Annotated in this window: 76 protein-coding genes and 2 pseudogenes (1 of these 78 cut by a window edge); 36 read left to right on the forward strand and 42 right to left on the reverse strand. The window is 44.3% G+C overall.

Translation table 11 applies throughout. From position 1 onward, the window contains the following. A protein-coding gene (locus AAA943_RS13785; RefSeq protein ID WP_338224844.1) for a YfiT family bacillithiol transferase crosses the window boundary here: on the reverse strand, nucleotides 1–299 show its 5' portion. 247 nt of this gene lie to the left of the window's left edge; the window shows 299 of its 546 coding nt (coding positions 1–299); the start codon lies at nucleotides 297–299; its stop codon lies beyond the left edge, outside the window. Between the two features lie 8 nt (nucleotides 300–307). After that, nucleotides 308–748 carry a ComF family protein gene (locus AAA943_RS13790; RefSeq protein WP_338224845.1) on the reverse strand — a complete coding sequence of 147 codons (441 nt, stop codon included), beginning with the start codon at nucleotides 746–748 and terminating at the stop codon, nucleotides 308–310. Nucleotides 749–1,082: 334 nt separating this feature from the next. On the opposite strand from AAA943_RS13790, the gene AAA943_RS13795 reads away from it, so the two are divergent. The 16 genes from AAA943_RS13795 to AAA943_RS13870 all read left to right on the forward strand — a co-directional run bounded on the left by AAA943_RS13795 (nucleotide 1,083) and on the right by AAA943_RS13870 (nucleotide 19,224). Then, nucleotides 1,083–1,427 carry a carboxymuconolactone decarboxylase family protein gene (locus AAA943_RS13795; protein ID WP_338224846.1) on the forward strand — a complete coding sequence of 115 codons (345 nt, stop codon included), beginning with the start codon at nucleotides 1,083–1,085 and terminating at the stop codon, nucleotides 1,425–1,427. A gap of 3 nt (nucleotides 1,428–1,430) precedes the next feature. Beyond that, nucleotides 1,431–1,790 (forward strand): hypothetical protein, encoded by a 360-nt coding sequence (locus AAA943_RS13800; RefSeq protein ID WP_338224847.1) that lies wholly within the window; start codon nucleotides 1,431–1,433, stop codon nucleotides 1,788–1,790. 95 nt (nucleotides 1,791–1,885) lie between these two features. Then, entirely contained in the window at nucleotides 1,886–2,653 is a 768-nt protein-coding gene (locus AAA943_RS13805; protein WP_338224848.1) for an exodeoxyribonuclease III, read from the forward strand. Between the two features lie 34 nt (nucleotides 2,654–2,687). After that, nucleotides 2,688–3,089: an ATP-binding protein gene (locus AAA943_RS13810; RefSeq protein ID WP_338224849.1), complete on the forward strand. Its 402-nt coding sequence runs from the start codon at nucleotides 2,688–2,690 to the stop codon at nucleotides 3,087–3,089. A 2-nt stretch (nucleotides 3,090–3,091) separates the two neighbouring features. Then, on the forward strand, nucleotides 3,092–3,517 hold the full coding sequence (gene ybeY / locus AAA943_RS13815; protein ID WP_338224850.1) for an rRNA maturation RNase YbeY: 426 nt from the start codon (nucleotides 3,092–3,094) through the stop codon (nucleotides 3,515–3,517). A 67-nt stretch (nucleotides 3,518–3,584) separates the two neighbouring features. Continuing rightward, on the forward strand, nucleotides 3,585–5,450 hold the full coding sequence (gene mnmG, locus AAA943_RS13820; RefSeq protein ID WP_338224851.1) for a tRNA uridine-5-carboxymethylaminomethyl(34) synthesis enzyme MnmG: 1,866 nt from the start codon (nucleotides 3,585–3,587) through the stop codon (nucleotides 5,448–5,450). A 1-nt stretch (nucleotide 5,451) separates the two neighbouring features. After that, nucleotides 5,452–6,345, forward strand: a complete 894-nt coding sequence (locus tag AAA943_RS13825; RefSeq protein WP_338224852.1) for a class I SAM-dependent methyltransferase — start codon at nucleotides 5,452–5,454, stop codon at nucleotides 6,343–6,345. Further along, nucleotides 6,342–8,021, forward strand: coding sequence for an Ig-like domain-containing domain (locus AAA943_RS13830; protein WP_338224853.1), 1,680 nt, complete (start codon nucleotides 6,342–6,344; stop codon nucleotides 8,019–8,021). The genes AAA943_RS13825 and AAA943_RS13830 overlap by 4 nt, the downstream gene beginning before the upstream one ends. A gap of 431 nt (nucleotides 8,022–8,452) precedes the next feature. After that, nucleotides 8,453–10,201, forward strand: a complete 1,749-nt coding sequence (locus AAA943_RS13835; RefSeq protein WP_338224854.1) for an AMP-dependent synthetase/ligase — start codon at nucleotides 8,453–8,455, stop codon at nucleotides 10,199–10,201. A gap of 359 nt (nucleotides 10,202–10,560) precedes the next feature. Then, entirely contained in the window at nucleotides 10,561–11,022 is a 462-nt protein-coding gene (locus tag AAA943_RS13840; protein ID WP_338224855.1) for a MarR family winged helix-turn-helix transcriptional regulator, read from the forward strand. A gap of 42 nt (nucleotides 11,023–11,064) precedes the next feature. Further along, nucleotides 11,065–13,470: a 3-hydroxyacyl-CoA dehydrogenase/enoyl-CoA hydratase family protein gene (locus tag AAA943_RS13845; protein ID WP_338224856.1), complete on the forward strand. Its 2,406-nt coding sequence runs from the start codon at nucleotides 11,065–11,067 to the stop codon at nucleotides 13,468–13,470. Nucleotides 13,471–13,530: 60 nt separating this feature from the next. After that, nucleotides 13,531–13,902 carry a four helix bundle protein gene (locus tag AAA943_RS13850; RefSeq protein WP_338224857.1) on the forward strand — a complete coding sequence of 124 codons (372 nt, stop codon included), beginning with the start codon at nucleotides 13,531–13,533 and terminating at the stop codon, nucleotides 13,900–13,902. A gap of 80 nt (nucleotides 13,903–13,982) precedes the next feature. Then, nucleotides 13,983–15,158, forward strand: coding sequence for a thiolase family protein (locus AAA943_RS13855; protein WP_338224858.1), 1,176 nt, complete (start codon nucleotides 13,983–13,985; stop codon nucleotides 15,156–15,158). Nucleotides 15,159–15,209: 51 nt separating this feature from the next. Continuing rightward, nucleotides 15,210–15,569, forward strand: coding sequence for a four helix bundle protein (locus AAA943_RS13860; RefSeq protein ID WP_338224859.1), 360 nt, complete (start codon nucleotides 15,210–15,212; stop codon nucleotides 15,567–15,569). A gap of 43 nt (nucleotides 15,570–15,612) precedes the next feature. Beyond that, nucleotides 15,613–17,406 (forward strand): acyl-CoA dehydrogenase family protein, encoded by a 1,794-nt coding sequence (locus AAA943_RS13865; protein WP_338224860.1) that lies wholly within the window; start codon nucleotides 15,613–15,615, stop codon nucleotides 17,404–17,406. A gap of 144 nt (nucleotides 17,407–17,550) precedes the next feature. Further along, nucleotides 17,551–19,224, forward strand: coding sequence for a PQQ-dependent sugar dehydrogenase (locus AAA943_RS13870; protein WP_338224861.1), 1,674 nt, complete (start codon nucleotides 17,551–17,553; stop codon nucleotides 19,222–19,224). Nucleotides 19,225–19,236: 12 nt separating this feature from the next. On the opposite strand, the pseudogene AAA943_RS13875 reads toward AAA943_RS13870, so the two are convergent. The 5 genes and pseudogenes from AAA943_RS13875 to AAA943_RS13900 all read right to left on the reverse strand — a co-directional run bounded on the left by AAA943_RS13875 (nucleotide 19,237) and on the right by AAA943_RS13900 (nucleotide 28,123). Then, nucleotides 19,237–20,851, reverse strand: a pseudogene (locus AAA943_RS13875) (GMC family oxidoreductase). A gap of 93 nt (nucleotides 20,852–20,944) precedes the next feature. Then, nucleotides 20,945–22,597, reverse strand: coding sequence for an alpha-glucan family phosphorylase (gene glgP, locus AAA943_RS13885; RefSeq protein ID WP_338224864.1), 1,653 nt, complete (start codon nucleotides 22,595–22,597; stop codon nucleotides 20,945–20,947). An 83-nt stretch (nucleotides 22,598–22,680) separates the two neighbouring features. After that, nucleotides 22,681–23,052, reverse strand: a complete 372-nt coding sequence (locus AAA943_RS13890) for a hypothetical protein (protein ID WP_338224865.1) — start codon at nucleotides 23,050–23,052, stop codon at nucleotides 22,681–22,683. A 90-nt stretch (nucleotides 23,053–23,142) separates the two neighbouring features. Next, nucleotides 23,143–24,789, reverse strand: a complete 1,647-nt coding sequence (locus tag AAA943_RS13895) for a carboxylesterase/lipase family protein (protein WP_338224866.1) — start codon at nucleotides 24,787–24,789, stop codon at nucleotides 23,143–23,145. A 112-nt stretch (nucleotides 24,790–24,901) separates the two neighbouring features. After that, on the reverse strand, nucleotides 24,902–28,123 hold the full coding sequence (locus tag AAA943_RS13900; protein WP_338224867.1) for an ATP-binding protein: 3,222 nt from the start codon (nucleotides 28,121–28,123) through the stop codon (nucleotides 24,902–24,904). A gap of 260 nt (nucleotides 28,124–28,383) precedes the next feature. Between AAA943_RS13900 and AAA943_RS13905 the strand changes: the two genes are divergently transcribed. Next, a complete protein-coding gene (locus AAA943_RS13905) occupies nucleotides 28,384–31,632 on the forward strand; it encodes a S41 family peptidase (protein WP_338224868.1) in 3,249 nt (1,082 codons plus the stop codon). A gap of 39 nt (nucleotides 31,633–31,671) precedes the next feature. Here AAA943_RS13905 and AAA943_RS13910 read toward each other — a convergent pair whose 3' ends face one another. The 5 genes from AAA943_RS13910 to AAA943_RS13930 form a co-directional block, all read right to left on the reverse strand. Further along, nucleotides 31,672–32,982: an APC family permease gene (locus tag AAA943_RS13910; protein WP_338224869.1), complete on the reverse strand. Its 1,311-nt coding sequence runs from the start codon at nucleotides 32,980–32,982 to the stop codon at nucleotides 31,672–31,674. A gap of 264 nt (nucleotides 32,983–33,246) precedes the next feature. Next, nucleotides 33,247–34,416 carry a DmpA family aminopeptidase gene (locus AAA943_RS13915; protein WP_338224870.1) on the reverse strand — a complete coding sequence of 390 codons (1,170 nt, stop codon included), beginning with the start codon at nucleotides 34,414–34,416 and terminating at the stop codon, nucleotides 33,247–33,249. A 74-nt stretch (nucleotides 34,417–34,490) separates the two neighbouring features. After that, on the reverse strand, nucleotides 34,491–35,363 hold the full coding sequence (locus AAA943_RS13920; RefSeq protein WP_338224871.1) for an SDR family oxidoreductase: 873 nt from the start codon (nucleotides 35,361–35,363) through the stop codon (nucleotides 34,491–34,493). Nucleotides 35,364–35,460: 97 nt separating this feature from the next. Beyond that, nucleotides 35,461–36,093 (reverse strand): DUF2306 domain-containing protein, encoded by a 633-nt coding sequence (locus tag AAA943_RS13925; RefSeq protein ID WP_338224872.1) that lies wholly within the window; start codon nucleotides 36,091–36,093, stop codon nucleotides 35,461–35,463. An 11-nt stretch (nucleotides 36,094–36,104) separates the two neighbouring features. Continuing rightward, nucleotides 36,105–36,500: a RidA family protein gene (locus tag AAA943_RS13930; protein ID WP_338224873.1), complete on the reverse strand. Its 396-nt coding sequence runs from the start codon at nucleotides 36,498–36,500 to the stop codon at nucleotides 36,105–36,107. Nucleotides 36,501–36,669: 169 nt separating this feature from the next. On the opposite strand from AAA943_RS13930, the gene AAA943_RS13935 reads away from it, so the two are divergent. Both AAA943_RS13935 and AAA943_RS13940 read left to right on the forward strand, forming a co-directional pair. Beyond that, nucleotides 36,670–38,613 carry a tetratricopeptide repeat-containing sensor histidine kinase gene (locus tag AAA943_RS13935; protein ID WP_338224874.1) on the forward strand — a complete coding sequence of 648 codons (1,944 nt, stop codon included), beginning with the start codon at nucleotides 36,670–36,672 and terminating at the stop codon, nucleotides 38,611–38,613. Then, nucleotides 38,610–39,344 (forward strand): LytR/AlgR family response regulator transcription factor, encoded by a 735-nt coding sequence (locus tag AAA943_RS13940; RefSeq protein WP_338224875.1) that lies wholly within the window; start codon nucleotides 38,610–38,612, stop codon nucleotides 39,342–39,344. The genes AAA943_RS13935 and AAA943_RS13940 overlap by 4 nt, the downstream gene beginning before the upstream one ends. A gap of 2 nt (nucleotides 39,345–39,346) precedes the next feature. On the opposite strand, the gene AAA943_RS13945 is transcribed toward AAA943_RS13940, so the two are convergent. From AAA943_RS13945 to AAA943_RS13990, 10 genes and pseudogenes are all read right to left on the reverse strand, one after another. Next, the gene (locus AAA943_RS13945) at nucleotides 39,347–39,538 is read right to left on the reverse strand and encodes a hypothetical protein (RefSeq protein WP_338220266.1); all 192 of its coding nucleotides are present in this window, start codon (nucleotides 39,536–39,538) and stop codon (nucleotides 39,347–39,349) included. Between the two features lie 30 nt (nucleotides 39,539–39,568). After that, on the reverse strand, nucleotides 39,569–39,979 hold the full coding sequence (locus AAA943_RS13950) for a type II toxin-antitoxin system VapC family toxin (RefSeq protein ID WP_338224876.1): 411 nt from the start codon (nucleotides 39,977–39,979) through the stop codon (nucleotides 39,569–39,571). Further along, nucleotides 39,969–40,214: a DUF6364 family protein gene (locus AAA943_RS13955; protein WP_338224877.1), complete on the reverse strand. Its 246-nt coding sequence runs from the start codon at nucleotides 40,212–40,214 to the stop codon at nucleotides 39,969–39,971. Before AAA943_RS13955 ends, AAA943_RS13950 begins: the two co-directional genes overlap by 11 nt. Before the next feature lie 153 nt (nucleotides 40,215–40,367). Beyond that, nucleotides 40,368–40,490, reverse strand: a pseudogene (locus AAA943_RS13960) (ATP-binding protein); the annotation flags it as partial. A gap of 452 nt (nucleotides 40,491–40,942) precedes the next feature. Continuing rightward, nucleotides 40,943–43,165, reverse strand: coding sequence for a xanthine dehydrogenase family protein molybdopterin-binding subunit (locus AAA943_RS13965; protein ID WP_338224878.1), 2,223 nt, complete (start codon nucleotides 43,163–43,165; stop codon nucleotides 40,943–40,945). 10 nt (nucleotides 43,166–43,175) lie between these two features. Next, nucleotides 43,176–43,658: a (2Fe-2S)-binding protein gene (locus AAA943_RS13970; protein ID WP_338224879.1), complete on the reverse strand. Its 483-nt coding sequence runs from the start codon at nucleotides 43,656–43,658 to the stop codon at nucleotides 43,176–43,178. A gap of 107 nt (nucleotides 43,659–43,765) precedes the next feature. Beyond that, nucleotides 43,766–44,467, reverse strand: coding sequence for a hypothetical protein (locus tag AAA943_RS13975; RefSeq protein WP_338224880.1), 702 nt, complete (start codon nucleotides 44,465–44,467; stop codon nucleotides 43,766–43,768). After that, nucleotides 44,464–44,928: a nuclear transport factor 2 family protein gene (locus AAA943_RS13980; RefSeq protein ID WP_338224881.1), complete on the reverse strand. Its 465-nt coding sequence runs from the start codon at nucleotides 44,926–44,928 to the stop codon at nucleotides 44,464–44,466. The genes AAA943_RS13975 and AAA943_RS13980 overlap by 4 nt, the downstream gene beginning before the upstream one ends. Before the next feature lie 35 nt (nucleotides 44,929–44,963). Next, nucleotides 44,964–46,346: a sulfatase family protein gene (locus tag AAA943_RS13985; RefSeq protein WP_338224882.1), complete on the reverse strand. Its 1,383-nt coding sequence runs from the start codon at nucleotides 46,344–46,346 to the stop codon at nucleotides 44,964–44,966. A 2-nt stretch (nucleotides 46,347–46,348) separates the two neighbouring features. Beyond that, nucleotides 46,349–47,419: a DUF3500 domain-containing protein gene (locus AAA943_RS13990; protein WP_338224883.1), complete on the reverse strand. Its 1,071-nt coding sequence runs from the start codon at nucleotides 47,417–47,419 to the stop codon at nucleotides 46,349–46,351. Nucleotides 47,420–47,667: 248 nt separating this feature from the next. Here AAA943_RS13990 and AAA943_RS13995 point away from each other — a divergent pair, with 248 nt between their 5' ends. Then, nucleotides 47,668–48,123, forward strand: coding sequence for a DUF4251 domain-containing protein (locus AAA943_RS13995; protein WP_338224884.1), 456 nt, complete (start codon nucleotides 47,668–47,670; stop codon nucleotides 48,121–48,123). A gap of 13 nt (nucleotides 48,124–48,136) precedes the next feature. On the opposite strand, the gene AAA943_RS14000 is transcribed toward AAA943_RS13995, so the two are convergent. The 7 genes from AAA943_RS14000 to AAA943_RS14030 form a co-directional block, all read right to left on the reverse strand. Continuing rightward, on the reverse strand, nucleotides 48,137–49,033 hold the full coding sequence (locus AAA943_RS14000) for a cation diffusion facilitator family transporter (protein ID WP_338224885.1): 897 nt from the start codon (nucleotides 49,031–49,033) through the stop codon (nucleotides 48,137–48,139). A gap of 12 nt (nucleotides 49,034–49,045) precedes the next feature. Then, nucleotides 49,046–50,569: an amidase gene (locus AAA943_RS14005; protein WP_338224886.1), complete on the reverse strand. Its 1,524-nt coding sequence runs from the start codon at nucleotides 50,567–50,569 to the stop codon at nucleotides 49,046–49,048. A 66-nt stretch (nucleotides 50,570–50,635) separates the two neighbouring features. Then, complete coding sequence (locus AAA943_RS14010) at nucleotides 50,636–51,451, reverse strand: DUF4349 domain-containing protein (RefSeq protein ID WP_338224887.1); 816 nt, start codon at nucleotides 51,449–51,451, stop codon at nucleotides 50,636–50,638. A gap of 73 nt (nucleotides 51,452–51,524) precedes the next feature. After that, nucleotides 51,525–52,277, reverse strand: coding sequence for a LytR/AlgR family response regulator transcription factor (locus tag AAA943_RS14015; protein WP_338224888.1), 753 nt, complete (start codon nucleotides 52,275–52,277; stop codon nucleotides 51,525–51,527). Next, nucleotides 52,274–53,344 (reverse strand): sensor histidine kinase, encoded by a 1,071-nt coding sequence (locus tag AAA943_RS14020; RefSeq protein ID WP_338224889.1) that lies wholly within the window; start codon nucleotides 53,342–53,344, stop codon nucleotides 52,274–52,276. The genes AAA943_RS14015 and AAA943_RS14020 overlap by 4 nt, the downstream gene beginning before the upstream one ends. A gap of 132 nt (nucleotides 53,345–53,476) precedes the next feature. Beyond that, nucleotides 53,477–54,115 (reverse strand): hypothetical protein, encoded by a 639-nt coding sequence (locus tag AAA943_RS14025; RefSeq protein WP_338224890.1) that lies wholly within the window; start codon nucleotides 54,113–54,115, stop codon nucleotides 53,477–53,479. A gap of 11 nt (nucleotides 54,116–54,126) precedes the next feature. Then, entirely contained in the window at nucleotides 54,127–56,286 is a 2,160-nt protein-coding gene (locus AAA943_RS14030) for a TonB-dependent receptor (protein WP_338224891.1), read from the reverse strand. A gap of 171 nt (nucleotides 56,287–56,457) precedes the next feature. On the opposite strand from AAA943_RS14030, the gene AAA943_RS14035 reads away from it, so the two are divergent. After that, nucleotides 56,458–57,480 (forward strand): glycoside hydrolase family 43 protein, encoded by a 1,023-nt coding sequence (locus AAA943_RS14035; protein ID WP_338224892.1) that lies wholly within the window; start codon nucleotides 56,458–56,460, stop codon nucleotides 57,478–57,480. An 87-nt stretch (nucleotides 57,481–57,567) separates the two neighbouring features. Next, nucleotides 57,568–58,707: a Fic family protein gene (locus tag AAA943_RS14040; RefSeq protein WP_338224893.1), complete on the forward strand. Its 1,140-nt coding sequence runs from the start codon at nucleotides 57,568–57,570 to the stop codon at nucleotides 58,705–58,707. A gap of 156 nt (nucleotides 58,708–58,863) precedes the next feature. On the opposite strand, the gene AAA943_RS14045 is transcribed toward AAA943_RS14040, so the two are convergent. Beyond that, nucleotides 58,864–60,105: a M28 family peptidase gene (locus tag AAA943_RS14045; protein ID WP_338224894.1), complete on the reverse strand. Its 1,242-nt coding sequence runs from the start codon at nucleotides 60,103–60,105 to the stop codon at nucleotides 58,864–58,866. Nucleotides 60,106–60,178: 73 nt separating this feature from the next. On the opposite strand from AAA943_RS14045, the gene AAA943_RS14050 reads away from it, so the two are divergent. The 3 genes from AAA943_RS14050 (at nucleotide 60,179) to AAA943_RS14060 (ending at nucleotide 63,410) form a co-directional block, all read left to right on the forward strand. Next, the gene (locus AAA943_RS14050; RefSeq protein ID WP_338224895.1) at nucleotides 60,179–61,282 is read left to right on the forward strand and encodes a TolB family protein; all 1,104 of its coding nucleotides are present in this window, start codon (nucleotides 60,179–60,181) and stop codon (nucleotides 61,280–61,282) included. A gap of 102 nt (nucleotides 61,283–61,384) precedes the next feature. After that, a complete protein-coding gene (locus tag AAA943_RS14055) occupies nucleotides 61,385–62,305 on the forward strand; it encodes a mechanosensitive ion channel family protein (protein WP_338224896.1) in 921 nt (306 codons plus the stop codon). Between the two features lie 4 nt (nucleotides 62,306–62,309). Beyond that, nucleotides 62,310–63,410 (forward strand): porin, encoded by a 1,101-nt coding sequence (locus AAA943_RS14060; protein ID WP_338224897.1) that lies wholly within the window; start codon nucleotides 62,310–62,312, stop codon nucleotides 63,408–63,410. Here the strand turns inward: AAA943_RS14060 and AAA943_RS14065 are convergent. The 5 genes from AAA943_RS14065 to lysA form a co-directional block, all read right to left on the reverse strand. Continuing rightward, nucleotides 63,383–64,912 carry a cryptochrome/photolyase family protein gene (locus AAA943_RS14065; protein WP_338224898.1) on the reverse strand — a complete coding sequence of 510 codons (1,530 nt, stop codon included), beginning with the start codon at nucleotides 64,910–64,912 and terminating at the stop codon, nucleotides 63,383–63,385. The two genes, AAA943_RS14060 and AAA943_RS14065, sit on opposite strands and share 28 nt — an antisense overlap. A gap of 53 nt (nucleotides 64,913–64,965) precedes the next feature. Further along, nucleotides 64,966–66,003, reverse strand: coding sequence for a PorP/SprF family type IX secretion system membrane protein (locus AAA943_RS14070; RefSeq protein ID WP_338224899.1), 1,038 nt, complete (start codon nucleotides 66,001–66,003; stop codon nucleotides 64,966–64,968). A 4-nt stretch (nucleotides 66,004–66,007) separates the two neighbouring features. Next, on the reverse strand, nucleotides 66,008–68,092 hold the full coding sequence (locus AAA943_RS14075; protein WP_338224900.1) for a T9SS type B sorting domain-containing protein: 2,085 nt from the start codon (nucleotides 68,090–68,092) through the stop codon (nucleotides 66,008–66,010). A 360-nt stretch (nucleotides 68,093–68,452) separates the two neighbouring features. Continuing rightward, the gene (locus AAA943_RS14080) at nucleotides 68,453–69,493 is read right to left on the reverse strand and encodes a PorP/SprF family type IX secretion system membrane protein (protein ID WP_338224901.1); all 1,041 of its coding nucleotides are present in this window, start codon (nucleotides 69,491–69,493) and stop codon (nucleotides 68,453–68,455) included. A 205-nt stretch (nucleotides 69,494–69,698) separates the two neighbouring features. Next, nucleotides 69,699–70,922, reverse strand: coding sequence for a diaminopimelate decarboxylase (gene lysA / locus AAA943_RS14085; RefSeq protein WP_420915608.1), 1,224 nt, complete (start codon nucleotides 70,920–70,922; stop codon nucleotides 69,699–69,701). Between the two features lie 173 nt (nucleotides 70,923–71,095). Between lysA and AAA943_RS14090 the strand changes: the two genes are divergently transcribed. After that, nucleotides 71,096–72,808, forward strand: a complete 1,713-nt coding sequence (locus tag AAA943_RS14090) for a sensor histidine kinase (RefSeq protein ID WP_338224902.1) — start codon at nucleotides 71,096–71,098, stop codon at nucleotides 72,806–72,808. Continuing rightward, complete coding sequence (locus AAA943_RS14095; protein WP_338224903.1) at nucleotides 72,805–73,500, forward strand: response regulator transcription factor; 696 nt, start codon at nucleotides 72,805–72,807, stop codon at nucleotides 73,498–73,500. Before AAA943_RS14090 ends, AAA943_RS14095 begins: the two co-directional genes overlap by 4 nt. Before the next feature lie 128 nt (nucleotides 73,501–73,628). Here AAA943_RS14095 and AAA943_RS14100 read toward each other — a convergent pair whose 3' ends face one another. Beyond that, entirely contained in the window at nucleotides 73,629–74,639 is a 1,011-nt protein-coding gene (locus AAA943_RS14100) for a dipeptide epimerase (RefSeq protein ID WP_338224904.1), read from the reverse strand. 90 nt (nucleotides 74,640–74,729) lie between these two features. Between AAA943_RS14100 and AAA943_RS14105 the strand changes: the two genes are divergently transcribed. The 5 genes from AAA943_RS14105 to rlmF all read left to right on the forward strand — a co-directional run bounded on the left by AAA943_RS14105 (nucleotide 74,730) and on the right by rlmF (nucleotide 78,657). Continuing rightward, nucleotides 74,730–76,199 (forward strand): M14 family zinc carboxypeptidase, encoded by a 1,470-nt coding sequence (locus tag AAA943_RS14105; RefSeq protein ID WP_338224905.1) that lies wholly within the window; start codon nucleotides 74,730–74,732, stop codon nucleotides 76,197–76,199. Nucleotides 76,200–76,306: 107 nt separating this feature from the next. Beyond that, nucleotides 76,307–77,038 carry an SIMPL domain-containing protein gene (locus AAA943_RS14110; RefSeq protein ID WP_338224906.1) on the forward strand — a complete coding sequence of 244 codons (732 nt, stop codon included), beginning with the start codon at nucleotides 76,307–76,309 and terminating at the stop codon, nucleotides 77,036–77,038. Between the two features lie 43 nt (nucleotides 77,039–77,081). Beyond that, a complete protein-coding gene (locus AAA943_RS14115; protein WP_338224920.1) occupies nucleotides 77,082–77,375 on the forward strand; it encodes a type II toxin-antitoxin system HigB family toxin in 294 nt (97 codons plus the stop codon). A gap of 2 nt (nucleotides 77,376–77,377) precedes the next feature. Next, a complete protein-coding gene (locus AAA943_RS14120) occupies nucleotides 77,378–77,728 on the forward strand; it encodes a helix-turn-helix domain-containing protein (protein ID WP_111391512.1) in 351 nt (116 codons plus the stop codon). 8 nt (nucleotides 77,729–77,736) lie between these two features. After that, nucleotides 77,737–78,657, forward strand: coding sequence for a 23S rRNA (adenine(1618)-N(6))-methyltransferase RlmF (gene rlmF, locus AAA943_RS14125; protein WP_338224907.1), 921 nt, complete (start codon nucleotides 77,737–77,739; stop codon nucleotides 78,655–78,657). A 69-nt stretch (nucleotides 78,658–78,726) separates the two neighbouring features. Here rlmF and AAA943_RS14130 read toward each other — a convergent pair whose 3' ends face one another. From AAA943_RS14130 to AAA943_RS14150, 5 genes are all read right to left on the reverse strand, one after another. Beyond that, nucleotides 78,727–79,140: an OsmC family protein gene (locus AAA943_RS14130; protein WP_338224908.1), complete on the reverse strand. Its 414-nt coding sequence runs from the start codon at nucleotides 79,138–79,140 to the stop codon at nucleotides 78,727–78,729. 223 nt (nucleotides 79,141–79,363) lie between these two features. Beyond that, nucleotides 79,364–80,491 carry a glycosyltransferase gene (locus AAA943_RS14135; protein ID WP_338224909.1) on the reverse strand — a complete coding sequence of 376 codons (1,128 nt, stop codon included), beginning with the start codon at nucleotides 80,489–80,491 and terminating at the stop codon, nucleotides 79,364–79,366. Continuing rightward, nucleotides 80,467–81,627: a glycosyltransferase family 4 protein gene (locus tag AAA943_RS14140; protein WP_338224910.1), complete on the reverse strand. Its 1,161-nt coding sequence runs from the start codon at nucleotides 81,625–81,627 to the stop codon at nucleotides 80,467–80,469. Before AAA943_RS14140 ends, AAA943_RS14135 begins: the two co-directional genes overlap by 25 nt. Beyond that, nucleotides 81,620–82,516: a class I SAM-dependent methyltransferase gene (locus AAA943_RS14145; RefSeq protein WP_338224911.1), complete on the reverse strand. Its 897-nt coding sequence runs from the start codon at nucleotides 82,514–82,516 to the stop codon at nucleotides 81,620–81,622. Before AAA943_RS14145 ends, AAA943_RS14140 begins: the two co-directional genes overlap by 8 nt. 3 nt (nucleotides 82,517–82,519) lie before the next feature. Next, nucleotides 82,520–83,644, reverse strand: a complete 1,125-nt coding sequence (locus AAA943_RS14150; protein ID WP_338224912.1) for a glycosyltransferase family 4 protein — start codon at nucleotides 83,642–83,644, stop codon at nucleotides 82,520–82,522. A 207-nt stretch (nucleotides 83,645–83,851) separates the two neighbouring features. On the opposite strand from AAA943_RS14150, the gene AAA943_RS14155 reads away from it, so the two are divergent. Both AAA943_RS14155 and AAA943_RS14160 read left to right on the forward strand, forming a co-directional pair. After that, on the forward strand, nucleotides 83,852–84,961 hold the full coding sequence (locus tag AAA943_RS14155; RefSeq protein WP_338224913.1) for a Fic family protein: 1,110 nt from the start codon (nucleotides 83,852–83,854) through the stop codon (nucleotides 84,959–84,961). 64 nt (nucleotides 84,962–85,025) lie between these two features. Then, nucleotides 85,026–85,280 (forward strand): hypothetical protein, encoded by a 255-nt coding sequence (locus AAA943_RS14160; RefSeq protein WP_338224914.1) that lies wholly within the window; start codon nucleotides 85,026–85,028, stop codon nucleotides 85,278–85,280. A 159-nt stretch (nucleotides 85,281–85,439) separates the two neighbouring features. Here the strand turns inward: AAA943_RS14160 and AAA943_RS14165 are convergent, their stop codons facing one another. Then, nucleotides 85,440–85,727, reverse strand: a complete 288-nt coding sequence (locus tag AAA943_RS14165) for a hypothetical protein (protein ID WP_338224915.1) — start codon at nucleotides 85,725–85,727, stop codon at nucleotides 85,440–85,442. 180 nt (nucleotides 85,728–85,907) lie between these two features. Here AAA943_RS14165 and AAA943_RS14170 point away from each other — a divergent pair, with 180 nt between their 5' ends. Then, on the forward strand, nucleotides 85,908–86,510 hold the full coding sequence (locus AAA943_RS14170) for a hypothetical protein (protein ID WP_338224916.1): 603 nt from the start codon (nucleotides 85,908–85,910) through the stop codon (nucleotides 86,508–86,510). A gap of 266 nt (nucleotides 86,511–86,776) precedes the next feature. Next, nucleotides 86,777–87,715, forward strand: coding sequence for a hypothetical protein (locus AAA943_RS14175; RefSeq protein WP_338224917.1), 939 nt, complete (start codon nucleotides 86,777–86,779; stop codon nucleotides 87,713–87,715). Nucleotides 87,716–87,920: the final 205 nt, after the last annotated feature.

Consider the following 87,920-nt stretch of genomic DNA (forward strand, 5'->3'; position numbering starts at 1 on the left):
CAAGCCCCTTCATCATAAGGTTTGACAGTAGGTTGGGATTCGGTGATAGCCAATTTGAAGCGGATTAATGCATTCATATGGCTATCTGCGCAGTGATGGATGACCTGTCTTACGGTCCACCCACCTGGCCGATAGGGAGTGTCCAACTGAGCTGGCGAAAGCGAGCTTACGGCAGTGAACAGATGAGTTGGAAAATACCGGATTATGGATTTAGCCTCATTCATCTGCTCATTTGAGATAATTTCCGGAGCTTGAAATTTCCCGATTGGATATTTTAAGAATTCGATGTCTATAGTCATAGGCTGATTTATTGACCACCTGCGGCGATGGTGGCTAAATCTACAGCTTTTGCCCCACTAGCCCAAAGAACATTGGCGCATGAACAAAGTGTAGCCCCGGTCGTAATCACGTCGTCTACCAACAGCAATTTCAGCCCAGACACGGAGATTCCTTGTGGCAAAGCAAATACTTCATCCACATTTTCCATACGTTGAAGTCGGGATTTCTTGGTCTGTGTTTCGGTAAATTTTCTTCTTTCCAAACAGTTAAAAACTTGTATTTCAAGTATTTGAGCTAGCCCTTTTGCAAATTCCGCGCTTTGATTGTATCCTCTTCTTTTGAGTTTCAGCGGATGGAGGGGCACTGGGACCACCGCATCCCAAACATTTTGATATCCTGCCGTGATTAGGACTCTAGCGTACAACCGTCCGAGTTCCTCTCCCAGTTCAGGTTGGTTCCGGTATTTCAACTGATGGAGAAGTTTTTGACTTTTTCCTTTCTTTGAAAACCTTAGGAATGCGAGGACCCGATTCACTTGGGTCAAGCCCTGAATTTTGGATGTAAGTTCATTATCAAAGGGTCTCAAATGAAAATTTGCCACAGGCAACGTTCCCTGACATGAGGTACAGAAGCATTTTTCGAAGTCATACAAATCGGTACCGCACACCGAACAGCTGCGGGGGAAAACCAGATCCAAAAAATCTTTCCACAAAAACAAACGCATCAGTAAAAAGTATTGTTGATCAACCTCTGGGTAAAATATGCGGTATATTTACGCCATTAAACTATACTCCTAAAATTTAATGAATCTGATAGAAGAATTCAATGCCTATCGTTCTGAAATGAACGAAAAAATCATGGCAGAGGACAATAAAGTGATCAAACGCTTTTTTAATCTGGACACCAATACCTATGCAGAGGGTGCTTTGGACATCAAAACCAAAGAAATGATTGGATTGGCCTGCTCCATGGTGTTAAGGTGTGACGATTGCATCAAATACCATTTGGGGAAATCCTTTGAAGCCGGAGTAAGCAGAAAAGAAGTCTTCGAGGTGTTTTCTATTGGGATGATCATTGGAGGCTCTATCGTAATTCCTCATTTAAGAAGAGCGGTAGAATATTGGGAAGAACTTGAAAATCAAGGATAAACAATGTTTAAGAGAGATTTGGATCTTGAAAAGAGGTGGTCCAAGCTATTAGCAGGCTTGGAATCTGCTGTGGGTAAAAAACCTAAGGATCTGAATGGCGTATTGTTTTTGATTGGGGTACAAGAATTGGGAAAAGGTCCCCATTCCTTTTCCAAGGAACAAAAGCAGGATTTGATGCATATCGCCATTTGCAAAGTGCTCAGCTTTGCTGGATTCTATGAATTGGATTTTGTGGATCAGGAGGGATGGCCTCATTGGAAGTTGGTGAAAGAATTACCCCATATTGATCTCTTGGAACAGGAAAAACTTCTTAAACTTCAAGTTTTAGAATATTTCGAAAAAGAATATCAAATAGAAATCTGAATGGGATCAAGAATAATACAAAAGAGCCCCTTATTGAAGATAGAAGTGAAGATGGAAGCGATTCCAGATGATGAATACAAATCAAAACTGAACTAATGAAACTTATTTCTTACAATGTCAATGGAATTCGCTCAGCTTTAAATAAAGGATTTGCGGATTGGCTGGCTCAGGAAAACCCGGATATCATTGGTTTACAGGAAATTAAAGCTCAGGAAAAGGATGTCGATGCCAGTATCTTCACCGATCTCGGTTATGAACTCTACTGGATGCCTGCACAAAAGAAGGGGTACAGTGGAGTGGCTATTTTTTCCAAAATCAAACCCAAATCAGTAAAATATGGAATGGGCTTAAACAAATACGACGATGAAGGAAGAATCATCCAGGCGGATTTTGAAGGCTTTTCATTTATTTCCTCTTACTTTCCTTCGGGCACAACTGGAGATATCAGGCAGGATTTCAAGTATGAATTTTTGGATGATATCTATGGGTACATGCAGGATTTAAAACGCGAAAATCCCTCCTTGATCTTGAGTGGAGATTACAACATCTGTCATAAAGCTATTGACATTCATAATCCTGTCTCCAATAAAAACTCCTCAGGGTTTTTACCGGAAGAAAGGGCATGGATGGACAAGTTTACCGGATCCGGGTTTATTGATACGTTCAGACACTTCAATCCTGAACCTCATCAGTATACCTGGTGGAGTTTTAGAGCCAATTCCCGAACAAAAAATCTAGGTTGGAGAATAGATTACCACATGGCCACCAATGAATTGCAAAACAAATTAAAAAGTGCCGTAATTTTGCAGGAAGTAAAGCATTCGGACCATTGCCCGATTGTCCTGGAATTAGCAAATGAATAAGTAAATAAAGTCTTGACAGAAGAACAATTCCCTAATGAAATCCATAAAAATTTCAATCCCTTCTCTGATTGAGAATATAAAAATCATCGAAAGCTTCATAGACAATGCTAAAGAAAGCTTCGATATCAATGATGATATTTATGGGAATATTATGATTTCTGTAACTGAATGCATCAGCAACGCAATCATCCATGGCAATAGGGGAGACAAAAATAAATTGGTGAACCTCGAACTTAAAATGGAAGATGACCAACTGAAATTCATAATACAAGATGAAGGACAGGGATTCGATCTATCCGAATTACCAGATCCAACTGCTCCTGAGAATCTGGAAAAACCGGGAGGAAGAGGAATTTTCCTGATAAGACACCTCAGTGATGAAGTGAAGTTTGAAGATGGTGGAAAGAAAACGATTCTTTCTTTTTACATGGATTAAAAATGGCTATCCAATTCTTCACAGAAGATATTGAGTTTAATCTTCCCGATAAAAGGAAAAGAAAAGCTTGGCTGAAGACCTTGGCAAACGCTGAGGACTTTAAGATTGGAGACCTGAATTATATCTTCTGTTCAGACGAACACCTCTATCAAATCAATCTGGAATATCTCAAGCATAAAACCTACACTGATATCATCACATTTGACAATTCAGAACAAAAAGAACTGATTGAAGGGGACATATTCATTTCGATAGAGCGAATAAGAGAAAATGCCCAAAAGGAAAAGGTATCTGAAACTGATGAATTGAGCCGGGTCATTTCCCATGGCCTTTTCCATTTGATGGGATACCAAGACAAAACCAAAAAACAAGCCGAAGAAATGAGAATCCAAGAGAACCAAGCCATCGACTTGTTCAAGAATTTATAAACGTTCCACGTGAAACACAACCCAGTAATCCAGGAAGTGTTTCACGTGGAACACAGCAAAGAAAGACATGTTTCAGAAGTATGATGTAATTGTAGTAGGAGCAGGACATGCGGGATGCGAAGCTGCACATGCCGCCGCAAAGATGGGGTCAAAAGTACTGCTTTGTACTATGAACATGAACACCATTGCGCAAATGTCCTGTAACCCTGCAATGGGCGGAGTAGCAAAAGGCCAAATCGTAAGAGAAATCGATGCATTAGGCGGAATGTCAGGAATCATATCAGACCGATCCATGATCCAATTCCGTATGCTCAATCGATCTAAGGGACCAGCCATGTGGTCACCAAGAACGCAAAACGATCGAATGAGATTCGCTGAAGAATGGAGAATGGCCCTCGAGCATACACCCAATGTGGACTTTTGGCAGGAGATGATAACCGGAATTCTTGTTAAAGATGGTAAAGTACGTGGTGTAAGAACAGGAATAGGAATAGAAATAGAAGCAAATGCAGTAGTCCTGACCAATGGTACCTTCCTAAATGGAATCATCCATATAGGAGAAAAACAATTTGGAGGTGGAAGAACAGGAGAAGCAGCAGCCAAAGGCATAACAGAACAACTGGTGCAATTGGGCTTTGAGGCAGGACGAATGAAAACGGGAACCCCACCCCGGGTCGACGGACGTAGTCTCGACTATTCCAAGATGGAAGAACAGCTGGGGGATGAAAACCCTGAAAAGTTTTCTTATCTGGATATTACAGAACCTCTAAAAAATCAGAAAAGCTGCTGGATTACCTACACAAATAAGGAAGTCCATCAAACCTTGGAAACAGGATTTGATCGATCTCCCATGTTTAATGGACGAATCCAAGGACTTGGGCCGCGCTATTGTCCAAGCATTGAGGATAAAATCAACCGATTTGCAGAGAGAGAAAGACATCAAATCTTCGTAGAACCAGAAGGTTGGAATACCGTGGAAATCTATGTAAACGGATTTTCTACCTCACTTCCCGAAGAGGTACAGTACAAAGCCTTAAGACAAATCCCGGGATTCGAAAATGCAAAGATGTTCAGACCCGGCTATGCGATTGAATACGATTTCTTTCCACCAACCCAGCTTCATCTTACATTAGAAACCCAACTGATCGAGAATCTATATTTTGCCGGTCAAATCAACGGAACAACCGGATACGAAGAAGCAGCATCCCAAGGACTCATTGCAGGAATAAATGCCAGCTTGAAAATTCAGGAAAAGGATCCTTTCCTTCTTCAGCGTTCTGATGCCTATATCGGTGTACTTATCGATGATTTGATCAATAAAGGCACTGAGGAACCGTACCGAATGTTTACCTCCCGGGCGGAATTTCGTCTTTTGCTCAGACAGGATAATGCGGACTTGAGATTGACTGATAAGGGCTACCAAATTGGTCTTGCAGATGAGGTAAGAATGAATGCAATGCAGGACAAGAAATCCAAAACCTCCCATCTAATCAACGACCTCAAACAAAAGAAGTGGACTCCTGATGAAGTCAATCCCACCTTGGAAGCATTAGGCACTGCTACTATCCAAGAAAAGACTACCATAGAAAAGCTCCTAAAAAGACCACAAATCGGCATCCAAGAATTAAAAACCTCTAACAAGGATTTTGATCACTACCTTTCCAAATACTCAAAAGAAGTATTGGAACAGGCAGAAATTCAAATCAAATACCAAAGCTACTTGGAAAAAGAGCAACAAATGGTTCAAAAGCTGTCAAACATGGAAAATTTCAGAATTCCTCACAAGTTTGATTACTTAGCCCTCTCAGCGCTATCCGCAGAAGGCAGACAAAAATTAAACAAAATCCGTCCAGAAACTCTAGGACAAGCCTCAAGAATAAGTGGAGTATCTCCCGCAGATTTGTCTATTCTTACGGTGTACCTTGGAAAATAAAATGACAGAAAGACTAGTCAAATGCCCACTTTGCAAAAGTGGGCATTTTCTTAATTATCACGAAGTCAAAGACTTTGCAGTAAGCAAAGAAATATTTTTATTGACTAAATGTTCGGAATGTCAGTTGATATTCACCAATCCCAGACCCAGCGCAGAGAACATTGGTCCATACTATGATTTTCCTGAATACTACTCCCATCAGACCCATGCTAAATCTCTGACACACTGGATTTACAATCGAGTAAAAAAGAAAAACCTCGCTGATAAATTGGCCCTTTTGAGCTCACTGACACAAGAAAGAACATTGCTTGATTACGGCTGCGGTGCCGGAGATTTGATCCATTTAGCTCAGCAAAAAGGTTGGAAAGTCACAGGAATTGAACCCAATATCGGCGCAAGAACAATAGCTAACCAAAAATCCAAAAATCGGGTCAAAGAGAGTATTCACGAACTAAAGAAAAACAAAGAGTATTCAATCATCACCCTATTCCACGTCTTAGAACACATTCACGAACTGCGAAAAACTGTAAAGAAGCTGGTAACCCACTTAAAACCAAACGGTTATTTAATATTCGCAGTGCCTAATCCGGAGTCATGGGATGCAAAAAAGTATGGAGACCACTGGGCTGGCTGGGATGTACCCAGGCACCTTTATCACTTCAACCAAGAAGCGATGAAGCAGTTTCAATATATTTTCGATTTGAATTTATTAGACCAAAAACCCATGAAATTCGACAGCTATTATGTCTCTTTATTATCCGAGGGATATAAAGCCAATAATGCAACCTTAGTCAAAAAATACCTAAACGCTATCCTTTCCGGATATCAATCCAATAAGCAAGCTAAGCGTCAAAATAATTATTCGAGCAACATTTATATTTTTCAGAAAAAGTGAGCAGACTCAAATCCATCCTTTGTTTGGCATTAATTGGGTTGTTGTATTCATGCGCCAAAATCAGTGCACCTCTGGGAGGACCTGTAGATGAAGATCCCCCAAAACTTCTGGAAGCCAACCCTACTGACCAGTCCCTAAATATCAAGCCAGAGGAATTGATTTTAACTTTTGATGAATATGTACAATTGGACAATCCAAGCAAAGGAATCATCATCACACCAAGGATCAACAAAGAAGAGGTCATTTTCACTTCCAACAAAAACAGAATCATCATATCCCTCAATCAGGAGTTGGAAGAGAACACAACCTATGTTTTCGACTTTCAAAAATCCGTAGTCGATGTCTCCGAAAAAAATCCGGCTGAAAACCTCAAACTGGTCTTTTCAACAACGGATTATATCGACAGTCTCAGCATTTCAGGAAAGGTAGGATACATTTTTCCGCCCAATAAGATAGATTATAAAAATGTGTTGGTTGGAATTTACCCATTCAATGATACCACGGACGTATTCACAGCCAATCCATACTATCTAAGCCAAGTAGATACCAGTGGTAACTTCAAAATCAGTAACATTAAAAATGGACGCTACAGAGCCTATGCTTGGAAGGATGACAATGGCAACCTCAAAGCCGAATTTAAAGCCGAAGAATACGATTTTTTAATAGACACTCTAGAGGTAGAAGAGGATATTCCAAACATTCAATTCAACCTTTCCAAATCTGATTTAACTCCTATTCGAATCCTAAGAACATCCAATTTTGGTAAGAACTTTGACTTAATTCTGAATAAAAATGCAGTTAAGCCCTTATTGAATCAAGAGCAACTCGGTGAAGAATTCTTTTTTATAGAAAGTGATAAACGAGTGAGGATTTACCCACGAAGTGTAAAAGCAGACAGCATTGCATTTCCCATCCAGCTTCAAGATTCTACCGGCTTTAAAATTGATACCTTGATCTATGCCAAGTTCCCAGAGACCGATCGAAAGCCTGAGAAACTTAGCATCACGCCCAACTCCGGCAAAAACTTTATCGGAACTCTAGATATGGAGCTCAAGTTTAATAAACCTGTACTGTCAATCAATACAGATTCCTTGTATGTCAAATACGATACAGCCTCCTATTTCAAGATTAATCCCTCAGACTTTTATTTTACCGATTCTGCCAAAAGAGACCTCCTTAAAATAAGGTTAAGTATACCCGATTCGATATCCAAGGAAATATTTACCCTCACAGCTGCAGACTCGACATTTAAAGATATAGAAGACCAGTATAACGAGGACAAACTCGAAGCCAATTATAGAAAACTAAAAAGAGAAAGTCTAGCAGACGGCATATCCGGGAGGATAGAAGGAGCAAATCCCCCATTCATTCTCCAGGTATTGGATTCAAAAAACCAAATTATCAGAGAAGAATTCCTCACTACAGAGAAGTTTTCAATAGAATTAATAGAACCCGGTACATTCAAACTTCGCGTAATCGAAGACAGAAATGGAAACCAAAGATGGGATCCATCAAATATTTTGGAAAAAAGACCGGCAGAGCGAGTATTTTTCTACAAGGGAGAAGACGGAAAAGAACAGATTGTAATCAGAAGCGGATGGACTTTGGAGGATCAGATTATCAAAGCTAGTCCCCCAACAGGAATAAATCAGAGAGAAATGCCCGTGGACAAGTGAAGGATAACTAGTGGATAAAAGGAAATTTATCCCCAGACAAAAATCAGTTTTTACAATCCATCACGGAGACTGTGCAAAAAGGGTTCTTTATCCACCAGACCATTCTCCACTATCCACAGCAGGTTTGATAACAGCATCAAGCGTGTAAGAAATCAACATAAATTGACTAAATTAAATAAACTACTGATTTCCAATAGATTAAATGTATATAACTAGTGGAAAACCTGTGAATCTGGCTACCCGAAGTTAAAAATAATGTGCATTGAATCCTGACCCTCATTTATCCACAAATCCACACCCTTAATAACCTTAATAGATTTTTTTATATAAATAATTTAATAAAATTATAGCCTTGTGGATTTGTGAATAGCTTTTGTTTATCGATCTAGGATTTGGTAATATTAGGTTATTCAAACCCAAAATTTCCATCCATGCAGCTATCCCGACTCTTTGATCTGATACCTTATCAGATTTCGACTTACGATAATTCAGTCGCATTTGCCAAAAAGGAAAATGACACTTGGAAGACGTATTCCGCTCGAGACCTCAAGCGAATCGTGGACAACTTGGGGATGGCATTCATTCAATCCGGATTAAATCCTGGTGATAAAGTGGCCATCATTTCAGAAAATAGACCGGAATGGAATTTCATCGACCTGGCATTGCAGCAAATGGGAGCCATATCTGTCCCGATGTATCCCACGATCACTTCTGAAGATTACCAATACATCTTTGATCATGCGGAGGTCAAAGTGATTTTTGTAGGAGATAAAGAGATTTATCAGAAAGCCGTTGAAGTAGCTGGAGATCGAAAAATCTATTCCTTTGACCAATTGCCGGGTGTCGAACATTGGACTTCTTTGGAGGTCAAGGGTGAAAATGGGGACCTTTCCAAGTTAGAAGAGCTAAAGAGTAAGGTGAAATCAGGTGATTTGTTTACCATCATTTACACCTCTGGGACAACTGGACGGCCAAAAGGTGTGATGCTTTCCCACACCAACGTCCTTTCCAACATGCTCTCTGTCGCCGATATCATGACTCCACCCCCCGGAGCATCCAAAGTGCTCAGTTTTCTTCCGTTATGCCACATTTATGAGCGGACCGCATCTTTTTGCTACATCTACCTCGGCTTTTCTGTCTATTATGCTGAAAACATGGAAAAGATCGGAGAAAATCTCAAAGAGGTTCAGCCCCATGTATTCAACACGGTTCCAAGACTTTTGGAAAAAGTGTATGATAAAATTGTGGCTAAAGGATACGAGCTCACAGGGATCAAAAAATCACTCTTTTTCTGGGCCTTGAATTTGGGACTTAGATATGATCCAGCTGCGGATATGGGAGGATGGTATAATTTTCAACTTAAATTGGCGAACAAAATCATTTTCTCCAAGTGGAGAGAAGCTTTGGGTGGCAATGTGATGCAAATCAATTCGGGAGCTTCTGCACTTCAGCCTCGTTTGGCAAGAGTATTTTGGGCAGCAGGGATCAAAGTCTGCGAAGGCTATGGCCTTACAGAAACTTCTCCCGTAGTCTCCGCTTCAATCGGCAATCATGAAGAGATCAGAATCGGCTATGTAGGCAAAATCGTCAGAGATGTGCAGGTCAAAATTGCCGATGACGGAGAGATTCTAGTCAAAGGACCCAATGTCATGCAAGGCTATTACAAAGAACCCCAAATGACTGCGGAAGTGATCAAGGACGGCTGGTTCCATACCGGAGATATTGGTGAACTCGACGGACAATACCTCAAGATCACCGATCGGAAAAAAGAAATGTTCAAAACTTCCGGAGGAAAATATATCGCTCCTCAAGTGATGGAAAACAAATTCAAAGAATCTCCCATGATCGAACAGCTTATGGTAGTCGGTGACAACCGCAATTTCCCAGGGGCTTTGATTGTGCCGAGTTTTGACGGAATCAAGGAATATTGTACCAGAAAAGGAATCCCATATACTTCTGGTCAGGAGATGGTAGAAAAACCTGAGATACTGGAAAAATTCCAAAAAGAGGTAGATCACTACAATAAATACTTTGGTAAATGGGAACAAATCAAGCGATTTAAACTCCTAAAACGGGCTTGGGGCGTTGATACCGGAGAACTCACCCCAACCATGAAGCTCAAGCGGAAAGTCATTTCAAAAATCTATGAAGATGAAATCGAAGGACTGTACCGGAGCTGATCTCCGGTATTTTTTTTGGATAATCGAAAAAGGACATCAAAATTACTTTTTGAATATTTGAGTATTTTTAACAATATATTCTGAATAATTCCACTTTTTATCAAATAATTGAAATTTAATTATGAAAATGGATTAAATCCAAATTATAATTTGTGATGCATGCATAACTTTTTTTCAAAATAGTATGCATGCATACAAAATTTTTTCCTAGATTAGGCATGCAAAAAGTTTTGCTTCTCTTCTTTCCTTGTCTAGGGATATAGAATTAAGCAAGCACACTTTTTTCCAAAATCTAAAGAATTTTAGCCTTGGCCTTTGGATGAGAGTAGTTTTTGTATCCCGAATAAAATCTAGAAGTAATGAAAAGAGAGGAAACGGTCGATTATCATATAAAAAGTGCCTGGCACGCCATCTCCCGGATGTACAATCAACAGGCCGCTGAGGAAGGCTTCACTACAGCTATTGGTTTTGTATTGATCAATATCAATTCAAAAGAAGGCACTCCAGCTACCAAAATAGCTCCGATGATAGGCCTCGAGACGCGGAGTCTGACCCGTATGCTCAAGACCATGGAGGAAAAGGGACTGATTTTCAAGAAAGCAGATCCTGTGGACAAACGCTCTGTCCGTATTTACCTCACGGAAGAAGGCAGAGCAAAAAAAGAAATATCAGTTAAGACGATCATGAAGTTCAATGAGCGCGTAAGAGAAGTAGTCACCGAAGAAGAACTTCAAAATTTCTTTCAGGTCTTTTCCAAAATACAATCCGTAATCGACGAAGTAAATCAAGCAGAAATCTATAAGCCCATATTTGAATTATAAACCCTTCCTGATTCAGGATTTAACTACCAAAAACCCAAAAAAATGAACAGAACCATTAAAAAAGTTGCCGTTTTAGGTTCAGGAGTGATGGGATCCAGAATAGCCTGTCACTTTGCCAATATCGGTGTGCAGGTACTTTTACTGGACATTGTTCCTTTTGAGCTTTCGGAAGAAGAGCAAAAGAAAGGATTGACCAAAGAGCATCCTGCCGTTAGGAATCGGATCGTAAACACGGCTTTGCAAAACACCTTGAAAGCAAAGCCTTCATCCATTTACGATTCCTCCTTTGTATCCAGAATTACCACTGGAAACTTTGACGATGATCTTCCAAAAATCAAGGATTACGACTGGGTAATCGAAGTAGTCGTGGAGCGATTGGATATTAAGCAGCAGCTCTTTGAGAAAGTGGAAAAATACCGTAAACCCGGTACATTGATCACCTCCAATACTTCCGGGATCCCCATGCATTTGATGTGTGAAGGCAGATCGGAAGACTTTCAGGTGAATTTTGCAGGAACTCACTTTTTCAATCCACCTAGATATTTACGCCTGCTGGAGATTATCCCAGGTCCAAAGACCAACCCCGAAATTATCGACTTCCTGATGGATTATGGAGATAGATTTTTGGGAAAAGAGACGGTTTTCTGTAAGGATACTCCCGCATTTATTGCCAATCGAATTGGGGTTTATGCGATTATTTCCGGCATGCATGCCATCGAAAAGGCTGGTTTTGGAGTATCCGAAGTGGATAAACTGACTGGTCCAGTGATTGGCAGGGCAAAGTCAGCTACGTTCCGAACCATGGATGTGGTCGGATTGGATACGACCGTAAATGTTGCCAATAACCTATATAAAGCTCTTCCTCATGACGAGTCAAGAGATAAATTCAAACTTCCCAAGATTGTAGAAGTCCTCTACAACAATAAATGGTTTGGAGATAAAACCGGTCAGGGCTATTTCAAAATGATTCGTCACAAGGATGGCTCCAAAGAATTGAAGGAGCTTGATCTGAAGACTTTTGAATACAAGGACGTAGAAAAACCCAAATTCAAAGCTTTAGAGGCTTCTAAAGAGATTGAAGACCTCAAGAAGCGAATCAAGTTTCTGGTCAACTTTGATGACCGAGCTGGGGAATTTTATCGGGCTTCTTTCTATGACCTGTTCAAATATTGCTCCCACCGGATTCCGGAGATTTCCGATGAGCTTTATCGGATAGATCAGGCGGTCTCCGCAGGATTCGGATGGGAACTGGGACCCTTCGAGACTTGGGATGTGTTGGGTGTGAAGGAAACTGTGGAAAAAATGGAGGCTACAGGAGAAAAAGCTGCGCCTTGGGTTCACGAGATGCTTTCGGCAGGCCATGAATCCTTCTACAAAGTCGAAGGTGGCAAGAAAAAATACTACGACATTCCTTCCAAATCCTACGTGGAAATTCCGGGAATCGAGGATTTCATCATTTTGGATACGCTGAAATCTGCCGGTAAAAAAGTCTGGGGAAATCCCGGTGCATCTATCTACGATATGGGTGATGAGGTGATCGGCTTGGAATTCCATACCAAAATGAATTCCATGGGTGCAGAAGTGATCGAAGGCATCAATACCGCGATCGGAATGGCAGAAAAGTCCTACAAAGGATTAGTCATCGGAAACGAAGGGGCCAATTTCTCTGCAGGAGCCAACCTGGCCATGCTATTCATGTTTGCAGGAGATCAGGAATTTGATGAGATCAATATGATGATCGCTCAGTTTCAGAATACCATGATGCGGGCTAGATATTCCTCCGTTCCAGTGGTTGTCGCCCCACATAATATGGCCTTGGGAGGTGGCTGTGAACTATCTCTTCATGCAGATCATATCCAAGCCCACGCAGAATTGTACATGGGCCTTGTAGAAGTGGGCGTAGGCTTGATTCCAGCGGGTGGAGGTACCAAAGAGATGACCCGAAGATTCGCCAATGGAGTCATTGCAGGTGATGTCGAGCTCAATCAGCTTCAGGAGTATTTCATGAATATTGCTACTGCAAAAGTTTCCACCTCGGCTGAAGAAGCGAGAGGTTTGGGATACCTGAGATCAAAAGACGGGATTTCGTTGAATAAAAAGCGACAGCTATCCGATGCCAAAGCAAAGGTTCTTTCTCTTCAGGAATTAGGATATACGCAGCCTGTTCAGCAGACCAATATCAAGGTTTTGGGAAAAACGGCCTTGGCTCTTTTTGAGGCAGGAATTACCGGCATGCGCTACGGAGCTTATATCTCAGAGCACGACGCAAAAATCGCCAGAAAACTGGCTTGGGTAATGTCAGGAGGGGATTTATCCTCACCTACGGAGGTGTCAGAGCAGTACTTGCTTGACTTGGAGCGGGAAGCTTTCCTTAGTTTGACAGGGGAGCAAAAAACGTTGGAACGAATTCACAGTATTTTGTTCAAAGGAAAACCGCTTAGAAACTAGAAGCGAGAAACAAGAGACTAGACACAAGAATCAAGATTAAAACTATAAACAATTTTTCAAATGAGACTGAAGCATAATTTCAAAAATCTTAAAGTTTGGCAAAAGGCAGTGGATCTTGCAGTTAATGTTTATGAATTGACAAAGCATTTTCCCAGTGAAGAGCGATTTGGCATTACCTCTCAAATGAGAAGATCAAGTGTATCCATTCCTTCAAACATTGCAGAAGGGACAGCCAGAAATTCGTCAAAGTCTTTTTCAAATTGTTTGGATATCAGTTTGGGCGAAAGTTTCGAATTGGAAACCCAAGGGATTATTGCTCATCGGGTTGGAATTCTAAGTCAAGAAAATTTCGATGCCTTAAGTTCAGATATCTCTGAAGTTCAGAAAATGATAATAGGCTTCAAACAAACTATTGAGGATAACCCCTATTGAACTAGCCAAGTCTTGTTTCTTGCCTCTTGAATCTTGTTTCTCAAGAGCTTAACGAAATTCAAAATACTAACTAATCAAAAATGGAAGCATACATAATAAACGGATATAGATCGGCAGTAGGCAAAGCCAAAAAAGGAGGATTTCGGTTTTATCGTCCCGATGATTTGGCTGCGGATGTCATCAAACACCTGGTTGCAAATACCCCAGGTTTGGAAGCAAAAATGGTCGATGACCTGATCGTCGGAAATGCCGTGCCTGAAGCAGAACAAGGCATGCAGATGGGAAGAATGATTTCTCTCTTGGCTTTGGGGATTGACAATCCTGGATTTGTCATGAACCGCTACTGTGGTTCCGGAGTGGAAGCTATTGCTTTGGCAGTAGGAAAAATCAAAGCCGGGATGGCTGATTGCATCATTGCAGGAGGTACCGAATCCATGTCTTTGGTACCCATGATGGGCTACAAGACTGCACTCAACTGGAAGATCGCTTCTGAGACGCCCTCTTACTATCTGAGCATGGGCTTGACAGCCGAAGAATTGGCAAAGGAATATAGCATCACACGAGAAGAAGCCGATGCTTTTTCGGTAAAATCTCATGAGAAAGCTTTGGCTGCCATTTCCGCAGGAAAATTCAAAGATGAAATCGTCCCTGTAGAAGTAGAAGAGACTTACCTTGATGAAAAAGGGAAGAAGAAGACCAGAAAATTTGTGGTAGATACCGATGAAGGTCCAAGACCGGGTACCACCATGGAAGCCTTGGCCAGTCTTCGTCCGGCTTTCAAAAACGGAGGTCAGGTCACTGCGGGCAATTCGTCTCAGACTTCTGATGGAGCTGCATTTGTGGTGGTGATGTCTGAGCGTTTGATGAAGTCCTTGGGCATTGACCCAATCGCAAGGATGATGTCCTACTCTGTGGCAGGTGTGGATCCACGGATCATGGGAATTGGTCCCAGGGAAGCCGTTCCCAAAGCGTTGAAACAGGCAGGACTTACCCTGAATGATATTGATTTGATCGAGTTGAATGAGGCCTTCGCCGCGCAGGGATTGGCAGTTATGAAAGCGCTCGATATGAATCCGGACATCGTCAATGTCAATGGAGGAGCTGTAGCATTGGGTCACCCTTTGGGATGCACCGGAGCAAAACTCTCTGTTCAACTGTTTAATGAGCTGAGAAGACAGAATAAAAAATACGGTATGGTCACCGCTTGCGTAGGCGGTGGACAGGGTGTCGCGGGTATTTACGAGCTTTTGAAATAAAAATAGACAGAAGACACAAGACATAAGATAGGAGACTTAAATGGATTTGCCATGCATAACTATAAGGAATTAAATGTTTGGAAGAGATCGATTAAGCTTTGCTCAGCGATATACAAGCTCACGGCAAACTTTCCAAATGAGGAGCGCTTTGGTTTAATCTCCCAAATAAGAAGAGCTTCAGTTTCTGTTCCTTCAAATATTGCAGAAGGGGGAGGAAGAAGGACCAACCGAGAATTTGTTCATTTTCTTGGGGTGGCTCATGGATCTATTTGTGAATTGGAGTCTCAGCTACATGTCAGTGTTGAATTGGAGTTTGCCGATTTCGTTAAAATTGAATCCATCATTGATGAAATAACAGAAATTCAAAAAATGCTTTACGCACTTATCCAAAAGTTTGAAAATCAAGCATGAAAATCTCATGTCTTACATCTAAAGTCTAAAATCTTAAATTAATATGACCACAATTTCAAAATCCATCCAAGGAGGAGAATTCCTCATCAGGGAGACAGCCGCACAGGATGTTTTTATCCCTGAGCAGTTTACCGAAGAGCAAAAAATGATGGCTCAGGCCTGCCAGGACTTTATCGATACCGAGATCACACCGAATATCGAAGCGATTGACAGTATGAAAAACCCTGATCTCGTTCCTTCCATCTTCAAGAAGGCAGGAGACTTGGGGCTTTTGGGTGTTTCTGTCCCAGAAGAGTACGGAGGATTGGGCATGAGTTTTAACACCTCCATGCTCATCGCCGATATCATCGGTGCCGCCGGTTCCTTTTCGACCACTTATGGTGCCCACACAGGAATTGGTACACTTCCGATTTTGTACTATGGATCAGAAGAACAAAAACAGAAATACCTGCCCAAGCTGGCTACAGGAGAGTGGGCTGCTTGCTATTGCTTGACCGAGCCCGATGCAGGTTCTGATGCAAACAGTGGGAAAACCAAGGCTACTTTGACTCCTGACGGAAAGCATTACCTGATCAACGGGCAGAAAATGTGGATTTCCAATGCTGGATTTGCAGATCTCTTTATTGTTTTCGCCAAAATCGAAGACGATAAAAACCTGACTGCCTTTATCGTAGAGAAAACCTTCGGAGGCATTACCATGAATGAGGAAGAGAAGAAAATGGGAATCAAAGGCTCTTCCACACGACAAGTGTTTTTCAACGATTGCCCGGTACCTGTGGAAAACATGCTTTCCGAAAGACAAAACGGATTTAAGATTGCAGTAAATATCCTGAATATCGGCCGGGTAAAACTCGGAGCCGGGGTTTTGGGAGGAGTGCGCGCTGTGACCTCTCAGTGTATCAGGTATTCTACCGAGAGAAAGCAGTTTGGAGTCAGTATCAATACTTTCGGAGCGATCAAATCCAAATTGGCAGAGATGGCCATCCGATCCTATGTGAGTGAATCTCTTTCCTACCGTGCAGGTCAGGATATCGAGGACAGAATGGCTGCCTTGGCTGCAGAAGGGCTTCCGGATGCTGAAGCCAAGCTGAAAGCTTTGGAGCAGTTTGCCATCGAATGTGCTATTTCAAAAATCCACGGATCCGAGGTGTTGGATTATGTAGTGGATCAGGGAGTGCAGATATACGGAGGAATGGGCTACTCAGCAGATGCACCGATGGAAAGAGCCTACCGGGATGCCCGAATTTCCAGAATCTACGAAGGAACCAACGAAATCAACCGAATGCTAATGGTGGGCATGTTGCTCAAGCGTGCGATGAAAGGTGAAATCAACCTCTTTGAGCCTGCTATGGCTGTAGCTTCCGAGTTGACATCTGTGCCTTCTTTTGAGACGGTTGATGCTTCTGAGCTTTTCGCAGTGGAAAAAGACATGTTGAAAAAACTGAAGAAAGTCTTCCTCATGGTAGGAGGCAAAGCTGCCATGGCTCTTCAGGATCGAATCGAAGACGAGCAGGAGATTATGATGAATCTTGCCGATGTGATGATCGAGATTTATGCTGCCGAATCAGGGATTCTGCGAACTGAAAAATTGGTAGGAATCCAGGGAGAAGCAGCCTGTGCCCATCAGATTGCTATGTCTAAGGTTTATCTCTATGAAGCAGTGGATAAAATCGAAGCAGCAGCCAAAGAAGCAATTGTTTCCTTTACCAAAGGGGACGAGCAAAAAGTCCTTTTGATGGGATTGAAGCGCTACACCAAGCCTGATTTTATCAATATCAAAGAACTGAGAAGATCGATTGCAGACTATATGATCGAACAAGGAAAGTATCCTTTCTAAGGAGAGTTTTTTCCTATCAAGCCCTCTGTTTTTTCAAAGCAGGGGGCTTTTTTTCGGAATCCATTGCGGAAAAAATCCGGAATTTTAAGCCTTATTTCTTCCCATTTATTTTTTCAATCTGCCGAAAAGCCCAATTTAGTAGGGATGAAATATGGTTTAGCACTTGCAGCACTTTCAGGATGGCTCATGTTTTCCTGCAGCCAGCCGACTCAGCAGCCCGGCTCGGACATCTCTACCGACGGGGCTCAGATTTTGAAAGGGAAAAAGCTGTTTGAGCAGCACTGCTCGACATGCCACAATTTCAACGAAGACGCCATAGGCCCCAATCTAAGTGGCCTTACTCGACAGGTAGAATCCGCATGGATCAAATCTTTTATCAAAAACTCAGCAGCTTTGATAGAGGCACAGGATGAGCGTGCTTTGAGCGTGTTGGCCAAATACAAATCCCCAATGCCGGCATTCCCTGACTTTTCCGATCAAGACCTCGATGACTTGCTCAGCTACCTCCATACCTTCGAAACACTTCCTTTGGAAATAGTCGGAGATACCACCTCTAACCTGATCCCTGAGAGAATTCAAGAATCCGGGATTCGTTTGGAAGTGGAGTTTTTCGCTCAGCTTCCTCCTACCGACTCGGTTTCTCCTTTGGCCAAAATGACCAAAATGGAAGCTATTCCAGGCACAGAAAGACTGTTTATCAACGATCAGCGAATTGGCCTTTATGAAATAGAAAATCAAATTCCCCGTCTTTATCTCAATCTTCTCGAGTACCGACCTGCTATGGTCAGCAAACCTGGATGGGCCACTGGCGTGGGAAGTTTTGCTTTTCACCCAAACTTCGAAAGCAATGGGCTTTTTTACACTTCTCATACCGAACCAGGAGGTACAGCGCCTTCTGATTTTGGATTTACAGACAGTCTGAAGGTATTTATGCAGTGGGTGCTTACCGAGTGGAAGGCTGATGATCCCAAGGCAAAAGTTTTCAAAGGAACTGATCGGGAAATCCTCAGAATCGACAATGCCTCTCAAGCTCACGGCATGCAGGAACTCACTTTCAACCCAAATTCCAAAAAAGGGGATCCGGATTACGGCTTGCTTTACGTAGGATTTGGTGATGGAGGTACTGCCGAAAAGCGTTTTCCTGATATTTCCAATCATAAGGGCAGCGGTGTTTACAGCAGTATTCTTCGTATTGACCCTTTAGGAAAAGATGGAATCAATGGTCAATATGGCATTCCAAAAATCAATCCCTTTGCCGGACAAGAAGGAAAAGCAGGGGAAATTGTAGCCTATGGCTTCCGTAATCCAAATCGAGTCTTTTGGGATGAAAAGGGAAACCTTCATGCCACGGACATCGGGCAGCATAGCATCGAAGAGATCAACCGAATCGAGCCGGGCAAGTTCTATGGATGGCCGATTCGGGAAGGGACTTTTACCATCAATCCATTCGGAAGTTTCCGGTCTCTTTATCCTTTGCCTTCAGATGATGAGAAATATGGTGTGACCTATCCTTTGATTCAATTGGAGCATGATGAGACGGTGGCCATAATTGGAGGATACACTCTTCCGTATGGGCCTCTTCAGGGCAAGTTTGTCTTTGGAGATATTCCCTCCGGAAGGCTGTTTTTTGCAGATTTGAGTGAAAGTTCCAATCCATTGGTCCAAACCTGGGGAGTAATCCACGAAGGGAAAGAAGTGAATCTCAAAGAGCTTTTCAATACCAGCAGGGTTGATCTGAAATTTGGGCAGGATCATTCAGGATTGGTCTACATCATGTCCAAGGCGGAAGGAAAAATCTACCGAATCAAAAGAAACTGACCGGGAGAGTTCCTACCCATTTAGAATCATATCAGCTGCTTTTTCTCCGATCATAATCACCGCGGCATTGGTATTGCCAGCCACTATTCTAGGCATGATGGAAGCATCTGCTACCCGAAGGCCTTCGATTCCTTTTACCCGGAGTTTTTCATCGACTACCGCATCTACATCCTGTCCCATCTTGCAGGTGCCTACCGGATGATAGATGGTCTCGACCCATTCCCGGATATGATTCGCTAGTCCTTCCTCATCTTTTGGATCCAAAGAATAGACCAATCGGCTCAAATAGGGCTTGAATGCATTGGCCTTTAAGGTCTCCAAGGCTTTTTTACCGCCTTGAACCAAGGTTTTCATATCCTCCTCCTCTGAAAGAAAATTGGGCTGGATGAGCGGAGCATCCTGAGCATTGCCGGACCGAATGCCTACAAAGCCTTTACTTTTTGGTTTCAAAAGACTGGGCAAAAGGGTAAACCCATCCTCTTTGGGATAGGTGATGAGATCATACATATCGGCTTTCCGATCCTTCCCAAGCTGGATTGGCGCAAAATGCATCTGAAAATCAACAGGTTTTTTCGGCTCGGTAGAATAGAAGGCCACCGCTTCCAAAGGACTGCATGTCAGAACTCCCTGATGGGTAATTCTGTAATGGACCAGATTTTTGAGTTGATTGAATGGGGAAAGCTCATGGTTGAAGCCTTTTTGAACACTGGAAAGCGCAGAAATGGGAAAGAATAAATGGTCCTGAAGGTTTTGACCTACCCCTGATAGAGACTTTTTGAGTTCTATCCCATGTTTTTTCAGTTCTTCCTTTTCTCCTATTCCCGAAAGCATCAGTAGCTGAGGGGACTGAAAAGCTCCGGCTGAAAGAATTACTTCTTTTTTGGCAAAAACCTGGCTTACTGCAGACTTTCCCGAGACATACTCCACTCCTACCGCCCGGTCTTTTTGGATCAGAATCTTTTGGACAGCAGAGCGGGTGAAAACGTGGAGGTTTTTCCTGTGCAAAACAGGTCTTAAAAATGCAGAGGCAGTACTATGTCTTCTCCCATTTTGAATGGTAAACTGGAAAAAACCTGCTCCCTCCTGACTTTCCCCATTGTAGTCCTCGTTTTTAGGTAGGCCGATTTCCGCACAGGACTCCACAAAAGCTTGAGCAAAAGGGGTTTGAAAATTTTTTAGCAAAAGTCACATTCAGAGGGCCTCCGTGACCATGATACCTGTTGGTGATATCCTCGTTGTGTTCTGATTTTTTAAAGAAAGGCAAAACCGATTCGTAGTGCCAACCGCTATTGCCCAAAGCTGCCCATTCGTCAAAATCTGCCCTATTCCCACGGACATAGGCCATGGCATTAGTCGAGCTGGACCCTCCCAAGACTTTTCCTCTGGGCAAGTAGAGTTTTCGGTTGTTGACAAACGACTGGGATTCTGTCCAAAACCCCCAATCTACCTCTGATCGGTGCAGCTTGGCATAACCTCCGGGAATTCCGATTTCCATTTTTTTATCCGGACCGCCTGCCTCAATCAGTAGGACGGAATTGCCGGGGTCTTCAGAAAGGCGGTTGGCTAAGACACAGCCTGCCGAACCAGCGCCAATGATGATATAATCAAAGGAAACCTCAGATGCCATTGGGTATTTTGGGTTAGAATAGGCATAATTTAGCCCAATTCCGGACACAAAAAAACCCGGATGATCAGTCCGGGTTTCCTTTTTTGGTTCGTTTCAATACATCAGTTTGTAGTACTCTTTGGCCATTCGATTGCTTTCAAATTCATGGCGAACGTCATGCATTCCATCTTGGATGATATCTCTCCACTTTCGCTTGTTGCTGTAGTAGAGCGGGAGGATTTCTTCCTGCAGGATTTCATAGAGGTGATCCAGATCCCATTTATCCTGGTCCTGAATGCTCAGATTGTGATAATCTGCCTGTGGAATGATGAAGCAGTTTTCACCATGTCTGGCAAATTCGCAAATCCATCCGTCATAGGTGCTGAAATTGATGGATCCATTCATGGAAGCGGTCATTCCCGAAGTACCTGATGCTTCCCGGGGAACCCGAGGGTTGTTTAGCCAGATATCCGATGCTTGCTTGAGTCGCTTGCTAAGTGCTAGTTCGTAATCCACGCAGACGGCGACATTTTTAAATCGTTTGCTGAGATGGACTAGGGAGTTGAAAACAGAAATAGCCCCATAATCCATAGGATAAGGCTTTCCTGCCCAAATTATCTGGATAGGGTGCTGTGTATTTGCCACCAGGTCCTCGAAGCGTTTCATATCATGGGTGATCAAATCGGGACGCTTGTAAGCAGCAAACCTCCTCGCCCAAACGATGGTGAGCACATCCGGATCGAAGAGCTTGCCGGTCTGATCTGCTACTATTTCAAAGGCTCTCTTTTTCAGATATCGCTTTCGGTCATCAAATCCGTCGTTGTTTCCCTCTTCCATAAACCGGTAGAGCTGCTTGTCTGCCCAATAGTTCCAGTTTTGGGCATTGGTGATGGCTTTGATTTCCGGGACGTCGGCATATCCACCCCACATTCTTCTGCTGACTTCTCCGTGAAGTTGGCTTACGCCATTTGCTTCTCTGGCTAATCGCAGAGCGGCCAAACTATGGTTGAAGACCGTTCCGTCGATTCCGGTAAGTTTTTGCACTTCCTGAATGGGGTGTCCGTAGAAGAAGCTCATTTTGTCCAAAAGGAAATAATCGTGCTTCTCATTTCCGGCTTCTTCCGGTGTATGTGTGGTAAAAACCAGCCGTTTCTTTACTTCTTCTTTGCTTCCAAATTTTTTCAGCAAATGGAAAACACTACTCAAGCCATGTGCTTCATTGAGGTGATAGACATCCGGATTGAAGTTGAGTTCATCCAGAAGTTTGGCTCCGCCAAGTCCCAAAATCATCATTTGGGCAATTTTTGCTGCCGTATCCGAGTCATACAATTTGTGCGTGATGGTCTGGCTGAGGTAGTCATTTTCGGGCAAGTCGGTACTCAGCAGGAAAAGTGGTGCAGATTTGAAAGTGTCTGGTGGTAAATACCAAGCCTTGACCCAAACGGGCTGATTGTGAACCGGAACGGTAAATTTGATTCCGGTGTCTTCCAGAAAGCTGTAGGTTTTTTCGTACCAGTCAGCCTTGAGAGTTTGATCATGGTGACGGCTTTGGTCATAATAGCCGTATTTCCACAGAATCCCGATTCCGATCAGGTTTTGCTTGAGTTCGTAGGCACTTCTCAGGTGAGAACCGGAAAGGAATCCCAATCCACCGCTGTAGATTTTGAGCGGTTGATGAATAGCAAACTCCATGGAAAAATAAGCTACTGACTTGGAGAATTCAGGGGCAGGAGAATAGGGTATTGTATAATTTTTAAATTCTTTCATAATTCTGATTTTGGACTCAAAAGATAAGCTAAACTCAGGTATCGAAAGAAGAATCTGCAGGAATTCTAAAAAAATGAATTTCCTTAGCCTTTGCCTGAAAGGTACATTATTGCATAGACCAAGTAATTGCCCAAAAAGGAAACCGGGAAAATCACCACGGCTCCGATGAATAATTCAAAAGGAAAGAGATTGTGGGAACTCGGATCTTGAATGAGGTCAAATACAATTCTGGAAAGCATGCCCAGCATTACCCCAAAAGAAATCAACAGGGCATTGGATGCCGGTTCGCGCCTGTTTATAAATCCTGTAAAAACAGCAATGAGTAGAGTTCCCGGAGCTTTGATGTAGAAAAGAGAATCAAATAGGACACTTTTCTTTGAAAAATCAGCTGTCCAATAGCCAATAGCGCCAACAATAAATCCCAAAATCAGAAAAAGTACATAGATTTTTTTCATGGAAATAATACTTGGTAAGTCAAGAAGTAGAATCTTCCCGAACTTACCAAGCCCTAGTAATTAAATTTCCAAGGTTCCTCGAGAAATCTATCAGGATAATGCCTTTCTGGCTTCCCGGTCTGGATCATTCTGGATTTCGGAGACATCATTGAATACCATAACCTCCCCTTTTTCTGCTGTAAATTCAGGCCAGGAAGGAAGGTTTCCAACATTGGGATTTCCGCTTCGCATAAATGACAGCAGGGAGTCGGACATTTTTTCGGCGAGCACCCTGGATCTCTTCCCCCCTCCGGTATGGGTGTACATTCGGTCAGTATTGGCAAACCAGAAGCAAATATCAATGCAGTGAAAAGCACGCATTCTGCCATTGTAGAGATTGGGTTCCCAGCCAAACCAAGCCATGTAAACTGGTGCTTTTTGTTTGGCTTTTGCATTTCCGCAGGCTACCGCACTGGCACGATTGGAAGCGGCAAGGGTCATGATTTCGGCAGGTTTTTTCCCGGGGAAATTGGCTGCATAAGCCCGATACACCTCCCCTGCTTTTTCTCCAAATCGCTGCTTCATCGCTTCAATAATTTCGGCTTCTCCGGCATTGTCCAATTTTGGATTGGTGCGGGTAGCTCCCCATTCGTGGAAAGTGGTGCAAATCATCAGAGGCATTTCAGCCGTGTGGTCGGTGAGGTTGGAGAAAAACTCCCCTTTGGGTACATGGACACCGTCAGCCACCGGGCCAAATCCTCCCCGGAATCCAGGCTGGGGAAACTCCTTTCTCATCCGGTCCAAGGCCTTGTTGGCGATGTCGATGTATTCTCTCCATGGAATATCCTGAAGCTTGTCTACTTCACTTGGGGACAAGCCTGCCGCTTCGACCACATATTGACCCAATTTTCGGCTGTATTCCTGATCATTGGCCACAAGCATACTTCCGCTCAAAGCGACACCTTTATGCACCAATCCTTTGGCACCGGGCATGGACATCGTGCAGGTCACTTTGGCCCCACCGCCGGATTGACCCATAATGGTCACGTTAGCCGGGTCTCCTCCAAAATTATGGATATTGTCTCTGACCCATTCCAAAGAGGCCAAAATATCCAACTGACTTACATTTCCGGAGGAAGCGTATTTTTCACCCCCCACTCCCGAGAGATCGGTAAACCCTATCGGACCAAGTCGATGATTGATGGAGACAAAGACGATTTCTCCTTTTTTGGCCAGGTTTTCTCCGTGATAGCCATCTTGCTCGATTCCGTTGCCATTGGTAAATCCGCCTCCATGAAGCCAGACCAAAACGGGACGCTTTTTCCCATCAGCAATTCCGGTGGTCCATACATTCAGCTTCAGGCAGTCTTCGCTCACATCGTCGTAGTTCCAATGATCGGCAAAGGAATAATGCACATTGGCGTATCGATTGTCCATGATCTGCGGAGCTGTATTTCCCCACCAGATGGTATCCTTGATGCCTTCCCATTTGGCTGGTTTTTGGGGCGGCATAAATCGGTTTTTGCCGGAAGTGTCTGCTCCATAAGGGACGCCCAAAAAAGTATAGACCCCATTGAGCTGATAGCCACGGATTTTACCATAAGCGGTATCGGCTACAGCAATGTCGTCTCCGATGTGGAGGTATTGCTCATCATCTGCTTCTGAAATGGATTTTTCTCCTGATTCAGCTGGACTTGCTGCAAGGCCAGCGGTACCCAAGCCTACTTTCTGCAAAAAGTCGCGTCGGTTATTTCTCATGGTTTGAAGGGGTTTGTGTCTTTTCTATTGTCTCAAGTTGAGAATATAGAATGAAAAATCCTATCCGTTAAAATTGATTTTTAAGGATTTAAAACAAGAAATGGGACGAATATCAATTTTGAACAGGAAGCACAATGCTGAAAGTCGTGCCTTCATCTTCTTTGCTTTTCACCTTCAGCTCTCCTCCATGCGCCTTGATGATGTCGTAGCTTAAGGATAAACCCAGACCTGTGCCCTCACCTGGGGGTTTGGTAGTGAAGAAGGGCTGAAGGATTTTGTCCTTGATTGATTCAGGAATTCCTTGGCCATTGTCCTGAATCGAAATCGTAATTTTTTGATTTTCTTGGCGTGTTTGGACGATCACTTCAGGTTTAAATTCAGTGTCACCTTGAGCTTTTCGTAGGGTTGATTTTTCCCTTACAGCATAGAAGGCATTGTTGATCATATTCAGGATAACTCGCCCGAGATCCTGAGAGACTACGTTGATTTTGGGAAGATTGGCATCAAAATCCTTCTTGAAGTCAGCCGTAAAGCTTTTATCTTTTGCCCGCAACCCATGGAAGCTGAGACGCAGGCATTCATCTGCAAGTGCGTTGATATCTGTTTCCTCTTTTTCAGTCGTACTCTTTCTGCTATGAGCAAGCATTCCCTTGACGATAGATCCGGCTCTTTTGCCGTGATGATGGATTTTGTTGAGGTTTTCTTTTATTTCAGAGGCCAGCACTTTGGCATCTTCCAGATCGCCATTTTCGATCTCTTCGTTCATCTCATCGATCAGCTCCACACTGAGTTCGGAGAAGTTGTTCACAAAGTTTAGCGGGTTCTGAATCTCATGGGCGATGCCTGCGGTGAGTTCGCCAAGGGAGGCCATTTTCTCAGATTGGATCAGTTGAGCTTGGGTCGATTTGAGGTCGTTAAGCGATTTTTCAAGTGCTGCGGTTCGCTCATTGACTCGCTCTTCCAAGAGTCGGTTCTCGGCCTTGAGTTGTTGCGAACGCCACTTGACAAAAGCGGAAATGATAGTCCCAATCAACAAAACATAAATCAAATACGCCCACCAAGTGGCATACCAGGGCGGCAGAACCACAAAAGAATAGACTGCTTCATCGCTGATTCTTCCTGTGTGTGCCAACGCTCGTACACGGAAAGTATAAGTCCCGGGAGAAAGATTGGTGTATTCCTTGAAGCGGTTGTCATTCCAGTCTACCCAGTCCGGATCGAAGCCTTCCAAATAGGTCTGGTATTTGGTTTTCTTCTCGTCATCAAAATAGGGTGCGGCAAACTCAAAGCGATAGGAATTGTCCTTGGTTTCCCTTGGGGAAATAGTCTTATCCCTGCCATAGGCAACCAAGGGAAGGGTATCCGTCTTGGTTTCGATTCGTCGGATAAGGGTAAAGAATTGCTTATCCGTTTGATTGTCTTTTTTCGGGTCGTAGCGGATCAGTCCTTTTTGAGATCCAAACCATAGGATACTGTCTTCATCGATAAAATCAACATAAGAAAGATAAGGAGTAATCGAATTGGGCGAATCGTCCTTTATAAATTTTCCTTCTGCGTCCCTCTTAAGGATATGTTTCTTTCCATCTTTTGTTTCATACCAGAGAATTTTGGTTTTATCCTGACTAAAATCCAAAAGTTCTGCTTCGACTGCCTTGAAATCATCGGTTGGAAAAAAGGCTTGCTCTTTCTCCGAAAATTTCTGCAAGCCACCAGGAAAAGTATTATAAAATTCACCGTCGACCATAGAAAAAGAAGATAAACTGCTTAATTCCAATTTCTTGGATTTAACTGGTTGGGAATCGATGGATTCCAAATCTTCTTCTATCCTTAAGGCATAAAACCCCCCTATTCCCCCTGTAATTATCGTCCCATCTTTTGCCTCAAAAAAAATGGTTCCAATCGAACCTACATCGGTGACCTTCCCCTTCAATTCCCAGGGGTATTCTTTGGAAAGCCCCCTTTCATAGTACAAAAGGCCTGTATTTGTTCCAACCAAAAGCAGATTTGGTTTATTTTTCGGTATGATGACAGAAATTGGCTGACTTCCATCTTTGGGAAAATCCAATCGGAACACTTTGCCGTCACGGTACACCTTTAAGTCCCTACCAGGCACTATTAGATCATCTCCGTCCCTATTTAATTCATTGATTTGAGCATTATTGAATTCAGGTACACTTTGGAATGATTTTTCAATTGGATCGAACTTAACCATACCGTTCGATGTACCTAAAAAAAACTGTTCACCTTCCTTTTGGATAGCAAGGACCCCTGCAGTGATCCCAACCTCTTTTCCAAAAGTCTGGATCGGGGAATCAATGGCAATTCTTGCGATTCCGTCTTGGGTTGTAGCCCAAAGTCCCTGACCTCCGTCCAGATAAACACTTGTCATGACATCTGAGGGCAGACCTTGGTCTGTCCCGATCTTTTTGAGAATTTCTCCCTTGGGATTCATGATAACAATTCCTCCTCCTATAAAAGTGAGTATATAATTCCCCTGGTAGGGAAGTGCTTGGTACAAAGTTCCAGCACCGTCTTTGATCAACTTATCCACATCAGTAGGAAACTTGCTTACCGCTTTTCCATCAAACAGATAGAACCCGGTAGTGGACCCTCCCATAAGAAAAGTTTCCTCTTCTTTACTCTGATAGGGAAGCATAATCCTAAACCGGTCCATTCCAAGGATTTCTGTGCCTGGAACCAATTTGATTTCCTCCCTGATCAATTGATACAGGCCCCGTTCATTCTGATGGATGTAAAAGTCTCCTCCTTGTTTAAAAGTATAAGAAAAGGTGGTCTCTGCAGGCCAGATTTTTAGGGATTTCAGAGATAAATCTTCTGCTAACTCGAGTCTAATCAAGTTTTCCCGTGTTTGGAGGAAAAGAAATTTATCCAAGAAATTCATGGAAAAAATATTTAAACCAGATCGAATCTCTTCCGGCAGGAGTTGGCTTAAAGAAACTGCTTGAGTTTCCCCCTTTGAATTAACCATCAAATAACCAAAATCCTGCCCGGCATAAAAAATCCTGCCATTGGCAACCTTGGCAAAAGCCCTGATCGTAAAAGCAGTTTTTCTATCAAATATAGCTCTCCAGGAAACCCCATCATATTCATGTAAGCCTCTATTTGTTCCAAAATACATTAGCCCCTCATCACTCTGGATCGCCCTCAATGCCACTGGCACTCCTCCATACTCTTCAGGGGTGTAGGTAGTCACAGGCAGCCTTCCTATCTGCTCGAAGATGGACTGGGCAAAATTGACATTGGGCTTGTTAAAAAAATAAACTAATGTAACCAGTAAAACTGCTGAGGAAATCTTATTTCTAAAAAGTGTCATAGAAGAAGTATAGGTAGAAATGTGTATAGGCACTAGTTTGGTGAATATAAAGTAAATCAAAATCTTAATTGGAATAATAACTGTTTTCAAAGGATTTTTTCTTTCAAATACTTTTACATCAAGACTTTGTTTCTCTTAAATTATTCTGAAAAATTTAATTGACCAATAGCAGTAGCTAAGGATTCATTAAAATAAATTCATCCGCTATACCTTTTTATTTTTCCTAAATTCCAACATGTTCACCTAGACCATATGATTGAATGATGATGAAAAAATTTACGCTCTTTCTTTTCACCCTTTTATTTCCATTGATTGGTTTTAATCAAACCGCCCCGGGATACTTTATGCATCCGGATGTGCATGAAAACACGGTTGTTTTTGTCGCCGAGGGAGATATTTGGATGGCGCCGCTATCTGGTGGAATGGCTACTCGACTTACCACCCATCCGGGCGATGAATCCGATCCGAAAATTTCCCCTGATGGGAAATGGGTGGCTTATGCTGCCAGCTACGAAGGTCCCACTGAGGTCTACGTGATGCCTGTTTCCGGAGGAATTCCCAAAAGGCTGACTTACGAACCTTCGGCCTCTGTGTCGGTGGCTTGGAAATCAGCCACAGAACTTGCATATACCACCAATCAATATTCCACACTTCCCCGATTGCGGACGGTAGTGGTTGATGTCAATTCGAGGGAAAAGAGGGTTCTTCCGCTGGAAATGGCCGCTGAGGGTAGTTTCGATCGGGAATCGGATACCTACTTTTTCGTCAGACCCACTTATCACAACAATGTCACCAAGCGCTACCAAGGTGGTACTGCCCGCCAACTTTGGAAATACAGCAACGGAGCCGCGGAGGCGGTCAAATTGACCAAAGACTACACTGGCGAAGACCATCACCCGTTTTTTCATCAGGGGAGAGTGTACTTTATCTCTTCTCGGGATGGCATAGGGAATGTTTGGTCCATGAATTCCGATGGATCGAATATCCAACAACATACGAAAGAAGATTCCTACGATGTTCGTGAGTATTCCCTTTCGGGAAATATGCTTGTTTATCGGGCTGGAGCGGATTTATTCCGAATGGATTTGGGGCAAAGCCAAGCCCAGAAAATCGCGATCAATCTGGTTTCGGATTTTGATCAGTTGCGGGAAAATTGGGTAGATAACCCAGCCAGCTATATCACCAATATTTCTGTTTCTAATGATGGAGAAAAAGTGGCCTTGACTGCCCGGGGTCGGGTTTTTGTCTTTCCTGCCAAAGACGGGCGCATGCTTCGTCTCAGCCGAAAAGACGGCGTGCGTTACCGAGATGCGGTTTTCACCACTGATTCCAAGGATATTCTGACCTTTTCAGATGAAAGCGGGGAATTTGAAATCCATCAATATTCCGGTTTGGGTTTGGATCAGGGAAAGCAATTGACGGATAATGGAACCACCCTTCGCTTCAATTTGACCCCTTCACCGGATGGAAAATGGTTGGCTTGGATCGATCTCAACAATGACCTTTGGATTAGAAATCTTGCCACGGGAAAAGCAGTCAAAGCCAATCTGACCGACGAGGACCTACATGGCAGCATGACTTGGTCACCCGACAGTCAATGGTTGGCCTACGGACAGGCCGCTTCCAATACCTTTACCCAACTCTTTGTCTTCAATCCGACTACGGAACAGCGAGTTACCCTGACTTCCGATCGCATCAACAGTCTCAATCCTCAATGGAGCGCGGATGGGAAGTGGATTTATTTCCTTTCGGACCGCAATTTCGAAACCCGAGTGGGAAGCCCTTGGGGACAGCGTCAGCCGGAACCATTTTGGGAAAAGCAGATGAAAATCTATCACATTCCACTACAAAAAGGTCTGATTTCTCCTTTCACTCCAAAAAATGAGCTGAAAGCTGAGGATAAAAAATCTGAAGGTCCGGTAGCCGTGAAGATCGATGAGGAAGGACTGATGGAGCGCGTACAAGAAGTGCCCGTACCGGCTGGCAATTACAAAAACCTGATCGTGACTGAAAAGGCCTTGTACTACCATCGGGTCGGCCCGGGTCCGGGAGTGTATTACGGAGGAGGAGCTTCCAATGAGGATGAACCCGCATTGATGATGACTCCGATTTCTGAAAAAGCAGAGCAAAAGGTTTTTGCTGATAAAATCAACAGCTACGCGGTTTCAGCAAATAACAAATACGCCTTACTTCGACAGGGCTCTAATCATTACTTGGTAGAACTGGGGACTTCTCCTGTTTCGGATTTATCTAAAAACAAGTTGGACTTGAGCGGCTGGAAATTCAGCATAGATCCTCGGGAAGACTGGAAACAGATCTACACCGATGCTTGGCGCATGGAGCGGGATTATTTCTACGACGCAGGCATGCATGGGGTGGACTGGGACAAAATGTACGAGAAATACCTTCCGCTCGTGGACCGGGTGACCACCCGAAATGAGCTTTCAGATGTGATCGGCGAATTGATTGGTGAACTTTCTGTTCTGCATACTTCCGTTCGTGGAGGCGATACCCGAGATGGGGAGGATAATATTCAGTTTGGAATGCTCGGAGGACTTTTCTCCAAAACCAATAATGGCTACAAAATCGATTACATTTTCCAAAGCGATCCTGACTATCCGGATGAGAAATCCCCTTTGAGCCATCCTGCCTTCGGATTTCAGGAAGGCGATGTGATTACACATATCGACGGCACATCTGTTTTGGAAGTGGATGATATGCAGGTATTGCTTCGTGATAAGTCTGGAAAGCAAGTTCGTCTGGCAATAGCCGGAAAGGGAGACTTTATCCTCAAGCCTATGAGTTCAGGTCAGGAAAGCAACCTACGCTACAATGATTGGGAGTACACTCGCAGACTGGCAACAGAAGCCAAATCCAATGGAGATATCGGTTATGTCCACTTGAGAGCTATGACTTCAGGCGATATCGGACAATGGTATCGGGATTTTTATCCGCAGTTTAAGAAAAAAGGCCTGGTCATCGATGTGCGCCACAACCGCGGTGGGAACATTGATTCCTTTATTCTGGAAAAACTGATGCGGGAAGCCTTTTTTTATTGGAAAAGCCGCACAGGAGAACCGTATTGGAACATGAATTATGCGTTCCGAGGGCATTTGGTTTTGCTCGTAGATGAGTTTACAGCTTCTGATGGAGAGGCTTTTGCCGAGGGCTTCCGAAGATTGGGCTTAGGCAAAGCCATCGGTGCGAGAACCTGGGGAGGAGAAGTTTGGCTTTCGGGTGTGAATACGCTGTCGGATAATGGAATTGCCCGGGCACCGATGAATGGGGTCTATGGGGAAACTGAAAATGGGACAGAATGGCTGATCGAAGGAGTGGGCTTTATTCCAGATATCGAGGTGATCAATCTGCCTAAGGCGACTTTTGAAGGAAAAGATGCCCAATTGGATGCGGCGATTGAGCATTTGAAAGAGTTGATCAAAAAGGATCCAAGACCTGTACCTGCTCCGCCTGCCTATCCGGATTTGAGTTTTAAGAATGGGAAGGATTAATAACCTGCTAGTTTATTGAATTCCTTAGAGGCAGCGAGATCATTGGTTTCGCTGCCTCCATTTTTTGATGGATTTTCCCGAGAAGTAAATCAGTGCCAAAAATCCTGTCAAAATGAAAATTCTGCTTAGTTCCATTCCGCTGAGGTTGGATAAAAAATAGAGGATTACTCCAGCGGAGAGTACAGGTACTGTAAACCCAAAAGGTATTTCAAAGCCTATATTTTTATACTCTTTTTTTCTGCGAAGGCCAATTATCGACAGCGATACAATCAAATAGGAAGTAAGTAGACTAGATGCCGCAATCGCTGCCAAGGTCTGAAAACCCCCAATGGAAGCCATCGTAAATCCCATTCCGGCATAGCATAAGATCGCGAAATGTGGGGTTTTGAATCGGTGGTGGACGGAGGCTAATTTTTTGACTGGAAATATGCCGTCACGAGACAAGCGAAAGATTGTTCGTGGAGTATTCAGGATTTCTCCGCTAAGCATTCCAAACATGGAAATTCCAGCTCCTACAAAGAATAGACTAAAGCCTATCGGGCCAAAAATAAGGCCGGCAGCCTCTCCCAAAGGCGCTTCCTTGAATCCCGGAAGGGCGTTTCCCAAGACTCCTTGCGCTACGAGCTGGATGAGGATGTAAAGAACGACCACAAATGAAATGGCGATGAAAATCGCACGGGGGATGGTTTTGTGTGGAGTTTTGATCTCCCCTCCGATCTGCAAGCCGGAGTCACCTCCCATAAAGGCGAAAAACAAAACCAGGGAAGCGCTTCCAAGATTGGATACGGTAGGTTCGGTTTGCCAGGAGAGATTGCCCCATGCTACATCCTTCCAGCCAAAACTGATCAAAAGAATGAGTGGGAGGAGTTTTGCTAAGGTGTTGAGTTTGACTAAGCCGATTCCTTGCTTGATGCCCATAATATTTAGCCCTGCTAATCCAAAGAATAGCAAGAATAGGGTGCCGATTCGGACGCCTGATATTTTGAAAAGAGGGACTGCAGTACCCAGAATTTCTATCAGTGCGTTGGATACTGCCGCTATAGAAAAAACGCCTGCAACAATGTAAAAAACAGCGACGACCAATCCCATGAAGGGCCCAAAGGCTTTTTCGACATAGGCATAGCCACCTCCCGATTGGGTGATTTTACTTCCTGCTTCGGCAAAGCAGAGCATCACCAAGGCGATCAGTAGTCCACAGAATAGGTAGGCCAAAACGCCGGAAGCGCCCATGGTCTCTGAGATGATGGCAGGCAGCACGAATATCCCCGCCCCCACCATAATATTGACGATATTGGCCGAAAGCCCCCATACGCCTACTTCACGTTTCAGTCCTTCTTGAGAGGTTTTCATGCGATAGAAAAAAAGATAGCTAAATAAGAATTAATGTAATAGGCCGAGTGCTTTGATTTCATCCAGTTAGGTTGAAAAGCATTGGACAGTGCCCGAATAGGGTAGATTATTTTTCGGATAAGAATAAGATAGTCATTTTTTTGGCTAATTGCCCAATAATACATTCAACCCGAAGAGGCCTGTCTGTCAAAAAGTAATGGTTAATATGATAAAAAGCAGTCTCCCTTTGTTATTCCACCTTGGATGTTAGAATCATGTCCGGCTTCATTCTATTCTCCCGTACTTTTTCAAAAGCTCCACTACTTCGTTTTCGGGCAAATCATAGACTGTGGTGTTATTTTTTCCTACCATCGTTTCCGCTGCCACCAAGGCATTTAGGATGGACTCCTCCGTCGCTTGGGCGGTTGCCAAGAAAAGGGCAGACATTTGGTCATTGGGAATCATATTCACTTGCTTAGCATTTTCCCGATCGGCAGCCCCAGAATTGGCAATGGAAAAAGCGATGAAAATATCACCGGAGCCATTTCCTCCATATCCACCTACCCGGCTGATTCCTATGGGCACTCGCCTTGCTAATCGTTTCAATTGATGGGGAAGCAGCGGAGCGTCAGTCGCAACGATCACTATGATTGATCCTCTTTCTTCTTGGCGTTTCAATGGATCTGAAAGAATCTGACGGTCAGAAATCTCTTTTCCCACAGGTACCCCGGCTATAGTCAAGCTCTCTCTTGTTCCATAATTTGCCTGGACTAATACACCCAATGTGTAGGTGGTAGTATTGATCACGACTTCACGGGAGGAGGTTCCGATCCCTCCTTTGAATTGATGACAAATCATCCCTGTGCCCCCGCCAACATTCCCTTCCTCGACTGATGGACCGGCTTGGGCATTTTCTAAAGCAGCAAAAACATGCTCTTTTTTGACATGAAAGCCGTTGATGTCATTCAAATCCCCATCGTAAGTTTCAGCAACTACTGGTAAGGCCCAAAATACGTCTGGTTCATCGGGCAAGGGATCAATATGATTGTTATTAAACTCCCACTCGATCACTGCATCTCTGACGACTCCTACGCTGTGTGTGTTGGTAATGGCAATCGGTCCTTCCAAAAAACCCGATTCTTCCACCCAAGTGGTTCCTGTCATTTCCCCATTTCCATTGAGACTATACCAGCCTGCGAAAACGGGATCGTAATTTTTACCTCTTGGGAAAATTGTAGTTACTCCCGTCCGGACAGGACCTTCTCCCACCACCAATTCTCCCTCTCCGGATATCAAGGTGGTATGTCCGACTTCGATTCCATTGACATCGGTGATGGCATTCAATTTCCCGGTTTTTCCATCCAGAGGAATTCCCAAATCTCTGGCCCTTTGTTTTTGGCCAAAGGAAGGAGAACAAATAAGCAGGATTGAAATAATTGAGAGCAGTCTGTTCATATATTTTACCTAGTTGACAAATCTTGTTCAGCCTATTTCCTTCCTTTCTTGATCGGAAGGTAAGTGGTCAAAGGCTAGCTCACTTTCGCTCCATCCCAATCGGTGATTTGGAACATGTTCATGGTGGTGATTCTGTGCGGTTCCAAGGACTCGTTGATGGCTTTAACACCAAAGTCCAACCCTGCTTCCGTCCGCAAAGGCCGCTGTCCGGCTGGAGCATCGATCAAGTCTTCAAAGATTTTTACCACAATCATTGGGTCAGTGGGAGCATCTTGGTTTGCAAAGGCAGCTTCCGAATTGGCCACAAAGCCTTCGTTAAATGCTTGGATGTGAGGGTAGGCTTTTGTCACTTCATCTTCATTGCCGATGATGACATTGGGAAGAAATTTGGTGGAAAAAGGTCCCGGTTGGACGATAGCCACATCAATTCCTAAAGGGCCAACCTCGTAGCGAAGCGATTCACTCATAGCTTCTACGGCCCATTTGCTGGCACAATAGATCCCAAAGCCAGGTACCGCCAATCTGCCCGCGATCGAACTCAACTGAATGATCAAGCCGGATTTTTGAGCCCGCATGCCGGGAAGCACGGCTTTGATCATTCGTATATTACCCAGTACATTCAGGTCAAATTGCGCTCGGCATTCTTCTAAGCTGAAGGTCTCGATTGCACCTCCAAATCCTCTACCGGCATTGTTGATGAGTACATCTACACTAGGGATGTTCTTCATGGCTTTGGTGACGCTTTCGTCTGATGTCACATCCAGTTCTATCACTTCCAAAGTCAGGTTTTTCGCTTCTGCAAAATCGCTAAGAGCCTTTGCGGCAGCAGCATTTGAGGTGTGGACATTCCGCATGGTTGCGTAGATATGATGCCCTTTTTCAGCCAGATATTCTGCTGCTTCAAATCCGAATCCGGTACTGCAACCGGTAATGAGTATTTTTTTCATGATTTTTAGAATTATAGTTCTGTTGGGATTAGTGAATGTTTAAAAATGCTTACGTTATTAAGTCAGAAAGCCAATTGATAGTTCTAAGAGACATAGCTCATCGCTTATTCCACTGAAGCACGATCTCGGTGATAAAAAGTGGCAGGACCCATGAAAGCCAAATTGCGGTAGGACCTGTCTCCACAAAAGGACCCAATTCATCATAAAAAGGCTGTCTCGTCAACCACCGAAATAGGACAAAGGCAAAAGTCACCACATAGCTTCGGATCATCCATTCTTTATGAAGGTTGATTCGGCGCAAAAGAATAAAGCGAAAGGCCATTCCGGTGGTGCCAAACCAGGCAAATGCCAACCCGATAAGGGATAAGCTCCAGGTCCAGTGGAAATCAAGTGCGATGGTGAGGGAAAGTGCAATAGAGCTAATGACCGCGATCAAAATTCCGCAGATATAGGCCATTCCCATTATCCGATGCACTTTCAGATAGTTATTCCTGAAGCCTGCCCAAAATTGAAATGGTCCTAAAGTGAGCGCGATCAGGCCTCCCGAAATATGGCCGATCAAAGGCCATTTCATTTCCCAATAGTCTCCAAAAACAGATTCCTCCAACCCAAAGTAAGGCAGCGCATCATTGAGGATGAATTTGCCTGCAAAAAAGATTAAGAAAACCCAAAATAAAGGCAAAGGCCAGGATTTAGGCCTTTTTTCGATTGAAATCACGCTTTTTGACATAGCTACAAATTTTAAACCTTATGGGCTTCCAACTCGATTTCGATCAAAAACTCAGGCATGACCAAGCCTTTGACTTCAATCCATGAACCAGTAGGGAATTGCTTCTGATAGATCGAGTTTCTAAAAGCGGCATGCTCCAAAAATGCAGGCATAGCTGTGGTAAAGACATTTTCTACGATCACCTCATCGAAGCTGCAGCCGTAGTGTGCCAATACCTTTTCCAGATCGGCATAGCAGTTTTTCATCTGCTGAAGGAAGTCCCCGATGGCTGTAGGATTGCCTTCCTCATCCATGCTGACAGCGCCTGATACTTTGATGCTATTTCCGATTTTTACCGCATGGGTATAGCCGTAAGCCTTTTCGAGATCTGGTCTTAGGGAGAAAAATTCCGGTGTTTGATTGGTCATTTCCAAGTCTGTTTGTAAAAGATGAAATAATCTCCCCCTATTTTATTTCCTTCCCATGGCCTTTGGGATGAAGATCTACAAAATGTTTCCCTAACCCGTATTTTCCTACCCGGGAGAATTGCCGGATAAGCATTTGATTTTCAAAAACATTTTATTGTATATTAATCGGATGAAGGGATTTTTTATACTGGTCCTGGTATTGTTTCAGATTCAGCTAGTGGCTCAGGTAATCTCAAAAAATGGCAAAGTCAACTATTCAAAAGTCTTTGTGGAGACTGACGACTTTGGTGCAGATTATCTTGAAATTATTGAGCAATCACTCCCTTCAGTCGAAGAGACCGAACTCAGACTTCAAATACTTTGGGATTTAGGCTATTATTCTCACACGAGAAATCTCAGAAAATCCCTTATTCTGATCAATCAGGGATTGGAAGAAGCCCAAAAAGCCGAAAGTAAAATCTGGGAAGGAAGGATGCAGGTGGCTCAGGGAGCTATTTTGCTAAGGATGGAAAAGCTAGATCAAGCCGAGCTAGTCTTGACCAGTGCCCTGGAAAAGTTGCCAGAACCGGAGACATGGCTTCTGATGACCAATTTGGGCTATGTTCATGAGCGAAGGGGAGACCTGGGAAAGGCTTTTGAAATCGCCAGTCAGACGCTCCAACTCGGAGAAAAATACGGAGATACCAAAGTCATGGCCATGGCCTACTCCGATATCAGCAACTTGTTTTGGAAGCAGGGAAAGTCCGTGGAAGGATTGGAGTATGGACTGAAGTCACTTGCACTTTTTGAGAAGCGTGGGATCAAAGACTTGGATTTTGATTTTACGCTCCATGTCACTGGAAACAACCTGGTGGCCCTTGGCCGATATCAGGAAGCTCTTCCCTTCTTTCAGCGCTCTACACAGATCGGGAAGCAATACGGCTTCTACAATAATCTCAGCGATACCTACATTGCGCTGACGGATTTATATCTCGCCATGGAGGATTTTTCGAATGCGGAAACCTCCGGTAAGGAAGCACTCAAGTACGCGGAGCTCCTTCAAAATGAATTTATGGTCGTGCGATCCCTGCTTTCTTTGGGTAAAGTAAAAAAACAGCAGGGATTCTATCAGGATGCCATCACCTACCTCCACCGAAGTATCCAAAGGGCTACCGAAGACTTTGGAGACCGTTATTTTCTCAGTCTGATCTATCGGGAATTGGCGGAAGCCTACGAGGGAGCAGGTGAAATTTCCAATTCCTATCAGGCATTTAAGCGCTATCATGAGCTAAATCAGTCCGTCTTCAATGCAGAGGCCGATCAGCGAATCGCCCATTTGCAAACGGAGATGGGTGTTGCTCAAAAAGAAAATACCATATCTCTTCAGGAGGAAGCGTTGAAGCGACAGAATATCATTCAGGTTTTTACCCTTCTTCTTACCGCTTTGATGGTGTTCTTTCTCTTTTTCCTATATCGGATCTTTTCCAAAAAGAAAAAGTACAGTCAGCTTCTTGAAAAGCAGAATCAGGAAAAGGAATTTCTGCTCAAGGAAATCCATCATCGGGTCAAAAACAATCTGGAAACGATATCAAGCCTTTTGGCTTTGCAAACTGCCCAAATCGAAAATGAGGAGCTTCAAGATATCATGATCGAAAGCCAAAACCGGGTTCAGAGCATGGGGATGATCCACCAAAATCTTTATCAAGGGGAAAATCTGGCTGCGATCGAGATGAAAAATTACTTTATCAATCTGGGTTCTTATATTATTGATTCTTTCGATGCTTCAAGTCGAATCAGTCTGGACGTTCGTATGGACACTTTGGAGCTGGATGTGGATCGCGCTATTCCCATCGGTCTGATCGTCAATGAGCTGATTACCAATTCACTGAAATATGCCTTCCCGGATAATAGAGAAGGAGAAATTACCATCAGCCTGAAGGAAGATCAGGATCATTTGTACTTGAAAGTGACAGATGACGGCAAGGGTATAAGCAAAAACGAATCTGTACAAGGAACAGGGTTTGGTACTCAGCTGGTAGGGCTCCTGACCAAGCAGCTTGACGGAAAGATGACCCTCAGCACCCAGCATGGAACTGAAGTTTACTTTGAATTTAAAAATAGAAAAGCAGCATGAGTGAGAAGACGAGAATTTTGATTGTGGAGGATGATATGATTATCGCTGCGAATATATCCCTGCAGCTGTCGAAGCTTGGGTATGAAGTCACAGGAATTGAATCCAGAGGTGAAGATGCGATCAATCATGCATTACAGAACCGGCCCGATATCATTCTCATGGATATCCAACTCAAAGGGGGAATAAACGGGATAGATGCGGCAAAAGAAATTCAGGAAAAAGCTTCCATTCCATTGATCTACCTGACTGCCAACTCGGATGACGCCTCTTTTCAAAAAGCCAAGGAAACCAAACCCTACGCTTTTATTTCCAAGCCCTTTACCAAACTAAATCTGGAGCGGACCATTGAGCTCGTGGTTGAAAAAATCAAAGAGGATTCAGACGAGGAGAAAAACTCGAATTCCTTGATCGAAAGCCTGGATGACCGGATTTTTATCCGAAACAACGGCAAACTGATCAGGCTGATGCTCGATGATATCCTATACATCGAAGCAGACCGGAACTATTGCAATATCATCACCACTAATCAGAATTACCTGATTGTAAGCCCGCTAAATACCTTTTGTCAAAAAATGGAAAGCAAGGATTTTTTGCGGGTTCACCGATCCTATGTGGTCAATATCAGAAAACTGGATGCCGTGGCGGATTCGCACTTGGAGATCAAGCGAAAGGTCATCCCGATCAGTAAGATGTACAAGGAGGATTTGATGCGGAGCATTCGGAAAGTCTGAGCTTAGCCGACTTTTCCATCTCCATTGATGTCTTTTCCGCTCTGCTCTTCCAATACCTTTAGCGTTTTGATCAATAATTCCTGTGTTTTTCGCAATTCGCTCTCCAGGTAGGCCACTCGCGCTTCCAAAGAGGAAGCTCTTGAGTCCTGACTGGAGATTTGGCTTTGTTGGATTAGGTTCCAGAATAGTCCCATAGATGGTTTTGATGATTAGTGGCTTTCAATTTAAAGATCTTCGGGCAGTAGTACCCTGATCTGATCACTACTTTCAGGAAAGTCTTTGGTATTTCTGGTAATGAAATATTGGCATTGATTGGAAATCGCCGTTTGGTAAAGAATAGCATCTTCCAAATGCCTGAAATCCGATTGGATAGCACGTTCAATATCCTCGGTGAGCGTTTGAGCTAAGGAAACTAATTGATTGATTTTGGCAACTGTACTCCTAATTATCTCCTCCGTGCATTTTGATTTTTGGAGCACATAAATTAGGGTCTGAATGCAAGAAATGGAGGTCAAGAGGGTGACTTGTTGAATGGCGCTGGACTCAAGAAATTTTTCTGCTTTGTAACCGAATTCACCTCGATCTAAGATTAGATCCAAAAAAATGTTCGTATCAATGAAGGCTCTATTTTCCATGCTTTTCCATTGCCGAATCACGAATTACTTCTTTCCAATCTGTTTCCTCGGGAGTTTTTCCCGCAATTCCCCGAAGTTCACCAATTAAGACAAGTTGTTGTTTTTTGGCTTTTTCGATTTCTTCAGTGAGTAGCTCCTCAATCAAAAAAGACAGACTTTGTTGTTTATTTTGGGCAAGTTTCCGGCCCTTTTCAATAATTTCCTTATCGACACTGAGTGTAAGCTTAGTTTTCATGATACGTATAAGAGAATTCCTACGTATAAATATAAATTAATTTCCTTTAATCCACCATTTTGCCGGTATTCGAATTAATATAAAAGTTTAAGACGTTTATTCTTGATTTTTCAAAGTTTCAATCTGAGAAGTTTTAGAAGTAATTTTTTGCCTTTAGACTTTAAGTTTTATACTCAAAGCAGTGCCTTTGCCCTCTTCGGATTCTACTTCAAGAGTCCCTCCATGAGCCTTAATCATATCATAGCTCAAACTCAATCCCAATCCTGTCCCAGAGCTGGTTGGTTTGGTAGTGAGATTAACTTTAAAAGTTTAAATCAAAGCTTGGATAAATTCAAGATGACTCACCAATCTTTTCAAGGTATTCTTAGGTATTTCAGATGAATCTACAGCACTGCTTATGTACCTATTTGATTTTTTAAGGATTTCATGCCTGTTGTTGACCTGGAATGAAAGCAGAATTCCAATTGAGTTTACAAATCAGGTTTATCAAATGTGTAGTTACTTTTTTTTAAATCCTTTTTTCCTAGAATGCATATCCGCTTTCGTACCAGTAACGAAACTTTATAACTACTCCCCTCTTAAAAACTATCCAAACCCGGAGGCCAAGCTCGGTCACTGAGCTTGTCGAAGTGTCAAGGCCATTTCAATCTACTGGCATCATAGCGGATATACCAATTTCCCAGACAGGTTATTGCCTGATTTTTTGAAAGTAAACGATCATTTTTCTTCTAGGTCGTCTGCTTGACTGAAACCCGCAAGTCGGTTTTTGAAATCGGCAATTGACGGATTCTGACACCCGTTGCAGCAAAAATTGCATTGGTCACTGCCGGAGCTATCGCAGGAGTACTCGGTTCACCCGCACCACCCGGAGGATTTCCCGAATTGATGATATGCGTCTCGATTTTTGGAGCCTCATTCATTCGGGTCACTCGATAATCATGAAAATTGCTTTGCACTACGGCTCCGTTTTTGATGGTGATTTCTCCTGTCATGGCAGCTGCCAAACCATAGATGATGCCGCTCTCCATCTGGGCCACAAACCCATCCGGATTCACAGCGATTCCAGGATCGGCCACGCATACTACCCGATGCACTTTCACCTCTCCATTGGTTTTGATTTCTACTTCCGCAACTTCCGCCACAAGGGATCCGAAAGAATAATGGATGGCCACGCCTCGTCCCCAATTTGGAGGAAGGGGTGAATTCCAACCGGATTTTTCATATACCGTATCCAGGACTTTTTGAAATCGAGGCTTGGAGGCTGTCAGCTTTTTTCGATACTGCAAAGGATCCACCTGGGCTGTATGAGCCAACTCATCGATAAAGGATTCGGAATAAAAAGCATGTGTGGAGTGATCCACAGAGCGCCAATTCCCCCAAGGCACAAAGGTCTTGGGACTGGAGAAGTGAATTAATTGGTTTCCCACTTCGTAAGGAATGTCAGCTGCCTCCGGGGGATGATGTTTAAAAATGAATTGATTTTGGTAGGCGATTGGATTTCCGGAGCCATCCAAGGCGGCCTTCATCCGGCTGATTCCTGCTTCACGGTAGACATCATGTTGGGTATCTTCTTCGCGTGACCAAATCAATTTTACCGGGAAGTCCACCTCTTTGGCAATTCGGGTGGCTTGAAGGACCACATCGGTTTCGGATCTTCTTCCAAATCCTCCTCCCAACAGTTGGTTGTGGACGGTGACTTTTTCCAGATCCAGTTGTAGTTCTTCTGCGACTGCTGCTGCAAATCCCAAGGGATTTTGGCTTCCGCACCAAATTTCAGCCTCTCCGTTTTTCACCCAAACGGTGCAGTTCATAGGCTCCATGGTCGCATGTGCTAAAAAAGGAACCTGGTATTCCGCTTCTATGATTTGCCCCGCCTGATCAAAGGCAGGTTCTACTTTACCGGCTTGATGGTGTATTTCCAATTCGCCTTTTTCCAATGCTTGATCCATCTCAGCCCGGTAGCGAGCTAAAATATCTTCTTGGCTGATGAGCTCATTCTCACTGGATTCGTAGGTGATATTGAGGGAATTGAGCGCCATTTTGGCTTGCCAGTACCCCTCTGCAATCACTGCGACAGCATTTCCCAAATTGACAATTTTGATCACTCCTTCTTTGCCTTCGGTAGAGGTATCTACTGATTTGATCCGATTTCCAAAAACCGGACTTGCAGCTACTGTGGCGTATTTCATTCCGGGAATATTCACGTCGATGGCAAATTTGGCCTCACCGGTGACTTTCGCAGGAATGTCAAATCGGGGCTTTGAAGTCCCAATGAGTGTAAAATCCTTGGCCTCTTTGAGCTTGGGATGGGAAGGCATTTTTTCCTTGGCGGCCTCAGGGGCTAGTGCACCATATGTGATTTTTTGGCCAGAAGATTCATGAGTAATTACACTCTTACTTGCTTTAAGTTCATCTACAGTGACTTTCCACTTTGCTGCTGCAGCTTCTAGCAGCATGGATTTGGCTGCAGCTCCAGCAATTCGCATGGCGATTTGACCTGTGAATCTAACTGAGGCCGAACCTCCAGTAATCTGGAAATTCATGGATTTGACGGCAGTCAGAAATACTCCCTCGATGGTTTGATCCAGAAACTTTGGAAAATCTTTGTTTCCGGCAACAAAACCTTTAGCTACTGCATAGTTTGCATATTCCTTAGCGGCAGGGGCTTCTTCAAATCTGATGGTAGACCAATCAGCCTCCAATTCCTCAGCTAACATCATTGCCAAGGCAGTATGTACTCCCTGACCCATTTCTGCATGGGGAATGATGGCTGTAATGGTATTGTCAGGGGCGATTTTAATCCAGATCGTCATCATCGTTTCCCCTTCTTTGGCTACCAAGCCGGCGACTTTCGAGGCTCGGTTGCCCGGCCGGATGGCAATTCCAAAAATGACTGCACCTCCTGCCAAAACTCCTGCTCCTATAAATGCGCGTCTAGTCCACTTTTTCATTGCTCGAATATTAAAGAATGTCGTTTTGTTGAATGGCTGCAGATGCTTGTTTGATGGCCGCACGGATTCTGCCGTACATGCCACAGCGGCAGATGTTTCCAGACATGGCTTCGTCTATATCGCTGTCGCTCGGGTTAGGATTTTCATTGAGCAAAGCTACTGCTGACATGATCTGACCCGATTGGCAATACCCGCATTGCGGAGTTTGAAGCTCGATCCAGGCTTTTTGTACTTCATGAAGAACGTCCGGCTTGGGAGCGATTCCTTCGATCGTGGTGATCTTTTTTCCTTCTACTGAAGCAGCAGGAGTGATGCAAGACCGGACAGGTTTGCCGTCCACATGGACGGTGCAGGCTCCGCACTGCGCTATGCCGCAGCCAAATTTCGTTCCGGTCAGTCCGCATTGTTCTCGAATAGCCCAAAGCAGAGGCATTCCGGAAGGTGCTTCGACTTGATAGTCTTGTTGATTGATGGATAGGGTGATTTTTGGCATAAGGCAATAAATATCAATTTATGAAAATAACCAGATGGGTGAGGTTAAGTTTTTGGGGGGTATTGTTCATTTTTTATCCCTTCGGTTTTGTTGACTGCAGTAAGAATTTATTTGATTAGCCTCGTCGTAAGCAATGAATCGATTTTTTCTGCTTGGTCCATGCCTAATTGCATTTTTTGAGCCATATCCAGTTCTATGGCGCCTAGGATAATGATCCGATTGATGAAAACTCCGTTTTCGAGCTTTTCCATATTTAAAATTTCACCTGTACTCAGGTCCATGGCTTCTTCGAGCCAACTAAGAATAGAGGCAAATTTGTAATCAAAAGAGGTTTTTGAGGCCAGTTCCAGCGCTTGATAAAGGTCTTTCATTTCTATGAAATCTGGAATTAACTCATTCTCCCCCAGCTGCGACGCATTGAGGTATCGGATGAGGTATTCCTCGGAGAAGTCGACTTTGGAAATGTCCAATAGTGAATTCAACTGAGATTTAACTATTGAGTCCCGATTAGGAACTGAAGAATCAGTCAAAGCATTGACCATCTCCAAAAGATTTTTTTCCACATTTTGAAAATACCCGACGTTTCGGCTAAATATATCCAAGTTGTACTCGTTTTCTGTTTTCACTTGCTGAAGAAGTACCCTTTCGGCTTCTTTAAGTTTTCTCTGTTCATTTAGGCTATTTACCCCCAATGCGATCAGTATTCCGATGACTACTAGGAAAATTTCTCCCAATGCATAGACCAAATACCGGGTGATCCGGTTTTCCCGGAGAAGTTGTTGGCGGATTTTGCGGAAAAGTGAAATCATTTTTGAGAAGGTAAAGCCACAAACAATTGAGATTGGAGTAGCCAAGTGCCGGATTTCTTGGTCCATTGAGCAGAATACTTACCTCCCACCACAGGCTTCTCAGCCCCTTCCACATAGCCTTTCCATGTTCCAGTTTCCCAGGCCAGTTGAGTTTCTGGATTAATGATCACCTCATCGGGAGATCTTACCCAATACATCTTGGGACCCTTCAAGTTTTCGATATATTTGGTAAGTTCTTTTTTACCGGAAATCAAAGTGCCTGTACCGGTGGTAATCAAGGCATCTTCCGTCATGAAGGTATTGTTCTTTTTCTCGTCAAAGTCTCTTAATGCCTGATTGGAAGCTTGCCTTTGGGCAAGAATAGCAAGTCTTTCCTTTTCCTGGCTGAAACTGGAAAAAGAAAGCCCAAACAGGATAATAGTTAGGAACTTGTACCTAAATAAAAGGCTAAAAAAAGTCAAGAAAAAGCGGGATTTTGGGAAAATTTGGTGAGTTCTCATTCCTTTTTCCTTTTCTCTTCCAAATAGATATAATGACTGTTGTCCTGTGGTCCTCTGACCACCAGGCTAGGAGGCAAGGGCCCCAATTGCTGTACAGCCAAATCCATGGTCCGCATCATCTGAGCCAATTTTTCAGGATTTTCCTTGGCCAGATTGGTGGTTTCTCCCGGGTCGTTTTTGAGGTTGAAAAGCAGCGTATCGTGGGCTGCTACGGCCTTCATGCCTCTACTCCCTGCGAATCCTGCAAAGGGTCTTTTCACCTTCCAGTCTCCCAATCGATACCCTCTCTGATCAGAAAGCATGTAGTAAAGAAACTCATCTCCTTCTCGCATGCCATTCTCGAAAAGAACTGCACTCAGATCTTTGCCATCGATGGCCCGATCTTGAGGAATCTCCGCACCGACCAATTTGCAAAAGGTAGGGAACCAATCCATCTGAGTTGCCAAGTCTTCATACACCTGTCCGGGATCGATTTTTCCTTTCCACATGGCTACTGTCGGTACCCGCACCCCCCCTTCAAAGGTGAACTGCTTTCCCTCCCGGAGCGGTCCTGCCGAACCCCCATGGTCTTCCATGACCAGCCAAGGGCCATTGTCTGAAGAGAAGACAATCATCGTATTTTCCATCAGCCCTTTCTCTTCCAGTTTCTTGAGGATTTGTCCCACACTCCAGTCGATTTCCTGGATCACATCTCCATAAAGCCCTCTTTGCGAAGTCCCTTCAAACTCAGGGGAAGCATAAATCGGCACGTGGGGCATATTATGCGCCAGATAAAGTAAAAAAGGCCCATCCACCGCCTGATCAATAAATTCCAAGGATTTTTGAGTGTAGGTCTTGGTTGTAAACCGCTGATTGACAGAGATTGAGTCGATCTCGTTGTCCTTCAGATAGACCACCGAAGCCATGTCATTGCTGTAGGGGATGCCATAGTAGGAATCAAAGCCTTGATTGAGGGGTAGATATTTTTCCATATGGCCCAAGTGCCATTTCCCCACATGGGCGGTTTTGTACCCTTTCTCTTTCAGGATTTCGGCAAAGGTGATTTCCTCGGGGGCCAGGCCTGTAAGGCTTTCCGGGAAAAAAACAGCATTGATTCCCATCCTTTGGGGCATTCTTCCGGTCAAGAGCCCGGCCCGGGAAGGACTGCAAACCGGAGAGGCTGATAGGAAGGAAGTAAACTTGATGCCTTCAGTTGCTATCCGGTCAATATTGGGAGTGAGAATATCCGTAGCCCCGAAGCAGCCCAAATCCCCGTAGCCTAAGTCATCCGCGAAAATGAAGACAATATTTGGAAGTTGGTTTTCTCCTTCTGCTTTCCCTTGTTTTTGACTACAAGAAAAAGTCAGGAGTAGTCCAAAAAGCAAAAGTGATGATCTCATGGTCAATTATGATTGTGTTCCAGTCGGTGCTTTTTCAAAATATCTTCTCCAAAGTCATTTCCATTTTCTCTGAAGATGGTGTGGATGTGATTGGCATTGTCAAGAAAGCCTACGTTGTCGTATTCGATGAGGAAGTCCGGACTGTGGATGACATAGTAGTGAGCCTTCATCGGCTCATAGCTACCGATCCACGCGAAATAGACTTCTCCCATCCCACGTGCATGAAGTTTGGCCAAGTATTCCTCTGCCTTTTCTTTTTCCAAATTCCCGATGTATTCCTCAATCAGGTAGTGCAGGATTTTTTGCTGGCCTTCATTTAGTTCAGACCCTTTGATGCCTTGGTAGCTTTCCAGCCACTGAGGTCTGTCGGGGCTGGTAATGATATCTCTGGGGACAGCTCCCGCCAGAGTAGCTTTTGATTTTTGGCCTTCATCCAAGGCATTAATCAGCCAAAAGCCATAGTCCTCTTCCTTGCTTAGCGGTCTCAGGCCAGCATATTGGGTGGCCTCTACCAGGGCTGGATCCGATCCAAAAAACAAGGGTGTCATCGCAAATTCATCTCCAGCCACGGTGAGATTGATGGAAATATGATGGCCTTCAAACTTTAATCCCCAGTCGGCATCTTTTGCCGGGTCCCCTGCCAAGAGTACATAGTAATTTCCAAAGTCCCAATTGAGCTTGCGGATAAACTCCATACTCCTTTCTGGGACTTTTCCCTGCTGGTATTGAATCTCGAAAAGCTCATGCAAAATGTCGTCGACCTGCATGATGGAAAAATTTTTCAAATAGCCTTGGGAGCTAAATACCGAATTCAAAATCCGGTGAAAGGCAATCTTACTTTCCTCAGAGAGGTCTCCATACCTAAGTCCTGACCTAGGGGCAAGACCCAAAGGCAGATTGGTCCAACGAGTACGGACACTATCCTCAAAGGGAACAGTAACTGCCTCTTTCTGGGTGTCTTGCAGAGTTTGGATAAAATCCAATATTGAGGATTTGAGTTTTTCGGTTGTTTGACCCAGGGAGACTAGGGTTAATCCAAGGAAAAAAGTCAGAAACAGCAATTTTTTTTGCATGGGTGGGATGACTGGTGTAAGCCCGATTTTATGTAGTAGAATGAACAGAAATAATTCAGGATTAGAATTTAGGGGATAAATTGGACTTTTCCTTTAAACCTTTTGAAAATCAGAGAAGAGCATTGAAAAAACGGATGCAAGCCTCAGGACCAAAAACGATCGAAAGTGCTAACTTGAGGTTAAATCTGAGGAGAATTCGGGTTCTCGATCTATTTTTTTATTTTTTAGGATTTGGTAAATTCAACCAAATGAAAAAATACGGTATAGCCTTCCTAATTGGACTGTTGGTAAGTACAGTTGCTCTAGCACAGCAGACCGAAATGGCCGAGCTCCAGGCTTCTGTGGACGCCAAAACCTTGGAATTTGAAGCCCGACAGGCCACAGGTATGAAGGGAAGGATGATCCAGGTGGATTCAGGTTACACTTTGGATATCAGCCCGGAAAAAGTCGTTGGGGATTTACCCTTTTTTGGACGTGCTTATCAAAGCACCCCCGGCTCAGATTCAGGGATGAAATTTGAGTTTTCGGAGTTCGATTTTACGGTTAAAAACCGTAAAAAAGGAGGCTGGGATTTAACGATTTCTCCGACCGAGCAGAGTGATGTGCGGGCGCTTTACCTTACTGTTCAGAAAAACGGAAATGCCAGCCTGCGCATCATCAGCAACAGCAAAGACTCCATGTCCTATACCGGATTTATCAAGTAAGGAAATGAAGGTCCTAGGCTCTTCCTTTTTGATGAATCATTAGACACTCCTCATTCTCCAGTTCGGTTTCGATTGTGTAGTGTTCAAAAGGGTATTGTTTCATTATTCTTTTCAAATCGCTTTTTACCTTCTGAATCTCGTCTATTTCGGAGATGGCACGGAGTCTCACATGGGTGGTAAAGACATGGTGCTCCCCATCCAGAGACCAGATATGGGTGTGATGAATGGATTGGACTTGGGGGATTTGAAGGATTTTCTCTTCGATTTCTGACTGATTGACATCCAATGGATGACCCTGAAGGAAAAGAAAAAGGGTTTCTTTCAGCCTTTTTCCCACGTTCCAGAGAATATAGCTTGTAATCAGCAAGGACAAAGCCGGATCCAAGTAAGGATTTGGGAAGAAAAGCAAAATCACCGATATCAGCAGAACCGCCGCCCATCCCAGGACATCTTCCAAAAGATGCCAAGTAATCACTTTTTCATTCAGGGTTTTTCCTCCATGAAGTTTCCAGGCTGCATATCCATTGACCGCGACGCCCAGTACCGCAAAAATGAACATGCCCTGAGCATCTGAAGCCTCAGGAGAAAGGATCCTTAAAATGGCTTCCCGGATCATAAAGACCGAACCCAGGATAAGAATCAGCGCATTGATCAACGCGCCCAAAAGGGAAAATCTGCGGTAGCCAAAAGAAAAAGTCTTCGAAGGGCTTTTTTTCGAATAGCGCTGCAGGTACCATGAAGTCCCCAAGGAAATAGAATCTCCCAAGTCATGAATGGCATCCGAAATGATTGCTACACTATTCACCCAGATTCCCCCAAAGAATTCCAAAACGGTGAAGGCCAGATTCAGGAAAAAAGCGGTCCGGAGGTTTTTCTCCGAGGTATCTCCGTGTTGATGATGATGCCCCATACTTCTTTGGGATTATTGAGTTAAAGCAGGAGGCTTCCGGTGTAAGGTCCCTTGTTCGTATGCATAGGTCAGACGAATCAAGGTCGGTTCTGACCACATTTTCCCCAGGAATTGGAGACCAGCCGGAAGTCCCTTGGCAGTAAATCCCATCGGAACGGTAAACGCAGGCTGCCCGGTGTGGGGGGAAATAATCTGGGAATTGTCTCCTTTGTACTCCTCTTGAAATCGCTTGATCAGGGCCGGAGGGTGATTCCAACTTGGATAGATCAAAGCGTCAAGTTGGAGGGAATCCATGACTTTTTCGATCACTTCCCGAAAGGCAATCCGCTTCAGGTCGGTAAATGGATCTCCACAGTCCTGATCCATATTTTCGGGTAAGTTGGGCTCCACAAACCTCTGCAGCCCATTTCGCGCATAGTCTGACTTAGTGCCCACTCGGATCACATCTTCTAAAGTACTCATCGTGTCCCGTTTGACATAGTCTGCCAGAAACTTTTCCAGATCCTCACGGAAAACAGGGCACCACTGATTTCTGCGAAGTGAATCAAAGTTTTCCACTTCCACAGAGTCGATCAGAGTCGCTCCAAGAGATTTCAAGTCGGCAATGGCTTTTTCGAAGAGGGCAGAAATCTCCGGATCTGGATCTGCTTCACTCAGCGTGCGGAAAACGCCAATTCGCGAGCCTTTCAGATCCTCTTTTTGAAGCGATTGAAGATAGTCAGCAGGAATTTTACCCTGAGAATTTGCAGTGATGGGGTCCTTGGGATCTAAGCCTGCGATGACCTGAAGTACTCTGACCGCATCCTCTACTGTTCGGCACATCGGGCCGACTACATCATTTCTCAGGTAAAGCGGCACGATTCCTTCCCGACTGACCAAGCCCAAGGTGGTGCGAAATCCCACCAAAGCATGGTGAGAAGAGGGTCCGCGGATGGAGTTTCCAGTATCAGTACCCAACCCGATGGTTCCAAAATTGGCTGCAACTGCGGCACCCGTGCCTCCGCTCGATCCTGCAGGTACGTGATCGAGATGGTAGGGATTTCGGGTGGTGCCAAGGGTAGAACTTTCCGAGTGCATGGGGCTGAAGGCCCACTCAGCCATGTTGGATTTGGCCAAGATTATTGCTCCTGCATCCTTGAGCTTTTGGATGATGAAAGCGTCCGTCTCGGGATAGAAGTCAGCCAAAGCCAAAGCTCCGGCGGTGGTCGGAAGTCCTAGCGTGTTGATGTTGTCTTTGACGATCAGGGGAATGCCATGAAGGGGCCGAAGTTTTCCGGTTTTGGCAAATTCCTCATCCAAAGCCCTGGCCTGGGAAAGTGCTTCGGGGTGGATGAAAGAAATGGAGTTGGTCAGGGAATCCCAAGCGTGGATGCGGTCCAGATAAGCTTGGGTTAGCTCTTCTGAAGAGAAGTCCCCATTTTGATACCCTTGGTGAATCTGGGAAATGGTCAACTCTTCTAGGGGAATGGGTGCTTTTTGAGGCTTCTGGCAAGCCCAAACCAAACCCAAGAGTAAGAAAGCTAAGATTCTATTCATGGGGGAATATAGCTTTCAAAAAGGGGATTGTCCAGTAGGTTTACTAAAGGAAAAGCAAGAAACCCACTATCTCATCGGGGGAGGAGGTGTTTTTTTCCTTTTCAACAGCCAAAACAACAGCCCCGCGATAATCAGGAAGAAGGGCCAGAGATTCAGGATGAAAATAAAAAACCACTGAAGATTGGTCCATCCGTTTTTCAGGCTATCGATGGCTTTGCCGAAAAAGCCAAACTCGGTTTCCTTTTCCACAAAAAAAGACACATTCAATGTGCTGAGCGAAACCCGATTGCTGAGGTAATTGAGTCGACCCTGCATGGATTCAATCTCTCCTCGGACATTGGCCAGTTCCCGCTCGAGCTGGAGGATTTCATCCACATTTCGGGCTAGTTTCAGAAGCTCGGTGTATCGATTTTCGAGCTCTTTTTTGGTTTTCAGTCTGGCCTCGACGTCGATAAATTGCTCGGTGACGTCCTCGGACCGGATATTAGAATTTTCGATTTTTACGGCATGGGATTGGATTTTCTCCAAAAGAGGATCCAATTGATCGGAAGGAATGCGGATCGTCAGGCGTTTCTCACTTCGCTCTCCGTAGCTGTTTTCCGATTCATTGGAGATAAAGCCCTTCGCTGCTTTGACTTCGGCTTTGAGAAAAGCATCGGTTTCTTGAATGTCCCGGCACTCAAAATAGATATCCCCTTCCCGGATGATTTTTCGCTCGGTGAATTCAGTTTGCGGAGCAGGTTGCTCAGTTGACGGAGCTTCAGCTAATTTTTGGTAAGAATCTGCTGAATCCGAAACAGGCAGGTTGACCGAATCCTGTGTGCCGCAGGCAGCGACAATAAATCCGAAAAGTAGGGGGAGCTTGGCAAGAAGAAGCTTCATAGCGTGTGGGTTTACTTAAATGTAAGAACGAAGCAAATGCGCTTTCTGCTTTATGCTGAAGAAAATTTAACGTTTATCGATCCATCCAAGCTTTCAGTTCGGCCACCTTTTCCCGACTGACCAGAATATCCGAATCCGCGCTGTGGATAAGCTTGATTTTCAGCCGGCTGTTGGAGTAGGTCAGGACTTCTTCGATGGCGTCGATATGGGAGATGTATTTTCTGTTGAGGCGAAAAAAGGTCTCCGGATCCACTTGGGACTCCACCTGCTCCAGAGTCGAGTCCAATACGTATTTTTTTCCTGAAAAGGTCTGCAAAAAGGTCACCCGCTCTTCGCTGAAAAAGAAAGCGGCTTCCTCGACGGGAATACTTTGAATCTTCTCTCCGAATTTGACCAAAAACCTGCTTTTATAGAGTTTTTCCTTAGGTTGAAGCAGGCTTTTAATTACCGCCAGATCCAGGTTTGGGCTCAGGTTTTGGGATCGAAACTTTTCTACTGCCCTTTCCAGATCTTTGGGATCGATGGGCTTGAGCAGGTAGTCCATGGCATTTACCTGAAACGCCTGGATAGCATACTGGTCATAAGCTGTGGTGAAAATAACGGGTGAGCTTACTTTTACTTTCTCAAAAATCTCAAAGCTGATCCCGTCAGCAAGCTGGATGTCGCAGAAAATTAGCTCAGGGGCCGGATTTTCCTCCAACCAACGCACGGCCCTGCTGACGGTGTCCAAATCTCCAATCAGCGTAGCTGAGGGAAAATACTCCCCGAGCATCCGGATTAGCCGATTTGCGGCGGGCTTTTCGTCTTCGATGATCAGAATATTCATGCGCTGATTTTCAAAAGTGGAAGTTTGACCAAAAATTCATGTTCTGTTTGAAAGATTTCCGGAATCTGATCACTCAAAATGCGATACCGGGATCGGATATTTTCCAAGCCCACTCCAGTGGAGGGCTCAGTTTGGCTCGTTTTGGGTTGGAAGGTATTGCTTATCCAAAGCTCCTCTCCCTTTTGCAGGATAGAAATGAAAAGCGGGTTTTCCTGAGAAGCGATGTTGTGCTTGATGGCATTTTCCAGCAGAAGTTGCAGGGAAAGCGGGGGTAAAAAGAACCCTTTGGATTGAGCCACATCCAATTTGAAGTTGAGGTTTTCCTCAAACCGAATTTTCTGAAGCTCCAGGAAATTGCGGGCAAAATCCAACTCTCTGTCCAGCTCGACCAATTCCTCCTGCTGCACATCGAGCACATAGCGGTAGATTTTGCTTAGCTTTTGGATGAATGCCGCCGAGCGATCGGCATCTTCATAGACCAGGTTGGAGAGGGCATTCAGCGAGTTGAAAAGAAAATGGGGGTTCAGCTGGTCCTTGAGGCTTTGGTATTGGCTGGCGAGCTTTTCGGAGCGGAGCTGCTCGGCTTCGATGGCGGATTTTCGCCATTCCATCAGCCAAGATCGGGTAGTGAAAATCGCCATGAAGATCAGGGCAATTCGCATGGGGACAAAGGTAAACTCCAAGATTCCGTCCCAAGGTATTCGAGCCAAGGTAAACTGCCCATCTATCCAGGTGTACAGGAAAACGATCACAAAACTTGCCACAAATGAATAAGCCATATAGGTGATTACCGTAGCAAAAAGGCGCTTGACCGGATGATGAATCCAAGAGAGCCTCGGGTCCCAAAAATCCTCCACCCTACTGCCTCCAAAGCTCAGGGCCATGGATACCACAAAGGAGAAAATAAACTCTGGGATGATGCTGATGATTCCTTCCAGGCTAACAAGGCAGGAAGCACAGAAATACACTTGCAGGGCGAATGCAATTCCCAAGTTGATCAAAAGGAATTTGCGAAGGTCATTCCAAAGTCCTTTTTGCTCTTGACAGTCAGCGGTGGTGGAGGTCATGGGGGAAGATAGGAAAAAGGGAATTAATTTGGGATGCATCTACGGGCTCAGCACACGTTTCGGTAATATAACCTCCACCGGAAGGAATTCCCGGCGAAGGTTAAAGTTGGTTTAGTTTTCTTTTTGTGATGCTTATTGGCATTGAGAAGCCACTTGCTCGGCTTGGGTTTTGCCCCAAGTCGGCATCAGGTAGTTGTCATCAATTTTGGAGGCCTCTTTTTCAAATAGCTCAAGACCTACCCGTGCAAGCCCGCAGGCTTTCTCCGGGCCTGAGCCAAAAAACTGAGCCATTCCCAATTCCATTTGGGCCATCAGCGTAGTAGCCCGTGGATTTTCTCTGTTTTGGGCGATGGCTTTTCCGTACAGCTGCATGACTTGAGGGCTTAGGGACTGTCCCCGATTGGCAGGATCCACGGAGACCTTTCCCATGAGGATAAAGCCTTCCAGAGCCGTGATTTCAGAGTTGTTTGGAGAGAGCCCCCCTGCTTTTTTGGCCAATTCCATGGCCTGATCGAGGTATTGGTCTTTATTCACCTCAAATCGGAATGCCGCATTGGTCTGCACATAGGCCGCGTAGTAGAAGGGAAGCCATTCTTCATTTTTTACCTCAGCGATGCGGAGAAATGCATTCGATACGGCTTGTGACTCTTCCAAAGTCCGGATCTGCTGCATGGCTTGGATTTGCTCTTTCATGGCATTCTCATAGGAGTTTTGAGCCAAAGCTGGAGAGACGAGAAGATAGGAGAGCAAAAGTGTGAGTACAGTTTTCATGGTTGTTAGAATTAGAGGTTGTTTAATTGATTTGCGTTTTTGTCTTTGGAAATGGTAAAGAAAATGCCCAAAAAGAGGAAGCGGGGTGCTCCCTGCCCGATAGGAAGGGATTCAAACTGGCCCTGTTCGTTTGGATTTTGGGCAAAGGAATACCCGAAGATGTTTTCATGTCCGAGCACGTTGGTCACCGCGCCGTGAATGATCAGGTTGGGTCGGGGCAAATAGCTCCAACTCAGGCTGAGGTTTTGGAAAGTCCCGGTTTTGGAGTTCATCTCTCCCGGGAGGTTAGGGTCAGTATAGGTCAGCCCGTCATTGAAAGACCAGGAGAGCCCCAGCTGTGACTTCATCGGAACCACAAAGTGCTTCACGACTACGCTTAGATTATGTCTTGGAGCAAAGTCCGGCTGCACTTGGGTTGTGAATTGATTAAAACTCCTTTTGCTGTCCACAAAGCTGTACGTGACCCAGTAATCGGTGTTTTTGAGGGTTTCCCGATCCCGGAAAAACACATCAAATCCCCGGGCAAAACCTTCTCCTTCATTTCTCAGATTCTGGGGATTTTGGGGAATTCCCTCAAATCGAATCAGCTTGTCGTAGCTTTTGTGAAAAGCTTCGGCCCGGAAAGTTCTTCCTTCTTTTTGGTAGAGATAGTTCAAAATCAAGTGCTCGGAAACCGTGTTTTGCAAGGCTGGATTCAGTACGCGAAAGTTTTCTGGCGGCATTTGTTGGAATCTTCCTGTGGCAAGGGAAAGGGTCCCATTTTCCGAAATTTTATAGGCCAAGGAAGCTCTGGGATCCAGCCAGTTTTGGTCAGCCAAAGTAGAGGTTCCGGCCCGAAAACCGCCTCGGAAAACCAGATTTTGACTCAAGTAAAGATCCCATTCGGAGTAGAGGTACAGCTGATTTTCTCCGAAGTTTCTTTTGAATCCTTCCAAAACAAGAGCCTCTTGGTAGTCATTTCTGAAGTACTCGACGCCGTTGTTGGCTGAGATTTTTTCCGTGAAATCATACACTGCACTGAATTTGCCATGGGTTAGCTGGTTGGTTCTTTTCAAATTGACTCCGTCCAGATTGATCAGATCGGTATTGTGAGAATAAGAGAGTCCGGCGAAGAGAGACCAGCCGCTTTGGTAGGCTTTTCTCCAGTTGGTTTGCGCATAGGAGTAGGTATTGGTCAGATCGATCAAAACGCCTCTGCCCTCTATCCCGGGTTGGGCCTGCCAGAGTTCCATTCCTCCTTTTTCAGTACGGGCCAATATTTTCCAAAGGCCTCCTTTGGCTGTTTTTTGCTGGGCAGCCACCTCCAGATCTACTCCGTAGGGAGCTCGTTCCCAGTCAAAGTCCTGCTTGACCAGATTTTGGTAAGGCTTGAGATCAAAAATGTTTCCGCTGACCGTCAGGCTTCGCTTCTCATTGGCGAGTGTGTGTGAATAGCCTCCTCCCACCGACATGACCGAGAGGTCACCCTGGCTCCGGATCGCCAAATCCTTGGTGTTCAAAGCCAAAGCAGAGGAAAGTGCCTGTCCATATTCAGCAGAGTAGCCTCCGGTGGAAAAGAAGGTGCCTTTGAATAGGTTGGGGTTGAATCGGGTGCGGGTCGGAACATTTCCGGCGGTAGTTCCATAAGCATTGCCCACCCGCATGCCGTCGATGTAGATGCCGACTTCGCTTGCGTCTCCTCCGCGGACGAAGAGGCGGCCGTCATTGCCAACGGTGGAAGTTCCCGGCAAAGTCTGAAAAGCCCCCACGATATCGCCCATGGCTGAAGGTGTAGTGACTATATCCAAGGGCCGAAGGATTACCGATTTCTTTTCGTCAGAAGCTTCTATAGCTCCTGCTGAAATGGTCACGGCATTCAGCTGGTTGAATTCTTCACCCAAAAAGACATCCGGAAGGCTTACTTCTTTTTCCCCCAAAGTAATGACTTGCTCCTGACTCGAAAACCCCATCATGCTGAACACAATTAGCTGAGTTCCCTTTTCCGAAGTGGTAAATGAAAATTTTCCTTCAGTATCGGTGCTTGATCCGTCAAAGCTCCCTTTGATGTAGACATTCACTCCCGGAAGAGGTCTGTTTTTTTCATCCAATACCCTGCCCGATAGGAGAACCTGTGCATTGCCTGTGGTCTGCAGGAGAAAAAGAAGAAAGAAAAGAAGAAGTTTGGGATTCATTTTTGGTTCAGCTTTGATCCAAAAATGGAGGCTCTCGATCACTTGGAAAATTGAACCTGACTGAAGTGTCAAAATCCGCGACTGAAATGTTGGAAGCCGGCAACCAATGAATTTTCAATTTTTATATTTCCTTCAGATTTTCACGGATCTCTGGATATAAAACCAATTCATATGCAATTAAGATTCTCTATTCTTTTCCTTTCGCTAGCTATTTCCTGCTCGTCACCTCAAACCGAAACCAAAGAGGGACCCAAGCTTTCAGGTAATCCCATTTTTGAAGGCTGGTATGCCGATCCGGAAGGGATTGTGTTTGGAGATGAATACTGGATTTATCCGACCTTTTCGGCGGCATTTGAGGATCAGCTGCACTTTGATGCCTTTTCTTCCAAAGACTTGGTGACTTGGGAAAAACACGAACGAATCCTGGATAATTCCGCCATCACCTGGGCTCGTCAGGCGATGTGGGCTCCTGCTGCGATCGAAAAGGACGGGAAATACTACCTCTTTTTTGCAGCGAATGACCCGCTCACTCCTGAGCGTCCGGGCTACGATCCCAACAATGACATCAATCATTTTGGCGGAATCGGCGTAGCAGTGGCAGATTTGCCAGCTGGACCATTCAAGGATTTGCTAGGAAAACCACTTCTTTCTGACTTCCACCACGGCGCTCAGCCAATCGATCAGTTTGTATTTAAAGATACTGACGGCACCCATTACTTTTTCTACGGAGGCTGGAGCCACTGCAACATCGGCAAACTTACTGCAGATTTTACTGGCTTCGAACCTTGGGAAGACGGAGAGCTTTTCCACGAAATCACTCCCGAAGGCTATGTGGAGGGCCCTTTTATGTTTCTCCGAAAGGGCACATACTACCTCATGTGGTCTGAAGGTGGCTGGACCAATGATTCCTATAAAGTCGCCTATGCCATGGCTGAAAAGCCGACCGGTCCTTATCGGAGAATCGGAACGATCTTGGAAGCCGATCCCGAAGTTGCCACAGGTGCAGGACACAATTCCGTCATCCAAAAACCCGGAACTGACGAGTGGTACATGGTTTACCACCGCCGTCCGATTCCCAATGAAGGAAGAGATCATCGGGTGACTTGCATCGATGTAATGGAATTTAACGAAGACGGGACGATCAAGCCGATTAAGATGACTTTTGAGGGTGTGGAGGCGAATCCGATTAACTAGATTCATAATTTCTAGCATTCAAAAAGTAAAATAAGAGAAATCTTATTTTATCCTTTGTCATTAAAGTAAAATAAGTATCTTCGGTTCATGATGCGAATCGAAGATTTTGTTTCTGGCCGTTACATTTCCGGATATCAGTATCGGTATTTTGTCCCCGAAAAGGTCAATCAGGAATGGATATGGACCAGTCCCAAGATCAACCGTCTTTTGGAGCGAGCCTCCATCAGGTTGGGTGAGTTGAACTCATTTGCCCGAATGGTGCCCAATATCGATCTGTTCATTCAGCTCCATGTGGCCAAAGAGGCCGTTATTTCCAGTAAAATCGAAGGAACACAAACCCGAATCGAGGAGGCTTTGCTGCCAATAGAAAGCATTGACCCTGAGAGAAGGGATGATTGGCAGGAGGTGAATAACTATATCCAGGCGCTTAATTCAGCGATTTCGGAGTTGCATACGCTGCCACTTTCCTCCCGACTCCTTCGCAATACACATCAGCTGCTTATGCAGGGTGTGCGGGGCGAAAACAAGCAGCCGGGTTCATTTCGGCAAAGCCAAAACTGGATAGGTGGAAATTCGCTCCCCACTGCGGTATTTGTACCGCCCAGCCACGAGTTGGTTCCCGATCTGATGAGTGATTTGGAGCAGTTTCTCCACAACCAAGAAATCTATGTTCCCAGCCTGATTCGGATTGCCTTGGCTCATTATCAGTTTGAGACCATCCACCCTTTCCTCGATGGAAACGGTCGGGTAGGACGATTGTTGATCACGCTGTACTTGGTCAGTGAGGGAATTTTGGACCAACCACTGCTCTACCTTTCTATGTTTTTTGAGAAAAACCGCAGCCTGTACTATGATCAGCTTTCTGCTGTCCGAAGCAAGAATACCCTCGAAGAATGGGTTTGCTATTTTCTCGAGGGAATTGAAGAAACGGCAAGCATCGGTGCTTCGACCTTGTCTTCAGTTCTCGATTTGAAGAAACGTCTGGAAGTTCAGATTGAGGAAGGTTTTGGGAGGCGCAGTGCTATGGGGAAAAAACTCCTTCATGGTCTATTCCAAGAACCGACCATTACAGTAGAGAAAGCAGCTCAGATTACCGGTTTGAGCTTCAAAGCGGCCAATGACTTGGTTGTTTTGTTTCGGGAAAAAGGAATCTTGGAAGAGCAGACCGGACAGGCTAGAAATCGAGTTTTTGTCTTTGTAGACTATTTGAAAGCTTTTGAGCACTGATTGAGCGAAAGTAAAATAAGATTTTTGCTGTTTTACCTTTATATAAAAAAGTAAAATAAAGGCAAGACAAAATTTTCATTGAAAATAAAAACGCCTCTGAGAGTTCCCAGAGGCATTTTCTATTCTTTGAAACGATGGAGTTTTTTGACTTTCAAATCAAAACTTCACCACCGCTTCCACTTTCTGTCCGGACCGTTCGATCACCACTTGGGTAGAGTCTCCTTTTTGGAAAGCACTCAAGGCACGCATGTAGCTCATCATGTCGTATACGGTGGAGTCTCCGAGCTGTACGACCACATCACCTTTTTGGATTCCGGCCATTTGAGCAGGCTTGCCTTCAGATACCCCATCGATACGCATGCCTTTTCCATCAAACATATAATCCGGCACGACGCCCATGGACACCGTAAATCGCGGAGAATCGCTGGAATCTTTGGTCTTGGTGAAAGCCAATTTGGGCTCAGCATCAAGGGAAGTGACGAGGCGGGAAATGTAGCGGACTACCTTCACCAATCCTTCATAATTGATCTTGTCCGAATCATCACTGGGCTTGTGATAGTCTTCATGTTGACCGGTGAAGAAGTGCAATACCGGCAAATCCTGCAGGTAAAAAGAGGTGTGGTCAGAAGGACCTACACCGGATTCGGAGGTTACCAGTTTGAGGCTATCCGCATTGATCTGATCGAGTACTGGGACAAAGCTCGGACTAGTGCCAACCCCATTGATGGCTAAAGAATTATCTTCTTTTAGTCGGCCCACCATATCCATATTGATCATGTAATTGACGGTGGATAGGTCGATGGTAGGGTTTTTGACAAAATAATTGGACCCCCAAAGGCCGTTTTCCTCACCGGAAAAGGCGATGAACAGCACATTGCTATTCAATTGCTCATGCTTTAAAATCTGGGCCAAGCCTATCAATGCAGCCGTTCCGGAAGCATTGTCATCCGCCCCATTGTGAATTGCGGAATCTCCGCGGTGCATAGAACCCTGACCGCCCATTCCCAAGTGGTCAAAGTGCGCACCGATCACAATGGTTTTGTCTGCTTTTTTGTCCAAAAATCCAATCACATTGCGCCCGGTGATTCCTTCTCCGTCTGTGCCGATTACCGCTTCCTCGTGAGGGTTGCTGGGTTTGGAGACAGTGAAAGATTGGAAAAACCCTTCCGTTCCCTTGGCTTGCAAGCCAACTTTTTTAAACTCCTGAGCCAAATACTCAGCCGCTTTTTGCTCTCCCTCTGTACCAATCGCTCTTCCCCCCAGGTCATCGGCAGCCAGATAGACAATATCCTCTTGAAGGCTCGTTTTCAACGTTTCATCAGTTGGAGGACCCTCACAGGACGCTAATCCAAGGGATGCGGCAAAGATGTAGCTGAATTTGGAAAGAAAGTTCTTCATGTTTTTGTGGATTTAACCCAAAGATAATAATTGGTATCTTCAGGGTTTACATCTTTTACTCCCCAAGCAAAATATGAAGAACTTCCTCTTTTCCCTTGCCTTTCTTACTGTGGCTTGTTCACCAAAAACCGAAACGGTCACAGAATCTGAGGTCCGCTCTGCCACAGATTACTTGCTTCTCCACCCTGAGGAAATGAACTACCTCAAAAATATCAAGCAGCTCACCTTCGGTGGCAACAATGCTGAAGCGTATTGGTCATTCAATGATTCTTTGTTGGTTTTTCAGTCGGATTTTGCCGGATGGGGAAATGAATGCGATCAGATGTTTTACCTTAACTGGCGGGAGGATGACTTAAAAAACAATCAACCTCAGCGAGTCAGTACCGGCTTGGGAAGGACGACTTGTTCTTATTTCCTTCCGGGAGATCAGACGATCGTCTATGCATCCACCCATTTGGTGGACCCGGCTTGTCCTCCGGTACCTGAGCGAAGAGCGGATGGCAAATATGTGTGGCCGATCTATGATTCTTTTGACATTTTCACTTCAGATTTGCAGGGAAATATTCTTTCTCAATTAACCTCAGAACCAGGATATGACGCAGAGGCGACAGTTTCTCCCAAAGGGGACCGAATTGTCTTTACTTCAATGCGGACAGGAGATTTGGAGCTTTTTACGATGAATATCGATGGAACCGACATCAAGCAAATCACCTCGGATTTGGGCTATGACGGTGGAGCGTTTTTCTCCCCTGACGGAAGCAAACTCGTATGGAGAGCCTCTAGACCTCAGACACCAGAGGAAATCAAAGAATACCAGGATTTGCTCAAGGAAGGTTTGGTGAAGCCGACAGATATGGAGCTTTATGTAGCCAATGCTGATGGCACAGATATCCGGAAAATCACCAGCCTGGGCAAAGCCAACTGGGCTCCGTTTTTCCATCCTTCCGGCGAAAAGCTGATTTTCGCTTCCAACCATCAGACAGAAAGAGGCTTTCCTTTCAACCTGTTTATGATCAACCTAGACGGCACCGGCTTGACCAGAATCACACACGACGGGACTTTCGATGCCTTTCCTGTGTTCTCCAATGATGGGAAATACCTGGTTTTTGCCTCCAACCGAAACAATGGAGGAACCCGGGATACCAACCTGTTTGTGGCGGAGTGGATCGGGGATTAAACCCAAGCTGAGCGAATTTCAAAAACCGCCTTTGGGCGGTTTTTTTGGTTCAGGGCATATCCTTTTTTATCTTCTGCCTTCGTTCACCAACTTTTTCCGTCCATGAAGATCAATAATCGACTGATTTTACCCCTTTTGACTACCATCATTCTCCTTTTGGCGAAGTTTTATTTACATGAGGAGTCTCAAGCTTGGAGCGGTTTTTTCCAGTATTTATCCCCTGTCAATACGATTCTGATTATTGTCGGTGTGGTATGGACACTGCTTGTAGGGACTGGGATTGCTAAGCGTGAGTTTTTGAAAAGTTACGACATCAATCAGGAAGATAACCTCAAGGCTAGAAAGGTCTATACCCAGGTGAATATCCTCCAGAAGGTGGCCAACTTTGTAATTTTGCTTTTTGGGCTAGGCTTGATTTTGATCTCTTTTGAATCGATCAGACAGATCGGAGTGGGGTTGTTTGCTTCGGCGGGATTGGCTGGAATCATCATCGGGTTTTCCGCCCAAAAAGCCATAGGAACGCTGATTGCCGGGATTCAGATTGCTTTTGCTCAGCCGTTTCGCTTGGACGATGCGGTCGTCGTGGAAGGAGAATGGGGCTGGATTGAAGAGATCAATCTGACGTATGTGGTGGTTCGGCTTTGGGATCAGCGGCGATTGGTACTACCCACGACGTATTTTTTGGAAAAACCTTTTCAAAACTGGACCCGAACCTCAGCGGATATCATCGGCAGTGTTTTTATTCACACGGATTACACAGTATCTTTTGAAGAGATGCGAAAAGAACTGGACCGGATTTTGGAATCATCTCCGCTTTGGGATAAAAAGGTGAAGGTCCTCCAAGTGACAGAAGCCAGAGAAAGAACGGTGGAAAGCCGGATTTTGGTTTCGGCCAAAAACTCCCCAACTGCCTGGGATTTGCGCGTGTACGTGAGGGAGAAAATGATTGAGTTTCTTCAAAAAAACTATCCCGATAGCCTGCCAAGAGTTCGGGTTTCCTTGGATCAGTCTTCTTCTTGCTAGCGGGATGAGGCAGTGGGTAATTATCTTGGCTTTACTGGGAATACCTGGGATGGCTTTTTCTCAGGACTTTTCCACTCCGGATCCCCTTTTCAATTTTTCAGGATTTCTCAATCTATACTACGGGTATGATTTCAATGAGCCGACGACGCTAAAGCGACTTCCATTTTTATATAATCATGCGCGCCATAATACCCCTGCGGTAAACTTGGCTTTGCTCAATGTTGCTTTCCGATCCGGTCGATTTCGGGCTAATCTAGGAATTCAGCAAGGAACTTACAGTAGGGATAATTATGCCAACGAACCCGAAGCACTGCGATGGATTCATCAGGCCAATTTGGGATTTGCACTCAATCCCGATCAAACCCTTTGGCTGGAGGCAGGGGTTTTGCCCTCCCATATCGGCTTTGAGAGTGCGATTTCCAAAGACCATCTGACTCCCTCCAGATCTTTGATTGCAGAAAACAGCCCCTACTTTGAGACGGGTTTCAAACTGGGATGGCAGGCGAATGAGCAGTGGTTTTTTGCGTTGCTCTACCTTAATGGCTGGCAGAGGATCAAGCCTATTGAAGGGGTCAATAAACCCTCTTTTGGCACTCAGATTACCTACACTCCCCTAGCCACTCTCACGCTGAATTGGAGTACTTTCCTGGGTACAGATGCAGGCATTGAAGCCGGTACTATGATTTTTTTTAGCAATATGTATGGGGTATTCGCTCCGAGAGAAAATTGGAAGCTTATTGCCGGGCTGGATGTAGGCAATCGGGTGAATGAATTTTCATCCAATCAATCCTGGTGGGGGGCTTCTTTCATTGCTCAATTCAGCTTTTCGGAAAAGCTTCGGGCAGCTATCCGGGGAGAATACTTCCACGACCCTTTGCAGGGAATCGCTTTCTCTTTTTACGATACAGGCCTGCAGGCTGGAGGGCTTTCGCTGAATGTGGATCGGAATATCCGCAATTGGGGATTGGTGAGACTGGAAGCTCGATATTTGGATTCTCCCCATCCTTTTTATCAAAAAATTCCCGATCCCAAAACTGAAAACCTGTTTATAATGGGTACATTCTCGCTTTTTTGGGGTCAGAGCTCGTCTAGACGAGAAAGATAATCTTCTGCCTTATCCAGAATTTCCTGTTTGTTTCCCATCTTATCCCAGGTACGGTACATCATTCCTATTCTTGGATTTTTTTCCAAAAGCGATCGATTTCGTGAATAAAAGTGCCAATAAAGCGAGTTGAAAGGGCAGGCTTTGTCTCCCACTTTTTCCTTGGAGTCATAGGCACACTGATCGCAATAGTTCCCCTGCTTTTTGATGTAATTGGCCGAAGAGACGTAAGGTTTGGTTCCTACGATTCCTCCATCGGCAAACTGACTCATCCCGCGGGTATTGGTGATTTCTACCCATTCGATGGCATCAATGTAGATTCCCAAGTACCATTGGTCGACCTCATCCGGATGGATTCCTGCGAGCAGCGAGAAATTTCCGGTGACCATCAATCGCTGGATATGGTGGGCATAAGCCAAGTTCAGGGATTGCCCGATTGACTCTTTCAGGCAATTCATTTTGGTCTTTCCGGTCCAAAACCATTCGGGTAGCTTTCGCTCGTGTCCAAAAAAATTCATGGCTGCAAACTCAGGCATTTTGGTCCAATAGATCCCCCGCATGTATTCTCTCCAGCCGATGATCTGTCGGATAAAACCTTCTACTTGAGCAATAGCGATTTGATTTTGGTGAGCATGCCAATAGTCCTCCACTTTTCGGACTACTTCAAGAGGAGAAAGCATTTTTGAGTTCAAGGAAAAACTCAATCGGGAGTGGAAGAGGTAAGGATCCCAAGTAGTCAAGGCATCCTGATAGGCTCCGAAATTCGGTAATAGCTGCTCACAAAAGTGATCCAGGAGTTCCAGGCTTTCAGCTCTGGACACGGGCCATGGGAAATTTTGCGGATCAAGATTACCGATCGTTTTTACCCCGGCTGATTCTATCATTTGGACGATTTCCTGAACATTTTTGGGATGAAGGAGGGGCTTTTGGAGTAGCTTTTTGTCTTTTAATGCCTGTCTGTTGTCCTGATCATAATTCCATTGACCGGTAAGGGGCTCCTTACCGTCCATCAGGATTTCGTATTGCTTTCTCATTTCCCTGTAGAAGGTCTCCATGAGGTAGGTTTTTTTCCCTTTAAAAAAGTCCTTCAAGAATTCCCTCGAGGTCAAAAAATGCTCAGAATCCGCCGCCTGAGTTTCTAAGGATAGGTTTCCCCCCAACTTCTTCAGCTGCTGATCCAGTCTGTATTCATCCGGGAACTGGTATTCGAACCGGGTAAAGTTCTCTTTTTTTACCAAAAGAGATAGTTGCTTTTCAAAACACTGTTGATTTTCAGGATCGTCCAACTTGAAGTACAGGACTCGATGCCCGTCTTTTTTGAGTTGATCGGCAAAGGTTCTCATGGCCAAAAAGAAAGCGACCACTTTTTGGATATGGTGCCGGACGTAGTCGGTCTCTTGCTTGACTTCCATCATCAAGTAAGTGACGGAGGAGTCGGTCTTGGAAAACCAGGAATGCTTGGAGTTGAGCTGATCTCCAAGAATCAATCGAAGCGTTTTGGACATAAAAAAAGGGCTTTACTGAAATAAGCCCTTTTTTAATTGGATTGTTTTCGTGGTCAATATTTGAAACAGGGCATGGAGGATTTTCTTCCTGCACCTTTTCCTGAAGCAGCCAAAAAGCTGTATCGGAGGCTGACCTCATGGGCTCCACCTGTGTTGGCATTTCCCAAAGAGGAAAGGGTAAAGTCATGGCTGTATCCCATGCTCAGACCTGAGGAAACGGAGATTCCCACCAAAGCAATGATGGACTCATGAGTAGTTTGGTTTGCTTTGGAAACCGGAATCCCCCGATACCAAACACCTAAAACTAATGGCTGAAGATTTACCTGTGTACCCAAGTCCATTTGCTGAAAAGGTCCTTGGTTCTTGTAGTTGAAGGCAAATGTCAATTCTCTGTTTCCGGTGGTGTTGTTCAGGAAGTTTCTGGAAGCTCCACCTGATAGATCGATTTTATATCCTCCATGGGCGGAAAACTTCACGGGAAGTTGACTTAGTTCATTGTCGATAAATGATATGTTGGGCTGGGTAATGTGATGGGCAGAGAATCCAAACCAAAGATTGTCGTTGTTAAACATGAGTCCTACACTGTAATCGGCAAATTGGTGCCGGAAATCTTCACCAAGATTTTCACCTGAAAAGTCACCGATGGCTCCTGTCTGGTCGTCGATTTGGCTTCCAAAAACCAAATTGCCGAAATAGGCATCCCGGTCCATGAAGCTTACCTGTCCACCTACTCTCAGAAAAGAACGGAACCCAAGTCTTGCTCTATAGGCATAAGTGAGGCCCATTTCGGAAACGCTGAGGTTAGCCATGCTTTGTTGGGAGCGATTGAAAATCAGTCCTACGCCACTATTTGCACTGAAGAAATAATGGTCTACATGAGCAGAATAAGAGACAAAGCTTTGGTCCAGCCCCGGCCATTGATTTCTGTAGTTCACCCCAAAACTGGTACCCTCCGAGGCCCCGGTCATGGCGGGGTTGAGGTAGAGGGGATTGGCATAAAACTGGGAGTACTGGATATCCTGAGCCTGCATCGAGGAAGTGATGAGACCAAGGGAGAGTAGGAGTGCGATCAGGGTAAAAGTTTTTTTCATAAACTTATCTGATTAGGGTGATTCCTCCTGAGCGGGTATGGGTGATTCCGCTGGAGGTAAGGGTGTAGGTGATTCGGTAGAGGTAATTGCCTGGTGGTACCTGCTGTCCTCTATAGGTGCCATCCCATCCGGCTGTTTCAAGGGATTCGGTGACAAAGAGTTTTTCACCCCAAGTGTTGAATACTTCAAGGGTAAATGATGTAACTCCTTTTAGCTTGGGTAAAAAGGTATCATTCAATCCATCCCCGTTGGGTGAAAACGCGTTGGGAATGACGACCATTTTTTCTGGAGCATTGACCTGAATGGTGTTGGTTTCTACTGCGGAGCATCCGTAAACATCATATCCGGTCAAGGTGACCTCGTAGGTTCCTTCTTTTTGGAAAATGTGAATAGGGTCTTTTTCAGTAGAGGAGCTTCCGTCTCCAAATTCCCAGGTCCAGGAAAGGATTTCAGCCGCAATTTCACTTTCGAAGAGGATTTCCTCTTTGACCAATACTTCCGGTTCGCTGGTGATGGTCAGTTTTCTATATCCAAAGTGAATCCTTGAATCCAAAGTTGAGCCATTGGGGATTTCTACAAGAGTTTCTGCTGTAGTCCTACAGCCAAGGGCATCCACTATGTCTACCTTGAGTTTTCCGGATTCCCTGAAGGAGATTTCACGGGAACTTTCGGAGGATGCCCAAGTGACCTGATAGGGTTCTACTCCCCCTTCTATTGTCACCCAAGCCAATCCTGATATTTCTCCCTTTGCACAATCTACCTCAAGGGCAGTTTCTATTTTTGCCTTCAGGCCTTGATTCTGCTCGATGGAAAAATTGACAGCCACTACACAACCTGACTCATCTGTTATTTCAACAGAATAAGTGCCCGGTGCTAGGTCTGTTCTTTTTTCACCTCCTGCTTTGCCATCGGACCAGATGATGGAGGGATTTCCCAAAGCTCCTTTAATTCCCAAGAGGACAGATCCATCAGGATTTCCCGAGCAGGTGACGGGTTTATTCTCCAATACTTCCACTTGAAGTCCTGAGGAATTCGAAAGGTTGAACTGTTTTTGGGCTTGGCAGCCGGAGGCATCGGTTACGGTCACTGTGTAGACCCCTGAAGCCAAACCGGAAATTTGGGATGCATTGGAGCCCGTATTCCAACTGAAGGAATAGGGAGCTTTGCCACCTGTTGGTTTTAGTTGGATAGTGCCGTCTGCATTTCCAGCACAAGAAGGCTCGGAGACTGTTTCCCCAAGGAGAAGTGGGGCAGGTGCCAAGATCAAATAGGAAGCTTGTACCGTACACCCTTTGCTGTCTTGCACTTGGACTTGGTAAGTTCCTGCAGCAAGGTTTTCCAGACTTGATGAAGTGGGACCATGGCTCCACTTGTAGGTGTATGGGCCTTGTCCTCCGCTTACGTTCAGGTTGATTTTTCCATTTTGATCAGTGCTGCAGCCAATGTTTTGGATAGATTCTGTCAAGGTAAGACCTTCGGAGGCAGCTTTTATTTCAAAGGAAATACTCGTTTCGCAAAAGTACTTATCCCCTACCGTCACTGTGTAGACTCCCGGAGCGAGATTGGATGCCTCCCAAACATTTTTTAAGCCATTGCTCCAAGTGACCTCGTAGGGAGGGCTGTCTTCCTCATAATCATTCCGGCCGATTTTTACGCTGATTTTGGCATATCCATCCTTTCCTGATCCGCAGGAAGCATCCTTTTTTTCGACGGGATTTAAGATCAGCGGGAAAGGTGGTTGAATGACAATGCTTTTTTCAATGGTTTTTCCGTCAGAATCCGTGATCCAAACAGTGTAGGTTCCTGCATTGAGATTGGTACGGTTTTGGGTCGTTTCGTTGGTATTCCACTTGAATGAATATGGAGCTCTTCCTCCATATACCGACAAGTTGATGCTCCCCTTTTCGGAGTGGGAGCAGAGCGCCAATATTCCGCTTACTTCTACCCCCATATCGGCATAGCTATGGATTCGCTGACTGGACCTGTCCGGAATATTGAATGCAAATTGGGAAAAGGAATAAAAGGGAATAAATGCCAACATGGACATCATCCCAATTCTCAATACCCCTATTCTTTTTCCCTGAAACATTGAATTTATCAGTGGTTTATTCGCTTTTTTTCACTCTTTATTTTTGCTGTATAATATCTATTTTGTGTATTTTATATTTTAGAATAATATTTTTTGCAAATCATATACTGCAAAATGATATTCTATAAATCATACAGTTTTGGTTAAATAGAGGGAAAAAATTTTTATATGCAACAGTCTAAGCGACTGCAAGTCTGGAATTTTCGACTTAGAAAAATGAAATTTTTCTTGAAATTGTCTTATAAAATAAAAAACTGTTTTGAACCTGCTTTTTTGATTATATGAAATAAAAAAAGCCTGAATTTCAGGCTTTGAAAAAAAAATCGAATTTTTTTTATCCAAGTAAATTAATTCTGGATATCAGTATCTAAAGCAAGGAATTACCCTAGCTCTCTGGTTTCTGGATTTGGGATCCCCCCAAAGAAAAGTATACCGAAGAGAGACTTCATGAGCTCCTCCGCTGTTTTTCTGTCCCAATTTGGAAACGGTGACATCATAGGAGTAGCCGATATCCAATCCAGTGGGAAGAGATAGGCCAATAAGTCCAATAATGGCTTCGTTGTTGGGCAAATTATTTTTGGTGGGAAGGCCCCTGTACCAAATTCCTAGGACAAGGGGTTCCAAAAAGAGTTGGGTTCCTAGGTCCAGTTGATTGAATGGATCTTGCTGCTTGTAGTTGAAGGCAAAAGAAATACTTCTCTCTTGCCCGATGTGGGTGAAGTAATCCCTCCCACCCGGAGCCAAATCGACTCTGTATCCTCCTTGAAGGGAAACTTTCATCGGTAGTACACTGGTCTGATCCTCTACAAAGGAGATATTTGGCTCAGTCAAGTGATGTGCTGAGCCTCCCAGCCAGAATTTATCATTGTAAAACATCCCCCCAACGGCATAATCAAAGAAGGAATACCTGCTGTCTAGAGGTACCCCGTTGAGTTCGTCAGTGATTCCACCCACAGTTCCGTTTACAATATCGATCATGGAACCAAACACCAAGTCTGAGAAAAATGCATCCCGCTGCATGTAACTCACCTGAGCACCGATTCGGAAAAATAAACTTTCGCTCAATCGTAGTCTGTAGGAATAGCTCAAACCGATTTCATTGGTGGAGAGATTGGCGAGTGTTTCCTGATTTCCGTTGAAAATGAGCCCTATGCCACTGTTATAGTCGAAAATGTAATGATCGATATAGGCTGAGTAGGAATTAAAACTATGGTCCAGCCCGGGCCATTGATTCCGATAGTTGACACCTACCCGGGTCAATTCACTTGCCCCGGTCAAGGCAGGATTTAGATAAAGAGGGGCGGCATAGAATTGGGAATATTGGACGTCTTGCCCATAGGAATATCCCGCCAACAATAGCGAAACACACATAGCAATACTTCCGATAATTTTCCTCACCATAGCTCTAGCCCTCAAGGGCAAAGTTAATATCAATACATTCAAATGATCAGATTCTTTCCACTTAAATGGAATGAACAACTAGGGCTTAGGATTGGGTGAGCAATCATTCCCGGTCGATTGTCGTCACTGAACATCGAGTTGTAACCGGGGATATCATACCCGGTTCAATAATTATACCAAAGGAGCCACTTGGGCTCCTTGAGTTTTAAATTTCTATCAGGACCTGATTTCTGGTCAGATCCTCAAACTCCTCTCGCTTTCGGATGAGGTGTGCCTTTCCTTGCCATACCAATACCTCTGCAGGTCTGAGTCGGCTGTTGTAATTGGAGGCCATGCTGTATCCATAAGCTCCTGCATTTTTGATCACAAGCAGATCATTGGGCCTGATTTCAGGCAATTGCCGATGAGCGGCCAGGGTATCTGTCTCGCAGATGTAGCCTACGATGTTGTATTTTTCCAGCTTCCCTTCCGGATTGCTGAGGTTATAGATATCATGATAGGCCTCATACATCATGGGGCGAATGAGGTGATTCAGCCCGGAATCTACTCCGGCAAAAGTGATCGTCGTAGAGCTTTTCACTACGGCCGTTTTGACCAAAAGTAAACCTGCTGCGCTAACCAAAAACTTGCCCGGCTCAATCCAAAGCTCTAAGGAACGACCATATTTCCTGCAGAACGCCTCAAATGCCTTAGTCACGATCCTTCCTACTTCCATCACATCTGTGGACGGATCTCCTTCCTTGTATGCTACTTTGAATCCCCCACCGAAATCCAGAAATTTTAGCTCAGGAAACTGCATAGCCGCTTCAAAAAGGACATTGCCCCCTTTTAAAAAGACTTCTGCATCGTAAATGTCTGAGCCGGTGTGGACATGGAGTCCCCAGATTTTCAACCCATATTCATTAACAGCCTCAACGATCTCTGGCAACAAATCGATAGATATCCCAAATTTACTTTCCACATGGCCAACGGAGATTTTGTGATTGCCTCCAGCGAGGATATGCGGATTGATCCGGATACACGCAGGTACACTTCCTCCATAGGTTTTGCCGAATTCCCTGATCAATGGGATACTGTCCAAGTTGACTATCACTCCCAAATCCACCGCTTCACGGATTTCTTCAAAAGGCACTCCACTCGGGGTGTACATGATCTCAGGAGCCTCAAATCCTGCCATCATACCCAGCTTGACTTCCTCGATAGAGACCGCATCTATCCCAGCTCCTGCATTTTTGATCAGCTTTAAGACCGATAGGTTGGAAAGGGCTTTCGTGGCATACTTGATCTTGAAGGGCACACTGCTGAATGCCTTCTGTAAAGTTTCGATCTGTTCTACGATCTTTTCACCGTCATAGACATACACCGGAGTTCCAAATTCGTGCGCTATGGATTCAAGAGAGACTCCCTGGATTTGTTGTGGGTTTTGCATGGGAATAAATTTCACAAAGAAGGCACAAAGGTACCCATTAGAAGCTGAAAACGGAACCCAAGTCCAATCTCCTTCCTCGTTTTGAAAAGTCCTTTTACCATTTCAACTTTTATCCTTGCGTTAAAACATGTTAACCAATTAAAGCCCGGAGCCATAAGGACTAAATTTGTACCATGTCTAAACGCAGTATCACCCTGATCATTGTATTGATGTCCATGGCCAGCTTCGGTCTGATGGGCTTCCAATATTACTGGGTGAGAAATGCCATCCGGATCAATCAGGAGCGATTTGACCAAAATGTGGTTCAGGCGCTTTCCGGTACTATCGAGGAGTTGGAAAAGGGAGAAGCCAGCGGAGTCATCCTCAGTCAGCTGATTCGGGATTCTGCACTTCAGGAGTCACTTTTTAAAAAAATTGATCCCATCGATCTCCAACAAATCCGCACTACCCCCAATTACTCCCGGCCTTCGGTGGTGGACACTATGCTCGCAGGAGCTATGCCGCAGGTCAGTCCTACCTTCCGGAGAATTCTCATGACCCGGGGATTGGATATCACTCTCTTGTCAGAATTGGAGAATTTTTTCACTTATATGACTCCAGAAATTGCTTCCACGATATTCACTCCGGATGAGATGCAGGTTTTGCTGGAGGAAAAAGAAAGACAGCTCGCCTTTTTGAATAATCAGCCTGTCTTTTACTCAAGGAGTCAGACTTTTACACAAGTTCCGGAAGTCATGGCAGAGGTTAATATTGCTGAGGATGTACTGGACAAAATAAAAAGGACCAACTTGAAAATTGATCTTCTCAATAAAGCTTATGCGGAGTTGGCAGAGGGACAGCAGGCGATTTTAGATCGCTTGGATACGGCAGAGGTTAGAAAGCTCCTCAAAAATCAATTGTCGATAAAAGGAATCGGAGAAGAATTTGAATTGGGCTTGACCGGAGACAAAGGGAATCTGATTCCTATCGGAAAAGTAAATGACCCCAAAGTAGTACTTCAGTCTGGTGTCCAGGCTAAGCTTTTTCCAAATGATATTCTGGGGCGGGACAATTACCTTCACATTTACTTTCCGGAGAAAAATACGCACGTAATCCGTCAGGTTTGGCTCCCGATTTCCAGTTCGGTCGTCTTTATTTTGGTCATCATCTGGTGTTTTGTCTATGCCATTCAAGTCATTTTGAGGCAAAAAGCCCTTTCAGACACCAAAAATGATTTTATCAACAACATGACCCATGAGTTTAAAACTCCTCTGGCCACAGTAAGTCTTGCCGTAGAGGCACTTCAGGACCCGGAACTCTCCAATCAGGATACCTTCCGAAGCCGATATCTGGGGATTATTAAGGATGAAAACAAAAGATTGGTTTCCCAAGTAGAAAAAGTCCTTCAAGCGGCTGCCTTGGAAAAAGGAGACTTCAAACTCAAGATCGAACCGATAAATCTTTCTGAACTGCTGGAGAGTACGATCGAACACATCAGCCTGCAGGTAGAAAAAAAGGGGGGAAAGATCGAGCTGCAGGATAAGCTAAGGGATCCCATACTGGAAGGAGATGCGTTTCACCTTACCCATATTTTCAATAATCTTCTGGACAATGCAAATAAGTATTCAAGCGAGACTCCCCGGATACATGTAGAAGCTCAAGAGGACGGAGATCAGATTCTGGTCAAGATCCAGGACAACGGAATCGGTATGAATAAAGAAGCCCAAAGAAAGATTTTTGATAAGTTTTATCGGGTTCCTACCGGAAATGTACACGACGTGAAAGGCTTTGGCTTGGGATTATCCTATGTCAAGACCATGCTGGAAGCTCACCACGGCGGGATTTTTGTACAATCCGAACTCGGTAAAGGAAGTACATTCACGATAAACCTACCCAAAAGACAATGAGCAAAGCCAAGCTATTAGTAGTCGAAGATGATCCTAATCTGGGTGATATTCTTCAAGAGTATCTTCAGATGAAAGGGTACGATACCATCCTCTGCCGAGATGGGGAAGAAGGATGGAATAAATTCAAAAAGGATAAATACGATCTCTGCCTTTTGGACATCATGATGCCCAAAAAGGACGGGTTTACCCTAGCCAAAGAAATCAAAAAAGTGCAGGAAGACCTTCCAATCCTTTTCCTTACAGCCAAAAACCAAAAAGACGACATCATCGAGGGACTCAAAATCGGTGCGGATGATTACCTTACCAAGCCGTTCAGCATGGAGGAATTACTCCTGAGGATCACAGCTATCCTTCGCAGAACCCAGAAATCCACCGAGGTGACTCCTCTGAAGACCTATACTTTCGGGGACTTTGTCCTGCACTACGACGAGCAGTACATAGAAGGACCGGAGGGAAAACACAAACTCACTTCCAAGGAAAATGAGCTGATTCGTCTGCTTGCCTCAGAGATCAATAAGCTGGTCAACAGAAGTCATGCGCTGAAGCAAATCTGGGGTGATGACAGCTATTTCAATGCACGCTCAATGGATGTGTATCTGAGCAAAATCCGAAAAATCCTTAAAGACGATCCCAAAGTTCAGATCATCACCGTGCATGGAGAGGGATTTAAGCTGATTGTGGGAGAAGGATGATTGGAGTATCTAGAATCTAGTCGTTAGTATCAAGAAAAAAGCCCTGAATTGAATCAATTCGGGGCTTTAGGGTTTTTTAGGCAGAGATAAATCCTGCCGAAATCCGATATCCCAAATCCAAAATAGCCTCAAACCAACTCCGCCCCAATCCCGGGACCAGCTGGAAAGGTCACTTTTTCGGGAGTAATCCCCACGCCTCTTGCCGGGTCTTTGGCCAGGAGCATCGCCCCATCCATATCCACATAGTCCAGAAGCGGGGCAATGTGGGCAATGGCGGTGATTCCGACGGAGGATTCTGTCATACAGCCTACCATCGTTTTCATGCCGAGTGATTTAGCCTCATGGATCATTCGCAATCCCGGCGTGATACCACCTGCTTTGACCAGTTTTACATTGATGGCATGGAATAGCCCATGGCATTTTTTGACATCACTCTCCACGATGCAGCTTTCGTCAGCCATCACCGGTAGTTTGGAGTGTTTGAAGACTTCTTTCATTCCTTCCAGATCATCTTTGCCTAGTGGCTGCTCCATAAATTCCACGCCGAGTCGGGCCAATTCTTCCGAATAGCGAATGGCTTGATCCGCAGTCCAGGCACAGTTGGCATCGATGCGAAAAACCGCATTTGTATGCTTTCGAAGTTCTTTTACGATCTCCAAATCTCGATCTGTACCTAGCTTGATCTTGTAAATCGGCCAATCCACTTCCTTCATTTTGGCGACCATTTTTTCCACGGTATCTATGCCGATAGTGAAATTGGTCAAGGGGATATTTTTAGGATCAAGGCGGAGGTATTCATACAGTTTTTTCCCCTGCTTTTTAGCAAACCAATCCCATGCTGCCAGATCCAGTGCGCATTGGGCGAAGGGATTCTCCTCAAAAACCGCTTTACCCAGCGCCCAAAGCTCTTCGGGTGTTGTCCATTTTCCACCCTCTACCAGAGGTCTTGCTTCTTCCAAGCAGGCACTCATATTTTCAATGGTCATCCCGTAGAAGGGATTGGTGGTAGATTCACCCAATCCGTAGAGGCCTTCTCCTTCCAGTTTGACAATCAAAGTGTCCTGCACATCCCGGCTTTGGTGGGCGATGGTAAAGGTATGTTTCAAAGGAAGGTCAAAAACTTGGTAGCTAAGCTTCATGGGAGGATTTTTGAGTTTGGGCAAAAATAAACCAATTTATTTCTCCCGAATGCCTAGTTTTAATCCGAGAAGAAAGAAAAATGCCCAATTATGAAGAACCAATTCCATCTTTTGTCTACCCTCCTTTTCCTATTGACCTCAGCAGCTGCATTTTCTCAAGTTGCTTATGAGAAAATCGCCTTGGAGAAAATGGAGGCCGCTTTTGACCAATACAAAGAGCCTGCGATCACCCATCGGCGATTTAAGCATGCCGATCTTCAGCCTTTGATCCAAAAGCACTCGGGAGCATTCCAAGTGGAGCAATTGGGAGAATCTATCGAAGGTAAAAGTATCTATTCTATGAAATGGGGAGAAGGAAAAACCAAAGTGATGCTTTGGTCCCAAATGCACGGCAATGAAAGCACGGCTACGATGGCCCTTTTCGATCTTTTTAATTTCCTCGAAGGGAAAAATGACGGATATGATGATTTGAGAACTCTTTTGAAATCGGAATTAAACCTGAAGTTTATCCCCATGATCAATCCGGATGGAGCTGACGCGTTTAAGCGTAGAAACTCACTCGACATTGATCTCAACCGGGATGCCATTTCTCAGATTTCGCCTGAAGCCGTGATTTTGAAGTCGGCTAGGGATAATTTCGAACCCGAATTCGGATTTAATCTTCATGACCAGCAGATTTATTACAATGTGGTCAATACGCCGAAGCAAGCCACCATTTCGCTTTTGGCACCAGCCTACAATTACGAAACCGAAATCAATGAGGTAAGGGAAAGAGCAATGAAGACCATTGCGGGCATGAACGAACTGCTTCAGCAGATGATTCCCGGAGGAGTGGGCAAATACGATGATGCCTTCGAACCGAGAGCCTTTGGGGACAATATTCAAAAATGGGGGACCAGCACCATTCTCATTGAGTCCGGGGGCTATCCCGATGACCCGGAGAAGCAGGTCATCCGCAAAATCAACTTTGTCATTATTCTGAATGCGCTGCACCAAATTGCCACAAGAGGCTACGAGCAATACACGACGGAGCAATATTTTTCCATTCCTGACAATGGGCTTCAGTTGGTAGACCTGAAGATCAATGAGATGCTTGTGGAGGCAAATGGCAAAAAATACCCGATAGACTTGGTGATCAGAAGAAGAGAGTCTGAGGCCAATGGCTCCTATTTCGTTTCTGGATCCATTGATGACTTGGGAGACATGCAGGTGTATTTTGGTTTTGAGGAGATAGACGCGACGGGATTGGAGTATGTAGAAGGGAAAGTATACCCTACTGCCTTTGGGTCGATAAACGATCTTTCAGAAGAAAAAGCCCTTGAACTGCTTCGGCAGGGATTTATGGCTGTAAAGGTCAACAACGGTGCGCCTCGAGAACTTCACGGCTTACCGATCCAAGTGATGAAATCTACTGACAAACTTTCTGGAGGCTGGACAACAGGTTCTGCCCCCAATTTCTTTTTGGGAAAAGAAGGGAAGCTTAGATACGCAGTGATCAACGGATATTTAATTGACTTGGAAAGCCCCAAATCACAGCTTTTCAAGAACAGGATTTTATAAGTGTTAATTCTGGTAAAAGACCCTAAAAACCCGTCGATTAGGCGGGTTTTTTGCATTTATATCCTTGTCAAATTTCAGTATATTGATCACAGCAAAATCTAGGAAAAATGAAAAACAACACCTCCGCCATCGTCTTTGCCATCGCCATAGTTATAGCCGCCTTTGTGTTGGGAAATGCTGTGATCAATCGAAACCGTCCTCAAGGCACGGTCAATGTCACGGGATTGGGTGAGCAGAATTTTACATCAGACTTGATTGTTTGGGAGGGAAATTTCACCCGGGAAAGCAGGGACCTTCAGTCGGCCTATTCCAGTCTGGAAAAAGACCGAAATGCCGTCACCCAATACCTAAAATCCAAAGGAATTCCCGAAGATCAGCTCGTATTCAATGCCGTCTCCACCAATCCCCTTTACGAGCAGAATTATTCCAACGACGGACGCTATTTGGGTCAGACCTTTACAGGCTATCAACTGAGTCAGACTTTGGTCATCGAATCCAAAGAAGTGGAAAAAGTGGAAAAAATCAGTCGGGAGGTGACCGAATTGCTCAATCAGGGGATCACCTTCTATTCTCAATCTCCGCGGTACTACTATACCCAATTGGAATCGCTCAAGCTGGAAATGGTTGCCAAAGCCACCGAAGACGGAAGAATCCGCGCCGAGCGGATTGCAGAAAACTCCAAGGCCAAGTTAGGCGACCTGATCACTGCCAATATGGGTGTATTCCAGATTACCGGGCAAAACTCAGGAGAAGACTATTCTTGGGGAGGAGCTTTCAACACTTCTTCCAAAAACAAAACCGCATCGATCACGATGAAGTTGGTGTTTGAAGTGGATTGAGTTACCGTTTTGGGAACTTTTTGTTTACCTTTTCTTTTCCAGAATAAGAATCATTGCCAAAAGTACCCTTCGAGAGTTTTGGGAACGACATCCTGATTCGGAACAGGCTCTCAAGTCATGGTTTCGTGAATTCGAGTTGGGAAGTTGGAGCACCTACAATGAGCTTAAAGTAGATTATCCCTCCGCCAGTATTCTGAAGGACAATCGTGTGGTATTAAATATCAAAGGGAATCATTATCGGTTGATCGTCAAGTTCAACCTAGACTATCAGACTGGCTGGATAAGATTTATAGGAACGCATGCTGAATACGATATATTCAACTCCAATATCATCTAACCATGAAACCGATTCATACCGAGGAAGAATATAAAATTGCCCTTCAGCGGGCTGAGGAGCTCTTTGATTCCAAAAAAGGCACACCTGAAGGTGACGAATTGGAGTTGCTGTTGATTCTGATCGACAAGTATGAAAAAGACCATTTCCCGATTGATCTCCCTGATCCTATCGAAGCCATCAAGTTCAGAATGGAACAGCTCCAGATGAAACCCAAGGATTTGGCCGATTTGATCGGATACAAAAGCCGAGTAAGCGAAATTCTGAACCGAAAGCGTAAGCTTACTTTGGACATGATCCGGAAACTTCATGTCAATCTGAATATTCCCACGGATGTATTGGTTCAGGAATATTGAGGGTAATCGTGAAAATTGAAAACAAACTTCATCCCCGCAATCTGCACCAAGGACGCTACGACCTCGAAGCCCTTTCGGCTACCCTTCCTGAGCTCAAAGCCTTTCTTTTCACCAATGATTATGGAAACCTGACTTTGGATTTTGCCAATCCAAAAGCTGTCAAATCTCTGAATCGGGCGCTTTTGAAGCATTTTTACCAAGTGGGCTTTTGGGATATTCCCGATGGATTTCTTTGCCCGCCCATTCCCGGCCGAGCAGATTACATTCATCATTTGGCTGATTTGCTGGCGCAAAGTAATGCGGAGAAAACCCCAAAAGGGACCAAATTCAAAGTTCTCGATATCGGTACAGGCGCTAATTTGATCTATCCTATTCTTGGGAATGCAATTTATGATTGGAGTTTTGTGGGCTCAGAATTGAATCCAAAAGCCATCGAATCCGCCAAACAAATCTTGGCGAAGAACCCTCAGCTTGAGGATAAAATTGAGCTTAGGCTTCAGCCTGATCCTTCCAAAATTTTTTCCACAATCATTCAGCCCGGGGAGTTCTTTGACCTTACGCTTTGTAATCCTCCTTTTCACGAATCGGCTAAAGCCGCTCAGGAAGGCAGTCAGCGAAAAGTCCGAAATCTGACCGGAAAACCGGTTGCCAAGGCTGAATTGAACTTTGGGGGACAAGCCGCCGAACTTTGGACTGAGGGTGGAGAACTGGCCTTCGTCCGAAAAATGATCCAAGAAAGTGTGCAATTCAAAAATCAGGTCTGTTGGTTTACTACCCTGATCTCCAAATCAGAAAATCTACCTGCTATTTTGAAAATGCTCGGGCAAGTTGGGATTCAAGGGCAAAAAGTAGTCGAAATGTCTCAAGGCAACAAGAAAAGCCGATTTGTGGCTTGGACATTTTTAAGTTTGAAGCAGCAAAAGGCCTAGGCGAGTTATCGATGGAGATAAAAAAAGCAGATCATTTTGACCTGCTTTAATTTTTGTAATCGGTAGGAATCAACTATTCAGCGTGTATTCGGAGCTGATTTCCATGTTTAAGGCTTTGGATATCGGGCAATTTTCCTCAGCATCTTTGACTTGCTTGGCAAATTCCTCTTCGGAGATTCCATCTACCTGAGCCTTAAGGACTAAGTGGGATTTTTTCAAAGTACCCTCTTCAAAAGTAATTTTTGAGGTGACTTCCAGGGATTGTGGAGGGAAGTTGACCCCGCTGAGGTTGAAGCTGAGCTTCATGGCAAAACAGCCGGCATGGGCTGCTGCGATCAATTCCTCTGGATTGGTGCCTACTCCATCTTCGAATCGGGTGTTGAAAGAATATTGAGTATCCTTAAGAACTGTACTGTCGGTGGTCAAGTGGCCGGAGCCTTCTTTGCCACTTCCTTTCCAAACGGCGGTTGCTTTTCTGATCATGGGATTAAAGAGTTTTTATGGTGAAAAGATACAGAGTAAAGGAAATTTTAGAGGTTAAAGTTTCTTGAGATTAATTTTTCGAGGATATTTTAAAAACGGAGAGTTTATTTCATTCGAATAAAAAGGAAAATTTCTCACAGATTTCACTGATGTCCACAGATCTTTTTATCTGTGAGATTCTGTGGAATCTGTGAGAAATCCATTGTAAACTCTTATAGAATAGCTATGCTTTTTTTTTCAGCCTGAATAACACCTCCAAATACTGCTCCGTCACATAATCCCAATTGTATTTTTGGGTTAAGCCTGAGCGGGCTGTCTTTTGCAAATCGTCCATTTTTTCAGGCGCTGATTCCGCCTTTTCCACGACGTCTTTTACAGATTGCGCCTTCTTCTCAAAATACCACCCATGCTTTCCATTTTGCAGCATCTCCTGGTTGAATGGAGTATTCAAGGCCAAAATCGCACATCCATAGCCCATTGCCTTCAGCATAGCCGGATTGGTTCCCCCATATTCATGCCCATGGAAATAGGCAAAGCAATGAGAATACAAGGATGCCAACTCCTCTGGATCGGTCACATAACCCGTAAATAGCAACCTCGGATCCTGAATGTTTTTCAGCCGATTGGCCCATTCATCAGCAAAAGGAACGTCCCCTACAACCACCAATTTTCTTTCAGAATTTGACTTCAAAAATCCTTCGATAATCAAATCCGCATTGTTGTCCGGCACGAGCCTGCCTACAATCAAAAAGTAGCTTCTGCTCTCCAGATTCCATTTTTCCAGTGGTTCGGGCCCCACATGTTCTCTTGGATTGGCCCCATAGGCAATGACTTGGGAGTCTTTTTGGAAAAGCTCCAGATACACCCGCCGCATCTCCTCCGAATCATTGATGAGCTGATCATAGAATTTGGTCGCCATTTTTGAAGCCCAGAAAAAATACTTCGCGCCAAAGCCTTTCCATTTCGGCCTGAGCCATTCCAGTCCATCCACATTGATAGCGGTGGGTTTCCGGAAGATTCTGGAAATAACCCCAAAAGGACCATTTCCCGAATTCACTACAAAAATCACATCCACATCCGAAAAGCAGGCGTGAAGCATGGAGAAAAAGGTATGGGTGAGCTGGGTCAGACTTTTGGACTCGATCGCTGGTGTATAGATGCATTCTATGCCATTGACAAACCTTGGTCTTTCTTTGAATAAGGCCCGGTGATTGTACACTCGGACGTGCACTCCCTTTTGTACCAAGCGCTCTCCAAGTTCTTTGATCATCGTATCGTATCCCCCGTATACGTAGGGATAGCCTTTGGCACCCATGATGGCTACTTTCAGTTTCTTTTCAGGTGCTGCCATAGGTGCTTGATGATTTTTTGTTCGAAGGACTCCAGGCTGAAGGACTCTAAGACTCTTTTTCTCCCGGACTCTCCCAGGGTTTTTCTAAGCGAGGGGTTGTCAATCAATTGGGAAATAGCCTCAGTTCCAGCACTTATATCATGGATTGGAATCAGGAATCCCGTTTCCCCTTCCAAAACCATCTCAGAGGCTCCCCCTGATTTTGTTGCTATTACAGGTTTCCCGGCAGCCATTGCCTCCAAAATCACCGTGGGAAATGAATCCGGCAGAACTGAAGGCAGGACAAAAATGTCCAGCGAAGCCATCACATCAGGAATATCTCTGCGAAAACCCAAATAGCAGACTTTGGTTTCCAGTTTCCTGCTTCTGATCTTTTCTGTTATTTCTTCCAAAATATATTCGTAACCCGGAAATGGGTCGCCTACAAGAACAAAGTGGGCCTTGGGATATTTTTTGGCCACCTTTTCAGCCATTTCCAAGAAGAAAAGCTGTCCTTTTCCGGGGTTGATTCGACCGATCATTCCGATCATTTGGGTGTCCGGACTAAGCTTCAGTTCAGATTTTAATGATCCTTCTGCTTCCAAAAATGCGTCATAGGGAATTCCGTTGGGGATTACCTGCACTTGTGCTTTATGGAGCTCAGTCTGCCAATGGTCGGCAACGGCTTGGGAGACTGCGATGGGGTGAGTGGTACTGCTGTCCAGCATTTTGGCCAAAAGCTTGACCAAAGGAGCCGGTCCCGGAAGGATCTCGTGGATATGCCAAATGTGGGGAAGATGATTTCGCTTGGCCCAAATAGAGCCTATGACCACCGCCAAGGTATTGGAATAAACCAGTTCAAAGGAATATTTCCGGTGAAGCTGGTTCAGGAAGCGATAGGCTTTCAGATTCTTTTGGACCCGGTTAAAAATGCCTCCCGGATTGACATATTTTCTTCTCAGAATCCCCAGGTTTTGGACATAAACAGGAATATCCATTGCCTGCAAGTCGGACTGAATCGGACCTTCGTTGGTGAGGACCACGACTGGAGCTAGTCCCTGATTTTGGTAAAAACGGAGGACCTGCAGGATGATTTTTCCTGACCCATAGCCCTCAGAGCTGCTTTGCAAAAAAAGGATATGTCGGGTTTTAGCCATTCTTTTTCCCATAAATTCCCAAAATTCCGGATTTTCCAAAAAGAACAGAAAGGGCTTCCAAGCCTGTAGCAAAAGGTAAAAGCAACCCAATTCCCAAGATTAAGCCAAGTGTTTTTTCACGTTTGAGCCGAAAGATGAGATTTTCCTTAAAACCTAAACGGCTCATCAGTGCCTGAAGCATCCCCAAGATGCCGAGATGTACGGAAAAACCCCGCTGAGCGATGGGAGAAACCCCTATTTTTTGGAGTTCTTTTTCAAGGCTTTTGGAATTCCAATGAGTCAAATGCTTGGGAATATCCCAATGCATCCAATTTGCTCCACCAATTTTTGCCTGCCATGAATCAGCTCTGGGAACTTCTAAGTAGAGAATTCCGTCTACCGCCAGGTTTTGCTGAACCAACTCCTTCAAAAGACTCATGGGCTCAGGAAGGTGCTCAAGCACATGGTTGAGTGTGATCAAATCAAAGTTTCCGGATTCGATTTTTCCTTGAGAATAAAAGGAAGTCAAAACTTGGACTCTATAGTTTTCCTGAGCAAATCGGGCTCTCTCAGGCTCTGTTTCTATCCCCAAACCCTTCCAGCCCAAGTCTTTGGCTACTTTCAGGAATTGTCCTTTTCCCGAACCAAAGTCCAAAAGTTTTTTTCTCTCAGGAACTAGCTTGTATGCTTTGCGAAGCACTTTTCGGGCTTCGGAGAAGATGATTTTTTCAAAAATGGAGGCTCGGTTATCCACCACGGCATAGACCTCATCCCGGTACAATTCCTCCCATTGAAGATCCTCCGGAATAAAGGTCCACTGAATCCCACATCGGGGACAATCGCAAAGAAAATGAGGAGCTGGAGAAAAAGTAGGGGCAGTGTGACAGACCGGACAGGATACTTGCCGCATGGATCAGGGAGCGGGTTTCAAAATAAGCTCGTAGAAAGCCTCGATAAATTTTTTGGAAGAAAAGTCCTTGGAGCGGGCCTTCCCTAGATGGATAAGCTGTTCTCTCAAGTCATTTTCAGTCTCCAAAAGTATCATTTTTTCGGTCAAATCTTCGGAATTTCCGGTTTGAAAAGAAAGTCCTGCACCATGAGCCACTTCGAGAAGAGCAGGCTGGTCTGAGTGGATTACGGGTACACCAAAGCCCATAGACTCGAGGATGGGAATGCCAAATCCTTCATTTTGGGAAGGAAAAATATAGGCGAAAGCCCCGTTGTACAAGGATTTGACCTGACCGTCGGTAAGGTATCCCGGAAGCAGGACCTGATCTTGAAGCTGTAGCTTGTCCACCAATTGTTGAACTACCGGAAAATCATTCATCTGTTTACTCTGTCCAGGTCCACCGGCAAGGACGAGTTTTTTGGGAGATTGGGTTTTTTTAAGATAGGCGGCATAGGACTCCACCAGAAGAGGCAGATTCTTTCGCTTATCGAAGGTTCCGATGTGGAGAAAATAATCCTGGATGTTCAAACCTAATTTTCCCTGAAACTTTTGATCCAAGGCCGCTGTCATCCCCTTGGGAGCCTGATAGATCACTTCGATGGGGAGGGAATCTCCCAAATGTTCCAAAAGGGAGGTTTTGGAATATCGGGTAGTCGTGATGAGTGTGGTATCCTCTTTTAGGCCTTTTTTGATCAGGTTGAGGAAGTATTTTCGCCACCATTTGGGGTAGTTTTCCGGCATTTGCCAGAAAAAGGCATCGTGGATCACGGTCATTCTTCGGCAGGGAAGGGAGGCTGCGGGTGAGACAAAGTCCGGACAAATCAAAACATCCGGTTTGTATTTTTTCACCATATCCGGCAGCTGAAACTCCTTCCATCGGAAGTAATCCAAGTGATAGTTCAGCTTTTGAATTTTGGATGTGAGGTCTTTGTAAGTCTGATCCTCCGCCTGTTTGTCGGGTTCATGGGTAAAAATCCACTCAATCTCCGGATGGGGGTATTTCCTTGCCGCTTTTGCCAGTTCCACCATATAGGTTTTGATCCCGGTGCTGGCGACGTTAAGATATTGAAGATCGAGAAGGACTTTCAAAAGGCGGGCTGTTTTGAATGGATAAAGCTTCCGAAAAAACGGATCGGGTAATGCTTAAAGTTAGGAATAAAAATATCATCCCGGCAATTTTCCCATTTGGGTGGGTAAAGGATCAGGAAGGTGATTTTTGATCAGGGTGAGTTATAACCTGATGAATATAACTCATTTTTTCTATATTTATGAGGTATAAAAGTAAATTTATACCTCATGACTTGGAATTGGGAATCAAAAAAATGGCCAAAATTCACCTATAATTTAGAATCAGTTGAGTCCAAACTGAATGACTTTTATTTTCATTCTGGAAAACTATTGGGTGTAAGCCAATTAATTTCAAAGGAGAGTAACCAAAATTTGAGACTTGAAATAATTACCGATGAGGCCTTAAAAACCTCTGAAATCGAGGGGGAATATTTTAATCGAGAAAGCGTTCAGTCCTCTATTCAGAAACAATTTGGACTGAAAGCGACTTCCCGGAGACCCAGTGCTGCCGAATATGGAATAGCCGAGATGATGGTGGACTTATACCAATCTTCGCAGGTACCCCTAAACCACGACAAGTTATTCAGCTGGCATCGAATGCTGACCAATGGAAGAAGGGATTTGGATGATATTGGCCGGTATAGAACGAGTCCCGAATCGATGCAGGTCGTATCAGGTCCTTTGGGAAAAGAGCGGGTCCACTTTGAAGGACCTCCTTCTGATCGAGTTTATTCGGAAATGGAGCGATTTTTAGAATGGTACAATACCGAGTCTAGAAAGCTCCATCCGGTAGTTCAGGCAGGGATTGCACATCTGTATTTTGTTTGCATCCACCCATTTGAAGATGGAAATGGTCGAATCGGTCGTGCCATTGCTGAGAAAATACTTTCTGAGAGACTAGGACAGCCTAGTTTGATCGCTCTTTCTTATACCGTAGAGAAGTATAAAAGACAATACTACGAGGCTTTGGAAAGGAACAATAAATCAATGGAAATCACGGATTGGTTGGAATATTTCTCAGAAACCATCCTGTTGGCAATCCAACGGAGTTTGAATCTAGCAAGCTTTATCCTAGCCAAAACCAGATTTTATGACAAGTTTCAGCAGGTCATGAATGAACGTCAAAACAAAGTTTGTGAGCGAATATTCAAAGAAGGGCCTGATGGGTTTCAAGGCGGGCTTAGCTTGAGTAACTATCTGAGTATCACAAAAACCAGTAGAGCTACGGCGACAAGAGATCTGATAGCCTTGGTTAATTTGGGAGCTTTTCGAAAAACAGGGGAGTTGAAAGGAACCCGTTATTTTTTGAATTTGGAAGACTTGATTGCTAAAGAATGAATGGAAGGGAGTTAAAATATGCAACTACACGCTTATCCTGGGCCGAAAAAGCCTTTTTTGAAAAATGGAATTTCTGAAAAACCTTAAATTCATAAACCAAGAAAAATGGCTCAACAATCGGTGTATATTTATACTATTACTACACAATCATAGGGCTCAAAGGATTACAGTAACTGAGCCAAATGATCGATGGCTCAAACAGAAAATTGAAGAAAATGAATATCCCAGCAAGAGCGAATTGATCAAAGGAGAAAAAAGCGGTCTTTCCACCAAGACCATGGCTGAAATCCTTGAGGAGGCAATAAAACGGGGCAAGTAGGAAATATGACTTTTAACCTAGGAATTCAGGCGAAGAAGCACTTAATTAATGAAATCAATCAAAATCAGCGCTATTGAAAAGAAAAACCCCTTCGCCCATAGTGGAAATACACGAAATTAATCGGGAGGAGTGGCGTTTATAGGGATGTTAGCGGCAACCCTAAAGAAACTCCTCAATCTTGTGGGTATCTAATCCAGTATAGGTGTGTATCAGTTTTCGTAAAGACAATCCACAACTTTCAGCCATTTTCATACGGTCTTCAATACTCATTCCATCATACTCTTGGTTATCATACATTTTATCCATTAATGCCGTTTGAAAAATTATTGTAGCATTCATAAAATCACGTTTGGAATAATTAGGCTTATTCTTATTTCCTTTTGCATCAGCATTTTGATTTAATAAATCATTTGCGATTTCTTCTAATTCTTTTTTGTAACTTCTCATTCTATTTTGATTTGTGAAGAAGGGCAGCCGCTAACAAGTGCTATACAATATGGCGGCTGACGTACTTCGGTTTAACATTTTTACTTAATTCAACTTTGGTACTTCGTATTGAGCTTTCGTGCTGAAAATCCGCCACATCGTATAGCACCGATACGTTGGCGTTCAGCTTAAAAAACACAAATGCATACAAGAAGCAAATTGATAATTGGAATTGCATTGACTTTCTTCCTCTTGGTCAACACAAGGGACTTATGGACAGATGACCTTAGCTTCTATGCGATGGTTTTTTCTATTATTCTGTTTCTGACATTTATCGGGCTAACAATTATTTTGGTTATACAGCTCTTTTATGCAGTTAAAGAACGATTTAAAAAAAGAGAAAGAAATTTGACGGCTAGTGTTTTAGTCTTAGTTCTCATCTTGACAGTTTTCATGCCATTTGGAATTGTGAATTTTAAGAAATTTGAAAGTAAGGACATTTTAGTGGCTCAGAGAGAAGGTGTAGCAAATTGTACGGTTACTCTCAAACTTAAAGAAAACAACGAATTTACCTTTAGCAACATCTGCTTTGGCACATCGATGACTAAGGGAGAATTTACAATAGGTGGAGATACGATTTATTTTCATGATACCAGATTGGGAAGGAATATTGAAAAGTTTTACGAATTTGGCATTCAAGAAAATGAAAATAGAATAATGCTTTTTTCAAATAAGCAAGACACTGTAGGGTTGCAGTTAAGAATCATAGGAAGCAAGTTGACATACGAAACATATGATGACTGACGAAACTTATAATTTCATCTTAGGACTATTACTAATGGCTCTTGGAGTCCTCATTTTGATTTTTAAATCACGGAATCCATTAAAGAAAGATGAAAACGAATTTGGAAAAGCAGCACACTATCAGATAATTATTCTAGGAATATTTTTAATATTGATTGGAATAATAATGATATAACGAATTGAAAAGCCGAAACGCCAACATTGACTAAGAGCAAGTGGGCGGAAAGTGCCAAATTGAAAGTGTTTACCTTTTATAAACATTGGTCGTGGCAGACAGTGAATCGGGTTTTAATGCCCACCCGCTCTTAGCCTTGACCGTTAGCAGCAATAATATTACGACAGCTTGTAAAATGAAATCACCTGACGACATAGAAGCAAATATCCTACTTAGGAACAATATACCTTTGGACGATTTTTTGGGACTATCTGCAACAGAAATTCACCATTTATTATACGACACATTTAGCGAAAAGTCTCCTGTTCAATTGTATAACAACATTGACGACAAAACACTTGACCAAATTCCACTTTTTAGGATTGTGGAAGAATATCTAAAAATTATTCAGCGTGAGAAGCAAATTAAGTTAACACCACTCGGAGCTTTGCCTAAAAAAGTAATGGTTGAACTGTATGACAGAAGATTTTTACTTGACGAACATATAGAAAGAGGTATAACAAAACTTTGGAAAGAAGACGACTGTATTGCAATTAAGACGGCAAGATTGACGGCTGAAATTGCTGGACTTGTAAGAAAAGTAAATAATAAGCTCACTTTGACAAAGACAACGACCAAACTATTTGAGAAAAGCAACCGTTTGCAAATTTTCAGACAATTTTTCCAAGCGTTTACAGACAAGTTCCTTTGGAGTTTTAATGACGGTTATCCTGAGCAACCAATTGGACAACTTGGCTGGGCTTTTTCGGTAATTATGCTTGACAAATTTGGACACCAACCACAAACGGTAGGCTTTTATGCAGATAAATATTTAAGAGCTTTTCCAAAGTTCATTGCTTTTTTTCAGCCAGATTACTCAACACCTGAACGACAGTTTTTTAGATGTTATGGTGTTCGCACTTTTGACAGATTTTTGCTTTGGTTTGGTTTAGTGACAGTTGACAAGCAAAAAACATTTTTAGATATAGATACTGATAAGTTTAAACGAACTGAAGTAATGAAAAACATTTTCAAAATTGACGACAAATAACAATAGACAAAGATAGAATTACTGCTGCTAACAGCGGTAACCGTTGCACAACTCCTCTTTCAACCTTCTGATTTTTCCGCATTGGGTTTTCTTCAGTAATGGAAAGTTTCTAATAGGCTGGGATTAGCGATGCAACGATCTCCGGATTTTTTGTGAGGGTATCCAGCTGGAATCCCATTCCCGATAAATGGGTGAAAAATGAGCT

The sequence above is a fragment of the Algoriphagus confluentis genome (genome assembly GCF_036245625.1).
Classification (GTDB): Bacteria; Bacteroidota; Bacteroidia; order Cytophagales; family Cyclobacteriaceae; genus Algoriphagus; species Algoriphagus confluentis.

Bases quoted from the DNA above. Each gene is read 5' to 3' on its own strand.
- AAA943_RS13795 (WP_338224846.1), top strand. From the start codon at position 1,083: ATGAATCTGATAGAAGAATTCAATGCCTATCGTTCTGAAATGAACGAA.
- AAA943_RS13800 (WP_338224847.1), top strand. From the start codon at position 1,431: ATGTTTAAGAGAGATTTGGATCTTGAAAAGAGGTGGTCCAAGCTATTA.
- AAA943_RS13805 (WP_338224848.1), top strand. From the start codon at position 1,886: ATGAAACTTATTTCTTACAATGTCAATGGAATTCGCTCAGCTTTAAAT.
- AAA943_RS13810 (WP_338224849.1), top strand. From the start codon at position 2,688: ATGAAATCCATAAAAATTTCAATCCCTTCTCTGATTGAGAATATAAAA.
- ybeY (WP_338224850.1), top strand. From the start codon at position 3,092: ATGGCTATCCAATTCTTCACAGAAGATATTGAGTTTAATCTTCCCGAT.
- mnmG (WP_338224851.1), top strand. From the start codon at position 3,585: ATGTTTCAGAAGTATGATGTAATTGTAGTAGGAGCAGGACATGCGGGA.
- AAA943_RS13825 (WP_338224852.1), top strand. From the start codon at position 5,452: ATGACAGAAAGACTAGTCAAATGCCCACTTTGCAAAAGTGGGCATTTT.
- AAA943_RS13835 (WP_338224854.1), top strand. From the start codon at position 8,453: ATGCAGCTATCCCGACTCTTTGATCTGATACCTTATCAGATTTCGACT.
- AAA943_RS13840 (WP_338224855.1), top strand. From the start codon at position 10,561: ATGAAAAGAGAGGAAACGGTCGATTATCATATAAAAAGTGCCTGGCAC.
- AAA943_RS13845 (WP_338224856.1), top strand. From the start codon at position 11,065: ATGAACAGAACCATTAAAAAAGTTGCCGTTTTAGGTTCAGGAGTGATG.
- AAA943_RS13850 (WP_338224857.1), top strand. From the start codon at position 13,531: ATGAGACTGAAGCATAATTTCAAAAATCTTAAAGTTTGGCAAAAGGCA.
- AAA943_RS13855 (WP_338224858.1), top strand. From the start codon at position 13,983: ATGGAAGCATACATAATAAACGGATATAGATCGGCAGTAGGCAAAGCC.
- AAA943_RS13860 (WP_338224859.1), top strand. From the start codon at position 15,210: ATGCATAACTATAAGGAATTAAATGTTTGGAAGAGATCGATTAAGCTT.
- AAA943_RS13865 (WP_338224860.1), top strand. From the start codon at position 15,613: ATGACCACAATTTCAAAATCCATCCAAGGAGGAGAATTCCTCATCAGG.
- AAA943_RS13870 (WP_338224861.1), top strand. From the start codon at position 17,551: ATGAAATATGGTTTAGCACTTGCAGCACTTTCAGGATGGCTCATGTTT.
- glgP (WP_338224864.1), bottom strand. From the start codon at position 22,597: ATGAAAGAATTTAAAAATTATACAATACCCTATTCTCCTGCCCCTGAA.
- AAA943_RS13890 (WP_338224865.1), bottom strand. From the start codon at position 23,052: ATGAAAAAAATCTATGTACTTTTTCTGATTTTGGGATTTATTGTTGGC.
- AAA943_RS13895 (WP_338224866.1), bottom strand. From the start codon at position 24,789: ATGAGAAATAACCGACGCGACTTTTTGCAGAAAGTAGGCTTGGGTACC.
- AAA943_RS13900 (WP_338224867.1), bottom strand. From the start codon at position 28,123: ATGACACTTTTTAGAAATAAGATTTCCTCAGCAGTTTTACTGGTTACA.
- AAA943_RS13905 (WP_338224868.1), top strand. From the start codon at position 28,384: ATGATGATGAAAAAATTTACGCTCTTTCTTTTCACCCTTTTATTTCCA.
- AAA943_RS13910 (WP_338224869.1), bottom strand. From the start codon at position 32,982: ATGAAAACCTCTCAAGAAGGACTGAAACGTGAAGTAGGCGTATGGGGG.
- AAA943_RS13915 (WP_338224870.1), bottom strand. From the start codon at position 34,416: ATGAACAGACTGCTCTCAATTATTTCAATCCTGCTTATTTGTTCTCCT.
- AAA943_RS13920 (WP_338224871.1), bottom strand. From the start codon at position 35,363: ATGAAAAAAATACTCATTACCGGTTGCAGTACCGGATTCGGATTTGAA.
- AAA943_RS13925 (WP_338224872.1), bottom strand. From the start codon at position 36,093: ATGTCAAAAAGCGTGATTTCAATCGAAAAAAGGCCTAAATCCTGGCCT.
- AAA943_RS13930 (WP_338224873.1), bottom strand. From the start codon at position 36,500: ATGACCAATCAAACACCGGAATTTTTCTCCCTAAGACCAGATCTCGAA.
- AAA943_RS13935 (WP_338224874.1), top strand. From the start codon at position 36,670: ATGAAGGGATTTTTTATACTGGTCCTGGTATTGTTTCAGATTCAGCTA.
- AAA943_RS13940 (WP_338224875.1), top strand. From the start codon at position 38,610: ATGAGTGAGAAGACGAGAATTTTGATTGTGGAGGATGATATGATTATC.
- AAA943_RS13945 (WP_338220266.1), bottom strand. From the start codon at position 39,538: ATGGGACTATTCTGGAACCTAATCCAACAAAGCCAAATCTCCAGTCAG.
- AAA943_RS13950 (WP_338224876.1), bottom strand. From the start codon at position 39,979: ATGGAAAATAGAGCCTTCATTGATACGAACATTTTTTTGGATCTAATC.
- AAA943_RS13955 (WP_338224877.1), bottom strand. From the start codon at position 40,214: ATGAAAACTAAGCTTACACTCAGTGTCGATAAGGAAATTATTGAAAAG.
- AAA943_RS13965 (WP_338224878.1), bottom strand. From the start codon at position 43,165: ATGAAAAAGTGGACTAGACGCGCATTTATAGGAGCAGGAGTTTTGGCA.
- AAA943_RS13970 (WP_338224879.1), bottom strand. From the start codon at position 43,658: ATGCCAAAAATCACCCTATCCATCAATCAACAAGACTATCAAGTCGAA.
- AAA943_RS13975 (WP_338224880.1), bottom strand. From the start codon at position 44,467: ATGATTTCACTTTTCCGCAAAATCCGCCAACAACTTCTCCGGGAAAAC.
- AAA943_RS13985 (WP_338224882.1), bottom strand. From the start codon at position 46,346: ATGAGATCATCACTTTTGCTTTTTGGACTACTCCTGACTTTTTCTTGT.
- AAA943_RS13990 (WP_338224883.1), bottom strand. From the start codon at position 47,419: ATGCAAAAAAAATTGCTGTTTCTGACTTTTTTCCTTGGATTAACCCTA.
- AAA943_RS13995 (WP_338224884.1), top strand. From the start codon at position 47,668: ATGAAAAAATACGGTATAGCCTTCCTAATTGGACTGTTGGTAAGTACA.
- AAA943_RS14000 (WP_338224885.1), bottom strand. From the start codon at position 49,033: ATGGGGCATCATCATCAACACGGAGATACCTCGGAGAAAAACCTCCGG.
- AAA943_RS14005 (WP_338224886.1), bottom strand. From the start codon at position 50,569: ATGAATAGAATCTTAGCTTTCTTACTCTTGGGTTTGGTTTGGGCTTGC.
- AAA943_RS14010 (WP_338224887.1), bottom strand. From the start codon at position 51,451: ATGAAGCTTCTTCTTGCCAAGCTCCCCCTACTTTTCGGATTTATTGTC.
- AAA943_RS14015 (WP_338224888.1), bottom strand. From the start codon at position 52,277: ATGAATATTCTGATCATCGAAGACGAAAAGCCCGCCGCAAATCGGCTA.
- AAA943_RS14020 (WP_338224889.1), bottom strand. From the start codon at position 53,344: ATGACCTCCACCACCGCTGACTGTCAAGAGCAAAAAGGACTTTGGAAT.
- AAA943_RS14025 (WP_338224890.1), bottom strand. From the start codon at position 54,115: ATGAAAACTGTACTCACACTTTTGCTCTCCTATCTTCTCGTCTCTCCA.
- AAA943_RS14030 (WP_338224891.1), bottom strand. From the start codon at position 56,286: ATGAATCCCAAACTTCTTCTTTTCTTTCTTCTTTTTCTCCTGCAGACC.
- AAA943_RS14035 (WP_338224892.1), top strand. From the start codon at position 56,458: ATGCAATTAAGATTCTCTATTCTTTTCCTTTCGCTAGCTATTTCCTGC.
- AAA943_RS14040 (WP_338224893.1), top strand. From the start codon at position 57,568: ATGATGCGAATCGAAGATTTTGTTTCTGGCCGTTACATTTCCGGATAT.
- AAA943_RS14045 (WP_338224894.1), bottom strand. From the start codon at position 60,105: ATGAAGAACTTTCTTTCCAAATTCAGCTACATCTTTGCCGCATCCCTT.
- AAA943_RS14050 (WP_338224895.1), top strand. From the start codon at position 60,179: ATGAAGAACTTCCTCTTTTCCCTTGCCTTTCTTACTGTGGCTTGTTCA.
- AAA943_RS14055 (WP_338224896.1), top strand. From the start codon at position 61,385: ATGAAGATCAATAATCGACTGATTTTACCCCTTTTGACTACCATCATT.
- AAA943_RS14060 (WP_338224897.1), top strand. From the start codon at position 62,310: ATGAGGCAGTGGGTAATTATCTTGGCTTTACTGGGAATACCTGGGATG.
- AAA943_RS14065 (WP_338224898.1), bottom strand. From the start codon at position 64,912: ATGTCCAAAACGCTTCGATTGATTCTTGGAGATCAGCTCAACTCCAAG.
- AAA943_RS14070 (WP_338224899.1), bottom strand. From the start codon at position 66,003: ATGAAAAAAACTTTTACCCTGATCGCACTCCTACTCTCCCTTGGTCTC.
- AAA943_RS14075 (WP_338224900.1), bottom strand. From the start codon at position 68,092: ATGTTTCAGGGAAAAAGAATAGGGGTATTGAGAATTGGGATGATGTCC.
- AAA943_RS14080 (WP_338224901.1), bottom strand. From the start codon at position 69,493: ATGGTGAGGAAAATTATCGGAAGTATTGCTATGTGTGTTTCGCTATTG.
- lysA (WP_420915608.1), bottom strand. From the start codon at position 70,922: ATGCAAAACCCACAACAAATCCAGGGAGTCTCTCTTGAATCCATAGCG.
- AAA943_RS14090 (WP_338224902.1), top strand. From the start codon at position 71,096: ATGTCTAAACGCAGTATCACCCTGATCATTGTATTGATGTCCATGGCC.
- AAA943_RS14095 (WP_338224903.1), top strand. From the start codon at position 72,805: ATGAGCAAAGCCAAGCTATTAGTAGTCGAAGATGATCCTAATCTGGGT.
- AAA943_RS14100 (WP_338224904.1), bottom strand. From the start codon at position 74,639: ATGAAGCTTAGCTACCAAGTTTTTGACCTTCCTTTGAAACATACCTTT.
- AAA943_RS14105 (WP_338224905.1), top strand. From the start codon at position 74,730: ATGAAGAACCAATTCCATCTTTTGTCTACCCTCCTTTTCCTATTGACC.
- AAA943_RS14110 (WP_338224906.1), top strand. From the start codon at position 76,307: ATGAAAAACAACACCTCCGCCATCGTCTTTGCCATCGCCATAGTTATA.
- AAA943_RS14120 (WP_111391512.1), top strand. From the start codon at position 77,378: ATGAAACCGATTCATACCGAGGAAGAATATAAAATTGCCCTTCAGCGG.
- AAA943_RS14130 (WP_338224908.1), bottom strand. From the start codon at position 79,140: ATGATCAGAAAAGCAACCGCCGTTTGGAAAGGAAGTGGCAAAGAAGGC.
- AAA943_RS14135 (WP_338224909.1), bottom strand. From the start codon at position 80,491: ATGGCAGCACCTGAAAAGAAACTGAAAGTAGCCATCATGGGTGCCAAA.
- AAA943_RS14140 (WP_338224910.1), bottom strand. From the start codon at position 81,627: ATGGCTAAAACCCGACATATCCTTTTTTTGCAAAGCAGCTCTGAGGGC.
- AAA943_RS14145 (WP_338224911.1), bottom strand. From the start codon at position 82,516: ATGCGGCAAGTATCCTGTCCGGTCTGTCACACTGCCCCTACTTTTTCT.
- AAA943_RS14155 (WP_338224913.1), top strand. From the start codon at position 83,852: ATGACTTGGAATTGGGAATCAAAAAAATGGCCAAAATTCACCTATAAT.
- AAA943_RS14160 (WP_338224914.1), top strand. From the start codon at position 85,026: ATGGAATTTCTGAAAAACCTTAAATTCATAAACCAAGAAAAATGGCTC.
- AAA943_RS14165 (WP_338224915.1), bottom strand. From the start codon at position 85,727: ATGAGAAGTTACAAAAAAGAATTAGAAGAAATCGCAAATGATTTATTA.
- AAA943_RS14170 (WP_338224916.1), top strand. From the start codon at position 85,908: ATGCATACAAGAAGCAAATTGATAATTGGAATTGCATTGACTTTCTTC.